The 115343-nt window shown below is 38.4% G+C and carries 100 protein-coding genes and 6 tRNA genes (2 of these 106 only partly in view); 43 read left to right on the top strand and 63 right to left on the bottom strand.

Going from position 1 to position 115343, the window contains the following annotated elements:
• From H6731_10915 to H6731_10905, 3 genes are all read left to right on the top strand, one after another.
• On the top strand, positions 1 to 578 hold the 3' portion of the coding sequence (locus H6731_10915; protein ID USN50750.1) for an IS5 family transposase. 238 nt of this gene lie to the left of the window's left edge; 578 of the gene's 816 nt are visible here — the last part of the coding sequence; the start codon falls outside the window, past its left edge; it ends in the stop codon at positions 576 to 578.
• A 175-nt stretch (positions 579 to 753) separates the two neighbouring features.
• Complete coding sequence (locus H6731_10910) at positions 754 to 2157, top strand: M13 family metallopeptidase (protein USN50749.1); 1404 nt, start codon at positions 754 to 756, stop codon at positions 2155 to 2157.
• 163 nt (positions 2158 to 2320) lie between these two features.
• Positions 2321 to 3982 (top strand): hypothetical protein, encoded by a 1662-nt coding sequence (locus tag H6731_10905; GenBank protein USN50748.1) that lies wholly within the window; start codon positions 2321 to 2323, stop codon positions 3980 to 3982.
• A 52-nt stretch (positions 3983 to 4034) separates the two neighbouring features.
• Here the strand turns inward: H6731_10905 and H6731_10900 are convergent, their stop codons facing one another.
• Positions 4035 to 5270 carry an amino acid permease gene (locus H6731_10900; GenBank protein USN50747.1) on the bottom strand — a complete coding sequence of 412 codons (1236 nt, stop codon included), beginning with the start codon at positions 5268 to 5270 and terminating at the stop codon, positions 4035 to 4037.
• A gap of 480 nt (positions 5271 to 5750) precedes the next feature.
• Here H6731_10900 and H6731_10895 point away from each other — a divergent pair, with 480 nt between their 5' ends.
• A complete protein-coding gene (locus H6731_10895) occupies positions 5751 to 6053 on the top strand; it encodes a hypothetical protein (protein ID USN50746.1) in 303 nt (100 codons plus the stop codon).
• Positions 6054 to 6161: 108 nt separating this feature from the next.
• Entirely contained in the window at positions 6162 to 7706 is a 1545-nt protein-coding gene (locus tag H6731_10890) for a leucyl aminopeptidase (protein USN50745.1), read from the top strand.
• A 62-nt stretch (positions 7707 to 7768) separates the two neighbouring features.
• Here the strand turns inward: H6731_10890 and H6731_10885 are convergent, their stop codons facing one another.
• From H6731_10885 to H6731_10870, 4 genes are all read right to left on the bottom strand, one after another.
• On the bottom strand, positions 7769 to 8794 hold the full coding sequence (locus H6731_10885) for a hypothetical protein (GenBank protein USN50744.1): 1026 nt from the start codon (positions 8792 to 8794) through the stop codon (positions 7769 to 7771).
• 189 nt (positions 8795 to 8983) lie between these two features.
• Positions 8984 to 9412 carry a hypothetical protein gene (locus H6731_10880; protein ID USN50743.1) on the bottom strand — a complete coding sequence of 143 codons (429 nt, stop codon included), beginning with the start codon at positions 9410 to 9412 and terminating at the stop codon, positions 8984 to 8986.
• 290 nt (positions 9413 to 9702) lie between these two features.
• Positions 9703 to 10485 carry a hypothetical protein gene (locus tag H6731_10875; protein ID USN50742.1) on the bottom strand — a complete coding sequence of 261 codons (783 nt, stop codon included), beginning with the start codon at positions 10483 to 10485 and terminating at the stop codon, positions 9703 to 9705.
• Positions 10460 to 11134: a hypothetical protein gene (locus H6731_10870; GenBank protein USN50741.1), complete on the bottom strand. Its 675-nt coding sequence runs from the start codon at positions 11132 to 11134 to the stop codon at positions 10460 to 10462. The genes H6731_10875 and H6731_10870 overlap by 26 nt, the downstream gene beginning before the upstream one ends.
• Positions 11135 to 11202: 68 nt before the next feature.
• Between H6731_10870 and H6731_10865 the strand changes: the two genes are divergently transcribed.
• Both H6731_10865 and lspA read left to right on the top strand, forming a co-directional pair.
• Positions 11203 to 13020, top strand: a complete 1818-nt coding sequence (locus tag H6731_10865; GenBank protein USN50740.1) for an AAA family ATPase — start codon at positions 11203 to 11205, stop codon at positions 13018 to 13020.
• A gap of 114 nt (positions 13021 to 13134) precedes the next feature.
• Positions 13135 to 13629, top strand: a complete 495-nt coding sequence (gene lspA, locus H6731_10860; GenBank protein ID USN50739.1) for a signal peptidase II — start codon at positions 13135 to 13137, stop codon at positions 13627 to 13629.
• 149 nt (positions 13630 to 13778) lie between these two features.
• On the opposite strand, the gene H6731_10855 is transcribed toward lspA, so the two are convergent.
• Both H6731_10855 and H6731_10850 read right to left on the bottom strand, forming a co-directional pair.
• A complete protein-coding gene (locus H6731_10855) occupies positions 13779 to 14894 on the bottom strand; it encodes a hypothetical protein (GenBank protein ID USN50738.1) in 1116 nt (371 codons plus the stop codon).
• A 221-nt stretch (positions 14895 to 15115) separates the two neighbouring features.
• Positions 15116 to 16387 (bottom strand): MFS transporter, encoded by a 1272-nt coding sequence (locus H6731_10850; GenBank protein ID USN50737.1) that lies wholly within the window; start codon positions 16385 to 16387, stop codon positions 15116 to 15118.
• Positions 16388 to 16776: 389 nt separating this feature from the next.
• Here H6731_10850 and asnB point away from each other — a divergent pair, with 389 nt between their 5' ends.
• Positions 16777 to 18612: an asparagine synthase (glutamine-hydrolyzing) gene (gene asnB, locus H6731_10845; protein USN50736.1), complete on the top strand. Its 1836-nt coding sequence runs from the start codon at positions 16777 to 16779 to the stop codon at positions 18610 to 18612.
• Between the two features lie 121 nt (positions 18613 to 18733).
• Here asnB and H6731_10840 read toward each other — a convergent pair whose 3' ends face one another.
• Together H6731_10840 and H6731_10835 are read right to left on the bottom strand one after the other, a co-directional pair.
• Positions 18734 to 19987, bottom strand: a complete 1254-nt coding sequence (locus H6731_10840) for a hypothetical protein (protein ID USN50735.1) — start codon at positions 19985 to 19987, stop codon at positions 18734 to 18736.
• 113 nt (positions 19988 to 20100) lie between these two features.
• Positions 20101 to 21642: an MFS transporter gene (locus tag H6731_10835; protein USN50734.1), complete on the bottom strand. Its 1542-nt coding sequence runs from the start codon at positions 21640 to 21642 to the stop codon at positions 20101 to 20103.
• Positions 21643 to 21852: 210 nt separating this feature from the next.
• Here H6731_10835 and H6731_10830 point away from each other — a divergent pair, with 210 nt between their 5' ends.
• The gene (locus H6731_10830) at positions 21853 to 22299 is read left to right on the top strand and encodes an SRPBCC family protein (GenBank protein USN50733.1); all 447 of its coding nucleotides are present in this window, start codon (positions 21853 to 21855) and stop codon (positions 22297 to 22299) included.
• 37 nt (positions 22300 to 22336) lie between these two features.
• The gene (locus tag H6731_10825; protein ID USN50732.1) at positions 22337 to 23806 is read left to right on the top strand and encodes a cryptochrome/photolyase family protein; all 1470 of its coding nucleotides are present in this window, start codon (positions 22337 to 22339) and stop codon (positions 23804 to 23806) included.
• A gap of 118 nt (positions 23807 to 23924) precedes the next feature.
• Here H6731_10825 and H6731_10820 read toward each other — a convergent pair whose 3' ends face one another.
• Complete coding sequence (locus H6731_10820; GenBank protein ID USN50731.1) at positions 23925 to 24458, bottom strand: hypothetical protein; 534 nt, start codon at positions 24456 to 24458, stop codon at positions 23925 to 23927.
• Positions 24459 to 24768: 310 nt separating this feature from the next.
• Between H6731_10820 and H6731_10815 the strand changes: the two genes are divergently transcribed.
• Positions 24769 to 25206, top strand: coding sequence for a septal ring lytic transglycosylase RlpA family protein (locus H6731_10815; protein USN51984.1), 438 nt, complete (start codon positions 24769 to 24771; stop codon positions 25204 to 25206).
• A 95-nt stretch (positions 25207 to 25301) separates the two neighbouring features.
• Here the strand turns inward: H6731_10815 and H6731_10810 are convergent, their stop codons facing one another.
• Positions 25302 to 26054, bottom strand: a complete 753-nt coding sequence (locus H6731_10810) for a helix-turn-helix transcriptional regulator (GenBank protein ID USN50730.1) — start codon at positions 26052 to 26054, stop codon at positions 25302 to 25304.
• Between the two features lie 98 nt (positions 26055 to 26152).
• Between H6731_10810 and H6731_10805 the strand changes: the two genes are divergently transcribed.
• The 3 genes from H6731_10805 to H6731_10795 all read left to right on the top strand — a co-directional run bounded on the left by H6731_10805 (position 26153) and on the right by H6731_10795 (position 28433).
• The gene (locus tag H6731_10805; protein ID USN50729.1) at positions 26153 to 26608 is read left to right on the top strand and encodes a nuclear transport factor 2 family protein; all 456 of its coding nucleotides are present in this window, start codon (positions 26153 to 26155) and stop codon (positions 26606 to 26608) included.
• Positions 26609 to 26728: 120 nt separating this feature from the next.
• The gene (locus tag H6731_10800; protein ID USN50728.1) at positions 26729 to 27973 is read left to right on the top strand and encodes an NADH:flavin oxidoreductase/NADH oxidase family protein; all 1245 of its coding nucleotides are present in this window, start codon (positions 26729 to 26731) and stop codon (positions 27971 to 27973) included.
• A 310-nt stretch (positions 27974 to 28283) separates the two neighbouring features.
• Positions 28284 to 28433, top strand: a complete 150-nt coding sequence (locus tag H6731_10795; GenBank protein ID USN50727.1) for a hypothetical protein — start codon at positions 28284 to 28286, stop codon at positions 28431 to 28433.
• Between the two features lie 7 nt (positions 28434 to 28440).
• Here H6731_10795 and H6731_10790 read toward each other — a convergent pair whose 3' ends face one another.
• Positions 28441 to 28806: a hypothetical protein gene (locus H6731_10790; GenBank protein USN50726.1), complete on the bottom strand. Its 366-nt coding sequence runs from the start codon at positions 28804 to 28806 to the stop codon at positions 28441 to 28443.
• Between the two features lie 667 nt (positions 28807 to 29473).
• Positions 29474 to 30034, bottom strand: coding sequence for a hypothetical protein (locus tag H6731_10785; protein USN50725.1), 561 nt, complete (start codon positions 30032 to 30034; stop codon positions 29474 to 29476).
• 340 nt (positions 30035 to 30374) lie between these two features.
• Here H6731_10785 and H6731_10780 point away from each other — a divergent pair, with 340 nt between their 5' ends.
• From H6731_10780 to H6731_10770, 3 genes are read left to right on the top strand one after another with little or no spacing between them, the layout of a single operon-like run.
• Entirely contained in the window at positions 30375 to 31097 is a 723-nt protein-coding gene (locus tag H6731_10780) for a molecular chaperone (GenBank protein USN50724.1), read from the top strand.
• A 2-nt stretch (positions 31098 to 31099) separates the two neighbouring features.
• A complete protein-coding gene (locus H6731_10775) occupies positions 31100 to 33382 on the top strand; it encodes a fimbrial biogenesis outer membrane usher protein (protein ID USN50723.1) in 2283 nt (760 codons plus the stop codon).
• Positions 33363 to 33887: a spore coat protein U domain-containing protein gene (locus H6731_10770; protein USN50722.1), complete on the top strand. Its 525-nt coding sequence runs from the start codon at positions 33363 to 33365 to the stop codon at positions 33885 to 33887. The genes H6731_10775 and H6731_10770 overlap by 20 nt, the downstream gene beginning before the upstream one ends.
• Here H6731_10770 and H6731_10765 read toward each other — a convergent pair.
• Positions 33884 to 34408, bottom strand: coding sequence for a spore coat protein U domain-containing protein (locus H6731_10765; protein ID USN50721.1), 525 nt, complete (start codon positions 34406 to 34408; stop codon positions 33884 to 33886). The two genes, H6731_10770 and H6731_10765, sit on opposite strands and share 4 nt — an antisense overlap.
• Positions 34409 to 35219: 811 nt before the next feature.
• On the opposite strand from H6731_10765, the gene rho reads away from it, so the two are divergent.
• Positions 35220 to 36590: a transcription termination factor Rho gene (gene rho / locus H6731_10760; protein ID USN50720.1), complete on the top strand. Its 1371-nt coding sequence runs from the start codon at positions 35220 to 35222 to the stop codon at positions 36588 to 36590.
• Between the two features lie 159 nt (positions 36591 to 36749).
• Here the strand turns inward: rho and H6731_10755 are convergent, their stop codons facing one another.
• Positions 36750 to 37184 carry a hypothetical protein gene (locus H6731_10755; GenBank protein USN50719.1) on the bottom strand — a complete coding sequence of 145 codons (435 nt, stop codon included), beginning with the start codon at positions 37182 to 37184 and terminating at the stop codon, positions 36750 to 36752.
• Between the two features lie 410 nt (positions 37185 to 37594).
• Between H6731_10755 and H6731_10750 the strand changes: the two genes are divergently transcribed.
• Positions 37595 to 38647 carry an NAD(P)-dependent alcohol dehydrogenase gene (locus tag H6731_10750; protein USN50718.1) on the top strand — a complete coding sequence of 351 codons (1053 nt, stop codon included), beginning with the start codon at positions 37595 to 37597 and terminating at the stop codon, positions 38645 to 38647.
• A 128-nt stretch (positions 38648 to 38775) separates the two neighbouring features.
• Entirely contained in the window at positions 38776 to 39168 is a 393-nt protein-coding gene (locus H6731_10745; protein ID USN50717.1) for a hypothetical protein, read from the top strand.
• Between the two features lie 295 nt (positions 39169 to 39463).
• Here the strand turns inward: H6731_10745 and H6731_10740 are convergent, their stop codons facing one another.
• The 6 genes from H6731_10740 to H6731_10715 form a co-directional block, all read right to left on the bottom strand.
• Positions 39464 to 41143: a hypothetical protein gene (locus H6731_10740; GenBank protein ID USN50716.1), complete on the bottom strand. Its 1680-nt coding sequence runs from the start codon at positions 41141 to 41143 to the stop codon at positions 39464 to 39466.
• Between the two features lie 191 nt (positions 41144 to 41334).
• Positions 41335 to 42150: a hypothetical protein gene (locus H6731_10735; protein USN50715.1), complete on the bottom strand. Its 816-nt coding sequence runs from the start codon at positions 42148 to 42150 to the stop codon at positions 41335 to 41337.
• Between the two features lie 273 nt (positions 42151 to 42423).
• Entirely contained in the window at positions 42424 to 42741 is a 318-nt protein-coding gene (locus tag H6731_10730; protein ID USN50714.1) for a hypothetical protein, read from the bottom strand.
• Between the two features lie 392 nt (positions 42742 to 43133).
• Positions 43134 to 43385 (bottom strand): hypothetical protein, encoded by a 252-nt coding sequence (locus tag H6731_10725; GenBank protein USN50713.1) that lies wholly within the window; start codon positions 43383 to 43385, stop codon positions 43134 to 43136.
• A gap of 72 nt (positions 43386 to 43457) precedes the next feature.
• Positions 43458 to 43628: a hypothetical protein gene (locus H6731_10720; GenBank protein USN50712.1), complete on the bottom strand. Its 171-nt coding sequence runs from the start codon at positions 43626 to 43628 to the stop codon at positions 43458 to 43460.
• 109 nt (positions 43629 to 43737) lie between these two features.
• Positions 43738 to 45027 (bottom strand): S41 family peptidase, encoded by a 1290-nt coding sequence (locus H6731_10715; protein ID USN50711.1) that lies wholly within the window; start codon positions 45025 to 45027, stop codon positions 43738 to 43740.
• 379 nt (positions 45028 to 45406) lie between these two features.
• Between H6731_10715 and H6731_10710 the strand changes: the two genes are divergently transcribed.
• Positions 45407 to 45502, top strand: a complete 96-nt coding sequence (locus H6731_10710; GenBank protein ID USN51983.1) for a hypothetical protein — start codon at positions 45407 to 45409, stop codon at positions 45500 to 45502.
• Positions 45503 to 45732: 230 nt separating this feature from the next.
• On the opposite strand, the gene H6731_10705 is transcribed toward H6731_10710, so the two are convergent.
• Positions 45733 to 46554, bottom strand: coding sequence for a hypothetical protein (locus H6731_10705; protein USN50710.1), 822 nt, complete (start codon positions 46552 to 46554; stop codon positions 45733 to 45735).
• Between the two features lie 127 nt (positions 46555 to 46681).
• Between H6731_10705 and H6731_10700 the strand changes: the two genes are divergently transcribed.
• From H6731_10700 to H6731_10690, 3 genes are all read left to right on the top strand, one after another.
• A complete protein-coding gene (locus H6731_10700) occupies positions 46682 to 47497 on the top strand; it encodes an IS5 family transposase (GenBank protein ID USN50709.1) in 816 nt (271 codons plus the stop codon).
• Between the two features lie 355 nt (positions 47498 to 47852).
• Positions 47853 to 49115, top strand: coding sequence for a class I SAM-dependent methyltransferase (locus tag H6731_10695; GenBank protein USN50708.1), 1263 nt, complete (start codon positions 47853 to 47855; stop codon positions 49113 to 49115).
• 187 nt (positions 49116 to 49302) lie between these two features.
• Entirely contained in the window at positions 49303 to 50151 is an 849-nt protein-coding gene (locus tag H6731_10690) for an endonuclease/exonuclease/phosphatase family protein (protein USN50707.1), read from the top strand.
• Between the two features lie 347 nt (positions 50152 to 50498).
• Here the strand turns inward: H6731_10690 and H6731_10685 are convergent, their stop codons facing one another.
• Positions 50499 to 52676, bottom strand: a complete 2178-nt coding sequence (locus tag H6731_10685) for a bifunctional (p)ppGpp synthetase/guanosine-3',5'-bis(diphosphate) 3'-pyrophosphohydrolase (protein USN50706.1) — start codon at positions 52674 to 52676, stop codon at positions 50499 to 50501.
• 152 nt (positions 52677 to 52828) lie between these two features.
• Here H6731_10685 and H6731_10680 point away from each other — a divergent pair, with 152 nt between their 5' ends.
• Positions 52829 to 53608, top strand: coding sequence for a hypothetical protein (locus tag H6731_10680; GenBank protein USN50705.1), 780 nt, complete (start codon positions 52829 to 52831; stop codon positions 53606 to 53608).
• Between the two features lie 143 nt (positions 53609 to 53751).
• Positions 53752 to 54018, top strand: a complete 267-nt coding sequence (gene rpsT, locus H6731_10675) for a 30S ribosomal protein S20 (GenBank protein USN50704.1) — start codon at positions 53752 to 53754, stop codon at positions 54016 to 54018.
• 90 nt (positions 54019 to 54108) lie between these two features.
• On the opposite strand, the gene H6731_10670 is transcribed toward rpsT, so the two are convergent.
• The 5 genes from H6731_10670 to H6731_10650 all read right to left on the bottom strand — a co-directional run bounded on the left by H6731_10670 (position 54109) and on the right by H6731_10650 (position 60204).
• Positions 54109 to 55080, bottom strand: coding sequence for a hypothetical protein (locus H6731_10670; GenBank protein ID USN50703.1), 972 nt, complete (start codon positions 55078 to 55080; stop codon positions 54109 to 54111).
• Between the two features lie 9 nt (positions 55081 to 55089).
• Positions 55090 to 55692: a ribosome biogenesis GTP-binding protein YsxC gene (gene ysxC, locus H6731_10665; GenBank protein ID USN50702.1), complete on the bottom strand. Its 603-nt coding sequence runs from the start codon at positions 55690 to 55692 to the stop codon at positions 55090 to 55092.
• A 44-nt stretch (positions 55693 to 55736) separates the two neighbouring features.
• Positions 55737 to 57131 (bottom strand): cytochrome c biogenesis protein CcsA, encoded by a 1395-nt coding sequence (gene ccsA, locus H6731_10660; GenBank protein ID USN50701.1) that lies wholly within the window; start codon positions 57129 to 57131, stop codon positions 55737 to 55739.
• Positions 57124 to 58494, bottom strand: a complete 1371-nt coding sequence (locus H6731_10655) for a cytochrome c biogenesis protein ResB (protein ID USN50700.1) — start codon at positions 58492 to 58494, stop codon at positions 57124 to 57126. The genes ccsA and H6731_10655 overlap by 8 nt, the downstream gene beginning before the upstream one ends.
• 303 nt (positions 58495 to 58797) lie before the next feature.
• Entirely contained in the window at positions 58798 to 60204 is a 1407-nt protein-coding gene (locus tag H6731_10650; protein USN50699.1) for a lipase family protein, read from the bottom strand.
• Positions 60205 to 60509: 305 nt separating this feature from the next.
• Between H6731_10650 and H6731_10645 the strand changes: the two genes are divergently transcribed.
• From H6731_10645 to H6731_10625, 5 genes are all read left to right on the top strand, one after another.
• On the top strand, positions 60510 to 61121 hold the full coding sequence (locus tag H6731_10645; protein USN50698.1) for a dephospho-CoA kinase: 612 nt from the start codon (positions 60510 to 60512) through the stop codon (positions 61119 to 61121).
• Between the two features lie 276 nt (positions 61122 to 61397).
• Positions 61398 to 63890 carry an AAA family ATPase gene (locus H6731_10640; protein USN50697.1) on the top strand — a complete coding sequence of 831 codons (2493 nt, stop codon included), beginning with the start codon at positions 61398 to 61400 and terminating at the stop codon, positions 63888 to 63890.
• Between the two features lie 185 nt (positions 63891 to 64075).
• Positions 64076 to 66682: a DUF1554 domain-containing protein gene (locus H6731_10635; GenBank protein ID USN50696.1), complete on the top strand. Its 2607-nt coding sequence runs from the start codon at positions 64076 to 64078 to the stop codon at positions 66680 to 66682.
• Between the two features lie 171 nt (positions 66683 to 66853).
• A complete protein-coding gene (locus H6731_10630) occupies positions 66854 to 69496 on the top strand; it encodes a hypothetical protein (GenBank protein ID USN50695.1) in 2643 nt (880 codons plus the stop codon).
• A gap of 671 nt (positions 69497 to 70167) precedes the next feature.
• Positions 70168 to 70665 carry a hypothetical protein gene (locus H6731_10625; protein USN50694.1) on the top strand — a complete coding sequence of 166 codons (498 nt, stop codon included), beginning with the start codon at positions 70168 to 70170 and terminating at the stop codon, positions 70663 to 70665.
• Between the two features lie 48 nt (positions 70666 to 70713).
• Here the strand turns inward: H6731_10625 and H6731_10620 are convergent, their stop codons facing one another.
• Entirely contained in the window at positions 70714 to 71493 is a 780-nt protein-coding gene (locus H6731_10620; protein USN50693.1) for an enoyl-CoA hydratase/isomerase family protein, read from the bottom strand.
• Between the two features lie 80 nt (positions 71494 to 71573).
• Positions 71574 to 72059 (bottom strand): hypothetical protein, encoded by a 486-nt coding sequence (locus tag H6731_10615; protein USN50692.1) that lies wholly within the window; start codon positions 72057 to 72059, stop codon positions 71574 to 71576.
• A 161-nt stretch (positions 72060 to 72220) separates the two neighbouring features.
• Here H6731_10615 and H6731_10610 point away from each other — a divergent pair, with 161 nt between their 5' ends.
• Positions 72221 to 72787: an ankyrin repeat domain-containing protein gene (locus H6731_10610; GenBank protein ID USN50691.1), complete on the top strand. Its 567-nt coding sequence runs from the start codon at positions 72221 to 72223 to the stop codon at positions 72785 to 72787.
• A gap of 83 nt (positions 72788 to 72870) precedes the next feature.
• On the opposite strand, the gene H6731_10605 is transcribed toward H6731_10610, so the two are convergent.
• From H6731_10605 to H6731_10510, 20 genes are all read right to left on the bottom strand, one after another.
• On the bottom strand, positions 72871 to 74079 hold the full coding sequence (locus H6731_10605) for a hypothetical protein (GenBank protein USN50690.1): 1209 nt from the start codon (positions 74077 to 74079) through the stop codon (positions 72871 to 72873).
• A gap of 399 nt (positions 74080 to 74478) precedes the next feature.
• Positions 74479 to 75330, bottom strand: coding sequence for a tRNA pseudouridine(55) synthase TruB (gene truB / locus H6731_10600; protein USN50689.1), 852 nt, complete (start codon positions 75328 to 75330; stop codon positions 74479 to 74481).
• A gap of 104 nt (positions 75331 to 75434) precedes the next feature.
• Positions 75435 to 75818 (bottom strand): 50S ribosomal protein L7/L12, encoded by a 384-nt coding sequence (gene rplL, locus H6731_10595; GenBank protein ID USN50688.1) that lies wholly within the window; start codon positions 75816 to 75818, stop codon positions 75435 to 75437.
• Positions 75819 to 75860: 42 nt separating this feature from the next.
• Positions 75861 to 76382 carry a 50S ribosomal protein L10 gene (locus H6731_10590; GenBank protein ID USN50687.1) on the bottom strand — a complete coding sequence of 174 codons (522 nt, stop codon included), beginning with the start codon at positions 76380 to 76382 and terminating at the stop codon, positions 75861 to 75863.
• A 287-nt stretch (positions 76383 to 76669) separates the two neighbouring features.
• Complete coding sequence (locus tag H6731_10585; GenBank protein USN50686.1) at positions 76670 to 77374, bottom strand: 50S ribosomal protein L1; 705 nt, start codon at positions 77372 to 77374, stop codon at positions 76670 to 76672.
• Positions 77375 to 77404: 30 nt separating this feature from the next.
• Complete coding sequence (gene rplK, locus H6731_10580) at positions 77405 to 77848, bottom strand: 50S ribosomal protein L11 (GenBank protein USN50685.1); 444 nt, start codon at positions 77846 to 77848, stop codon at positions 77405 to 77407.
• 106 nt (positions 77849 to 77954) lie between these two features.
• Positions 77955 to 78479, bottom strand: a complete 525-nt coding sequence (gene nusG / locus H6731_10575) for a transcription termination/antitermination factor NusG (GenBank protein USN51982.1) — start codon at positions 78477 to 78479, stop codon at positions 77955 to 77957.
• Positions 78480 to 78804: 325 nt separating this feature from the next.
• Positions 78805 to 79194 carry a preprotein translocase subunit SecE gene (gene secE / locus H6731_10570; protein USN50684.1) on the bottom strand — a complete coding sequence of 130 codons (390 nt, stop codon included), beginning with the start codon at positions 79192 to 79194 and terminating at the stop codon, positions 78805 to 78807.
• A gap of 31 nt (positions 79195 to 79225) precedes the next feature.
• A tRNA-Trp gene (locus H6731_10565) sits at positions 79226 to 79301 on the bottom strand.
• A gap of 85 nt (positions 79302 to 79386) precedes the next feature.
• Positions 79387 to 79462 (bottom strand) — tRNA-Thr (locus H6731_10560).
• Positions 79463 to 79471: 9 nt separating this feature from the next.
• Positions 79472 to 79547, bottom strand: a tRNA-Gly gene (locus tag H6731_10555).
• A gap of 4 nt (positions 79548 to 79551) precedes the next feature.
• A tRNA-Tyr gene (locus tag H6731_10550) sits at positions 79552 to 79637 on the bottom strand.
• Between the two features lie 15 nt (positions 79638 to 79652).
• A tRNA-Thr gene (locus H6731_10545) sits at positions 79653 to 79727 on the bottom strand.
• A gap of 44 nt (positions 79728 to 79771) precedes the next feature.
• Positions 79772 to 81100, bottom strand: coding sequence for an adenylosuccinate synthase (locus H6731_10540; GenBank protein USN50683.1), 1329 nt, complete (start codon positions 81098 to 81100; stop codon positions 79772 to 79774).
• 24 nt (positions 81101 to 81124) lie between these two features.
• A complete protein-coding gene (locus H6731_10535; GenBank protein USN50682.1) occupies positions 81125 to 82363 on the bottom strand; it encodes a protein kinase in 1239 nt (412 codons plus the stop codon).
• 34 nt (positions 82364 to 82397) lie between these two features.
• Positions 82398 to 83603, bottom strand: a complete 1206-nt coding sequence (gene carA, locus H6731_10530; protein USN50681.1) for a glutamine-hydrolyzing carbamoyl-phosphate synthase small subunit — start codon at positions 83601 to 83603, stop codon at positions 82398 to 82400.
• A gap of 11 nt (positions 83604 to 83614) precedes the next feature.
• A complete protein-coding gene (locus tag H6731_10525) occupies positions 83615 to 84496 on the bottom strand; it encodes an aspartate carbamoyltransferase catalytic subunit (protein USN50680.1) in 882 nt (293 codons plus the stop codon).
• Positions 84497 to 84506: 10 nt separating this feature from the next.
• Positions 84507 to 85718, bottom strand: coding sequence for a serine hydroxymethyltransferase (locus tag H6731_10520; protein ID USN50679.1), 1212 nt, complete (start codon positions 85716 to 85718; stop codon positions 84507 to 84509).
• Positions 85719 to 85772: 54 nt separating this feature from the next.
• Positions 85773 to 86495: a hypothetical protein gene (locus H6731_10515; protein ID USN50678.1), complete on the bottom strand. Its 723-nt coding sequence runs from the start codon at positions 86493 to 86495 to the stop codon at positions 85773 to 85775.
• Between the two features lie 62 nt (positions 86496 to 86557).
• A tRNA-Ile gene (locus H6731_10510) sits at positions 86558 to 86632 on the bottom strand.
• 207 nt (positions 86633 to 86839) lie between these two features.
• Between H6731_10510 and mqo the strand changes: the two genes are divergently transcribed.
• The 9 genes from mqo to H6731_10465 all read left to right on the top strand — a co-directional run bounded on the left by mqo (position 86840) and on the right by H6731_10465 (position 95382).
• Entirely contained in the window at positions 86840 to 88384 is a 1545-nt protein-coding gene (gene mqo, locus H6731_10505) for a malate dehydrogenase (quinone) (GenBank protein USN50677.1), read from the top strand.
• 118 nt (positions 88385 to 88502) lie between these two features.
• Entirely contained in the window at positions 88503 to 89114 is a 612-nt protein-coding gene (gene lexA / locus H6731_10500) for a repressor LexA (GenBank protein ID USN50676.1), read from the top strand.
• A 149-nt stretch (positions 89115 to 89263) separates the two neighbouring features.
• Positions 89264 to 90145, top strand: a complete 882-nt coding sequence (locus H6731_10495; protein ID USN50675.1) for an endonuclease/exonuclease/phosphatase family protein — start codon at positions 89264 to 89266, stop codon at positions 90143 to 90145.
• A gap of 178 nt (positions 90146 to 90323) precedes the next feature.
• On the top strand, positions 90324 to 91235 hold the full coding sequence (locus tag H6731_10490) for a hypothetical protein (GenBank protein ID USN50674.1): 912 nt from the start codon (positions 90324 to 90326) through the stop codon (positions 91233 to 91235).
• A gap of 526 nt (positions 91236 to 91761) precedes the next feature.
• A complete protein-coding gene (crcB, locus tag H6731_10485; GenBank protein USN50673.1) occupies positions 91762 to 92142 on the top strand; it encodes a fluoride efflux transporter CrcB in 381 nt (126 codons plus the stop codon).
• Between the two features lie 166 nt (positions 92143 to 92308).
• Positions 92309 to 93022: a pentapeptide repeat-containing protein gene (locus H6731_10480; GenBank protein ID USN50672.1), complete on the top strand. Its 714-nt coding sequence runs from the start codon at positions 92309 to 92311 to the stop codon at positions 93020 to 93022.
• A gap of 398 nt (positions 93023 to 93420) precedes the next feature.
• Positions 93421 to 93672 carry a hypothetical protein gene (locus H6731_10475; GenBank protein ID USN50671.1) on the top strand — a complete coding sequence of 84 codons (252 nt, stop codon included), beginning with the start codon at positions 93421 to 93423 and terminating at the stop codon, positions 93670 to 93672.
• A gap of 25 nt (positions 93673 to 93697) precedes the next feature.
• Positions 93698 to 93892, top strand: a complete 195-nt coding sequence (locus H6731_10470) for a hypothetical protein (protein USN50670.1) — start codon at positions 93698 to 93700, stop codon at positions 93890 to 93892.
• Positions 93893 to 93978: 86 nt separating this feature from the next.
• Positions 93979 to 95382, top strand: a complete 1404-nt coding sequence (locus tag H6731_10465) for an IS4 family transposase (protein ID USN50669.1) — start codon at positions 93979 to 93981, stop codon at positions 95380 to 95382.
• 127 nt (positions 95383 to 95509) lie between these two features.
• On the opposite strand, the gene H6731_10460 is transcribed toward H6731_10465, so the two are convergent.
• The 5 genes from H6731_10460 to H6731_10440 form a co-directional block, all read right to left on the bottom strand.
• On the bottom strand, positions 95510 to 96241 hold the full coding sequence (locus H6731_10460) for a DsbA family protein (protein USN50668.1): 732 nt from the start codon (positions 96239 to 96241) through the stop codon (positions 95510 to 95512).
• A gap of 775 nt (positions 96242 to 97016) precedes the next feature.
• Complete coding sequence (locus tag H6731_10455; GenBank protein ID USN50667.1) at positions 97017 to 97544, bottom strand: hypothetical protein; 528 nt, start codon at positions 97542 to 97544, stop codon at positions 97017 to 97019.
• 112 nt (positions 97545 to 97656) lie between these two features.
• Positions 97657 to 99444: a M61 family metallopeptidase gene (locus H6731_10450; protein ID USN50666.1), complete on the bottom strand. Its 1788-nt coding sequence runs from the start codon at positions 99442 to 99444 to the stop codon at positions 97657 to 97659.
• A gap of 401 nt (positions 99445 to 99845) precedes the next feature.
• The gene (locus tag H6731_10445) at positions 99846 to 100874 is read right to left on the bottom strand and encodes a hypothetical protein (GenBank protein ID USN50665.1); all 1029 of its coding nucleotides are present in this window, start codon (positions 100872 to 100874) and stop codon (positions 99846 to 99848) included.
• Between the two features lie 133 nt (positions 100875 to 101007).
• A complete protein-coding gene (locus tag H6731_10440) occupies positions 101008 to 101190 on the bottom strand; it encodes a hypothetical protein (protein USN50664.1) in 183 nt (60 codons plus the stop codon).
• A gap of 180 nt (positions 101191 to 101370) precedes the next feature.
• Here H6731_10440 and H6731_10435 point away from each other — a divergent pair, with 180 nt between their 5' ends.
• Positions 101371 to 102201 carry a hypothetical protein gene (locus H6731_10435; protein USN50663.1) on the top strand — a complete coding sequence of 277 codons (831 nt, stop codon included), beginning with the start codon at positions 101371 to 101373 and terminating at the stop codon, positions 102199 to 102201.
• Between the two features lie 121 nt (positions 102202 to 102322).
• Here H6731_10435 and H6731_10430 read toward each other — a convergent pair whose 3' ends face one another.
• The 7 genes from H6731_10430 to H6731_10400 form a co-directional block, all read right to left on the bottom strand.
• Positions 102323 to 103921, bottom strand: a complete 1599-nt coding sequence (locus tag H6731_10430; GenBank protein ID USN50662.1) for an NAD(P)/FAD-dependent oxidoreductase — start codon at positions 103919 to 103921, stop codon at positions 102323 to 102325.
• 743 nt (positions 103922 to 104664) lie between these two features.
• The gene (locus H6731_10425) at positions 104665 to 106101 is read right to left on the bottom strand and encodes a hypothetical protein (protein USN50661.1); all 1437 of its coding nucleotides are present in this window, start codon (positions 106099 to 106101) and stop codon (positions 104665 to 104667) included.
• Between the two features lie 260 nt (positions 106102 to 106361).
• The gene (locus H6731_10420) at positions 106362 to 107804 is read right to left on the bottom strand and encodes a DUF4340 domain-containing protein (GenBank protein ID USN50660.1); all 1443 of its coding nucleotides are present in this window, start codon (positions 107802 to 107804) and stop codon (positions 106362 to 106364) included.
• Positions 107805 to 107814: 10 nt separating this feature from the next.
• Positions 107815 to 109437 carry a GldG family protein gene (locus tag H6731_10415; GenBank protein USN50659.1) on the bottom strand — a complete coding sequence of 541 codons (1623 nt, stop codon included), beginning with the start codon at positions 109435 to 109437 and terminating at the stop codon, positions 107815 to 107817.
• Between the two features lie 10 nt (positions 109438 to 109447).
• On the bottom strand, positions 109448 to 110167 hold the full coding sequence (locus H6731_10410; protein USN50658.1) for an ABC transporter permease subunit: 720 nt from the start codon (positions 110165 to 110167) through the stop codon (positions 109448 to 109450).
• Between the two features lie 14 nt (positions 110168 to 110181).
• Positions 110182 to 111147, bottom strand: a complete 966-nt coding sequence (locus tag H6731_10405) for an ATP-binding cassette domain-containing protein (GenBank protein ID USN50657.1) — start codon at positions 111145 to 111147, stop codon at positions 110182 to 110184.
• 130 nt (positions 111148 to 111277) lie between these two features.
• Positions 111278 to 112420, bottom strand: a complete 1143-nt coding sequence (locus H6731_10400) for an acyl-CoA dehydrogenase family protein (protein ID USN50656.1) — start codon at positions 112418 to 112420, stop codon at positions 111278 to 111280.
• 159 nt (positions 112421 to 112579) lie between these two features.
• Between H6731_10400 and clpB the strand changes: the two genes are divergently transcribed.
• Positions 112580 to 115147, top strand: a complete 2568-nt coding sequence (clpB, locus tag H6731_10395) for an ATP-dependent chaperone ClpB (protein USN50655.1) — start codon at positions 112580 to 112582, stop codon at positions 115145 to 115147.
• A 46-nt stretch (positions 115148 to 115193) separates the two neighbouring features.
• On the opposite strand, the gene H6731_10390 is transcribed toward clpB, so the two are convergent.
• Positions 115194 to 115343, bottom strand: the 3' portion of a protein-coding gene (locus H6731_10390; protein USN50654.1) for a ubiquitin carboxyl-terminal hydrolase. It continues 984 nt past the right edge of the window; 150 of the gene's 1134 nt are visible here — the last part of the coding sequence; the start codon falls outside the window, past its right edge; its stop codon occupies positions 115194 to 115196.

Genomic DNA, 115343 nt, shown 5'->3' with positions numbered 1-115343 from the left:
CCTGGTCTGTTTCTGGTTTGTGGGCGGTCTTAAACTGCATTCTCGTGGCAATAGTCAGAACCTGTGCTGGCAGAGATGCAAGCCCCTCACTTGTTTCCATCGACTCCCAATCACAGACAGCGGAACCAGGAGTAGATGAGCGTGGTTTGGATGGGGGAAAGAAGATTAATGGAAGAAAGCGCCACATCGTTGTTGATACGATGGGATTGATGCTCCTATGCATTTGTACCGCAGCAAATGTATCTGATAGGGTTGCCGGCGAGGAATTGGTTACTGAGCTCAATAAGCGCGAGAAGTTTCCCAGATTAGCGAAGATTCTTGGAGATAACGCATATAAGAATTTGTCTTCAGGCTTGAGAGTAGGCGTAAGCACAGAAACTGCGGAACGTTTAAAAGGGCAAAAGGGGTTTGTACCACAAATATTTCGTTGGGCCGTAGAACGAACTTTTGCTTGGCTGAATCGAAATAGGCGTCTGGTGCGTAACTATGAGAAGAATACAAAGCATCAGGAATCAATGAACTACATCGCTAATGCAAGATTATGTATCAGACGATTGGAAAATTGGCTTACCACCTGAGATTTGATTTTTTTTACAGCCTCTAAGCATATTTGAGGATGCAAAAGATCCACAGCAATATGCAGTCTATCTCTATCAGTCAGGGCTTGGACTTCCCAATCGCGATTACTATCTCCAAGAAAAATATGGTGAGCAAAAACTACGCTATCAGAGTTATGTAGCCGACCTGCTCCACATGATTGATTGGCAAGCACCAACTGATAGTGCTTCAGCAATCATCGAGCTAGAAACTAAAATAGCTCACGCCCACTGGTCAGGAGCCGAAAGCCGTGAGCAGGATAAAATTTATAATCTCTACTCACTTGAAGAACTCGCCTTGGCTGCCCCACAATTTCCATGGCAGCTGTATTTTCAAGAAGCGAAGCTTTTCAATCTTGAAAAAGTAGTACTAAGACAAAATACGGCTATTTTAGAGATGGCTAAAGTTTTTTCTGAAACATCGCTTGATACTCTTAAAGTTTGGCAAGCTTTTCATATTATAAACCAATCATCGCCCTATCTATCCAAGCGCTTTAAAGATAAGCACTGGCAATTCTTTTCCCACTATTTGCAAGGTCAACCAGAACAACGCTCACGTCAAAAAGCTGGGGTTGATCTGTGTAACCAGCTCTTAGGAGATATTATTGGCCAAGAGTATGTTGCTCTTTATTTTAATGAAGATGCAAAAATAAAAATGGATGAGTTGGTAACTAATTTAAAACAAGCTATGCGCAATCGCCTCACCAACCTTGAATGGATGAGCGAAGCAACCAAACTACGAGCACTAAAAAAATTAGAGGGCATAGATGTGCAAATTGGCTTCCCTTCCAAATGGACTGATTATTCCTCATTAAACATGAGCGAAGATCTCATAACTAATATTGTCAACAGCGGGGTTTTTGAGTGGAATCTGCTGATTAACAAGTTGGCTCAGCCAGTCGATCGCAATGAATGGCATATGAGTCCTCAAACGGTAAATGCCTACTATTCACCAAAACAAAATCAAATTGTTTTTCCAGCAGCAATTCTTCAACCACCTTTTTTCAATGTACACGCTGATGCAGCGGTTAACTACGGAAGCATCGGCGCAGTTATTGGCCATGAAATTACTCATGGGTTTGATGATCAAGGACGTAAATCAGATGAAAACGGCAGGCTTAATGATTGGTGGACCCCTGATGATGATCAAAATTTTATTCAACGAGCAAAAATGCTTGGAGAGCAATACAAAGCGCTCAAACTCTCTCAACTTCCTAAAACACACATCGATCCTGAACTAACCATGGGAGAAAATATTGCCGACTTAGGCGGTGTTATTCTTGCTTTCGAAGCCTATAAATTATCGCCACACCTTGCTGCGAGTAAATTACTTGACGGTTTTAGCGCTGAACAGCGATTCTTTCTTGGCTTTGCGCAAGTGTGGCGTACCTTGATAACAACTGAGTACATGCAATATTTGCTCACCGTCGATCCACACTCACCAGGCCAGGTGAGAGCTTTTGCTTCTCTTCGCAATGTTCAAGCTTGGTATGATGCTTTTAATGTGCAAGCTGAAGACGATCTCTACATTTCTCCTCTCGAACGTGTAGAAATTTGGTAATACAATTTTGCGCCTAAAAATTTATAACAGAACTTTTTTTAGGCGCTTTTTATGCTCCAAAATTAAAACCAGACAAAACGCATAAAAACATAAATTTAATTCGCTAAATATTTCGTGATATTTTTATAAAAAACCTAAATAAAATATACGCGAGATATTTACCATGATGCACAGGCAAAAATACACCCACTATTGGATTGCTATCTTGATCGGCATGCTCACTTTAGCCTCATGTTCAAATGAGCCTCAAGCCAACCTCGATGAAGCATCTGATACGCTTTTACAACCTGAAAACAACAAAGCACTGGAGGGACGCGGTAGTAAAGAACGAAAGAAAGAAAAGAGTAAAGATAAAAAACCACGGGTGCCTCCACCTGCTTCTTTAGATCCAGAACATGCAGTAGCAAGCGATGAAAACACAAATTCCAAAGATGAATCTCTTCCAGTTGTTCCTCCAAAGGTACCTGTCTGTGGCGATGGCTTCCGCGATATAAAAACTGAGGAATGCGATGATCATAACCTAAATAATGGAGATGGATGCAGCGCAGAATGCATAAGTGAAGCTCATGTAGTAAAAAGCTCTCGGAAACTTATGGATATTGGCTATGCTCATGTTTGCCTGATCGATACACCAAGCAAACAGCTTAAATGTTGGGGCCTCAATAATTTTGGGCAACTTGGACAAGAAAATATTGATGAAGCTGGCAGCGGTCTTGGCACGGCAGTTTCTTCGCTAAAACCTATAAATATTGGCGAGGGACTTTCGGTTGAGTTCGTTGCAGCAGGCGGCAACAAAAAAAGCTCTTCCACCTGCATTATTAACAATAAAAATGAGGTGCAATGTTTTGGCAGCAATTCAGCTGGACAGCTGGGTCAGGGCAGCACTGCAAAATTTCAAAGTTCTTTAGCCGAACTTAACAATTTTGGCGCTGTGAAACTTGGTAAAGAACAAAAGATAATTGATATAGATTCCGGTGCGGGACACCAATGCGCTCTATTAGAAAATGGTACGGTAAAATGTTGGGGCCTCAATAATTTTGGACAACTTGGCCTAGGTAACGAAAAAAATATCGGCGATACCCTAGAAGAAATGGGATCTCAGTTACGCGCCCTTCCACTAAAAGCCAAAACAATTGCTCTCGCCCTTGGCGGTCATCATAGTTGTGCGCTTACGAGCGATTATGAAGTTAAGTGTTGGGGACTTAATTCAAGCGGCCAACTTGGACAAAACCACTCATATAATCTTGGTGATAATCCTTTTGAAGTTGCAGATATTGAGCCAATAGAGGTTAATTCAGAGCATGAGGTGCATGCTATTACTGCTGGAGCAGAACACACATGTGCCTTGCTCGATGATGGAAGCATCAAGTGCTGGGGAAATAATAGCTATGGGCAACTGGGTCAGGGACACGTGCTCGCTATCGGCGATGAAGCAGGAGAAATGCAAGAACTAAATGCAATAAATTTTAGTACGAACAAGGCAACAGCTATTGCTGCTGGAGATTATTTCAACTGCGCACTTTTTGAAAATGGCGAAGTCAAGTGCTGGGGCGATAACCGAAGCGGGCAATTAGGGCAAGATTCTAATTCTATTATTGGTGACGAGCCAAATGAGCTTTCACTTCTAACTCCAATAAATTTAAGAGGTCGGAAAGCGCTTTCTATAGCTGCAGGGGGAAGTACTGCCTGTGCTGTTCTTGATGATGGGGACCTTACTTGTTGGGGGGAAAATAATTCTGGCCAACTTGGCATTAATACCACTGATGATATGGGCGATAATTTAGGTGAAATGGCAGAATTGACTTCAATCGATACTGGCTATTAAAAAAACGTCTAAATAAATAAAAAACTCAATCAAAATATGATTGAGTTTTTTTTTACAGTAACGCATCCACGTTAAAATTTATAACATGAAGATTTTTTAAAATTACCAGCAAAACAATAAACGCGAAAAAGGCTACCCCCAAAAGCAAACTAAAAGTGTTTCCTTTCGCCCTAAAATCTGGGTTGTAATTTTTTTGCTTACGTAGACGCATAATAATTAGGATAGGAATGATTCCAAGAATAATAGAAACCAATGCCCCTGCATATTCTAGCAATGCGATAAAACCTGACTCAAACATGATAATGAACAGTACTGGTGGAGTGAAAGTTAATACAAAGGCAAAAATACGTTTTTTGTGACTCCTACCAGCCTTGATGCCATCTTTTAAAAAATCAAATAAGCCCTGGGCCACTCCTAAAAATGATGTAACTATGGCAAAAATAGAAAAACCTCTGGCTAAAGTTGCAATAATTTCATGACCAGTATGAATTCTCAGTAACTTCACAAGCGGCATATCCAGTTTAAATGCTTGGGCTATACCATTACTTCCTAAAACAGGAAGCACTCCGAGTATGCTTACCTCCCACAGCAGATAGAACAACAAAGGAATAAGGCTTCCATAAAACAGGCACTTCTTGATACTTTTTATGTCTCTATCTAAATAAGTCACCATAGTTGGAATAATTACATGATAGCCAAAACTAGTGATAACCACAGAAAAAGACAAAAGAGAAAAAGACCAGTCACTAAAGGATAAATTACTTAGGCTCACATCAGGCAACAAATAAATTGTTATGGATGCATAGGTAATAAACATTGCGACCATTAAAAAACGATTAATATGATCAACAATTGACAAGCCAAAATAAATAAAAGGAGAAAAAACTATCAGCAAAGGAAAAATATTAAAATAAGAGGGAAATTTTACCCGCAGCAAGCCCCCCAAAGCATCAATAATAATTCGCCCACTTCCGCTTAGATAGGCAGCCAAAAGAGAATAAAACAGCAGTAAAAAAAACATCCATGTCAGCAAAGCTCCTGTCTTTCCAAGAGTCTTGTTCGCCATGGTGATAAAACTTACATCCTCTTTAAAATACAAACTTGCTTCAAGAATTAGTGTTGCCATCCAATACATGAAAAGCCAACAACCAAGCATAATGAGCGTGGTCCCATAAAATCCAAAGAGCCCCGTCATAATGGGCATAGCCAAAACAGCCGCGCCGATACTGGTACCGGCTATCAGCATAGTACCACCAAAAATTCTCGAATTGCGCTCACTCAACATCACAAGCAATTTCCTTAAATGAAAAACAGATTAAACATCTAGCCTCATGAATCGATTCGTTTTACGCCCTATTTGCAAAAGCAAGACGTAGCTTGCATGAGCATAGCAATAATATATTAGCCAAAATAAACAAAAACTATTCGATTCTTTATGCCAAACGCGCTGTCTTTATCGCGAAATAATCTCAAAAAATCAACCAAGCACCATAGCATATCTCAGCAGAAACTATTTTAAGCACTCCATTTTTTCGAATTTAATCTATAAGTTCAGTTAAATTAAAATTAAATTAAAACTAAAAAAGGTCAATATCATGCATTTACTATATAAAGTTTTTTCTTTGTAGTTGTTTTATTATTTGGATGCAGTGACCCTATCGGAGAGTCTCAACTCAAAAACAGCCCACTATCCTCCCCAAACAATCCAAAAGACACATCCCCCATTAAAAATAAAAATTCAAATTCAACAAAAATTAATATCGATAATATGCCACCAGCAAAAGATCACGAAAAATCTCCTAAGTCTTCAGCAAAGATTGATCTAGAAAAAATCTTTGAAAAAATCGGTTATGACGAAACAAAACTTTATAAGAGTGAGGAAAATAAATTAGTGAAGGATTACAAAAAAAAGTACATGGGAATTGACTGTGATGACTTAGCTCATTCCATAAACACCAATGGTTTAAGTACACTCGTGGAGAAAAAGAGAATCCCAACCCTCTATGGCGAAATTATGACGCTTGAACAACTTTTTGATGAATGCAAATTTATTGAAAGCAGTGCCAAATAATTTCTTATCCACTCTAACATTGACGGCCTTTCCTTTTGTTGAAATAAGACCCGAAGATAAAGCGTAGCTAAAAAGCGATCGATCATGCAAAAGGTCAAGGAGTAATTTATGAAATTTACCCTATCGTCAATGATAACGAGTGATGCAGAAAACGATTTACTTGCTTTCGGGCTTTTTAAAAGCAAAGCCGAAAAAAAGAAATCAAATGCAAAAGAAAAAGCAACATGTCAATTTGAATCTTCAGATTCAGTTAATGAACTGGATAAACAATTAAATAATCATTTGATAAAAAGCGCTACTGACGAGGGATTTTGTGCTGAAGAAAACCAAACTTTTGTGACCTCTTCTTTGGGAATATCCAAACCAAAAATAATCGCATTAATGGGCCTAGGAGATCATCATTTACAAAGTGTCGATCTATTTCGTCGTTTTGGCGGTGAAACATTCAAAATTGCCCAAAAAAAACGTGCAAAAAAAATCAGCCTTTGTATTCCGCCTAAAACCACAATTCCTCTGTTCGATGTTGTTCAAGCAATTACTGAGGGATTTATTTTAGCTTCCTATTCTTTTGACCGCTATCACACCAAAAGTGTGAAAGAAAATCATGTTAAGGAAGTTGTAATTCACCTTCTTGAAAAACCCACTCCAGATCAAAAACTTGCTCTGAAGCGCGCGGAAAATATTGCCAGTAGCGTCTGCTATGCTCGTGACTTAATCAACGAAGGACCCATGGAATTAAATCCACAAGCCTTTGCCAAGCATGCTATCGAAGTTGCTCAATCATGCGATCTTGATGTTTCTGTTCTCGATGAAAAGAAACTTAAGAAAGAAAAAATGCATCTCATGCTTGCGGTGGGAAGTGCAGCTGAACCTGCCAGCCCACCTCGGCTGATTAGGCTTCACTACAAGCCTAAAAAGAACAGCAAAAGAGTAATTGTGCTGGTAGGTAAAGGGGTTACCTTTGATTCTGGTGGCCTGGATATTAAACCTGCGGACGGTATGCTCGATATGAAAACAGATATGTCAGGAGCGGCAGCTGTTTTTGGCACTATGCGCGCAATCGCCAAACTCCAACCGGATGTAGAAGTGGTAGGCTACATGGGTTGCGTTGAAAATGGTGTTGGACCTCATGCATATCATCCAGGCGATATCATCAAATCGCGAAATGGTATCACTATAGAAATTGGTAATACCGATGCCGAGGGTCGTTTAGTTTTGGCTGACTGCCTAGATTATGCTCAAGAGCGCGATAAACCAGATACAATAATTGATGTGGCAACCTTAACCGGTGCCTGCATGATAGCACTCGGGCCATACACCGCTGGTCTTTTTTCTAATAACGATGCTCTAGGTGATGCTCTCAGGCAATCAGGAAAAACAGTTGGAGAATCTTTTTGGCGCCTTCCTCTCTTACCCGAGCTCAAGGATATGCTCAAATCTCCACTTGCTGACATGAAAAACGTTGGAGAACGTTGGGGCGGCTCAATCACTGCAGCTTTATTTTTAGAAGAATTTATCAAACCAGGAACAGACTGGGCCCATCTTGATATCGCTGGACCAGCAAGCACCAAAAAAGCTCAATCCTATATTCCGGTTGGCGGTGCAGGCTTTGCCGTCCGAACACTGGTCGACTACATCATGGGGCAAAATTAATCTATAAATTTACATGCCGCAGAATTTACCAAAGCAATGATGCGGCATGCTGTTTTCAAAATTTAATCAATAAATGGAATGTAGAGTTTTTTAAGTTCCTCTAGACTTACAGTTATTTTTTCATTGCCCATTGCAGCAAGACGCCATTTTTCCTGGTTTATGAGATCTTGTAGCTCGCTGGGAAATTCATCTACAAATATTTGCCTAGCATCCAATTTGCTTTTTAATATCTCCCCCATCTTTCCAACGGTATTGGTCGACATGTACTTTTTATCTTCATAAATCTGCTTAGATACAGCTGCCGAAAAACCATGAAGTATAAGAGAAATTCCAGGGTAAGGCATGATCGGAGTTAAAAAATGTTCAATATTTCTTTGGATGCCGTAATGAGTAACTACCGGAGCACTTTGATAAATATAAACACCAACACTCATTAAAATGTGGCCAAAATTTTCCGAAAAACTCTTATTTTCAAAATACTTTTCATTGAGATTTTTTTGTTTTATTACTTTGTTTGAAGCATAAACTACATAGTGCTCTTTCACATCTCTACTAAATTTTCCAAGCAAAGGCACAAATGAAAACCCGTCGAGCCCACCTTTGACATCGGTAAAAAGAGATTCAAAATAGCTTACTCTATATTTTAATAGATTAACCTTATCGCTACTTTCTAAATAATTTATAACGCTATCATAGTGTGCTTGGTCGTAGCCTAATAATGTAGCCACGACCTGCTGTTCTCTTCCTCCGTAAACAAACGGAGACTTCCTGCCTGAATGAAACGCCTCAGCCATAGCTCTAAAATAGCGAGCAAGCAGAGTAGATTTTCTGTGATAAAAACACCAAAAATCTTTATTGGATTCGTCGATCTTTTCGTAGGCAAGATGCAATAACTCACCATTTTTATTTTTAGCTTTGCCAACATACAAACCCGGTGCAATATTTTGAAAATTCTGATGAGCTCCGCTTGATTCGGGCAAAATCTGCTCTCCAACAGAGTTGCACCTATTACCTTGTAATTCACTGAAATGATTAGTTTTTGAGCAGGATGAAAGCGCTAACACCAATAAAACAATATATAATTTCATAAGGTCACACTTACATATTATTTTTTTGCTGCAATATGGGAAAACCTCCATTTTTTATTGATTTAATACATATGTGGCGCTCCACATATGTAATATGCATAGTCAGCATAGAAAGAGCTACACAGTGATTCCTTGGATTATTTTCAACAAACATCCATAATCGGGTGAGGCTTTTTCAATCAAAGCTGTTTAATTTTCCTGCGGCTGCTCGCAGGCCCTCATGATAGTTTCATCGTCATGAAACATCCATTTCACAATTTTGTTCAGAGTCTTGTCGTAAAAATTAATACTTATCGGGCTTCTAAGCCCATCAACACGGCTAGCACCACGAATACCTAAACCTCTGTATGTAACACTTTCCCCTTCCCCTTCTCCTAGGACTAAAACTTTATCTTTATAAGATACCCTCCCAGTTTTTATAGCTTCGATAAGTTCTGTCACGGATCTTGAATAATATTCTTGGCGGTTTTTATGCTTCTCCAGGTCTTTTTTTTCGAGCTCATCTAATTCTTCTAAAAATTTTTTTAAACTTGTTTTTTGTCCTTCGCCTAAATCTGCTGAAAAGCTTACTCCTGAAAAAATAAAAACTACCAATGTTACAGTAAACAAGTAATGCATAGATTACTCCTTATGTTTAATCAATGAACTGCATCCATCTAAACCAACTTGAAACAGATGAAAAAGGGAATGAAATTTTTTAATGGTTTATAAAATTTTTTGGTGATGTAAACAAAATGTTGAAAGGCTTCTTAATAAATTTTTGAACGATTCCGCAGCACACGCGAGGACTTAGTGAAAAAATTTATTAAGAAGCCTTTCAACATTTTCTTGACACAACCCATTTGGCTCAAGCTAATAATGAGCTTTAAAAGTGTCCGCACCTAGAAAAATGATTTATTATTTTTGGTCTAAAATGGCCTAAGCTTGTTCTCAGCTCCATTAGTTATCATCGTAATATTTCCTGACGGGTCATAGTTACACACCCAAATTTCCTTTTGCTCCAGCGCATCTCTACACACGGCTACACCACATCCAAGTTTTTGCGTATCTTTCCATACAACTTGAGTAAAATGACCACATTTCTCACCTGGCGCACATTGATTATTTGCGTAGGTATAATCTTTACATTCATCGCTCCACCCTAAGGTAGCCCACTCAGGTGACCCGGCAAAATAACCGTGAGCAAAGCTTGGTTTAAACTCTATGTATGCAAGATTCTCTCCGTACTTTTTGCCATCTCTTCGATTAAGCCAAGTTCGGTGCTGTGATTTGCAGTTATAATTATCGCGCAAAAAATTTGCCCACTCCTGAGCATAGGAAGCGATATTTTTATCCCACACCAAATTTTTAAGCCCGTAGCGGCTTCGAACACTATTATGAATAGCCAAAAATCTTAGCTCAATTTCATTTGGAGCAATATCTTTTGGCTCAAGTTTGACCTTTCTGATATCTTTGCTCTCATATTCTTTAACGACTTCTGAACAAACTTTATTAAGCTCTTGGGCCGTTTTAGGAATAGTGCGCCCAGAAAATTGTGGAGAGTTTACATGAACAGGTTGGTCTTCGTTAGATTTTGAATCTTTTTCCTGTTCATTATCGTTTGACGTTTGCAACAGCCCACAAGCACTTGCCATAGCTAATAAAAACAATAAAATACCCGAGTGCTTAAAAAATAAATTTAATACCCGCATGAGCAATAACTCCTGTTAAATGATAACTAAACATCTCAAAAGTAGGTTGAAAAAGTTTTTCATCAATTTGGTGCAAAAAATACCAATATGCAAATCCGCCCTCAGCAAATAAACCAAACTGCTTAAAGGGATAATACTCTACTCCAAGCTGAGCACTTGCATTTACAAGACCCCCAAAAACATTCACATGCTTTCTTATTGGGCTTTGACTTTCAAGCTCTTCTTGACTTATGGCAAACTTCTTATCGATTATAGGCATGAAAGTGACACTTAAACCGCAGCTTGCAAGTATATAAAAAGATAAATGCCCTAAGCCTGTGGAAAAACCAATCATTGGTTTTAAAATTCCACTTAAATCAACAATACCGCCAATATCACCAACATGAGGACTCAAAAAGTAACGCACCATAAAACCCGAGTGCAGATAACGATAAATGGGAACATCCAAAACGAAACTTGTTCCCCAGGTAAAATCCTCTTTATGGGCAAAAACATCTTTTTCATTGGTGTAAATTTTAGGCAAAGATAAAGCCGAAAACCCAAGACTTATTTTCTCTTCATCAAATGGATTTTCGCTCTCAGTAAAGGAACACATAGAAAATAAAAAAATTACCCCTAAAAATATTTTTTTCACAGATTTATTTATCACTACATACTCCTAAACTGGAGAATATTATAAAATATAATTATCATGTTTTAAAAAACAAAGGCAATAACATGTATTGTTATCATTTTCCAAGTTTATTCTGCCTATTTTCACTGCTGATTAGCTTACTGTTTTCATGTAGCGCTTCCCATAAAAATATCACATCCCAACAACATTCATTTTTATCGTCCGCCACTGATGGAGCCATTGCTTTACTGCCTCACCAACAATTTGTGGTTGACTATCTCAATAACAATCCTCACATCAAAGGATTACTGATAAATCATTACATGGGCACAGGTAAAACTTTTTTAGCACTTGGATATGCAGAGCAACATCAACAAGATCAGGTAATAATTCTAGGTCCTCCATACTTAAAAAATAATTGGCATCAACAAATAGATTTTTTTAACGTTGCCAATAAAAAACGATATAACTTTATAAGTTTTGAAGATGCTATAAAACAAACAAATACAAATATTTTTGATAAAAAAATACTTATTATAGATGAAGTGCACAATTTGATTCGCCACTTAAATACGGATAACGAAAACGAAAATCAAAAATATGCAAAACTTTTACTACAAACTCGTCAGGCAAGCAGGGTTCTAGGACTGACAGGTACACCTATTTACCAGGACGTGTCTGATATAGCCCTGCTGCTTAACTTAGTATCTCAAGAAGATCTTCTTCCCTTTAATCGCGAAGAATTTCGCACAAACTATTCTAAAAAAATTCCTTCACGAAGTTTCTGGCGTGGCAAGCTTTTTGAAAGCAATATTTTTTATCTAACGTTGCCGGTGTTTTTTTCTTTTTTAAGCTTTGCTCTCTTTGCCACTCCCCTAGCCATTATTCCAGGTGCAGCTTTAGGAGCTTCGATAATTCCCCTAACCAACACGACCATAGCTCCTCTCACTCACTATCAATTACGCGAAGGTGACTACGCCAAGCTAACGCCATACATTGAAAAATATGTGTCATTTTTTCGTTTTGAAAATCCCTCAAGCGAAGATTTTCCCTCACGCACTGTACAGTATCGACAAGTTCCCTATTCTACAGCTCAAATGGATTTTTTTCTGCGTTACATTGAAGAAGACCTACGCCCCCATGAAATCATAAAAATACTCCAAGAAAATCAAGAGCACATCGATACTGAATATGTTGCTATCAATAATTCTCGTATCAACAAAAATTTAAAACTCGTTCAGGGAAATGGGAGGGAGATCGGCAATTTTAGTCTTCCAAACGCTAGCGATACTCCCCCAAAATTTAATCACATACTCAGTGAAATCAAACAAAGCCCAGGAAAGATTGGGATTTTTTCCAACTATGATTTTAATGGCATAAAAAAGTTTTATGATTTTCTTTGTTCGCATGATTTATGCAAAGATGCAGTGTTGATTGACCCAAAAGAATCGGATGCGATTCAGGAACAAAAAATTAATCAATACAACACCGATAAGAAATCCATTATCTTGTTTACTTTCAGCGAAGGCGTAAATCTATTTAAAACTCGTCAACTCCATATTTTAGAGCCAGTACTTACCCCAGCAACACTCGAACAGGTCATGGGCCGCGCTGTACGCTACCGTTCTCATGCCAAGCTTTTACCTGAACAACGACATGTGGATGTTTTTGTATGGCAAAGCACTTTGCCATCATGGGACTGGAAAAGCTATCAACTTAAACGAAAAAATTGGATGCGGCGTTATGGAGAACTGAGCCGTTATAGTGATTGGGGCAAAGGTGCAAGTCAGATTGATAAAAACTACGATGCCAAGATATTCTCTCCAGATACTCACACTTTTATGGCGAGTGAAAAATTAAGACGTGATTCATCTCAAATTATCCAAACTCTACAAAAACACTCCATTGAAACGAGGCCATAAAAAATCATTCGCAAACTATTTCAAAACAGTCTCTAAGGGCAATGTTTTTCTCAATGATTGCCATTCCCCGCAATGAATGCTAGTTTCGCTCGGTCAATGAGAGCAGGAGTCAAAATGCTCAAAAAAACATACGAACGTCTTTTAATGTTGAGCATGGTGGTGTCAGCCTCAGTAGGATGTGATCAGATCACCAAACGCATAGCTGAACACAGTTTAGAGAATAAAAGCTATTCATTTCTGTTCGATACGCTACGTCTGCACCACATAAAGAATACCGGGGCATTTTTAGGAGCAGGGGCCAATTATAACTCTAGCCTTAAATTTATTCTGTTTATTATTTTCCCTGTGCTTTTTTTGGGGGCTGGAATTATTTATGTTGCCCTTAAATCAAGCATCACGCGCCTACAAGTTTTATGTGGAGCTCTGATTATTGGCGGTGGTATTGGCAATCTCATTGATAGAATATTTTTTCAGGGCGAAGTTACTGACTTTTTGAATGTCGGTATAGGTTCTCTTAGAACTGGCATTTTTAATATTGCTGATTTTGTTATCATGATAGGCGCTTTTGGACTCTTCTTTTTAGGATTTAAACAGCCAAAAAACAATTAAATCATTTGCCTAGCACCTTTCGTTGAGCGTTCATAATAACCTCTTTTCGCAGCTAAATAATGCTTCTGCAAGAGACCAGTTTTATTGTGGAATTGGTCTTTTGTGTTGAGTAACTTAATGAGTGGCTTACCTCCTAAACTTTGATTTAGTTACTGCCTTTGAATAAAACAACTACGAGCATTTTTCATATTGTTTTCTCCAGAATTCTGCACTGGTTTCAAACACTTTTTATTAGGAAAAATAATCTGTGGAATTGAGGTTTTTGAATAATCTCGCCCAAGTTGGAAATTTATATTGTCACCGCAACCAAAAATATCTCCATTGCTATCTACAAATATACTATGATAAGGAGCGGCAAAAATGAATTCAATATCCGATGTGTGTCTTATTTTTGCAATCTCATTTTTAGATTTATTATTACCCAACCCCAATTGTCCATAAGAGCTATCACCACATGCCCATACATCAGCATTAACATCTATAAAAAAACTTCCACAATAAGCTGCAAAAACAAACCTTATATCAGGAATAGCATCTATTTCTATAGGACGACTTGTTTCTAAACAATTTTTTAAACCTAATTGTTTATGATTATTCCAACCGCATGTAAAAACTTTGCCAGATGCATCTAAAAAGATAGTATGGTAAACTCCTGCAGAGATTTTTTTAATATTTGTTAGATTTTCTATAGGACAGGCGCTTTTATTATAACTAAATTTATTCGCACCTAACTGACCATGGCTATTGAACCCACAAGAATAAACTACGCCATTAAAATCAACAAAAAAACTATTAAGATGCCCAGCACAAATATCACTAATTCCAGAAAGATAGTCTAGTTTTATCAGCGCATTAGTCTCAAAAAAATCATTTAAACCTAATTGTAAATATTTATTGGAACCACAAACAAAAACTTCACCATTTTCATCTAAAAATAGAGCATGAGAATTTCCCACCGAAACACTTGTAATAGTTGCTGAAAAATTAATCTCATTACTAGCACATATTTTATTACTAACTAAACTGTCATTAAAAATTTTTTTATCGCCACAAACAAAAACACGACCATCATCACCCAAAAAAACTATAAAACAGCTACAAGAATAAATTTTTTTAATATTTTTTAATGGTAAAGAATTAATCTCTTTAATTATTGAATTGTTTTCATGATAGCTCGTTCCGCTAAAATTAATTTCATTGTTATCATCAATAAATACAGTAAAAATCGAACCACTAGCAATTGGAACCTGATCACCTGCATACACACAAAAATTCAAACAAAATACCACCAAGTAAAAATAGAGCTTCACTTACATGTCTCCTAGAAAATATTTTTTCCAAAGAAACAAATTCTGCTCCTATTTTATTTCTATATTTATACATGCAATGGTTTCTCTTTGAGGCTTTACTTCGTAATAAACGCTATGTGAAATACCTATATTAACAACATTTGCGAAAAGATTTAAAAGTCATTTCAAACAAAACCTCAAGCCCTTTTTGATAAAAGATGCTGAACGCTATTGCTGAGCTTGCCAAGGGAAAAAATAACAGGCAATGACGCCCAGGCACATAGGAAAAATAATGCAGTCCACCCAACATAATCTGCAAGCCAACCGGATAACATTGACAATACAACCCTACACAAAGAGCCAAATGAATAGAGCAAGGTAAAATGTGTCGCACTATAGCGCCTAACACAAATCGAAGATAAATAAGCAATAAAAACCGACGTAACAATTCCTGAACAAAAACCCTCGATACCAACGGTAAGTGTCAAAAATAATCTTTCGTACCCTATAGCTGCTAACATGGCAAACATCAGACAAGAAACTGCTTGCAAAATTGTGGCAATTAAAATTGAGCGTGCTATCCCAACATAGTTGATCAAGATACCCGCAAACAGCCCTCCTAGCACCATCAATCCAATACCAAAAACTTTGGTAATGGTAGCAAACTCAACTTTTGATACTCCCATTTCATACATAAAAGGAGCTGACATAGCTTGCAGTACGACATCACCAAATTTGAAAAATAAAATAAATAACAAAATATGTTTGATATTCTTATTTTGAAAAATCTGTAGGCATGGCTGCCAAAAGTGTCTAAACTTCAGAGACTCTAATAATTCAGATGGATTATGTGGCTCAGAGATAAACCAAACAGTAATCATACCAACCACAACCAAAGCTGCCATAATCTGATAGGCTACCGTCCACCCATAGGCAGAAGCTAGATAGAGTGCTCCTGCTCCAGAAGCGAGCATACCAAATTTAAAACCAATCGACTCAATAGCAGCCCCTGCTCCACTTAATGAAGCGCTAAAAATATGAATTCGATAAGTATCAACCACAATATCCTGGGTAGCCGAAAAAAATACTACCAAAAGTGCCCATATCGCCATCGATAATAAATTTTCTGCTGGCGAGCATTGGGCCATCATCACCAAAGAGAAAATTAAACCGGCTTGCGCAAGCAAAAGCCACGAGCGTTTTTGTCCAAAATATTTTGATATGATGGGGACACGCCAATTATCGATTATAGGTGCCCATAAAAACTTACAACTATAAGGAGTGGTCACCAACATAAACATGCCAATCGCTGTATTCGATATGCCATCCTCTGCAAGCCATCTGCTTAAAGTGGAAAGGGTTAGCAAAAAGGGTAATCCACTGACAAATCCCAAGAATAGTAAAGCTACCAATCGATGATCGGCATAAATGCTTGCTCTCATTAATATTTGAAAAATATGCTTTACCACCAGATCTATCTACAGAGCAAAATCAAAAAAGGCAAAACCTTAATTTATAGGCCTTTTATATTTTTTACCTTGACCAAAAAACTGATTGGGTAACTTATATTTTCCTAAATTTCATTAAAGAGATTTCGGTTATGTAAAGAAAATATTGAAAGGCTTCTTAATAATTTTTTTCACTAAGTCCTCGCGTGCTCTGCGGAATCGTTCAAAAATTTATTAAGAAGCCTTTCAATATTTTCTTTACATCGCCCGTAGATGCCTATCGAATTATTTAAAGACTATCAACTTATTCACGCCCGCATAACCTCCAATATTTTCTTAAACAGATATTTTAACGATGTGCACTTAATAGCGGCACATTTTTCAAAGTTCATATACTGTTCGGGGGCACTATGTGCGGTATCGCTGGTTGGGTTGACTGGGAAAAAAATCTCTCTCATGAAACTAAAATTTTAGGAAACATGGCCAAAAGCATTCAACACCGCGGGCCCGATGCTCAAGGCATGTGGTTTTCAGAACGCGCAGCGATAGCTCATAATCGCCTAAAAGTTATCGATCCTGAGGCGGGACAGCAACCAATGGTCTATCAAGCCGGCAATCAAACATTGGTCATCAGTTACAATGGTGAAATCTATAACTTTCATGAACTTCGCTCCCAACTTGAAAGCAAAGGTCATATTTTCTCTACTCATTCAGACACCGAAGTTCTTCTTCATTGTTATATTGAGTGGGGCACCGATTGTATTGAACGCCTCAATGGCCTTTTTGCTTTTGCCCTATGGGACAATTTAGAGCAGCAACTTTTCTTGGCGAGAGACCATCTTGGGGTAAAGCCGCTTTTCTATACACGTTATCAAAATGGTTTTATTTTTGGCTCGGAAATCAAGGCCCTACTCGCTCATCCTCAAGTGAAAGCCCTAGTCAGCAAAGAAGATATTGGCCATATTTTTTCTTTTCTTCCCGTGCATGTACCAGGAAAAACAGTTTATCAGAATATTTTTGAAGTGGCGCCTGGCCATTGGATGCTTATAAAGCGCGATGCCATAAAAAAACATTGTTATTGGAAATTAACAAGTGCCCCTCATGCAGACAGCTTAGATAAAACTGTTGTCACCATTAGAGAGTTTCTCGATGATATCGTAAAGCATCAAATAGTAGCTGATGTTCCCATTTGCACCATGCTTTCAGGCGGGCTTGATTCAAGCGGCATCACTGCACTTGTTGCCAAGGAATTTTCTCGACAAGGAAAAATTCTCAACAGCTACTCCATAGATTTCAAAGATCACGAAAAACATTTTTCTCCCAACCAAATGCATTTAAGCTTAGATATGCCCTGGGCAGTAAAAGTCGCTCAACACGTGGGCGCCCATCAACATGCAATCATCATCGACTCTCCTGAATTGCTCGAAAACATATTAGCCCCTATGAAAGCTCACGATCGGCCAGGTATGGGGCAAATGGAAACTTCCCTGTATTTGCTTTTTTGCGCTATGAAAAAAAATGCTACCGTAGCACTTTCAGGTGAATCAGCCGATGAAGTATTTGGCGGCTATCCTTGGTTCCAAGACCAAAAGGTGCTCGATGCACAAACATTTCCTTGGATGGCTTTTTTGAAAGATGTAGATTTTCACGCCACATCGCTTTTGTCTGATGAACTCAACACCCATTATTTTCCCAAACAATATATCGCTGATCGTTACCTGCAAGCTATAAATGAAACCCCGCGGCTTAAGGGAGAAAACAGCCAGGATGCTCGTATTAGAGAGATATTTTACTTAAATCAAACGCGCTTTCTTCCCATGTTGTTGGATCGTAAAGATCGCACGAGCATGGCTACTGGTTTTGAAGTTCGTGTACCGTTTTGTGATTATCGCTTAGTGCAATACCTATGGAATGTTCCTTTTGCTATGAAAAATACAGGTAATATTGAAAAGGGAATTTTAAGAAAAGCGTTTGAGGGACTCTTACCTAATGACATTTTATATCGCAAGAAGAGCCCCTATCCTGCCACACAAAATCCTTCCTACCTAGAAGGACTACAACAATTATCATGGGACATCATTAATAATCCCAATGCCAAAGTCCAACCATTCATCAATGCTCGGGTTTTTAAAGATGAACTAAAACCAGGACTTAAAGATAAAAACAAATTGGGATTTAATCTGCCGCTTGAACATCTTATTCAAATAAATGCGTGGTTGGATAGCTACAAAATTGAAGTGATTTAACAACAAAATTATACACACTCAGAGATTGTTTCACTAAACAATCTTTCAACACTCTTTGCCAATATTAATTTATAAGTTGTGACCAGCACACCGATACATTTTTAATTGCTGCAGATGTGAACTACCAATCAGAAATACCATTTTGGTCATAAAGTAAAAGAGCTTTTGCCTTCTTCATATCGTTAACGCCCTCTGTTCCAAGCAAAATATCGAGAGCACTTTTGCTAATTTTTTGCCACTCATCTTTAGACTTTACTCCGCGCATTTCTTTGGCCAAAAGATGAATTGCTATCTGAATACGTACATCTTTAAGCGGCGCTCCCTTGAGGCTGTGCACTAAATAAGCAATCACATTGAGCTCTTTACCGTTCTCTATCCGCACTATATCGGAAGGTTTTATCATTGAAAACAAACTAAGAAGAAGTGAGAAGCTGGAAACTTTATTAATATTTTTTGTATTGACCTGAGCTTTTTGGAGGGCAACTTTTGCTTGTTCTATAGCTGCAGAGAGCCAAAGTTTTCTTAATTCCTTTTGTCGTTCACCACTCACATTGCCGTAGAGAGGACGCATCATAAAGAATTCAAAACCAGTAGGCCTATCGGACCAAGAATTTTTAACTGTCCATTTTATGTAGTCTTCAAGCTTAGATGCATCTCGTAATCTTTGCTCTATCTTGGCAATAAGTTTAAGATGGGCTTCGTTCTTTGAGTTTTCTGCCAAATAGAAAAGATAGTGACTCAGCTCATTAAATTGAAGTTGTGTATCAAGATTAGGAATTATATCTGTCAGCCTTCTGATTATATTCCTAAAATAAATTTCATTAGTTGAATCCGATAATATAAAAGATAAAAATGATTGTTCATTTGCTTTTATTTTTCTTGTAAAAACATCAAACACTGACTGTTTTGATAAATAATTTAAGCAGTTATTTAGAAAGCTTGATAAATGTGTGCATAATCTATCCCCATCAGTAGATTTCCAATTTATTTTTATAGTTCGATTATCAGGATTAAATTCTGTCGTACTCATATCTGATATTCTTTCTCTCTTAATAAATCGAGCAAGATAATCCAAAAAATATATGCCTTCATGCTTGCTATTAAACAATTTTAAAATTCTGTCTTCATTGCACCTGTTGTCTTCACAAAAAGTGTCCATTCCTGACATTACACTCTCAAATTCAAACTTATGGCTGTCGCCTGCTAATTTTGCAGCCCCAGCCAACAATCTCTCCGGTGATGGCGCAAACAGAGAGTTACTGCTTCGACTTGTCGATTTGTTCCCATTTCCCGTATGATTAGAGCCGTTACGACTGTTATCGACACAGCCAACAATAAGAGCCATTAAGGCCCCACACACAACATAAAATCTCATAAAACTCACCTTAAACTAGTAAATAATAATTAACATCAATATCAACTTATACAAGATGGTTATTAATACTTATTTCTGCATCATCATTTAATTTATTTAATTATTACATTATTTTATTCCCTCACTTGTTCTCTAAGAGGAATTTCTCGCAAAAACCATACCACCACCAAAGCCGTTAAAGCCAATGGAACAGCTGTCAGAAATACTCTATCAAGCGATAATACAAAGGCTTGAATCAATCCTGCATGCACCTCTTGCGGCAAAGATTCCATTTCCTTTGGGCTCTGGGAGAGAATTTGCTGTACCCCTAAAGATGATTGCAAAAAAGATGGATCAACAAAACGCTCCAAATTTATGGCTAGTTGACTGTTTAGAATTGATCCAAAAAAAGCTGTACCGATCGAAGCCCCAAGGGAGCGAAAAAAATTGGTAGCTGAAGTAGCCACTCCCAGATCGCTATGGTTAACAGCATTTTGCGCGGATGTAACCAACACCTGCATGGCTAAACCCATCCCCAAACCTGCAGTTAAAATATAAAATGAAACTTTTAATAGTGAAGTTTCATAACTAATTTGTGAAAGCAAAAATAAACCAAAAGATAATAAGACTGCCCCTGCCAATGGAAATATGCGATATTTTCCTGTTTTTGACACCAAAAGCCCGGAAGAAATACTGCCACCTACCATGCCGACCATCAGTGGCAATAAATAAAGTCCAGAGTTAGTTGCCGAAGCCCCTTTCACAACCTGCATATAGAGCGGCAGAAAAATAATCACGCCAAACATAGACATTCCAAAAATGAAGCTTGCCAGGCTTGAAATACGAAAGATATCGTTTTTAAAAAGTTTAAAAGGAACGACTGGTTCATGGGCTCGATGCTCTTGCAGAAAAAATAAACAAAATGAAAATAGCCCCAAAGCAATCAGACCAAGAATCTCAGAAGAAAGCCATTTAAATTCACTACCAGCCCATACCGTCACTAACATGATGCAGCTAACCAACAAAACTAATAGAAAGGAGCCCAAATAATCAATGCGATGTTCAACCCGCTGGTAAGGCAACTTTAAGACAGAACTAATAACTACTAACGCTAAAATGCCTAAAGGAAGATTGATATAAAATATCCAACGCCACGACGCATAGTCAATAAAAAATCCCCCGAGCAGTGGCCCAACAATACTAGCCAAAGCAAAAACCGCACCAGTATAACCTTGGTAACGACCTCGTTCACGAGGAGAAACTACATCTCCGATGATTGCTTGAGCAATTACAATCAAACCCCCGCCCCCTAGCCCTTGCACTGCACGAAAAATAATAAGTTGTACCATGCTTTGAGCAATGCCACAGAGGAGTGAGCCCACCACAAATGTGATAATAGCAAACTGATAAATTATTTTTCTCCCATAAAGATCACCAAGTTTTCCATATAAAGGGAGTGAAACTGTACTGCTCAGTAAATATGCCGTAACAACCCAGGATAAATTATTTAATCCACCAAGCTGTCCAACAATGGTTGGAAGCGCAGTTGAGACAATGGTCTGATCGAGGGCAGCAAGCAACATACCAAGCATCAAACCACTCATAATGATAAGCACTTCGGTGTGATTAAGGATTTTCCAATCATCTGATAGTTGCTTATTAATTTTTTGTTTCATTCTGAGCGCCCCTTGCTACAGCCAATAAAAATAAAAATTTATACTTTCCGTAATTATTATCATTTAATCCCCTCAATTGGTGTTTATTAAGTTGCAGTTATTTTTCACCAGAGTCTTGCTTCCATAATTTATCGTTTATAAATTGAGTTTCAATTTGGCGAAAAACGCATAATCAAGTGATAAGATTTTTTTAAAAAAAACGGAGCAAAGATGCACATCATTGAGTATCGCCAAAATATTTCCGTCTCACTCCATGATTGCTGGGAGTTCTTTTCAGCACCACAGAATCTGAAAATTCTTACCCCGCCCCACCTCGGATTTAGTGATAAAAATGATGCTCAGCCTATGTACCCAGGACAAATTATCATTCATCAAATCAAACCCTTACTTGGCATCCCAATAGAATGGGTTACCCAAATAACCCATGTAAAAATTTTTGATTATTTTATTGATGAGCAACGCTTTGGCCCTTATAAATTTTGGCACCATGAACATCGCTTTCAAGAAAGCTCTGATGGCACACGGATAATTGATAGAATTCACTATCAGCTTCCCTTTGGGCCCTTGGGAAATTTGATGAATTGGCTGAAGGTTCGAAGGGATTTAGAAAAAATCTTTGACTACCGCCAGCAAAAAATTGTTCAGATTTTTAAATAGAAGGCCTTGAGTAGATTAAAAATATTGGAGAGATCACATGTTTTTACTAATGGGCAGTCATTTATTTGATCCAAATCATTTAGCTGCTTTCAAAGATAAAATAATTGTCATGATCGAAGACTATGGTCTTTGCACTCATTTTCGCTACCACAAACAAAAGTTGATTTTTTTCCTTGAAGCAATGCGAAATCACAGAGATCTTTTACGTTCTTGTGGCTTCAATGTTCATTATTCAGAATTAAAGTTCAATGCAAAACCTATCCCTTTTGTTAAACAGCTCGAAAAAATAATTAAACAAAAAAATATTACTGAACTAACTAGTTTCAGCATTGAAGATAAATTTTTTCGCCAAGAAATAAATGAACTCTGCATAAAACAAAACTTGTCGTGGATGGTGTACGATTCTCCTCTCTTTCTCAATAATGAACGAGAAATTTGCGAAGCACTCTCTGATAAACGACCTCTTATGAAAAATTTTTATCAATCCCAAAGAGTCAGCCGAGAGATTCTTCTCACAAAGAATCAACTCCCTTTAGGGGGAAAATTTAGCTTCGATAATGAAAACCGTCTCAGGCTGCCAAAAAATATTGTCATTCCTTTGATTGCACCTGCAAGCCCAAGTATTCACCAAGATAAAATCGTTCAAGTAGTTACCAAGTTCTTTCAAAAACACCCAGGAGATATCGCTCCATGGCTCCCCACCACACGAGCGCACGCTAAAAAAGCGCTTCATAAATTTATTCAAGAGCGACTCATATCTTTTGGGCCCTATGAGGATGCCATCCAAAAAGATGAGCCTTTTTTGTTTCACTCTGTTTTATCACCGCTGATAAATTGCGGTCTTTTGACGCCTCAAGAAATTCTTGATGAAACACTCAAAAATGCTGATTCCGTTCCTCTTAATTCCCTTGAAGGTTTTGTTCGACAAATTCTGGGATGGCGCGAATTCATTAGAGGAATTTATGAAAAATTTTCCTACCAACAAAAAGACGATAATTTTTTTGGGCACCAAAGAAAGCTGGCTGCTTCATGGTATAGCGCTGACACCAGCATTTTGCCGCTCGATACAGCAATCAAAAAAGCACAGCTCTATGGATACTGCCACCATATCGAACGCTTGATGATTATTTCCAACATCATGCTTTTATGCGAAATCCACCCCTTAGAAGCTTATCGCTGGTTCATGGAGATGTTCGTTGATTCTGCAGATTGGGTTATGGGACCAAATGTGTTCGGCATGGGGCAATTTAGTGATGGAGGCCTTTTTACCACTAAGCCGTACATTTGTGGCTCAAACTATATTTTAAAAATGAGCAACTACACTAAAGATGATTGGTGCGATACGCTCGACGGGCTCTACTGGCGTTTCATTGATAAACATAAGAAATTTTTTCTGGAGCAGCCGCGCCTCTCTATGATGCCTAAACTTTTGGATCGCATAGGCTCACAAAGAAAAAATTATCTCTTTAAAAAAGCACAGCAATTTATTGAACTACATACTATATAAAACAAAAAAATCCTTTCCTAATCAAAAAATCATGCGCTGGATTTAACAGCGCTCGATGGAATAAAAAATATTTGAATAGTCCAGGAAATATATTTTTATAAAACCCGTTTTTAAAAAATCACTCAAAAATCCTTTCACAATAATCAGGAGTAATCTGCAAATATTGCTCAGGAATTTTTTCAAACCATACGTAGGTAGTTGTTTCGCCTATATCACTCACAATCCAAGCCTTAAGTTCTCCCTTAGTAGATTCAGTTTGATTCATTTCATCATTGCCAAATAGCATGCTTTTAAACTGTTTAAGAGACGAAGGACTATTATCCTGCTCCATAAAATAAGACTCTCTTGGCAATATCTTACAGATATTAACTTTCCCATCAGACCACCTAAAAGAGCAATTAAGCCTTTCATTAGTGGCAATAAAATACTTTATTAAATCCCTCCCACCTTCATACTTCCTAACAGAGTAAAGCCTCTCACTTCTCGGAGATAGAACTATGTATTTTTCAACATCTATAACACTAGAATTATCAACCAACTTAACCGTATTTTTTACTACTTTTTCAACTTCTTTTGGAATTTTTCCTGGCGACAAAGCAAAGCATAATTTACTAGTAATAAAAAATAATAAAAAACATTTAAGACGAAACATTATGAACAAACCTCTTACTAATTAAAAAAAATCAATAACAACAATTAAATTAAAAAATAAGATTAAGATAATCAACAATACCTATTTATCAACATCTATCAACCCTGGAAAAACATTAAAAACTGCGCTATTACTCAAAAATAGAAATTAAATTATCTTCACATTCTTCTCTATACCAAACCCCTTGAGCTCGTTGAATAAATCTTTTACACCGCCCCTGACAACAAAGAACCCCCAAACACTTATGTTGAAAACTGTACAAAATTTTACTAGGTTTCCTTTCAACAAACACGTCTTGTTATCCGTGTTTATGCTCTTCTTAAGCTCATGCGCAAGCAGCTTACACAGCAAAAAAGTTATTCGGCAACAGCAAAGTACTCAGCGTTCTCAAACAAACAATAAAAGTTGTCATTTTAAATACAAGGTAAAAAATAAACGCTACTGCGTATTAAAAAACGCACATAATTTCCAACAAACCGGCGTAGCCTCATGGTATGGTCCCAAATTTCACGGCAAAAAAACCGCGAGCGGACAAATCTACAATCAGAATAAATTGACTGCAGCTCACAAAAATTTGCCTTTTGGCACTCGTGTAAGAGTTTTGAACTTACGCACAAAGCAATCAGTTATCGTCACCATAAACGATCGTGGTCCCTTCCATGGTGGCCGTATTATTGATCTTTCAAAACGAGCTGCAAAACTTATCAACATGTCGGGCACTGATCGCGTACACGTCAAAGCGCTTTAAAATATAAAGTGATATTATTAAATATTTTATTTTCTCTAAAAAACAAAATACCCTCAATACTTAAACGATTAATTTGCTAAATTTACTTATTGCTTTTAAAGCATTTCATCATAAAACAATTCAACTAATTCCTGTTTTTTGCTAAGACCAGTCTTATCTTTTATGCGATTGAGGTAGGTTTCTACCGTTCGAGGTGAAATAGTTAAACTCGAAGATATCCCCTGCATGCTAAAACCTTTCGACAATAATGTTAAGCAAGCAAGCTCCTGCCTGGAAAGACTAAAACTCAGGCCATTTAAAACAATAGTTTTATTTTTTGCTTTGGCAAAAATAGCACTTCGGTTCACATCATTAAGTCGCTCAGGAATCCAAAATTTATTTTTTTGAGCCTGTTCTAACAAAACTTTTCCTCTATGCTCAAACTCTCGGATAAATCTAATCATTTCCCCAATATTGTTGAGGTAAAAATTATGTATTGGATACCCAAGGGGAGCAGCAAAAGCGATCAAATTGTAATGTTCTTTAAAGCGCTCAACAAAACACAAGCCATTATCGATGCCATATTCCCGTGCCATATTAGTGTCATCCTGGGGCAGTGATTCATTCCACAAGAACATATAGAGGTTTTTATGCAAAAGTTCTTTCGTGATATGAGATAAAATTCTGCGCTTTGCCCTAATTCGAGCTGAAACAAAATCGCCGTGAGTTACCAAAAAAAAATGGCGATCATCTTTGAATACACTTGAGTATTGAAAATAATTGAGACCTGACTTTTTAAAAAAATTTTGGGCAATGCTTTTCACATCTTTTTGCGCATCCATAAAAAAATTATCAATAGAAAAATGCATTGTTAAAAACCTCAATGTCCGTAATTTTTCCCGACCTATAATGAGCGTGATTGTGATAGCAAAGCAAAAAAAATTCCTACTTACAAGGTGAGATAAAAATGATGAAAATAAAAGTTGACTATCACACAATAGAAAACGAGCTAAAACAGTTGGTACATAATTGGATAAGGGCTTATCAAACCAAAGATATAAAACTCATGAAACAAATTCTCTCTGATAATAAAAAATCTTTCTCATTTGGCACTGGAGCAGATGAAAAAATAGAGGGCCTAGACGGAATGCTATTGCAGCTTAAAAGAGACTGGTCTCAATGTGAGGATAGCACGCTTGAACTACTTAGTTTTCGTTGTGATAATTTTGGCGAATCGTGTGCATGGATTGCTTGCGAAATACTTCCAAGCATAAAAATTTGTGGTCAATATCAGAGTTTTCCTCCACTAAGAGCGACTATGGTAACTGCAAAAGAAAATGGCAGTTATAAAATCGTACACAGCCATGCCTCATGGCCTCATCAAAATCAAAAGCCAGACCAATCTTTTCCCCGGTTAAAGTAATGAGAGAAAAAACAGGAATTTTTCGCTAAAAAAAATTTTAAGAGAGCATTAGCGCAAAAAACATGCTTGATGCTCACAATAAAATGTGCCTTACTCAAATCAAAAAACTTGTGGTGGCCTATGCAAAAAAGCATGAAATTAGCTCTTCCCTTACATCTAGCGTGCGGAGTTAAAATAAAAAACCGCATCGCCAAATCAGCTATGAGCGAAGACATGGCTGATACAAATCATTCTCCCACAAAAAATCTCTGCACCCTATATCAACGCTGGGCTCAAGGAGGAGCTGGTCTTCTCATCAGCGGAAATATCATGGTTAACTCCAATGCCTTGGGTGAGCCCAACAATGTCGTTATAGAAAAAGGCCTTGATAATTTGGAAGCTCTAAAAGCATGGGCTGAAGCCGGCACAAAAAATAGCACTCAGTTTTGGGTGCAACTTAATCACCCAGGCAAACAAAGCCCACGATTTCTTTCCAAAAAACCTATGGCTCCTTCTGCCATTGGTTACGCTTCTCCTCTCTCTAATTTTTTTAATGCCCCCCGAGCAATGAACGAAGAAGAAATTTATGACACTATTGAACGCTTTGCCTATGCCGCAGAACTGTGCAAAAAAGCCCAGTTTGGCGGCGTTCAGATTCATGGAGCACACGGTTATTTGCTTAGTCAATTTTTATCTCCCATTCATAATCAACGCAGCGATTCTTTTGGGGGAAGTTTAGAAAATCGCATGCGCTTTGCAATTAAAGTTTATAGAGCCATTCGTCATGCTGTAGGAAATGATTTTCCAGTGGGAATAAAATTAAATTCAGCGGATTTTCAAAAAGGTGGATTTAGTGAAGAAGAATCCATGGAAGTAGTAAAAAGATTATCTGAAGAAGGAATCGATCTTTTAGAAATTTCTGGTGGGACCTATGAATCCCCAAAAATGATGATGGGTTCCGAAGCGAATGAAAGCACAATAAAAAGAGAAGCTTATTTTTTAGAGTATTGCGCAAAGGTAAGAAGCCTTATTAAAACCCCAATCATGTTAACAGGCGGTTTTAGAACAGCTCAAGCCATGAATAACGCATTAGAATGGGGCGCTTGTGATCTTATTGGGCTTGCGCGCAGCCTTGCTCTTGATCCAGACTTTGCCAATAATTTATTACTGCAAAAGAACAGCCAAAGCATGGTTCGTCCAATAAAATCTGGTATCAGAGCTTTTGACAAAAGAGCACCATTGGAAATTTTTTGGTATACAGCTCAGCTTAAAAGAATGGGGCTTGGAAAAAAGCCAAACCCTAACGCAAGCCCTTTGTGGGTTTTGTTATCTAATCTCATGCAAAGCGGATGGCATGGATTAAGACGAGTACGAGCCTCTAAATAAAATTAAAACTATTGTTTCGTAACGGCATTAGTTATTTTTTGAGGTCAAAGCTTAAAGAGTGTATTAAAAATAATTTTTCGCTAATCAAAGAAATCATTTTTGTCCACTATCATGTGTCATTTTGACCATTATCCCTATCGCGGGGATCCAGGCAAAATGCTTAACCGTCTAGTTAAAATGAATAATATAAATCATTCCCTGTAAAGAGCTTATTCTCTTGCCGTAAACCCTTCGAGACGAGTCATTGCTCTCCCCGCCTGCGCGGCGATGACAAGAATAATGGTCAAAACGATGGATAGTCGAGCACACCTTGGTTTGGTTAAACAAATCAAAGAGACTTTCAAAAGACTATGAGCATTTATTTGCTTCTGCTAATTTTTATATTCATTTAGCAATCGTAAATATTTTTCTAAAACGGCTTAACAACGCCATTTTGATTTTTAAACAAGGGATGAAGTAGCTAAGAGTTAGTGCTTAGTGTTTTTATACCAATATTTTAGCTGCTTTTTCTTCGATGATTGCTGACAAGATTTCTGTTTTTGCATTGGGAATAATGGCTGTGTAAACTTTGCCACCAGCCCTTTCCCTCGTTTGCCCTTACGAACTCCTCCAAAATAGCTTTCCTCTGCTTCTATTTCGCCAGATAAATCATATGAGGGCAATTTGCCGGCAATCAATTTTCGTAAGCCCACAAAGAATTTGATCGCAGTATTAGACTGAATAGCAATCAATTCTCCAGCAGCTCGCGCTGTGGTGCTGGCAACGAAATACTCTATTAATCGATCTTGTTGACGGAAAGTTAACCTGCTCTTGCGTATATACACTGTAGCCATGTAAACCTTAGTCCAGGTCTTAGCTACTTCAGCCCCTAAAACAATTTTTGAGAGATGATTGCACAATTAAGAGTAATTCTGGCTTCATAGTTGGCTATGCACAGCTATATTTCATTATTGATGGTAGATTTATTTTGCTTTTATCATTCATAATTTTTAGCAGTACAAACTTCAGCTTTTGGGCAGCCATGCGTGGATGAAGCGGCCGCTCTCTAAGCGTGGTTTATCCCTACTAAAAGCACATAAAGACTTTGCTCGAAGTCCTATAAAAATATTAACAGCAGATCTTTTACCAACAGCACTATACTTTTCAAAAAGCTACCCTATCCCCTTTTATTAAGTAATTTTCCGAATAAAAACTTAACATAATTTTAATTATGGGTTTATAGTGAAGAGCAGAATTCACTCTCACAGCCGTTTTGGTATTTGTCGGCTTTTAAATTATAATTTTTTGAAAGTGAACAATGCTCGCTATTAGCCTAATTTTAGCTAGAACCTGAGTAATTCCTTATCACCAGCATCATCTCCACCAGATTTGCTTGCATAGATTTAATCTATCAAATAGCAGATGCCGCTATATCTTTGGGCTTAATTGTAAACTTATAATAAGGTGTTAATTTTTTTTGGTTTTGTTATTCCAGCAATTTTGGAATTTTATTTTTACAGCTTATTCAAGGATGAAATCACCCTTATCATCCAGCTGTTTGGTATAACCTTTTGGGAAAAAGATTTTCCAAGAACCACTTTTTATTTTTTGGGCTACATAATCCTCAAAAACATTTTGTTTAATACCTTTATCAGTTCCCAAAGAATCAGAAGTGATCGCTACAGCATTAATTTTTTGATCCTTGCGCCTAACCATCTTAAGGCATAAGCTTCCTTGCTCAGAAAGCAAATGCAGGCGCGATAAGTCATTTTCATTTGCAAATTTTGGACTTAAGAGAGACCATCCATTGCTGCCTTTTTTCAAAATAAAGGCACTAATTTTTTGTTCATCTTCAGGAAAAATCAGCTTAAACTGTTCACTATTGCTCCATTCATCTTGATCAATTTTGCAACTCGCTTTAAATGCAATTTCAAACCTGTCCAACCACTTTTTCACAGATTTTCGAGGAGCTTTAGGAGAATTTTCAGCATCCGTACACCCTGCTAATGACAGCATAATAAGAATATTAAAAAATAATTTTTTAGCATCTATAATTAGTCGATATTCTTTATATCTTTCCATAATCTTACACCCTAAAACAGCAGATTTTACTGTAAAATATAAAACAAACTCATGGGAAAATTTATAACGTATTATTCATAGTCAGCACAGTTCTTTGAACACCGCTTCAATATTATGCCCATCGGGGTCTAAAACAAAAGCTGAATAATAACCATTTTCATAGTGATTACGAAAGCCAGGAGCCGCCATACTGTTGTTTCACTGTGGCATTTAACACAGTAGTCTCTCCAAGCGAACATGGCTTACAACTAATTTTTCTCCATTTTATCAAACTCAATACAACCCATTAATCCAACTCAAAATAATTAATATTTTTATAAAATTAAGCTAAATTTAAAACATGAGAAAGATAAAATTATTCATGAGCAAACTGTGGCCCAGCTTTATATTAGCATTCAATCTTCATGGAAAAATTGCTATAAGCCCAACAAAAATTGATCTATCTCCCAAAAACTCTATCCAAGAGATGAGCTTAGAAAACAAAGGTAATGAAGATGTTTTCTTTGAGGCCTCACTTAAGCGTTGGAGCCAAAAAAATGGACAAGATATATATGAAGATACCAAGGATATATTGATATTGCCGGTTACTGCTAAGATTTCAGCCCAATCAAAACAAAAATTTAGAATTATATTAAGCACTAAAGCTGATCTACAAAAAGAAGCCTCTTATAGAGTTTATTTCAATCAAATTTCAAACAACAAAAAAAATAAAAATGGATTTATATTTAACCTAAAAATAAGCATTCCTCTATTTATTTATGCTGATAATTTTAAATTTGATGAGCAGCTTCAATGGAAAGCCATCATCCAAAAGGATAAAAAACAAATAGAATTAACATTAAGCAATAATTCAAATAAACACATAGTACTTGAGAACCTAACGACGACTAATATAAGCCCTATGAGCTTTAAGGAATTGCGTTATATTTTACCGGGAAGCTTTTATTCTTGGGAAATACCTTTAAAAAATGATGCAACTCCTAAAAACCTAACGATAGATTATTCATCGTCTAACCAAAAAAACTCCATTTCTATCCCAATAATAAAAAGTGAAATAAAATAAATATGTTTGTAAGAATATTTTTTACACTATTTATTTCATTTAACACCGCAGGGCTCTGCAAAAGTAACGATGCCACCCAACAGCTTTATCTTGATGTTTATGCAAACCAAAACAAGATAGATGGAGTGCATGAAATACTTGATCAAAATCATGATTACTGGATCAAACATGACTTAATAAATTTACTACACTTACAATCAGATATTCTTAGCAGTAAATTAATTAATAATGAATCTCTCTATTTGCTTCCAAAGGACATTAAAAAAGAGCTTTCCATGTCTGATCTTAGTTTGCGACTAGAAATACCATCAAAATATTTAACCACAAATAGAATTGATTTTCAGGCGCCAAGTGTTGAAGTCAACGATCTCACTTACGCTTTTTACTGGAATCATCACCTAAGCCTGCATCACGCTATAAACACAAATAATATTTCTTTTGAAAGCGCCCATCACCCAGTTTTTGCCACTCCATTTGGCGCTCTTTCTAATCAATTTAGTACGACTAACGGTACTTATAACAATATTGTTCGGCTCGAGACTTCGTATAATCTAGATCTCTATAAAAATAATATGCGACTCATCGTTGGCGATTATGCCACTGATGCGCCAAGTTGGGGCGGGCTTTTTGCTTGCGGTGGTTTAAAAATTGTTAAAAATTTTTCATTTCAGAGCGGCTTTTTAAGTTATCCCACCACAGAGCTTTCTGGAGTGGCACATATGCCAGGAAGCGCAGAAATTTGGATCAATGAAAATCTCAGACATAAAAATAATTTAGATACAGGGAAATTTATTCTAGATAATTTAAATTTACCTAGCGGCGCGCAGAGCGGAAAGCTCATAGTTAAAGATAAATCAGGAATTGCCAGCGTTATTCCCTTTTCATATTTTGCTGATCCAGAAATTTTAAAGCCAGGTCTTTCTGCTTTCAGCTATAGCTTTGGCTTTTTGCGAAAAGACTACGGCGTTAAAAGTTTTTCATATGGTGAACCCATTTTCATTGGCAACCACAAAATTGGAGTAGCAGATTTTTGGACCCCCTCATTCTATTCTTTAATTGGGAGGACTCTTTTTTCTTTAGGGGCAGAAAATCGTTTTAGACTATTTGATTTTGGTTCCGCAGCGATAGCTTTGGGCTTGGGGATGAGGGAAAAAAACTCTGGTTATCTTGTTGCAGCTGAATTCAACCTGAGAAAATTTGACATTTACTGGAGCTCAAGAGGAGTTTTGGTATCCAAAGATTTCCCCTCCTCCCCTTTAAAAAAAATTAACAAACAAAAATTGAGAATTTCAAGTGCATTTCGCCTCAACAAAACTTACCTGCAGCACTCTTCCATAAATTATTTATTTAGCCGTGGTGAGGATGATGATTATCATTCTATCGGCCTTAAACAAGCTCTCTTTTTGGATGGAAATTTAAATCTACACTTAAGCAGCACCTATAACTTCAACCAAAATAATTTTGACTTTTTTTTGTATTTTTCATACACGCCCGCGAACCGGCACTCTATGTCTCTAGGAGTACAAAAAAATGATGGCAGTTATTCATCAGCAGCAAGTTATTATAAAAGCGCCGATAATAATCGAAATAATCGCCTATCATATGCCTTGATGGCCCAATTTGAACGCAAGATTATGGGACATGGAAATATTGGCTTTGGCAATAATTACATGCGCAGCAGGCTTGATGTTCAAGCCAGTAAAGAATCACTCTCATACTTGGGACAATTTGATGGCTCTTTTGGCGTCATTGAAAATCAATTTTTTTATTCGAAACCAATTGAAAAAGGCATTACGCTCATAAATATCCCCATGCAAAAAGAGATTGAAATCTATAAAGACAACTCAGTATATCTCGGCCAAACCAATGCAGATGGGCACCTAATCCTAAGCGACTTACCCCCTTATCAACCTACCAGGCTTAGCATTAATTCAAAAAATCTTGACTCTCATATTGAAATCGAAGACCTCAATAAAAATTCTATTTTTGTGCCTGGATATAAATCAGCGCACCGAGTAGATTTTTTGGTAAAAACAGTTCGACATGTTTTATTTCGCTTAGTTATCAACGGGAAAGCCGCTCTTGCAGGCACAAGGATTTACTCAAATGATGGCAGTGAAAGTGGGTTTGTGGCCAATGATGGTTTGGTATATCTCAATGTTCCTTCTTCTCTATCAACCTACTCAGGCAAACTGACTGAACCGAAATGCGGATTTGAAATAAAGCTTCCTAAAAAATCACAAGATATTTTAGAGGATTTAGGTAATGTTACGTGCACATTCTAATATTATTTTCATCTCGATCATAATCTTACTATCGAGCAAAGTAGTTTTTTCAACTTGCAACGGAACCGCCCCTTGTACCTGTACCATTGCTACTACCAATATGCCTTTTGGAAACTATCAATTTTCAACTGCTAGCCCCACAGATAGCCAAGCTACCGTTACAGTATCATGCAGCAGTGGTGGACTCTCTGATTTGTCAGCGAGCTATACCATTAGTGGTGGATTTGATGGCAATCCCCCCACTCAAAGATATATGAGCGGACCAAGTTCATCGCAATTATTATACAATTTGTATACAGATATAAATCACACCAATATATTTGGTGATGGCCTCAATGGAACTTCCACCGTAAGTGGATCCTGTTCGCAGACTTGCCCCATAATAATTGTTTGTGGCCCTCGTAGCTGCAGTTCAGACCACATTATTTACGGGCGCATTCCAGCATCACAAACGGTCACCGCTGGCAGTTATAGCCAAACCATCCAAGTTACGGTCACTTTTTAAAAATTTACAGTCACTGTGACCTGATCAGAATAAGAACCTGCACCAGCTGGACTTTGTCCTGAAGGAATTCTTGCATACACTGTATGAGCTTGTACTGCTCCATCCCCCACTTGCAGTAATTTCTCATTACCCGAACTAATATCCCCCCAAACCTGGGTATATCCAGAATCTTGATAGAGTTCATAATTAATAAAATTTCCACTAAATGCCATTCGACGATTTACCAAAAAATTACTCCCATTATCAATGCCAATCGAATAGCCAGCCAAATTGGTACATTGAACACTGATTGAACCAGAAGAAATATCCGCATCTGCAGTAAATAGTCCTGAAATATTGCCAAAACCAGAATCTACAATAGAATCAAATACACAGGTGGCCTGTACGGTTGCCGTCACATTCATAGTTGTTGAATCGGTCGCAGCATGAATCGCCTGCCCCATAAAACACGTAAGCATAAAACTTATGCTAGCTCTCAATGCTACATCGGCACTAATTTTCGCAAGCAACTTGGTAAACATAATGCACAGCCTTGTTTATTTTTTCCCAGCAATACTAATGCTATTAAAAATATTTTTTATAAAAAAATGAAAAAATATTTTTTATCATATTAATTACAAATATTTAAACTTGATATCATCAGCCTAACCAGTTTAGAGATCATTTTGGAGATAAATATGAAAACCGTGCTGACTACCATTTTTTATCTAATTCGTTTACGTCTTTTGATGATGGCATGAATATCAGCTGTGAATTTGGTGATAGTAACGAAACCTCGAAGACGCTCAATTTAAATGGAAAGTACATTCAAGAAAAATTGGGACTTTATGATGTGTAAGTTGGACTTACGAGCTTAGAAAATGAGAAATATATCGCCGTTGATATTAAACAAACATAATGCTTCCCTGTATTCATTCGCTATGATTAAGACTAAAGATCTTATGAGCCTCCACCCTCAATAAATTATTTTAGAGCTTGTGCAGTTTATACTTCCTGTGATTAATGACATTGTGAGCTTCATTCATTGCTAATGTATCCAGCAATAGTCAGCATTTTATTCACGATCTCCCCTTAAAGAAGTATATAAACACTTCTTTATAAACCATTGATATTATGTACTTTAAACAACTTTTTCTTCTGTAACTCTTGACATAACGCATCTACAACTACAGTGTATGCATAATGTGCCTGAAGCTCGTGCAAAGCATCAATCAGGCCTCTTGGTTTTGTCAGGAATATACTAAATTTTTTAAGCAGCTTGGTCCTGTTTCATGGTGTTTTAGCATTCTTGACGATGTCAATAATAGAATCCATAAAGGAAATCAGTAAAATATGAACGAAGAAAAAGTTAATCGCCCTTCTCCTCCACGCGAACCAGTTAGGAAGAAATCTCGTAATTATTCTTCTAATCGCCAGGAAAGAGTTCAGCCAGAAATTGACCCTGCTATTCCTACATTGGATCTATCAGCTCTCAAACATGACAAGATCGAAGATCTTAGAGACAAAGTTGAAGCAGCAGGACTCTCTACCGAAAGTTTGGTGCGTAAACAGGATCTTGTTTTTGCTATGCTCAAGGCGCAAACAGCCCAGAAGGGTGCCATCATTTGCGAAGGTGTTTTAGAAACCTTTCCCGATGGTTATGGCTTTTTGCGTGAACCAGCTTACAATTATGAGCCGTCAAGCGATGATATCTATGTTGCTCCCTCGCAAATTAGAGTCTATGGCCTCAGAACTGGCGATACCGTCCGTGGACAAATCCGTCCACCAGCCGAAAAAGAGCGCTATTACTCAATATTAAAGATAGAGTCTATCAATGGCGTCTCTCCAGAAGAACACCGAAGAAAAGTTTCCTTCGAAAATCTCACACCGCTATATCCCACTGAAAAATTTAATCTTGAAACTACCAATAATGCCATATCTACCAGAATTATCGATATTTTGTGCCCAATCGGAAAGGGACAAAGAGCATTAATTGTTGCTCCGCCACGAACTGGTAAAACAGTATTGATGCAAGAAATTGCTAACGCTATTACCACCAATCATCCTGATGTTGTTTTGATCGTCTTACTCATCGATGAACGTCCAGAAGAAGTAACCGATATGAAGCGTCACGTTCAAGGCGAAGTGATTTCTTCTACTTTTGATGAGCCTCCTCAACGCCATGTTCAAGTTGCGGAAATGGTCATCGAGCGAGCTAAACGCTTGGTTGAAAATAAAAAAGATGTTGTTATTCTTTTGGATAATATTACCCGCTTAGGCCGCGCCTATAACACCGTTGTTCCTCCGAGCGGCAAAATTTTATCAGGTGGCGTAGATTCCAATGCACTTCATAAACCTAAGCGTTTTTTTGGTGCTGCGCGTAACGTTGAGCGCGGAGGCTCGTTGACCATCATCGCTACCGCATTGATCGACACTGGTAGCCGTATGGATGAAGTTATCTTTGAAGAGTTCAAAGGTACAGGTAACGCCGAAATTGTTCTTGATCGAAAGCTTATGGAAAAACGTATTTTCCCTTGCCTCGACATCAACAAATCAGGCACTAGAAAGGAAGAACTATTGCTAGCTCCTGAGGTATTAAACCGTGTTTGGATTTTAAGACAGCTCGTCCATCCGTTGAACGTCATTGACTCGATGGAATTTTTGAAGAGCCGTATCAAAGATACCAAATCTAATGCTGACTTTATTGCCTCCATGAGTCGTTAAAAATAAGGCCTTCATTTTTGTGAAGGCTTTTTATTTAGATCGACACATTGCTTGTACTTAGAGACTGTTTAAAAAATCAAAATAGCAGCGTTTCTAAGCCGTTTTAGCGAAATAGTAACAATCGCTAAATAAATATAAAAGATTAGTATAAGCAAACAGTTATTGGTCTTTTGATTTCTTTAACCAGGCTTGTGTCGTGATATTTTTAAAAAATGCCTGGCCAAACTTCCCAGAAAATTCTTTACGTCTATACATCGCTTCAAATCTCTCTTTAAACTGAGATTTTTTTTGGCGCTCATTAAAATTAGTTTTAGTAATACTATTTTTGAGCTGAACAAGTTCATCAAGCCGAGTTTCTACATGATTACTCTTGTCTGAGCCAATAAGTTTTTTCCACGCCCTGCACACTTTACACCCCAAACAAGCATTCAGGACATATTCATAAAGCTCAATTTCCGTAATAATTATTTGAGCTATTTCAGAATATGTTGGCCCAGCCGTTTTATCCGCTGTATTTTTATCTGCATGTCCCGCTATTACAAAATGGCCTGGTAAAAAAAACATAAGAATCAGCATCACTAAATGAGATTTCATGAAAATTTTCCTCTGTACTATGAATAACAAATTTATCGTTCAATTTTATTTAAAAATACCGTTCGGTATTTTTTGAATTTCTTTTATTTGCTGTCATATCGTGTTTTAGAAACGTTTTAAAAGTATTTAGCAAAGCATTTTAGGTTAATTTCCCCCCTAATCAACAAGAAATTTTTGCTAATATGCTGGATATTATCAGCAAACCTCTCGTCGATTTTGCAAAAAATTTCCTCAAAAATCATTTGTTAAATACTTTCAAAACAGCCTCTTAATTTTTGCAGCATCGTAAACGAAAAATTAATTTAATGAGCATCAAAGAATAATCTTTACTTTTTTCGCGTTTGAATAACTAGGTTTTGTCTTTTATCATTTTTGGCTTTATCGATAATCAACAAATGAGAGAATATCAGATGAACACGAAAGCATATGCCACTAATGGAGCTCACCTCCCTCTTGAGTCCTTTACAATCGAACGAAGAGAAGTTGGCCAAAAGGACGTTGCGATCGACATACTATACTGCGGTGTCTGCCATTCTGATCTTCATACCGCGCGAAACGAATGGGGAAACACAAAATATCCATGTGTTCCTGGACACGAAATAGTTGGCCGAGTGAGTGCAGTTGGCAATGAAACAAAAAAATACAAGGTGGGGGATATAGTAGGTGTTGGATGCCTTGTCGACAGTTGCCGCGTCTGCCCGTCGTGTACAAATAATTTAGAGCAATATTGTCAGGGCGCAGGAGGAGCTACTGGAACTTATAATGGGCTTTTGCATGGTGAAGGACCTAATACTTATGGTGGTTATTCCCGCTCAATCGTAGTTGATGAAGATTTTGTTCTAAAGATAAGCCATCATGAAAAAGAGCTTGCCGCCGTAGCGCCTTTACTTTGCGCAGGCATTACAACCTATTCTGCTTTACGCCATTGGCATACAGGGCCGGGAAAAAAAGTTGGCATTGCTGGTATCGGCGGTCTTGGACACGTGGGAGTTAAACTTGCTCGTGCTATGGGTGCACATGTTGTTGCTTTTACAACTTCTACATCAAAGATCGATACAGCAATTAATTTGGGAGCACATGAGGTAGTGATTTCCAAAGATGAAAAACAAATGGCGCACCATGCTTCGAGCTTTGATTTCATACTCAACACAGTAGCAGCATCCCATAATTTAGATGTATATGTACAACTATTGAAGCGTGATTCTACCTTAACCTTAGTGGGTGCTCCAGCACAGCCTCACCCCTCGCCCACTGCGTTTAATTTAATTTTTGCCCGCCGCTCTATCGCAGGATCTGTTATCGGTGAAATTGCCGAAACCCAAGAAATGCTCGATTTTTGCGCTGCACACGGAATTACTGCAGACATAGAAATGATATCGATGAACTCTATCAACCAAGCATACGAAAGAATGCTCAAAGGTGATGTAAAATATCGTTTCGTCATAGACATGGCTTCGCTTTGACATCTTCTTTGCAATTTCATGCAGCGAAGAATCCAGGATACTTTCTTTGTTTGTTTTAAAATCTACTCCCAAAGTTTTTAAATTATTCTAGGAATAAACTTTCAGATTTTGGAGTAAAGGATAAAAAAATGCGAAAGAAAATAAGCTTTATTTTGGTCTTTATGTTAAGCCAGATTTCATACGCACAAAACGTAAAATATGTTTGCATCCGCTCAGGCATTGTTAATGGTCAAGAAAAAATTATTTTTCAAGTAGAAAAAAATGGCAATGCACGAGTTCTTACGAGCTTTACGTACAAAAATTCTAACGGAGAATGGTTCGCTGAAAAAGATAGTCTAACTGCAACAGATTTAGGACCTAATGAACTAGGCATCAGTTATAGATTAGAAGGTGGGCTAAGAGATAGTTTAATTTTAAAAGAAGAAAATTCAACTACTGTACTTTACCGACAACCTGATACCCAGGACCGCAGGCGAGTATTAGAGACAATTATTTTTGAATGCCGCTCCCTGGCCTGGTAAAAATCAAAGCACAAAAAATATCTTTTCAAAAAATTCTCTTGGCATAAAAAATAAATGTGTACTGTTTAACCAGGCATTTAGCAGGCTCTAAAAAAGGAACTTGAGAAATGAAAATTTGGCTTAAATATTTTTATACCCTGATAATTTTTTTTGTTATTTTTATATCGCCAAAAATTTTCTCCAATTGATTATACCAAACTTATTGGCGGAACCAAAAAAGAGAATGCCAAACATAATCTCAAGCCATTCACAAATAATTATTTAAACTGTTCACTAATCTAATAGTTTTTAATCTTCATGTCTCTGATGCTATCTCACTATTGACTTTTTTTGAAGGAAGCGCCAATTCATCTTTCCCATTTAAATTGTCTCTCTTCCTTTTTTCACGCCTTTTCTGGGCAGTTGCTGCATTATATTTATCGGTATAAATCTTGCATGCAGCGAGCTTAATTTTTGCAAGTTTTTCTTCTATTTCAGCATCATTATTTATCTTTATTACCCTACTCATAGCGTCTCTAAAGTTATGCCAGTTTTTTTCTTCATAGTTACTTACTTCTTTTTTTGCATCGCAAATTATATCCCATTTTTCTTTTATTATGGTAGCCACATTTTTCCAATATTTATTACTTTTTCTATCCACCGTTGAGTGAGAATAATTATACATATTACATTCATTTTTAAAATGATTTTTTAACGCATCTAACAATCTATTTTCTTTATAATAAAAATTTATTCTCGTTCTTCTCTTGAGTTCTAATAAATCATTATTCCATGAAAAAGGAGTACGAGGTATTCTTATCAGCTGGCATGTGTTGAGCATTTGTTGAATAAATAAATTTATTTCAGGAGAAATTTTTTTCTTTTCGGCGATGCGTTTAAGCGCTGACTCCAATCCCTTGTAGTTTTTACTCCCTTCGGGATCCCAACGCTCTTTAAGTTTCTCGGCGCCTTCTTTCAAGAAGTTAAGCTTTTCATCGTCTGTGGAACAAAAATTAGTTAAGTCTATAATGCCAGGGTTTTCTCCATAAAAATCTAAAAACTCTTTATAAAAATTAAATGGTTCACCATTTTTTCCAAAGGCTATTATCGTTTCACTATCCTCATCATAAAAAAGCGTTTTACTTACTGTGATTAATTTTGCCAAATAAGGACCATATTTTTGATCATTTTTAAACGGAAGATTACGGAGAGTTTGGTTAAATTTTTTATTACTTTTTAAAGAACCCCAACGTTCTTTTAGGGCTTTTGTAATTTCTATCCATTTTTCATCTGTAATATTTGTGTGGTCATTACAATTAAAATCATCAAAAACTACTTTAAATGACTGCATAAAATCATCACTGATGTTTAAATGATTAGCTTGTCCTGACAGTATTTTTTGTGTTTTATTAGTATCAGTATCCCTACTTAAATTAATAGATTGATAGTCTTGATAAAAATGGGGATAACTTTTATGCAAATCTTTCTCATCATCAAAAACAACTGTAGGCGCAGAAGAGAGAAGACTAATGAGCTGAGAGATTTGAACATCATGAGCTTCTGAAAGCTTGTTTGTTTGAGTTGTATCCTCATAGTTTAAAATCTCACAAAATACATAATTCAAAAATAAAATATGCTTTCCTTTAAGGTTTGTTTCCTGGGAAGATGCAAAGCATACATCGTTTTTTTTGAAAGACTCCACTAAAGACTCCACTGAGGATGTACAAAACTTTTGCACATATAAAATTTTCTTTTTAATCATAAGATATGTTGAAAAATTATTTTTGATACTTTTTAAAGAACTTTCATCATTTATTATATTGTTATTTCCATCATCAATATCTTTAACATCAGAAGTTCTGTAAAATTCTAACTCGCCTATAGATAGTAAAAAATTTGGTAAATTAAATACTTCTTGTTGTGAATTTTTATATTGTTTGTTTTCGATATTATTTTCCAGGTTTCCTGCATAAGAAAAAATAGATGCAAGAGTCATAGAAAAAAAATATATCCTTATCATTATTTCGATACTCCTATATTTTAAGGCTAAGTAACATAAAAGGAAAATCTCTACATCCAGAGCCAAGATCTTGATTAAAGATACAAATTAGCCTCTATAGAAAAAGAACTATTTTTTTTACCTCAGAATATGAAAGCCATTTAGTGAAAATTAGCTATTTTATACTCTTAATAAAAACTTGGCTCCCAATCATCAAGCTCTTCTAAGTTTCTTCTTACCTTTTCTTTGAACTGTTCGCTGCTTTCTTTCCAGATTTGTTGTAACTGGTCCCCTAAACCTGAATAAGCAATAGAATCTCTCTGATAAAATAAAGAAATGAACGCATCAACAAGCATTTCCCCAGATTCGTTATTGAACATGGACAATCTACCATAAATAGTCTTAGGAAAATCAATACGCTGCTCGTCATCGCTAATTTCAAAAAAGCTATAGTTTCTGACAAGAGAACAAAGTCTCCCACCAAATTCTTTGAGAAAATATAAAGGAGCAGTAAAACCATTTTTAAGTGATTCATTAAGCAAAGAATCGGCAAAAGTTAATGTTGCATCTATTGGGGAAAAGTCTTTATTAGCATTCATAATCAAAACATTTTGAATATTTTGTATTTTATTAAATTGAATTTTCCAGAGCTCAAAAGCTTTTTCCCAGTTTATTTTTGCCATTTTTTCAAAGTGAGTCAAAAGCCAATCACTACTAAACTCATAACCTGATATAAAATAATTATTAAATAAATACTCAAGAGCTAAAATAAAATCTGCATTGTTTGCTTGGCTGAGAAATTGCTCATAGCGAGAATCACTTAAATTTTCATTGTCATCAATATATCGAATAAGCTCAGCCAGCATTCCTGGAAGATCAGGTCCTTGAGGTTGCACCGCCATGCTTGGCTTTATTACAAGTGCTGAGGCAATATTTTTGTGAGGAGTCTCACCACAAATAGAATAAAAAGAAAAACATGTAATAAAAAATATTAATTTTTTCATAATTGTGCCTAAAAAATATAATTAATTAAGCACTGATTACAATACCCATAAAAGCTGTCAACTCTTTAACTAGATTCCACTTGATATAAAGTGATGTTAGCCTCAATAAAAAAGATGCTGCAGATAAAATTGATGAGCTACCAGCATCAAACTACAAAAATCATTATCCCAAAAATTTAATGCCAGATTTTTATCTGGCATGACTGCTTTGGGTCCAGATTTAGTTCTTTACCCAAAAAACCCAGTCTTAAAATAATAAACCTCTTGCATTTGCTAGTTGGAGACTAAAGTAAAAAATTCTATTTGTTCTTGAATAGAGAGCTCTTCTATTGCTTTGTTCTCGCGTTGCAGTTTTAATGTCTTTTTAATTTTATTTTGCTCCAAGCAAAGTTCCTCATCTCTTTTCGTACCACCACAGCCCTCGAACCTTAGGTCGATCAAAGCTTTGTAAAGATTAATATGTTTTGCAATCAGGCCTTTAATTTGCTCGACCGTTAATGCTTTTGTATCAGTGGGGGTAGTGCTTTCTATATCAGCAGCAAAGACAATGAGCGAGAACACAACAGAAAAAAGAGCGAAAAATAATTTCATATCACATCCTTTTAGTATGTATGACTGGAGCCTATGCATAACTAAATAGTAGTTACAATAGAGCGGCGTTCTTCTCAGTATTTTTGCAGATTATCAGTCACTATTCTTGCAGTAATTCTTCTTTATCAAGCAAGATTTGTATCAACTCTATGTGGAGCTTATCTTGAGTAAAACTACGAAGAACTAGAAGCTGATTAAAATTTAGAAATGAACAGGAATATATCGTGCGTCTATAACTCACCATATTCCAATAAAGTTAGAAAATAATTAATGTGGCAGCCCCCTTCTTAATGGGGGCGTAAGCCCAACCTGAAAGAGGCAGTTCTAAGCAATAAGCAAAGAGAGCTTTAAAGTGCTATAGGTTCAAAAACCTAGTTTTATAAGCTAACGCGCTATTCATTGAGAAGATAATTTATATTCATTTTATCAACAGGTTTAACCTTCCCACTTTCCAATTGCTCAAGAGTCAAGCTTACCTCCTTTATTTCTTCTTGCTTATCTTGCTCATCATTGACACTATTTTTGTCATCAACTTGCACAACTACTGCATTATTGTTGTTATTGTTGTTATTGTTGTTATTGTGATTTTTTGGTGAAAATATTGTATAATCCAAATTAGCTCTGGTAAAATCAAGCATTATCATCTTGTCAAGTCCACCTTTCTTAAGCCATTCTTTGAATTTTTCTCCATTTTTACCCCTCTTTTTTGAAAATGACTAGAGTTCGCTCTTTGGTACACAACTTTGATATTTCTGATTAGGATTTTCTATAATATCTTTTCTTACGCTTTGAAGCTCTGCAATTTTCTTCAGCAACTGCGCTTTTTCATAAACACAAGTTGATTGATCTAACTGAAAATAATTAAAAGCTATTAAATAATTTTCCATATTTTTATTTCTTGATAAAGAGTACTGCAATCTAAAATTGCAAAACACATCAAACACACTTTTTAATCAAAGTAAATCAACATAATGAACAATAATTATTTAAAACAAACTAGAGGGAAGCAGATTGTATCCATCCATGAAGAGCATGCTGCCAAGACATATTTTCATTCACCTCAATATCTGGCTGAACCCCGTTTTTTTCTAAGGTAGTTCCGTCATAAAAAATAACATCTCCTATGGGACAGGTAATTTTTAAACCGCAATTCAATGAGAACGTTCGGGCAGCCAATACAGCTCCTGCTGTTGTTTGGCCAATGATTGTTGCTTTATTACTTTTTTGAAGAACATAAGCCAAAATCTCAGCAGCGCTTGAGGTTCTGCAACCAACCAACAAAGCAATTCGACCGAGATAACTTTTGAGAGAATTATCAAAAAATACTGAGAAGACATCTTCTTCTTTAACCCGCCCCATTTCTGCAAAAAAAACATAGTGATTGTTGTAATCAACTGATAAGTTATTGTCGCATGCCAATGCCACAGTCTCTCTGTCTGCTGTTACAGCAAATTTTTGTGGGTCAAAAAATAAACTAAGAATACTGTTAAGAGCTGTTCCCAAGCCACCAACATTGTTGCGCATGTCTATAATAATATTGTGTTGTTCTTTGAAGCAATGAAGTAGTGCTTGTGTTAATTCATTTTCAGAATGATTAGTAAATTTATTAAAAGCAATAAAAAATGTTTTTTTATCAGGTAAAAGATGAGCAATAGAAATATCATAACTAGATGGATTACTTTTTTCATCCCCGGGTTGTGTGTAACTGCGGGCGTCATATTTCACGTAAAGATGCGACATTTCATAGCCGTTCAATCTAAGGAAAACATTGATACGCATAGATAAATCATGAGCAGTATACGCGCCCAGCAGCCATTCAACATTTCTCTCAAGCAAGGGTAAAAGCCGCTCTTCACTAAAGGGGTTCCCCTTACAAAATGCATAAGTCTTTAAAACACTATAGATTTGCTCGATAATACCTAATCTATACGTCCTAAAATCATTGGGATTAATGTGTTCAAGTAGATAGCTCCATTCTTTAACATTCGATAAAAACAGAGCAGAAAAAATAATGGGTGTATTTTTCAATAGCTCACTTGCCTTGAACTGCCCTTCCTCCAATAGCAATTGGCAAGACATAAAAAAAACATCGCGCACGTCACGAAATTGAGGATTAGCTTTTAAAAACTCCTCTATTTTAATTTGCCGGACATTGTTATCTTGGGCTTCTGCAGTCGTCAAATAATAGTAGGAATTAAATAATGCTGCTATTTCGTTTTCCATCGACATTATGGGAGCGCACAGAAAAACTAAACAGAGCCAAACACCTTTAGAGCCCGAATTCATAACAAACCTATTTTGCTAAAAAATATTTTTCCAAAAAAATTTCTAAACATAACAAAACAGCTATCAACTTCAACATCGTAAACAAATCATCTCAAACCATCAAATAAAACCAAATAATCACAATAAATAAAAACCAATTATACAATCCAACAAAAAATATTTTTATTAAAAAATAATCCCCATATAACTCCAATACAAAATAATTTTAGCGATTTCAGTCTTATTTACAGCACTTAAAATAAGCCAAGCACCATACTCACTGTTCTGATGGTAGTGTCGCTCATTCCTCCATAGGAGACTTATAAAAAATGAGCTATAATCCAAGCTTAAGCTCAAGTAGAAATATTTTTATCGAGAAGTTGATAAATCCGGCCAAAGCATTGATTTTCTTCTCACCGCCAAAGGTGATAAAAGTGCAGCCAGGAGATCTTTAGCCAAAGCTATTAAAAACTATATGGTATTGCCCACAAGATAAAAGCGGTGCAAATCGAGCTGCCATCAAATCATATAATAAGGATCACAAAACAAAAATCGAGATACGGCAGAAAAAGTATTTGAATAACGCAGAATTGTTGTATGCAATTTTTCCAAATGTGACACTACCAGAATGTTTAAAATTGCTCTTGGATCTTGAATGAAAGAAACTCTCTGCATACGTGATTTACAGTGGTTCGAGTTCAAGTACCCATACATTGAGTGATTCAGCTAATGCCTTCCAATGTCGGGTAGGCAGCCATGAGAATCTATCTGCCGAGCTAGAGGGTCTCCTTTATCTATGATACGAAGCGATATTGTTCCTTTGTCGTAATCATGTTCCAACGCGAACTTCTTATTGTAATAACGCGCAAATTCTTCGACGTAGTTGATGTCACGTTGGTAGTGCCCGAGCTCTTTTTGAGCCTCATCTTGACTGATTAGCGACGCATGTCCTGAAAGCTTCTGTGCTTTTAGTAATACAATTTTCTGCTGTTTACTAAAAATAGTCCCATAATCTTTTCGACTTTTCTCTACGTCGCCAGGCTGCCAAAGCACATGCATCGAGATTTTTGCATCGACTTTTGCAGATCCTTCTATTTCAAGCAACCCCATACGCATTCCTACAAGCTCAAAATCGGAGCTATTAGCTTTCTTTTTGTAATCGCTGTTTTCATCGAAGAACAGGTAACTATCGCCTGAAAGAACCAAATTGCTTTTTATTTTTGACTCTCCAACGACACTGACAACTGCGCCAACAGTTTCAAACTCGTCGGCCACAATACGAGCACTGTTCAGAGTAGCTGAACTGTTTCTTAAAACGCGAATTGACGGAGCTGTTATAGTTGATTCGTATAAATTAATCGAAGGACTCCACAAACGCCATAAATCGGATTTATCAACAAGGCGCCGAGGAGAATCAACAGTCAAACCGGTTTTTTTTGCGGTACTCGCCTTCCAAGCATCAGTGACCAGTACCTTTCCAGTAGATGCTATCGTCAAGTGATTCGAACGCGAAATTTCGAGCGCGTTAGTTACGAGCAATTTGCTCACGAAAACTGAAGCCCTCTGATCCTCGACGAGTTTCTTATTGGGGAAAATAATTGCACGATAAGAGGCTGTAAAAAAAATCAATTTGGCAATTCTGGTTCAATAAATGTCGCTGTGACGAAAGTATGACGTGAAAACCTTTTTGAAAGGAAATATCATGTCGTGCTTGTATGAGACCTGTTTGTCAGATTGTGCCTGGGAAGTGATTGAGCCACTTTTTCCTGCTAACGCCAAACGAGGCAGACGTCGTGTCTATAGCTTTCGGAGCATAGTTGATGCCATATTCTATGTTTTAAAGAACGGCTGTGTGTGGCGTTGTTTACCCAATGACTTTCCTCCTCACGGTATTGTCTATCACTATTTTCGCACCTGGTCTGTTTCTGGTTTGTGGGCGGTCTTAAACTGCATTCTCGTGGCAATAGTCAGAACCTGTGCTGGCAGAGATGCAAGCCCCTCACTTGTTTCCATCGACTCCCAATCACAGACAGCGGAACCAGGAGTAGATGAGCGTGGTTTGGATGGGGGAAAGAAGATTAATGGAAGAAAGCGCCACATCGTTGTTGATACGATGGGATTGATGCTCCTATGCATTTGTACCGCAGCAAATGTATCTGATAGGGTTGCCGGCGAGGAATTGGTTACTGAGCTCAATAAGCGCGAGAAGTTTCCCAGATTAGCGAAGATTCTTGGAGATAACGCATATAAGAATTTGTCTTCAGGCTTGAGAGTAGGCGTAAGCACAGAAACTGCGGAACGTTTAAAAGGGCAAAAGGGGTTTGTACCACAAATATTTCGTTGGGCCGTAGAACGAACTTTTGCTTGGCTGAATCGAAATAGGCGTCTGGTGCGTAACTATGAGAAGAATACAAAGCATCAGGAATCAATGAACTACATCGCTAATGCAAGATTATGTATCAGACGATTGGAAAATTGGCTTACCACCTGAGATTTGATTTTTTTTACAGCCTCTAACAAACATGGATTTTGCTTTTGGCATTCACTTGATAAATATTCTTAGATTTATTCGATGTATATGTTGGAAACGTCTTAGATAATTAATAAAACTGCAAATCTATATCGAGCATCATAAATATTTTTTTAGCGAGCTGACTAAAATATTCAAACTTTTTAGTTACGATTTCCAAAATATCTCACCTAAGTGGCTTTTTTTAATGATTCTCCTAGATAAACTTAACAAAATGTTTTTTTTCTTGCTCTCCAAAAAAGCAATTTCCAGGCAAAAATGTGCCCACAATTATTTGACCAGTGCGCAGCATAATTATTTTTTTTAGGGAAATTTCATGAAAATATTATTTTTACTCATTCTTATTTTTTGTTCTAGGGTAACGAGCCAAGACTTCTTAAAATATCCCGTAGAAGATATAGATTTTAAGCTCACTAACGAGGCAGACCGCCAAAGTATGATCGAGCAAAACAAAGTGAAGACTTTTTATATCCTGTCTGCTTTACCAAGAAAAATAGATCACACGAGTCAAAGCGAAGTTAGCACATGGCTTAGAACTACCACCTATGAACGAATTAGCGACTATTTAGGATCCTATAACTACGTTTCAAGAGATATAGCCAATCAAGACAAGAACTGGGGATACACCTTTTTTAAACTATCTGCTTTTGACGTAGATATTTTAAAAAAAATCGCCCAGCTATTCGATGAGAGCAGAATCCGGCCTAAAGTTTTGGATTTAGGCTGTGGTTATGCCTTCTTGGCTCCTTTAATTTTAGCTGCTGGTGGGCATTACAAAGGCGTAGAGCACCTGAAAAATATTGCACTAGAGGCAAATAGAGAAATATGGAAACATCGTACACTTTGGACTATGGATGGCGAAGTTTCTAAAGATTTATACAAAATAAACCCCAACTCAATTCTCAGCGATAATTTACGACTAGAGGAAAATTTTTTTGACATTATTATTTGTAAAAACGTCATGCACTTTTATACACCGCATGAAAATGAAATAATTATCTCAAAAATTCACGGTTGGCTAAAAAGCCAAGGGATCGCATATATTTTAACTGACTCACCTCAAGAAAAAAAACAATTGCTAGACTTCTATGAAAATAATAAAGAATCTAACTGCACTTACCCAGGTTTTGGCATTAGAAATGAACCTACGTATTTTTGTGCTTACTGTTTTAACAATATCATCACCAGAGCATCATCCCCAAACCGATGCCCTCCAATTATCACTGAAGAAACACTCATGGTTAATATTACTGGGTCGCCAGATCTGGTACCGGCTCTTTTTACACCTGGTTTTTTACAAGAGGACGGCACGCTCACTCACAATGATATGATAACCAAATCAAAACCAATTGACATCGTCCGATCTGATACCGGAGAAGCAGGTAAGTGTGTAGTTATAACTGATTGGCATCACACCATATATAATTTGTTTACAGCAGAACAACTCGGACAATTATTTGAAAAGCATAATTTTATTACTTTGGAGCTTCTTAATATTGATTTTATGGGCCTAAAAATGCCTGACGGACCACAAAGACTTATTGATTCCAAAGCAGGTGTAGTGGTTAAAAAGCCCTGAGCCCCTTATTGCTCACGAAATTCTAAGAAACTTCAACTTGGGCTTTTTTGCTTGGCAATATCAACGCAGCCACTCTTATCAGTTATGCGGATCAAACAAGTGCACAGCTATGCTGATTTTACTAGATAAACTCAAGTTTTGAAGCAATCCTTCGCACTATTGAAATGGGCATTCTAAAAAATATTAAATGGAGAATTGTAATGAAAAAAACGTTAATGCCTGCAGTTGGGCTGTTTTTACTATTGATAAGCGGAAATACGATTTATTGACAGAAAACTTGCAACACAAACATAAATTTTATCTATCCAAAAAAAGACCTCTTTTTCTCCTTAACACCTTCCTTACCAATTCTGGCCTCGCTGTTTTTTCTAAATTTCCTATTGTAAGCAGCAAGTATACGTTTTACGAGGCAATTGCTAACTGTCTTCCTACACAATGCGCTGGTGATATGTTGGCGTCAAAGGGTGTCATAATGACGCGCTTAAATATCGATGGCGCTATTATAGACGTATATAATACGCATATGCATGCAGGTGATAAAATTGTCGAACATGAGGCTCGGCTTAAGCAAATTAAGCAATTAATCAATTTTATTAATGATAATTCTAGTCCCGACAGCTCCGTTATCCTTATGGGTGACTTTAATATGAGTCCAAAACGGGAAGGTAAAACAAGAAAGCAACTAAAACCTAGTGGTCATTATTCCGATCAGGAAGACATGATACGAAGAACCAGCGCCTTTGACCAGCTGATAAAGGGTCTAGGATTCACTGATGCAATCGATAGTATAACCGAAAATAAAAATGTCACTGCCATCTGCAAGGAGAACTATGAGAAAATAACCAGTAAAAAAGCAAAAGGAGGTACGTGCCGCCAACAACCTGATGAGATCGACCGTATTCTGTATAGACCCGGCAAGTACAAACTAAAGCTTTTAGGACTTAGAAAGGATGCAGATCGCTTTCTAAACGATAAAGGGAAGAGACTGAGCGACGGCAATCCCAATGTTGCAATTTTCCAGCTAAGTCTGCCCTAACCCCCCAGCTCCAACGAGTCAGCTTAGCATGGGCGCGTGTACCTTCAAAGCCCTAAAAGCAAAGGGAAGTACGAGTTAGAAAAGGGCCTAGGCCAGTTATCATAGGCATGACTAAGCACATTGTGGGCGTTGCAAATGCTCTGAAATTATTAAAGCACTCTTTGGATAGAGCAAACAATTGAGTACAACAAAAGATAATAACTTGAGTTTTTCTAAAAGCTCAAACCATAAAAACTATAACAATTTTAGATAAGCATTCAATTTTTGAACATACGAAGCGCACGCGATAACTAGGAAACAATTTAATGTTCATTTAAATTTGACTTACATCTAATTTCCACAAAATTCTATTCATTGCTCGAGGATCTTTCTACTCTGTGAACCCCCTTGAGTGAACCCAGCTTACGCATAACCAGATTGAGTTGAGCAAGATCATGTACTCCGCACTTAAAGGTATTAATGGCTTGCCCATCTCCCAAGCCTCTACACTTAGCCTCCGAAATATTTATATTCATGCGTGCAAACACTGCAGATAAATCTGTGAGCATTCCTTCTCGGTCATCACTTAAAACAGTTATAGAAATCGGGCGCACCAATTCCGAGTCACTCACCCAACTCACACTAATTTTACGATCAGCATCGAGTTCCATGATCTTAGGACAATTGCGTCTGTGAATGCTTACCCCGCGTCCTCTCGTAACAAAACCTATTACAGGATCACCTTTAACAGGACTACAGCATCGCGCATAATGAACTAAAACGTCATCAACTCCCTCAACTCTGATACCCCCAGAACCTCTGCGCGCTAACTTATCAAATAGCTGGCTTATACGAGAGCGTTTCTGCTCTGGTAAAATTTCACGTTTTTCTTCTTCGGGAATACACTCTTCTGCAAATGCTTTAGCTTCTAGCTTGCCATAACCAACAAGTGCCAAGGCTTCATCAAAATTTGCGCAGCGTTTATTTTTTACTGCTCTGTCTAATGCGCCAGACTTCAGCTCACGCTGGATACTGGTGCCGTAACGCCTCAGTTCACGCTCAAGCAATTCACGACCGATCTCCTTACTGCGATCACGCTCAAGCTGCCGCATCACAGCTCTGATTTTTGTACGTGCACGAGAGGTCTTTACAAACTCAAGCCAATCTTTTTTGGGCCGTTGATTTTTTTGCGTGATGATTTCGCAGCTATCACCATTTTCTAACACATATCGCAATGGCACTATGCGATTGTTTACCTTTGCACCAATACACTGCATTCCTACTGCTGAGTGAATAGCAAAAGCCATATCAACCGGAGTCGCTCCACGAGGAAGCTCAATAACATCCCCTCGCGGCGTAAAAACATAAACTTCTTCTGAAAATAAATCTACTTTTACCGATTCAAGAAACTCATTAGGATCGGTGAGATCCTTTTGCCAATTCATCAGCTGACGAAGCCATTGGAAGTTTTTTTCTGAGGCTTCGTCCACGGTCAATGGGACTCCACCGCCATGAGCCTTATACTTCCAATGAGCAGCAATACCCGACTCAGCCACTTCATGCATACGTCTTGTACGAATCTGTACTTCAATACGCTCGCCCTTGGGGCCTACCAATGTCGTATGAAGTGAACGATACCCATTGGGCTTGGGCATAGCTATATAATCTTTGAAACGCCCGGGGATTGGTCGCCACTGAGCATGAATATGACCCAATGCTTCGTAGCATTGCCCTAAAGTCTCCACCACCACTCTAAATGCGATCAGATCATGTATTTCATCGAACGACAGGCCCTTATCACTCATTTTTCTAAAAACAGACCATAAATGTTTCGGGCGCCCTTCCACTTCAAAATTTTTCATTCCTGCATCATTGAGCGTCTTTTCAAGTTCTCTTGAGACATCCTCTATGAAACGGGCTCGCTCATTTTTTGTCTTACCGATCTTTTCTCTTAAATTTCTATAATCCCAAGGCTTGATGTATTTAAAACTTAAATCCTCAAGCTCTGCTTTAAGCCATGCGATCCCTAAACGGTTAGCAAGCGGAGCATATATTTCAATGGTTTCTGTTGCGATCCTTTCTTGCTTTTCAGGGATCATGTATTGCAGCGTACGCATATTATGAAGGCGATCTGCTAACTTCACCAACAATACGCGGATATCGCGAGACATGGCCACAAGCATTTTACGAAAGTTCTCGGCCTGCTTTTCTTCACTGCTATAGAATTTTATCTGGGAAAGTTTAGTAACACCATCCACCAAATAGGCAATATCATGGCCAAAAACTTCCTCGATTTCATCCTGAGTCGCAGCGGTATCCTCTACTGTATCGTGGAGCAAACCTGTACAAATACTCGCTTCATCGAGCTTAAGTTCAGCTAAAATCTTAGCTACCTCTAAAGGATGTGATAAATAAGGCTCTCCGCTTTTTCTCACTTGTCCTTCATGATATTTGGCAGAACAAACATAAGCCTTGCGAATCAGATCCAAATCGGGCTGCGGATGATAGGTTTTCACGAGATCTAAAATATCACTAAGTTTCAACATTTTTCTGCCACAAACCTCTTGATATCAAACAAATAAAAGCGGCAATAAATCTAAATTATTAAGAAACATTTTCGAAATGTGCCGCATTGTTCAATACTTGCAAATAAGGTCCCCCATCAATAGCTTACTTTTTTAAGAAATAGGACACATTCATGCAAACTCCCAAACCAGCCTCAACACTCGTCTGCTGTAGCATAACCACGGATTGGCCACATAAAATCCTTCTACTAAAAAGAAATGAGCGATCAGCCTTTTTACCAGGGGCCTACGTTTTCCCAGGTGGTCGTTTGGATAAAAATGACCAAAAATTAGCTCGTTGGCTAGAAAGCGATAAGGATGGCTTAGATCGCATCGCACAATTTTTCCCCGCTCAGCACCCAGTTTTGGAACATCTAGCCTGCGCTATGAGAGAAACCCTTGAAGAATCCGCAATCAGTGTGGCTAAAGCCACACTCAATGGTCAGGATTTTTTTCTTAAACCCTATGAGCTTAAAGATCTTCTGAGCAATATTGAGGTTCCTTACCAAGCTAGACTTGATCATATTTGGCCCATTTCATGGTGGATTACGCCCTCAGGTGAAAGCAGACGTTTTGATACTAATTTTTTTCTTGCGCTCTTACCTCAAGAACAAAGTGCTCATTGCCAAGGTGAGACTAAAAACCCCCTTTGGCTCTCTCCCAATGAAGCGCTCAACAGCTATGAACAGCATAAGCTCTTCCTTGCTCCCCCTACCCGATCCGTCTTAGAAAGAATGAACTCTTCTAAAAATATTGAGGAATTTATTTCTTATATTGATTCACCGCTTTTTCCTATCGAACCCTATTTTATCGATCAAAAAGATAAAAAAATCTTGGTGTTACCTGGTGATGAAATGCATCATTACAAAAAAAAATCTCGATTTATCATGAAAACACGCTACCAATTCCCATAATACTCTTGCGTAGTTAAGCCTGTTTTTTTCAGGTTTTTCCAAAGAAATTCTAATGCTAGCTCCTTTGACAAATATTTATTTTTCGTTATTGAAGATTCCGATTCGATTTTTTTAGGCTCTATCAAAGAGCGAAAAGGTTTTATATGGCGAACCACGCATCAGCATTAAAAAGACATAGGCAATCCCTAAAGAGGAATGCACGTAACCGTTCCGCACGAGCTGCGCTTGCAACACAACTCAAAAAAGCTCGTCAAGAAATTTCCAACAAAACAGCTAAAGTAAATGAAGGCGAAATTCAAAAAGCCGTCAGTAGCTTGGCAGTTGCTGTACGCAAAGGTATTTTGCATAAAAAGGCAGCAGCACGAAGAACTTCTCGTTTGATGCGTCAAGCTAATGCCTGCGCCGCATAACTGAGAGTTTATTAAAGACAATAAAGGAAAGACCCATACTCCTGGGTCTTTTTTTTATCGAGCCTTTGGTTTGCAAAAAATGTGAGTTTTTCAATTCCCAAAGATGTTTCGAACATAATCCTTTTCTGGCACTTTTGCCTCTTGCGCTTGCGTTGGTTTTATTCTCTGTTCCTCTATCAAACTTAAACGATAATTCCCCGTAGTGCTGTGGACTATATCGTATACGGATATGTTCACTGGTTCATTGGATACAGGCTCATAGAAAACTCCTTGAGGAGAGATTTTGTTGAGCGCCATAAATTGAGCAGGAGCCTTTAATGGTGAAAGATTGTACTCAAAATTCCACACGAGGTTGGGTATAGTCGTGTATGCGTCGATGGCGATAATGCTATCAAGATAAGGTAGCTCGAGCTTACCATCTTGTGGCTTTTTCAATATGTGAACCTTTGTTTTAGTCTGGTACTTTGCGCTAAGAGCAGCAATCACCCCTTTGAATTCATCAATAGCAGCATGCACTTCATCAAACATCTTGCTAAAAGTGCGAGGGTGTTTTTTTATGTAATCCCAAACAATATGATCCAACAAATAATTCTTCCAGCCATCGGGAATTTTTTCTGGATTTTTGGCTAAGTCCAAAGCCTTGGTTTTATAATTTTCTTCTCCATAAAAAAGGTAGACATAATCATAGAGATAAATATTTAAATTCTTTCCCTCTTTAATGAGATTGGCAAAAACCGCAAGTTCGCTCAACAACTGCCCTGAACCAAAGGCCAAAATATCTACAGTGCTTTTATGCGCGGTTTTTTTGAGCACATGCTCCACTATTTTTTTATCAAAAAGATAGCGAGCACTTTTATCAGGCTTTTCATAAAAATCACGATAAAAAGCCTTCATACAATTGCATTCTTTTAAATTTTTTCCATTTATTTTTTCTATTTCTTTAGCCATGACAGCATAGATGTCATTTCTTTCAAGCTCACTAAATTTTTTCTCACTTATTTTAGGAATGTGCGCACAGGAAAAAACAAAAAATAAAAATATTAATACAAATAAATTTTTCATCCGACGGACCTAAAAAGATTCAAAAATCTTAGTCTGTAAAACGTGCTTATATTTTTCGTCATGAGTGGAATGAAGAAAAACTCTATCGGAATCAAGTTCCAGAGTTTCAACAAGTTTTTTTACAATGGGCTTGCGAGCTGAAAGCGAGACTTTGTCGCACTTGGTCAGGATAAAAAACAAATCAATTCCTCTATTTTTAGCAATTTTTACAATATGTTTCTCTCGCTCATCCGGATCTCGGCGAATATCCAACAGTAAAAAAATTTGCTTTAGAGAATGGCGTTTTTCCAAGTAGGAAAAAATTAAATCTTCACACTCTTGAGCTTCCTTTTTGGACATGCTGGCAAAACCAAATCCTGGCAGATCTACCAAAGTAATATTTTTTTGTTGAGTGTCATCGCTCATCACCATTTGATATACCACCGCATGGCGTGTGCGCCCTGGCAATTTTGATGTTCTGGCCAAATCTTTCTTTTGACACACAGCATTAATCAAGGAAGATTTTCCTGAATTGGAACGTCCGATGAAAGCTATCTCGCCCCCCAATTCACGCATTATCGCAAGTTTAGGCACCGAATACAAAAAATGACTGTCTAAAACTTTAATTTCCATCAATGCCTCAAAAATAATTTATACCTTTGAAAAATCTCACAATATTAACCATTGCCATAGGTGTGAAGTCCATCGGAAAATAAACCTAAGTTTACCCCCAAAAATCCAATGATAATGACAAAAAAACCTAAAACCCCCAGAACTGAACTAAAAGGGCCAAAAAGCCCGGCAGTTCTGCGTGCATGCAAATAGATAGCATAAATAAGCCAAATTGCTAAGGCCCCCGTCTCCTTGGGATCCCATGCCCAGTATCGGCCCCAAGCGTAATGTGCCCACAATGCTCCGGTAATCAAAACGATCGACATGAGAAAAAACGACAGCGAAATCGCTTTGTATGCTGCACCCTCAAGCTTTTCTACCGCCGCCAATTTATTGGTAATTTTTTCACTGTACAGCAAAAAATAGGCAATAAAGCATTCCAACAACAACACCAACACTAATAATGAAAAACTCCACACATGAGATTTAAAACTGATAAACCATGGGCCGGCTGGTGATAAATGATGAGAGAGCGAATCTTCTAAAACAATAGTGGTGCGACGCATGTCATGAAAAATCATGTTTCCAAACACGGCAACAGTGCTCAAGAGGCTTAATAAAAAAATTGAATTAACTTGTTTTTTGGAGGGTGATAGCAATAAAGACGCTGCACCAAAGACATGAACAAGCACAGCAAAAATAATTAACCAGCCAGCGTTTGGCATAGGTGTTAAATAGGCAGCAGAATTATTTGCCAAGTCAAAAACATTGACGATGCTGTCGCCTGCATGAGCCAGAAGTTTTACGAAATAAGACTGCTCTGTTAAAAGATGCCCTCCTCCACCCAAACAAAACAAAAGCACAGCCATGAGCAGCATGCTAAAAGCTGCAAACTTTTTGCGAGGCACACGCTTTTCATCTTTCATAAGAGCAAACAGACTGATAAATGCTGCAATAGAGCCTGCAGCATAAGCTACCGATGCGGAAATCACATGGATCATTATCCACCAGCTTTTCAAGGCAGGAACTAAGGGTTTGATAGAGGCATCGGTAAGCGCTGCGATACCAAGTGTCATTAGGGCCAAAATAATTCCTGTCTGACGCAACCAAGCAAACTGCCATTTGATCTCTGCAAACAAAGTCACCATCACGATGCCCCAGCTCATATAGATCATGATTTCATAAAGATTCGACCACGGCGGATGCTGGGTAAAAACCACAAACCACGACCAACCACTTAATTTTTGCCCAATAGCAAGCTCTGTAGCATTAACTTCAAGGTGGCCAGCCTCAATCCAGCGTAGCAACATTCCACCTGTCTGAATTAAAAATGAACAGGCAACTACTATGAGGCCAGTTTTTATAATTAATTTCCGAGCTTTTACGAGGTGCACAGCAAAAAGCGCAAGGCTTGCTACATAACCACCAGTAGAAAGATTATACAAAGTGGTGCTATCCATATTGTTTACCCTTATTCAAAGTTTTGATCCGTTTTAGATAATCTTCTTCTACAGCTGTTAGGTGCCTAAATCCTTGAGCGGCTACTATCACCTGGTATCCCGAATCTTTTGCATCTATACGTGCAAAAAATCGCACTGGGCTTACAAAAAAACACAAATAAAGACCAAGCAATAAAATCACAAAACCACCAAAGATAAGAGCAATGCCTGGCACATTGCCAATGCTCAACCCCGTTGCGTACTGCTGATCTGCTCCCAAGAAATTGACAAAATATATATCATTGCGAACCACGCGATCAAAATCAGGATAGCGTCTAAAAATATGAAAATAAGTTGCACTATCGTCAGGACTTTTCTGCTGCAGCCGTAGTGCTTGACCGAGACCAGCAAAATCCTCATAAATTTTTTCAGGGATTATTTTATCACCATTGGGCAAGCTCAGGGCCTCACCCAAACGCAGATTTACTCGCTTTTTGTAATGATGTTGATCGGCAACTTCTATCTCGACTTTTTTTTCAGATACTATCGGTTTAAAACTTGATTGATAAAATGTGTAGCCCTGAAAACTCAGTGGCTCATTTACCCTTACAGTTTTTTGAATAACTCGATCTAAATCTTCATTATCAATAAATAAATCAGATTCATATTCCATGGGGCTATTATCAACAAAAGTTTGCAGGCGAAAATCATTACAGCCAATATAAAAACCTAAATCGTGCGTATAGCTTACACCACCCGCACCTTTAGCCGTGATAAAGCGAGTTTTTTTGCCTTCTTCGATCAAAACATGTCCATCAACCCCATTTTGAGTGGCATAAATTGACGAAAACATGATTATTAACAAAGCGATGTGAACAATGTAAACCCCAAAACGTCCTACCACTTTGGAATCAAAAAAATAAAATTCACTGCCGTTAATGGTGCCGATAGGCTGCTTCAGAGACTTATGAAAAGAGCGCACACGTGCCTGTGCTTCACTCAGTGAGGAAAACTGCAAATGAGCTTTGAGCTTTAGTCCGCTTAAACGCCTATCAGTAAGAAATGGTCTGGGCCTTATTGCATCAAAATAAATTCTAGGCAGCCGTTCTATAGAGCAAGCAATTAAGTTCGCTGCCAGCAACAATAAAGCGCAAGAAAACCACCATGAATGAAAGGTATCGTAAAGTTCAAAAAAACTTAAAAACCATGATGTAAAACCTGTAGCTGAATGATTCTGATAAAACTCTTCATAACTTATGGTTTGATCAAAAAACATGCCAAGCACTGCGCCTAAAGAAATGAACACAAGCAATACAAAGGTAAGCTTTAGAGAAATAAATAACCGCCACAGTGCATCAATAATTTTTCGCGAACGGCTGTTCACTAAGCGCTCCTCATTTAATGAAGTACGCCTGGCAACATAAGTTTCACTCGTGAAAATGACAATGCAGGTACTTTTAACTCGTGCATTCATTTTATGTGTGATGCTATCAAAAAGAAAAGCTATCACACTCATCGCTATTCACATCTATTAGAGACTATTTTGAACACAGTTAAAAACTAACTAGATCTGCTTTGGCGTTTAAAAGTCATCAGGTTTTTAGCTGGAACCCAGTTGCACGATATCTAAATTTCAATGGTTTCTAAAACCCACAAAAAAGTTTCTTAGTTTACTCAAACATGAGAACTAGTTCGATAAGCGCCCTAATTCACTTAATAATTTTTTATTGTTTTCAATTAAGAGTTTTTCTTCTCTTTCAAATTCTTTCAAATCGGATAGCGGAAGATGAAAGTGTTCATCTCTTACCATTTTTAAAACTCTTCTCGTAAGCATGAGCCTTGATTTATTTTTATCTAATAACATCTTTAATTTTTCTCTTTCGTCGACTTTATCAAATAAATTTTCACTTTTGTCACCTAATTCAGCTTTTAGCTCAATTATTTTGTCCTTGACTTCACGAGCTTTAAGCGCATCTTGCTTGATTTTTTTAAAAACATGAGCAGATTCTTTGGCATATTTACCCATCATATGCTGCAAAGGATTTTTGACAAAGCCTGAATATGGTATGTAGATTGGGGTTCCAATGTCTGCTCCCCCAAGCAGAGTTTTGCTCGGCATATCAGGAACAGGGTCTCCTTCATTTACTATACGAATAATATTGTGGGCCCCAGCTAAAGCTTGTTCTACTATTCTTGACGATTGAGCATCATAGACTCGAGGAGCACCAAAAGTTATGGTTTCGATCAACACTTGGGAATCATCAAAAAATTTCCCAACACCAATTAAAAGTCTGGGTAAATCGTTCGCCAAAATAAGAGCCAATGCTCCTCCTAATGAATGTCCCGTAGTAGTTATTCGAAGTGGCAACGTACTATCAGCGGGAACGGTATAACGATTTATAAAAAAATCATCAAACTTGTATAGGAATGCCGAACTAAGCCCCTCAATATATGCGCGGGCAAAGCCTTCATGGATATTCAGACTTGACCCATCGATAGCTTTGAGTGACTCACTTGGATCTAAACCACTATAGTTTTTAAAGGAAATATTTTTTAACCAATCCGCCATCGTAACTGTCCCCTTAAACACAACGATGAGGTGGTTTATTGATTCATTGTAAAGAAAAATTGCTGACAGTTCTTTGGAATTTTTTCCAAAATTTCTTTCCAGTGTGCTCAACAATTCATATTCTTTGTAGTTATCATCTTTTAATTTCAACTCTAACTCTCTAACAACATCATCAAATTCTTTATATTTTTTAACGTAAATTAAGTCAGAAAGATCAGCATAAAATTGCACCTGTTTATAATCTAATCGAGTAAAAAAGCTGTTTTCCCCCTTAGAGATACGGTAATGATTATTAAAACCGCTATATTTATCATTAATCAATGAATCTATTTTACTATATTCAGACTTATAAGCTGCAAGTTCTTTTTTTGCCTTAGATTTTGTTTCATTAAAATTCGAATATTGCTCGCTATTTACTCTATTTTTTGGTGTTAAATTTTTATTATTTTCCTCTGACGAACATGCCAAAACAAATAACAAGCATACAGCAAAAACAAAACAGCTAAACCTGAGCAAATTTAACATCAACTTAACCCAATCAAGAGACAAAAAAAGCAATATGATTCCACAATTGTAACATTTTAATCACATAATATTAAAAAATAAATATAATCTCATCAAATAGAAGCACAAATCATTCAAAAGTAGATCTTATCAATCAACCACACCAATTGAGTTTGATGCATCTCTCTGAATGGATGGCAGCCACAATTACACTATCAATGGTTTTACTTTTTATCGCATCTTTACAAATTACTTAGCTTAGTTAGACTTTGCGGCTTGCAATAATCGATGCCATAGCGGCAGCAATATTTTTGAGGAACATTCACATGATGATTATCGGTCTCACCGGTAGCTTTGCCAGCGGGAAAAGTACGGTTGCCGAGTTTCTGATCAAAGCACACGTGCCGGTAATTGATGCTGACGAGCTTGCACGCAGCGTATGTTCTCCTGGCTCTATGTGCCTAAAGAAAATCGTAAGTACATTTGGACCCAACATACTCAACGCCAATTTATCCCTCAATCGCAAAGCGCTCGCCTCTATTGTGTTTAACGACCAAGAGCAGCTCGAAAAATTAGAAGCGATTGTACACCCGGCTGTTCACCAATTGTTTCTTGAAGAACTTAAAAAACATAAAGCTCACAAAGAAAGCGTGGTAGTCTACATGGCTCCCCTGCTTTTTGAAAAAAATCTTGAGTTGCATTTCGATAAAATAATTCTCATAACGGCTCCCCAGCAAAAAATGATTAAAAGAGCTATGGTGCGTGACGATATTAGTTATGAAGAAGCAAAAAGACGCTTGGAAAGACAAATGCCTAATTCAGAAAAAATAATGAAGGCTGACGAAATTATTGATAATAGCGGAACCAAAGACGATCTCTATTTAAAGATAAAAAATATTTGGAAAAAAATATGCAACCAAGATCTTGATGAAAAATAATCTGTTAGGATTATGTTTTGCTTAATAAAATACAAAATTTTGAGTTTAAAAATAAGCAAACCATCTTAAAAGATTTCATTTTATAAACAGTTAAAAAGCCTGATTCTACGGGATAATTCAAGCTTTTTTACCAGGAATGCAAGCCTAGCTTTTATTCTTATAACTCTGCTTTGATACTTTTTTTGAACACTTTTAGATAAACTAGTTGGGCGCAGAAAAAATTTTGTTCAAAATTTTTCTAAGCTTGCTATCCAGGCGCATTAAAGAGGTACACCAGTGATTCATTATTTACCACTTGAAGAACTACGTTGGCGCTTTTCAGATTTTGCTGGGGCTCGGCACATTCTTGAACAGCGTCGAAGCAAAAAAACTGGGCGTATTGGTGCTGTGGCACAAGATCGTGCAATGTCTGCCTTGGAACTTGGCCTTGGCATCAAACAGCGCGGCTACAATATTTTTGTGGTGGGAGCTTCAGGTACAGGGCGCACTTCAACAATTGAAAGGCTGCTGAGCGATAGATCTAAAAAAGAAATTACCCCGCAAGATGTGGTACTTCTCTATAATTTCACAGACAAAGATCGGCCACTTTCTGTTTTGCTCCCTCCATCTCTAGGGCCTAAACTCAAAAAAAGTTACGAAACATTAATTGAGAAAGTTATCATTCATCTAGAAAAAGCATTTGAAGCTGACAGCTATCTGTTATCTCGGCAGGTTATTCAAGATGAGTGCAGAGAAAGAACAGACCTTGCACTTAGAGAAATAGAAGAAGAAGCTTCACAAAATTCTTTTGTGCTCTCTCATAGCGGCGCAGCCATTACCCTGACCCCCGCCAATAAAAAGGGTGATGCTCTGACTGAGGATGAATTTGATAAACTCAGCAACAAAGAAAAACAAAAATTAGAAATGTCAGCCGAAAAATTAGAAGCCAAATTGGAAGAATCCATGCGCAAAGTACGATTGGCTGAAAAAGAAGGCGAGGATGCCTATGAGGAACTAGAAAGAGAAACTGCAAGGCAAGCTATCGAGGGTATTTTTGAAACTACACGATCAACCTGGAAAGCACACAAACGGATTGTAAATCATCTGAACCTGATAGAAGACGATATACTGAATCGAATCCGTCGATTTATTCATGAAGATAAAAACCTGCAGCCTGAAAATCACGAAGGAATTTCTGCAGGGCAACTTAGGAAAAAAAATCTTGATGAAGATGATGACAATGAATACGATGAGCCACTTTGGCTGCGTTATCGGGTCAATGTGCTTGTATCTCATGCAAAAGATGCTGGGGCTCCAGTCGTTTTCGAAACTCATCCTACAGCTTCAAACATCATTGGCCGCATCGAGCAAAGAATTCGTGCTGGCGAAACCATCACAGACTACACACGTATCAGAGCCGGCGCACTTTACCGAGCCAATGGAGGATTTCTTATTCTTGAGGCCCAAGAACTGTTACGAGATCCTGGAGCCTGGGAAGGCCTCAAAAGAGCACTTAAAAATCGTGAAATTGAACTTGATGATCCTGGTGAGCCTGGTCGAATGGTCTCTCTTGCATCCTTGCGTCCCGAGCCAGTTCCCTTGCACCTCAAAATTATTTTGATTGGTACCCCAGAAATATATTACGCCCTTGCTCGTAATGATCCTGATTTTCAAGTTCTATTCAAGGTTAAGGCCGATTTTGATTTGGAAGTTGATCGTTCCAAAGATAATCTCGAGCGCTATATTTCATTCATCAATGCACTCTGCAGCGAGGAGTCCTTACTCAAACTCAGTCCAGAGGGCGCAGGAAGTGTTATGGAGCATGCCATACGTCTCTCAGGAAATAAAAACAAAATTACATGTCGACTAGGGGAAATTGCTGATTTACTGAGAGAATCAAATTTTTGGGCCCGTAAAGACAAGTCTAAAAAAATTGAACCCCAACATATTCAGAACGCATTAAGAGCTCGATGTGAACGAGAAGGTTTTGTAGAAACGCAAATTCTCGATGAAGTTAAAAATGGCAAACTTATGATCCAAACTTCGGGGAGCGTTGTTGGTCAAGCTAATGCTCTTACCGTAGTTGAAGTCGGTACCTATGAATTTGGCATTCCTCTGAGGGTTACGTGCCAGACTGGTTGCGGCAAAGGTGAAATTATTGATATTGAGCGAGAAGCAGAACAAGGAGGTACCTTTCACTCCAAAGGCCGTCTCATTATTCGAGGCTTACTTGCAAGCCTTTTTGGTCGTTCGCTACCTTTCGCCTTTTCAGCAACCCTTTGTATGGAACAAACCTATAGTGACGTGGATGGAGACTCTGCCTCAATGGCAGAGGCATGCACCCTACTCTCTGCCCTATCGCAAATCCCTATAGAACAGCGTTTTGCTATGACGGGTGCTATCGATCAGATGGGCCATGTTCAAGCTGTCGGAGGAGTCAATCAAAAGATAGAAGGCTTCTTTAAAGTATGCCAAGAAAAACAAAGCCAAGAGATTCATGGTGTAATTATTCCTTCTCAAAATGTCTCGGATTTGATGGTAAGCGATGAAATTCTAAAAAGTGCTAAGGCCGGCAAATTTAATATTATAGCCGTTGATACCGTATCTGATGCTATGGAAGCTTTAACAGGAATCGCATGGGATGGTAGTCCACAATCCATTAAGGCTCGAACATTGGAAACACTCAAACACTTTAATTACATGCGCGAACGGCATCGCTCAAATAAGTCTGAGCATGATTTAGCCGTCCCTTCAAAGAAAGAAAAAATAACAAATTCAGAAATGTTGTGATTCTACAGTGCCCATAAAAACCCTTTTTTCTTTATTGCAGTTATTTATTTAAAATCACTGGAGTAATTTTAAACAAAAAGGGTTTTATTTTTTATCTTTTAAAACCAGTGTAAGTTCATATTTTTAGAATTATCACAATAAAATTGGTATCATAAGACAGTCACATAAAACATAAAGAGCAAATCGTGATGCGTTTTTTGGTAGCACTATTTTTATTATCGATTACTTTTGCCTCTGCACTTAACGCAAAGAAATCAGATGAAGGTGAATCTGCTCAGGTTTGCGGCTGCGGCAACGGAATTCAAGAAGTATTGCCCTACAACTTTATGAACCCTAATTGCCCATACAAACTCTATGCAACAAATACTATTAACCCACTGAGTCAAAGTCACCTCTTTGCTGTCAATACTTACGATGGGCAAATGATCGATATTGGAGCTATAGCAGAAACAGGTACCGCTATGCCTATTCTAAGGGTTACAAGTCTCGATTTTTCTCCTGAAGGCGTGCTCTATGCTCTCGGTACTGGTACACAAAATCCCTACAATAACAAAAGTATTCTAATGACCATCGATTGCCAAACTGCGCAAGCCACCGTGATTGGACAAACTGGAGTGGCTTTAGCAACAGGCACCGCTCTGACTGATATGAGCTTTAATCAATACGGGCAATTATTCGTTTATAAAAAACAAAGTCCACAAAACAGTGTTAACGAAGACAGGCTCGGTACAATAAATGTCAGCACTGGCGCTTATACCGAAGTTGGTGATCCCAATTTTGCCCAAGCTGAAATAGGCAATGGCCTTACTTTTGCCGAGTTTCCTACCTACCCATCTCAACCTCTTTATCAAGCCGGTAATTTTAAGCTCTCGAAACTTGATACCTCAACAGGAATGGCTACCCCCATAACCGATTTGATTTTCTTTGACCCTGCCAATAACCGTCCACGTACCAATGGCCTGGAAGCTGATTTTTTAACGGGTATTATTTATGCTTCCATCAACAATAAAGCTTCAGGTATGTCCTCTCCTTCAGAGAATTATCTCGGCACTTTTAATACAACAACTGGAGAGTTTTCATTTATAAAGCTCCCTGCAACACTCGTGCAGGATGGCCTCGATGGTTTGGCTTTTAATCGCCCTTATGAAGAATGTGATGGTGCTACTCCTGTCCCTACCGGATGTGTTTGTGGAGGGGATTGCTATCTCGATGAAACTAACTGCAGCGATTTGATCGACAATGATTTTGACGGACTCATAGATTGTGAAGACCCAGATTGCGATGCACAAAGTTGTGAAGACGGCGACCTCTGCACCACCGGTGAAAGTTGCAGTGCAGGATCTTGCCTTGGAGCTGTGGCAATAGATTGTAACGATAGTGAAAGCTGCACAGACGACACATGCGATCCATCAACAGGTTTTTGCGTAAATCAAGGTAACGATGCCAATCTATGCACTGATTCTAATCAGTGCACTACTGACATATGTTTGATAACAGGAACCTGCCAATCAACCAATGTCTCCAATGGAACTTCTTGTGATGATGGCCAGGCCTGTACATCAAGCGATATTTGTACCGATGGTGTTTGTGCGGGAACACCAGGAATAGAAAATTGCGCTAACGGCATAGATGATGATTGCGATGGTTTAATCGATGGACTTGACCCCGATTGCGGCGGAGAAATCTGCGATGATGGCGTAGATAACGACGGAGACTTGTTAGTCGATTGTCTTGATACTCTCGATTGCCCTACAGGAACTACGTGTCAAGACGATGGAAATCCTTGCACCGATAACACATGCCTCGCCACGCTGTGCAATGCTACTAACAACGATAGCAATACCTGTTCTGATGGCAATGATTGCACCGACGATGCATGCAGTGCAGGGTCATGTCTCAGCACAAATGACGATAGCAATATTTGCTCCGACGGCGATGCATGCACCAATGATTTGTGCAGCACAGGAATATGTAACAGTACCGCCATAATTTGTGATGATGGCAATGAATGCACCATAGGTGCGTGCTTCTTGGGTAGTTGCCAATTCACTCCTCTAACTAATGGCACTCCTTGCACTGCTGACACCAACGTTTGCACTGATGACTACTGCCAACTCGGCAATTGTACTCACCCCAATAATACTTCTCCTTGCGATGATGGAATGACATGTACGAGCGGCGATGTATGCAGTGGCGGTGTCTGCTCTGGTACTCCTGGCGTAGAAATCTGCGATAATGGTATCGACGATGACTGCGACGATAATATCGATGAATTTGATGATGATTGCTTTGCAGAAAACCTAAGGGTATTTGTTTCCAGTACAAGCTATAATGGAAACTTAGGTGGAGTCTCAGGGGCAGATGGCTTATGCCAAGCACGAGCTGATTCACAATCTTTGGGTGGAACATGGGTAGCAATGATATCTGATAATACTTCCAATGCTTTTGATCGAGTGCTCAATTGTAACGATAAGTCATGGATTTTACTGAGCGGCCCACCCAATATAATAGCTCACAGCAAAGCTGATCTCTTTGATGGAGTTTTAGACCAAGCTATAAATGTAGACGAATTCGGCAATAATGTGGGCAATAATTTCGTTTGGACCGGAACAAAAATCGATGGCACGTTTGAGCCATCTTTTAACTGTAACAATTGGAGCTCAGGGAGTAACACTCAAAGGGGTTACTTAGGGCGCTCGTTCTATACTGATAATTACTGGATCCATTACGGCTCGAATAACTGCAATCAAACAAGACACCTCTATTGCTTTGAAATCGATACTGGCTGTTAGAAAAACAATATTTCAACATAAAATTCAGACAGCACTAACGATGATTAAACACGTAATTTAATCGATATATGCTAATAAAAATAAAAAATCTTTAAAACAAAACTATTTTTTAGAATTATCACAATAAAATTTGTACCATAAGACAGTCACATAAAACATAAAGAGCAAATCGTGATGCGTTTTTTTGTAGCACTATTTTTATTATCGATTACTTTTGCCTCTGCACTTAACGCAAAGAAATCAGATGAAGGTGAATCTGCTCAGGTTTGCGGCTGCGGCAACGGAATTCAAGAAGTATTGCCCTACAACTTTATGAACCCTAATTGCCCATACAAACTCTATGCGACTGACTCTATCAACCCACAGACTCAAAGCCATCTCTATGCAGTCAATGCCTATGATGGACAAGTAATCGATATTGGAGCTATAGCCCAAAGCGGCACAGGAATGCAGATTCGAAGGGTTACAAGTCTCGATTTTTCTCCTGAAGGCGTGCTCTATGCTCTCGGTACTGGTACACAAAATCCCTACAATAACAAAAGTATTCTAATGACCATCGATTGCCAAACTGCGCAAGCCACCGTGATTGGACAAACTGGAGTGGCTTTAGCAACAGGCACCGCTCTGACTGATATGAGCTTTAATCAATACGGGCAATTATTCGTTTATAAAAAACAAAGTCCACAAAACAGTGTTAACGAAGACAGGCTCGGTACAATAAATGTCAGCACTGGCGCTTATACCGAAGTTGGTGATCCCAATTTTGCCCAAGCTGAAATAGGCAATGGCCTTACTTTTGCCGAGTTTCCTACCTACCCATCTCAACCTCTTTATCAAGCCGGTAATTTTAAGCTCTCGAAACTTGATACCTCAACAGGAATGGCTACCCCCATAACCGATTTGATTTTCTTTGACCCTGCCAATAACCGTCCACGTACCAATGGCCTGGAAGCTGATTTTTTAACGGGTATTATTTATGCTTCCATCAACAATAAAGCTTCAGGTATGTCCTCTCCTTCAGAGAATTATCTCGGCACTTTTAATACAACAACTGGAGAGTTTTCATTTATAAAGCTCCCTGCAACACTCGTGCAGGATGGCCTCGATGGTTTGGCTTTTAATCGCCCTTATGAAGAATGTGATGGTGCTACTCCTGTCCCTACCGGATGTGTTTGTGGAGGGGATTGCTATCTCGATGAAACTAACTGCAGCGATTTGATCGACAATGATTTTGACGGACTCATAGATTGTGAAGACCCAGATTGCGATGCACAAAGTTGTGAAGACGGCGACCTCTGCACCACCGGTGAAAGTTGCAGTGCAGGATCTTGCCTTGGAGCTGTGGCAATAGATTGTAACGATAGTGAAAGCTGCACAGACGACACATGCGATCCATCAACAGGTTTTTGCGTAAATCAAGGTAACGATGCCAATCTATGCACTGATTCTAATCAGTGCACTACTGACATATGTTTGATAACAGGAACCTGCCAATCAACCAATGTCTCCAATGGAACTTCTTGTGATGATGGCCAGGCCTGTACATCAAGCGATATTTGTACCGATGGTGTTTGTGCGGGAACACCAGGAATAGAAAATTGCGCTAACGGCATAGATGATGATTGCGATGGTTTAATCGATGGACTTGACCCCGATTGCGGCGGAGAAATCTGCGATGATGGCGTAGATAACGACGGAGACTTGTTAGTCGATTGTCTTGATACTCTCGATTGCCCTACAGGAACTACGTGTCAAGACGATGGAAATCCTTGCACCGATAACACATGCCTCGCCACGCTGTGCAATGCTACTAACAACGATAGCAATACCTGTTCTGATGGCAATGATTGCACCGACGATGCATGCAGTGCAGGGTCATGTCTCAGCACAAATGACGATAGCAATATTTGCTCCGACGGCGATGCATGCACCAATGATTTGTGCAGCGCAGGAATATGTAACAGTACCGCCATAATTTGTGATGATGGCAATGAATGCACCACAGGTGCGTGTTTCTTGGGTAGTTGCCAATTCACTCCTCTAACTAATGGCACTCCTTGCACTGCTGACACCAACGTTTGCACTGATGACTACTGCCAACTCGGCAATTGTACTCACCCCAATAATACTTCTCCTTGCGATGATGGAATGACATGTACGAGCGGCGATGTATGCAGTGGCGGTGTCTGCTCTGGTACTCCTGGCGTAGAAATCTGCGATAATGGTATCGACGATGACTGCGACGATAATATCGATGAATTTGATGATGATTGTGCCCCATCAACCCTCAATGTATTTATTACAAGTACAACCTATGACGGTTCTTTTGGAAACTCCAAAAAATTTAATAACAGCGAAACAACACTAGAAGTTGTCACTGCTGATTCATTGTGCCAAGCGAGAGCAGATGCTGCTTCACTAGGAGGTACCTGGGTAGCTCTTATCTCTGATGACACCTCTAATGCATTTGACAGATTAATAAACTGCAACGATAAAGCCTGGGTCATGCTCAGTGGGCCACCGAATGTCATAGCACACAGCAAAGCTGATCTCTTTGATGGAGTTTTAGACCAAGCTATAAATGTAGACGAATTCGGCAATAATGTGGGCAATAATTTCGTTTGGACCGGCACCAAACCTGATGGTACCGCTGAACTATCCAATAACTGCAACAACTGGACATCTGCAAAACAATTCCATCGAGGCTATCGAGGACGCTCAAACTATGCTGGTCCCGTTTGGATTCACTACGGGGTTGGAAATTGCAATCAACCAAGACACCTTTATTGTTTTGAAATCGATACTGGCTGTTAACCCTATTTTCAAAACAATCTTCAAAAGACTGTTTGGAAAATCAAAATGGTGTTGTTAAGCCGTGCTAGCAAAATATATGCAATTGCTAAATGAATATAAAAATTAAGTATAAGCAGGCAGTTATTCTTAGTCTTTTGAAAATCTCCTTGATTTGTTTAACCAAACTAAGGTGTGCTCGACCACCCATCATTTTGACTATTATCACTTGTCATCCCCGCGCAGGCGGGGATCCAGCAAAAACAGCTAACTGTCTAGTAAAAATGAAAATATAAATCATTCCATGTAAATAACTTCTTCGCTTGCCATATAACTCCTATGAAACAAGTCATTGCTACCTCCGACATAAAGTCAGCCGTTTCTTTTTGAATATAGAAATAGAGCCGATAGTGCTGCATAGTTAAAAAAAGTGTCACTCATTGAACTAAAAGAGCAACTATGACCCTCTATTTGCTTCCCCACCTGCGCGTGGATGACAGGGGATAGAGGTAATGACACGTGATAGTGGTCAAAAAATGCTTTCTTTGGTTAGCGAAAAACTATTTTCAAAACAGTCTCTAAATCAATAAATTAGAAATATTCAGTCTAAATGATCCTATTTTTTAATGTTTCAGATCTGGGTTTTTAATAGGATAACGAGCGTAGTTTTTTAATCAATTCAAAAGAACATACATATGATTACCATTATCGCAGCATTTTTTTTAGGTTTAATTACTTTTACTCTTGGAGTATCGATCAGCATCTGGGCTTATCGCTCGCATGGTCGCGGTGTTATTCTAGCAAAAGTGCTAGGATTTTTAGTTACCCTCATCGCCTTTGTGGGCCTTGGCTACCTAAGCTTCTTAAGCTCACACTCTATCATCATGAACGATGAAGGCTCCTCTTGGAACTTTCCCCATCCCTTAATGATGAATGAGCCTTGGCACCAGCATCACATGGGAAGCAGCATGCCCTTCATGCACATGTATGGTTATCAACCAGACCAATCTGCCGATCCCGATGAGCCTGCAAAAACCTTAAAACCCCAGACACTACCTCAACCACATCCAATGCATAACTATTCAGCTCCAATGCCAATGCACCAAAACAATCAAGATTGGATGATGCATCATGGAAGAGGACACATGTATATGAGGCCTCCACAGACACCACAGAAAACTCCAACTAAATAAAATTTTTACTTGGGTGTTGGTAAAATTTGTAGCCAAATAGCCTAAAATTTATTCACCACGGAATTGTGGCAGTCTTTTTTCTCTAAAAGCGCGCAGAGCTTCTAAACGATCGCTGGTGGAAATTATTTCTTGATAGCATTCAAGCTCAAAAGCCAAGGCATCATTAAAAGTTTTGGCATTATTTTTTGTAAGAGCCTTTTTGGCAGCTCTAATCGCTAGTGGCGCATTATTGGCAATAATTGTCGCCCATTGTTGTGCTTTGCCAACCACCTCACTGCGAGAAGTTACCAACTCATTAAGCAAAGCTATAGCGTAGGCTTCTTTGCCTTTCATTCGCTTAGCCATGAATATCATCTCCATAGCTCGAGAGATTCCTACAATTTTTGGGAGCCGTTGAGTTCCTCCTGCCCCCGGTATAATTCCTAATGAACACTCAGTAAGGCCAAGCTGAATATCCTCTGATCCGATGCGCATATCGCATGCTAATGCAAGCTCAAGCCCTCCACCAAATGCTTCACCATTGACTGCGGCTATAGTTGGAATTTTTAAAAGTGCAATTTTGTTAATTGTTGACTGAATCAGTTTTACAAATCCAAAGGTCTCCTGTTCTGACATTGCCGCGCGCTCTTTTAAATCTGCTCCCGCACAAAATGCTTTCTCACTACTGCTATAAAAGAGTGCCGCACGCAGCTTTGAATTTTTATTTATGCTTTCTAGCTCATGAGAAAGCTCGGTCAAAAGTTCCTTGTTGAGTGCATTGCGAACCTCTGGCCGGTTGAGCACAATGTGAACGATATCCTTCTCGTAATTTATAAGCAATGCAGACATAATCTCTCCTTTGAGCGCTCTTTCTTAGAATCAGGTCTGCATACTACAAAGAAATTGGCTTTAGGGCACTCAAATTAAATTTATTCAGCTCTCATCAACAATATTTTTGTCTCGTCACCTTTAAAAAGCGTATTCACAAAAAAGTCATCATCGCCAAAACCGCTTGCTACAAGGTAAAATTTCTTTCCAAATTTTGTGAATTGCCAAAGATTTATAGTATTTACCAATGCTTGAGACTCTTCCAATGTATGATTACTCTGAGCCAAATTTTCGTTTACTTGATCCATAATAGTCAAGCTCTGATCAATATCGATCAACACTCCATTCAATTCATTCATAAATAATTCGTAGTTATCCTTGGAATACCCGTCATAGTTGTTGCTTAAAACCAATTTTGCATTAAAGCACTTTTTGATGCTCTCCTGATCGAGGAACTCAGCCTTTAAATTTGGCTGAGATAAAGCTTCTTGCAATTCTGTTTCCAGTGAAGCACACCGGTTTGACAAACTATTTGCGTTTATATTCAGCGTAGTAAGCAGAGTAAAAATAATTAATAAACTTTTCATAATTTTCTCCTTCATAGGAGATAGTGAACTTGCGTAAATTTTGGCGTATTTTTTTTACGAGGCACACCAATCTGTTATCGAGAATCTTTAAGTTATCATAAACTCACTTGACGATTAAGTTCACATTCATACAAGCAATTGTCGTTTTATATTGAGGATTTATGAAAAACTTAGTCTTGGTGCTTGGCACCCTATTTTTTTGTTCGTCTCTTCTACACGCATCAAATACTTCCCAAAGAAGGCATCGTTCACAAAATCATTACTCCCGCCATTCTGCTCAGCCCCTAGATGGAAAAACTCTTAATGGTCTGATAAGCAAAAACAATGATCAAAAGGTTGAGAATTTTATTTCTCGTCTTACCGATAGTCAAAGAGAAAATATCTTAAATTGCCGTCTAAAGCATGGTTTTAGTCCCCTTCATAATCTTCTTAGGTATAAAAAAGTAAACATTGAAATACTTAGGCTTTTACTTGAGAATGGAGCCGATCCAAACGCGACTTTAGAAGATACCGTCAACTCTCACGGCTGTTTTTATAAAGGATGGACGCCCGTTCATATCGCAGTAAGAAGGCATTCCGAAACTGAAATTTTTAACCTTTTATACCAGCATGGTGGTAATTTTTTGGCAGAGGACAGCGATGGGTGGACACCACAAAAAGTCGCTGCTCATGAAAATAATAAAACCGCCCTAGACTGGATGCGCGAAAAATCTCTCATTCAAAATTGATTCGTACTTGTTTTGTTAAAGGGCTCTAGATACCTCAATGAGCCCATTATGGTAGGGTCTGAAAAAAGCAAATAAGGCCACTATTAAATGCCAAAATCTCTTGCGGCATCATTGCGGATTAAAAGTTCATAATGGTTATTTGTCGGCATGTAGGTAAAAATTCTAAAAGCTTGATTTTTATGACAGTCAGCAAGCGAGTTAAGATGCCACAGCTCTGCTAGTTGTTTGACCTTAAGTTTAAAATTTTCGCAATAATAAAACTCAATTCTTCTTTGCTTCCGCAACGACGAATTTTCTTGGGGAGTAGCCTCATAATCAGCTTTTTTGGCTCGGCACTCTTCTTTAACTTGAGACAGTGTTTCACGGCTTTCAATGTAATTTCTAGCTAAATCTATTTTTATTTTCTCGTTAACTGAATCTATTTTTGCTTTCCCCTTAAAATCTAAAAATACTAGTTCCCTTGGCTCAACATAAAATAAGAGCAAGTAATCTAACTTTCGATCATGTGACTCAGCATGAATAGCAGCAAAAATCTGATCACTCTTTAAAAGCATAGCTGCTAACTTAATGCTCGCTTCAGAGCCATCACCCCATTCTTTACTAGTTAGGATTTTTTTTGCTTCGATTTTATAAATCTCGCTTAACTCTCCATTTTCAGTAACTAATCTTACATGAAGAAGTGCTCTCATTGAATAATCCAATAACAAATCGACTTTTACTTTATTATACTGCTTTAAACGCTCTTTAGGTGAGAGGGTTTTTAGGGTCTTTAATAAAGCAATTAAATCATGATGACGAAAACGTTGACTAAAACCTGGAATTTTTGCATAGCTAACTGCATGCTGCTGGATATTGTTTATAAGTGTATCAAAGGCCAAGTCTGATTGAAATGCATGAAATAGCACAACTTGGGTAGCAGAACGAATCCAACATGATCCATCCCCAGCGATTTTTACGGCAAAATAGTTATCTCTCGTAATACCAAAATCAGGTTTTAAACCATATGGCGAAATTTCTTCTTTTGAAGTTCCAATGCAGTCACAAGTTTCGCCAAAAGTATTAATGTCTTGCCAATTAACACTCTCAAATTGGGAAAAATCAAAATTATCCTTCATGTGCTCTTCCAGCGGAAGATTTTTTGGGAAATCTGGCTGTTTTTCTGGATTTATCTGAAATAGGCCTGTAGTTTTAACTGGTTCGCTATCGATCACTAACTTCACATCATTCTTACCGCAACCAATGACTATAATAAAAAGAAAACAAACAACAATTATTATTCTTATTAAGAACATATTATTTTCTCATTTATTTTTATACAACAAATAACCACTAACACCTTTTAGAGTAAAAAGCAACACATACAATGCCATTCGTACTGATAAAACATTAAAACTACAGAAGAAATCAAAATTAATATATATATACAAATAAACAGATAACGATATCATGCATTCTTTAACACTTTGAAAAGCAAATAGTTTTTCGCATCAAGCGCTCAATTCTTGTGCGCAGCCTACTATTTCAATGCCCCCCCAATGACTGGCAGAGGTAGTGTTGCTTTTCGTTGTGCCTGCGAGCAAACTTGACTATTACCGCATATCGGGCTTTGTACCGGTATTAGGACTGCCATTGCTTCATCAACAGATTGAAAAACAGGTTCAAGCTAAAGCTAACAACAATTAACTTAAAACCTAGATTCCTCGCACAATTTTTATTGCACTATTTTCATTTTTTAAAATAGCTATGGGCTCTGATTGAAAAAAACCTACAAAACAATCAGAAAAAGAAGCATTGATCTCTAGCTGTTTTCCATGCTTAGCTAAGAGTGTGTTTTTTTCATCCAGCTCTACAATAGGCAAAGTTCCAACAGCTTCTCTTCCTGTTTTAAGAGTTTTGGCAATACTCTCTTCATCAAGATCATTCAGTGAGAGTGCATCTTCAATGCAATAGTTACCTGATTTAATGCGCCTAATCTGCGAAGCAAATGCACCAGTCCCAAGTTTCTCACCCAAATCGCGAGCAAGAGCACGAATATAGGTTCCTTTAGAGCAATGCACGCCAATGCTTATCTGTGGCAAATTAATCGCCATCAGCACAAGCTCAAACAATTCAACCGAACGTGGCGTAATTTCAAATTCCTGATTATCGCGCGCCATTTTATAAGCTCTTTGTCCATTGATTTTTATGGCAGAAAATTGTGGAGGTGCCTGCTCAATCTTTCCCTTAAAACTCATCAATGCATCATTAATATCAGATTCACTAAGATGCCCAATCGATTTTTCTTCTATTATTTCCCCCTCAGCATCATCGGTGGTAGTGGATTTTCCCAAAGTAAAAATAGATTCATAAACTTTGCTTGTATTGGTCAGAAAGCTTGCAAATTTAGTGTATCGTCCAAGGCATATAACTAATAATCCGCTTGCCAAAGGATCGAGAGTTCCAGCATGCCCTATTCTTTTTTGCTTGCTTAAGCGCTGCACTGCGCGAACAACATCAAATGAAGACGGCCCAACAGGTTTATCAACTAATAAAATTCCTTCCATTCTAGAACCCCAAACAAAAACGCCCCACATAATTCTTGTGAGGCGTTTAAACGTTGTGCAAACCTAGTTTTCTTTATTTAAAGGTATGCATTGAGATATCCTAATTAGACGATCTCTACTTTAGCACCTTCAGCTTCAAGCTTAGCTTTCATAGCTTCAGCATCTGCTTTAGCGATACCTTCTTTAACAACGCTAGGAGCACCATCTACCAAGTCTTTGGCTTCTTTCAAACCAAGACCAGTGATTTCACGAACAACTTTGATTACCTGAATTTTCTTGTCACCAGCTGCAGCCAATTTCACATCAAATTCAGTTTTTTCTTCAGCAGCAGCAGCACCACCACCAGCTCCTGGAGCCATAGCCATCATCATGCCACCACCGGTAGCAGCCTTAACGCCCCATTTGTCTTCAAGTTGTTTAACCAAGTCAGCAGCTTCCATAAGGGTAAGTGATGACAGTCCTTCTACTAGTTTTTCTAAATCAGCCATTTTTTCCTCCAAAAAAAGTAAGCTTTAAAAAATTTTTACGCCTTAAGCGTCTTTGTCCTTATCAATCTTTGCTTGCAACACACCGACAACATTAGCTGCCACTGCATTAATTTGACCAAGCAACTGAGAAGCAGGTGATGTAAACAGTCCAAGCAACTGTGCACGCAATTCGTCCAAACTCGGCAATTTTGAAAGAGCATTAATGCCTTGAGCATCAATACGAGCATCAGAGCTAAAGCCTGCCTTCAATTCAAGCTTTTCAAATTCTTTCTCGAATTTAACGAGAACCTTTGCCGGAGCTACTGGATTATCATTACTCCACGCTATTGCGGTAGAACCCACAAAATCATTGCTCAGATCTTTGGCATTCGTATCAGCGATAGCAATACGTGCAAGTTTATTTTTGATAACCTTGAGACCAACACCTTCATCATGAAGTCCACGACGCAGCTCTGCTACTTGGGATGCGTTCAAACCTTCAATATTGGCAAGCACTAAACACTCAGCGTTCGCCACCAGATCCTTCACAAAAGATATCTGCTGTTCTTTATTTGCTTTATCCATTTTGCCTTCCCTAAAACACAAAAAACCACATAACAGATCATTCTATCTGTTCAAAAGCACCAAAAATTAAAGGAAAAGAAAGAAGTGTCTTTTCATCCTTAATCTCGGCCGGCTGTTTTATAAAAAACATTTAAGGGAACCACCTGCTTTCTTTGACTAGAATGTCTCGTAAGCACAGCCTAGCCTTTGCATAGAAATAATGCTTTGGCAAGCCCTGATACATGAGTTCAATAAAAAAGCCAAAGAAAAACTTTGGCTTTCACAAAAAAATTTTAATTTTTGAGAAACTATGCAAGAAGCGCAGCGATTTGCTGAACGTCAAGTTTTACACCTGGCCCCATAGTTAAAGAGATAACAATTTTTTGCATATATTGCCCTTTAACACTATGAGGACGCGCTCTCTGCACTGACTCAAGCAAAGCCTTCAAATTTTCATGTAATTTCTCTTTGGCAAAAGAAGCTCTGCCAAAAGGAGCATGCAATGTACCAGTCTTATCAACACGAAATTCGATCTTACCGCCTTTAGCTTCTTCAACTGCACGACCGATATCAACTGTAACGGTACCGACTTTCGGGTTTGGCATCAAACCGCGAGGCCCCAATACTCTTCCAAGCTTACCAACAACAGCCATCATTGAAGGTTCAGCAATCACACGATCAAAATCGAGAAATCCTCCTTCAATTTTTGCAGCCAGATCTTCGGCTCCAACTAAGTCGGCTCCAGCATTTTTTGCTTCTTCAGCTTTAGGGCCTTTAGCAAATACTGCTACACGAACGGTCTTTCCTGTTCCGTGAGGCAAAACAACAGCACCACGAACCATCTGATCGGCATGTCGAGGATCTACTCCGAGATTAATGGCAACATCAGCAGACTCATCGAACTTTGCACGTTTAGTCTCTTTAAGAACTGCACACCCATCTTCTAAACCATAGCGTTGATCATGGTTAACTTTTTTGTGCGCATTAATATAATTTTTTCCACGTTTTGACATTATTAATTCCTTGTTCCAACTACACTATTGTTAACCGACAATCTCAATACCCATCGAGCGTGCTGTACCAGCGATAATTTTTGCCCCAGCCTTGACATCATAACAATTAAGATCCGCCATCTTGGTTTTGGCAATTTCTTCCAACTGTTGCTGAGTAAGTTTACCGACCTTCTCTTTACCCGGATTTTTTGCACCTGCACCAGGTTTTTTCTCAAGCTTGAGACCAGCAGCTTTCTTGATCAAAGTAGAAGCAGGAGGAACCTTGGTAACAAAAGTAAAAGATTTATCTTGATAGGCTGTAATCACAACCGGAATCAACATGTTACCCTGGTCTTGCGTTCTTGCATTAAACTCCTTGCAAAAAGCCATGATATTCAGGGAATGCTGACCTAACGCGGGTCCCACTGGTGGCGCTGGAGTTGCTTTACCAGCAGGAATTTGTAACTTAATAAACGCTGTAGCTTTTTTAGCCATTTTTTCTCCTCACGTGGTAATCGCCTTCTAAGGCTCCCACAGTTGTTCGAGCTTTTCAGTTCTTCTTTATACTGGCAATAGGGCACGATTTACTTTAAAAGCGTTTTCAACCTATTTTTTCAACTTGATTGAAATCAAGCTCAACCGGAGTTGAACGGCCAAATATAGAAACCAACACTCTCAATTTCTTCTTCTCGGGCTTAACTTCTTCAATCGTACCTTGGAAATTTGCAAATGGGCCATCTGTAACCTTAACGTTTTCGCCTTCAGAAAACTCCAACGTCACCACAGTTGTTTTTATCCCTTTTGACAATTGCATCATGCGCTCGGCTTCAGCACGAGTAATAGGAGAAGGCATCTTACTTCCCCCTACGAAACCCGCTATTTTGGAAGTTCCACGCACAAGCTGACTTGTCTCGGCACTAAGCTCCATCTGGACGATCATGTAGCCTGGAAGACATTTACGACTTTGAACCCTGCGTACATTATTTTTTACATGCTCTATGGTTTCTGTTGGCACCAAAATTTCGCCAAATTTATCTTCAAACCCATATTGAACAATTCGCTCTTGCAAAGACTTTTTGGCTTTATTTTCCATACCAGAGTGCGTATGAACAACATACCATTTCATATTAGTATTTTTTAACTCTTCTGCACTATCTTCGTTTTCTGGAGGAAGAGCAGATTTATTTTCTTCATTCATCAAATAAAGCCCTATGCTAAATGTTATGGAATCACGCGGCATGAAATGCCCGCCAAAGGTAGCTGCAGTGTGCCATCAATACATGTAAACGCAAGGGCCTTCAGCATTGCTTTTCTAAATTCCTATAATTCTAACTTATTAAGAAGCCCTCAAAAAGCACATTAAATATGCTTAAACAAAAACTTTTCTAGAAAAATTTTTGCCCGCTTAAGCGGGCAAAACATACAATAGATAAACATAAAAAAACAAATAACTACCAGATAAAGAGGTTATTATTTGTCCACCATGAAAAAAAGCTATCAAACACACCAAGAATCACTGACGCAACCAATGAAACAACCACCACTGTAAAAGTAGCAAGCTTAGTTTCTTTCCATTCCGGCCAAGCCACTTTGTTAAATTCAGCAACACATTGTTCCACATAGTTTCGAGACTTTGAGGAAAACACCCCAAAAAAGACGCCCAACAATAAAGCAAGACCCACCGCCACCAGCGTGCTCAATCTAAAGCTATCACCTAAAACAGCGGTATTATTAATCTGAAACCAAGAAAACATGTCGCTGGCAGCATAATTAAGGGCTACCGCAACAACTAATGAACTCAAAAGGAAAAATACAAATACCCAGGTGCTTTTCGCTCGCATCAGAGCCTCCCCGATAAAAAAGCAGATAGTTTGGCAGGCCACGAGGGAATCGAACCCCCAACCCCCGGTTTTGGAGACCGGTGCTCTACCAGTTGAGCTAGTGACCTACAATTGCACTCTCTACTCATAACTCAAAAGCCAAATGAAGGCGAGCCAAATAATAAAAAAAATGCCCTAATACAGCATTTCAAATGGAGCTACCAACCAGACTTGAACTGGCGACCTCGTCCTTACCAAGGACGCGCTCTACCAACTGAGCTATGGCAGCCTACAAAAATGGAGCGGGAGACGGGATTCGAACCCGCGACATTCAGCTTGGAAGGCTGACGCTCTACCAACTGAGCTACTCCCGCATCCTGGTGCAGGGGGAAGGATTCGAACCTTCGAAGGCTCACGCCGGCAGATTTACAGTCTGCTCCCTTTGGCCACTCGGGCACCCCTGCAAAAAAAATAAATTTTGGAGCTGACGATGGGATTCGAACCCGCAACCCCCTGCTTACAAGGCAGGCGCTCTACCGTTGAGCTACGTCAGCTTCTTGGTGTCGCAAGCGACAACTAGAAGAATAGCCCTAGAATTTTAACCAGCAGTTGTCAATCTCCTAATGTCTTTTTCATTACAATTTTCTTTTAAATTTATTTCTTGCCCTCGTTCCTTGCCATATGAAAGCATTACAACAGGCACTCCGACAAAATTCTCTATGTACTCGCAAAGATCGCGGGCAGCAAATGGTAAGGCCGAAAAAGATTCCACTGAGTGAGGCATCTTTTCTATAGTTCCAAAATCTTTAAAAATAGTTTTTACCTCAATACCTGAGATCACACGATCCATCGCTTCACGAAATGAAAGATCTTCACCACCTGCCCCCTGATACCCGCTCACTACTTTGACTTGCCCCAAGGCCGATAGGACATCAAGTTTTGTTAAAATAATACCAGTAGCACCATTGATCTGTGAGGCATAACGCAAGGCTGGGAGGTCAAGCCATCCACACCTCCTGGGCCTACCCGTAGTTGCACCAAATTCATTTCCTACTTGACGAAATATTTCTTGATTTTTTTGATCGAGCTCGCTGAGAAATGGACCTTCTCCCACTCGCGTGCAATATACCTTGCTTACCATCAATACTTCTTGCAACCATTTAGGTCCGATGCCACTTCCAACAGAAGCCTGCCCTGCAACACAGTTTGAGGAAGTGACAAATGGATAGCTTCCATGATCAACATCCAATAAAGCCCCCTGTGCTCCCTCAAAAAGGACCCTTGCTCCCTGCTTTAGAGCTTTTTCAATGTATTCACCGCTATCACACATAAAAGCTCTGAGTTTCTCTCCATAGAAAAGAAGCTGTTCATAGCATTGCTTCAACGAATCGCTATGTGAAACACCATGGTGTTCGAAGAGACGCTTGAGTTTAAAATTGAGGTGCTGCGGTTGTACGAGATCTTGAATTCGCAAACCAATGCGAGCAATCTTGTCTTCATAACAAGGCCCTATTCCCCGTTTTGTAGTACCCAAAAATGCATTAGTTTCAGCTTCCCGTTTTTGATCGAGCATTTTGTGCCAAGGCAAAATCACATGAGCATGAACAGAAATTTTAAGATTATCAGGTGAGCACTCTATACCTATGGATTTTAAATGATCGATCTCCTTTAAAAGTACTTCTGGATCGATAACTACCCCATTAGCTATGACCGAAACATTGCGAGATCTTACAATTCCACAGGGAATCACATGCAAAACTATTGATTTATTTTCGAAATGAAGAGAGTGGCCAGCATTATTTCCGCCATGAAATCGCACAGTAATATCACAGTCTTGAGCAAGGATGTCGACTATTCTCCCTTTTCCTTCATCTCCCCACTGTCCGCCTACAACTACTATTCCATATCCTGACTTTACTGTTTTCATGCTTTTGACACCCTTAGGCTAATGTTAAAAATTATGAACAAGCTCGCTTTCTCTTTCGGCGTAAATCCTAACCTTGCGAAGTGCAATGGATGAATAATTGTGGTTTTGCAATCGAACAATATAATCCCCTGGCGGCAGATATATATCACTCATTGGAGTTATTCCTAAAAATTCTTCATCGATATAGACTTCAGTCCATGGATGCACCAACACCTTTAATTTCCCCGTTGCTCGCAAATTGGAGTTTTTAAATGAACTGAATTTATTTTTTTCAATCGGTTTAAAAGGCGTATATTGCACTACTGGACTCACGATGAAGGATTTTTCTCTAAGCAAACCATCAACAAAGACAAAAAAAACAAAGACCGCTGCAAATAATGCCGCAGTAAATAACGCAATTTTTCTTATCCTACTTTTTAGCAAAACAAATATATTCTTTTCATCTTTCTGTTGCACCAAAGAGTGGTACAGAGATTGCTTTAGTATGTTTTTTTCATCAATCCCTAGAGTTTTTTTTATCTTGTATAAGTGCTTAACAAATTTCTCACATTCATCAATTCTATTGCTAACTTCGTGGGCGAGAGCTTTTTTTAAAAGGTTAAAAAGCTTTTGACCATTTTCATCTTTTAATAAGAAAGCTGGTAACACTTGGTTTTCATCATAGCCGCAACATTTTTTTCCGCTCAACACCTCAAGCATAACCAACGCGAGGGAATAAACATCACTTGCTTGAGAGAGTTGCTCTCCCCTTTGCTGTTCCGGCGACATAAAAAATAAATTGCCGTGCAATATTTCATCGTTTTCGCCTTGGTGTAAACTTGTTTGCGCTACTCCGAAATCAATTATCTTAATACAGCCCTTGCTTGAAACAATAATATTTTGTGGTGAAATATCTTTGTGTACGAGCCTGAGTTGTTGTCCGTCTTCCCCTTTAAAATTATAAGCATAGATAAGCGCTTCAGAGACTTCTATCCCCACAACCAAAGCGAGATGCATGCGAAAATCAAAATTTAGATCTTGATAAGCAAAATGTCGGACAGACCTTCCAACGATGTACTCCATAACAATAAATTTATTTTCATTTTCGCTTATAAATTCAAAACCGCGAACGATGTACGGGTGACTCATTTGTGTGATCAACCTAGACTCGGCAAAAAATAATCTGATAGCCTTATCATGAGCCAAAAAATTATTTTTTAAGCGCTTTAACACAACCAGCGTTTCTTCATCACCAACAGGTTGGGCCAAATAAATCTCTGCCATTCCCCCTTGAGCAAGGTGGTGGCGAATAATATATCTATGCGCGACTTTGGTCCCGATCTTCAACAAATTCACAATCCCTAAAAGAAACATTGTTTTTTGCCGAAGGACAACTATCAGATAGCGTCTTTTTCTTCCATTGTTCCATGTAGCGAGTAAATTTTGTAAAAGAATTTAGGGCATCTTTAGGACCAGGTGCTCCCTCAGGATGAAATTGAACAGAAAAAGCAAAGTAATTTGGGCGATCAATTCCTTCATTACTTCCATCAGACAAATTGATGTCTGAATATGATGGAGCTTCACCAACTTTCACAGCAAAACCATGATTTTGCGCAGTCATAATAACAGAGCCATCGCTTAATTTTACCGACTGATTGCTTCCACGGTGACCAAACTTGAGTTTATATGTCTGCATTCCCAATGCTTGAGCTAATACTTGATGCCCCATGCAAACACCGAAAATTGGAATTTTAGCAAGTAATGCCCTGACCGTATTTACTGCTATGGTCTCTGTATGCGGATCGCCGGGTCCATTGCTTAAAAATATTCCGTCTGGTTGATGAGCCCATATTTCTTCAATACGCGCATCAGAGGGCAATAAAATAATTGAGCATCCAACATGCTCTAAATAGCGAATTAATTCCTTTTTGATGCCAAAATCTAAAACAACAACCTTAAACTTTTTGTCACTACCTTTAATGGGTTGATCGTCAATACTCAATAAATTTTCAGCCACATGGGTAGCGGTTTTTACCGACACCATGGGTGAAAGTCGGGTGTTAGCCATAGGAGGCAAATTCTTTACCTCTTCTACTAATGCCTCTAGGCAGGAATCTTTTTTATGGGTCACTATACCCATCATGGCGCCTTTCTCTCTAATGTGCGCGATTAATGCCCTTGTATCGATCCCTTCAATAATTGGAATCTTCTCGCGCATAAGCCAGTCAGATAAGGTCATATGAGAACGAAATGATGAGGCTCGGCTCGATAATTTTTTTACTACAAGCGCTCTGACCTTGACTCCACAAGATTGAATATCGTTGAGGTTGACTCCATAGTTACCAATCTCCGGATTCGCTAATACTACAATTTGTCCAAAGAAAGATGGGTCACTTAAAATTTCTGCATAGCCAGTCATTGCAGTGGAAAATACTACTTCTCCTGATATTTTTGCTAACTCCCCGCTAATTGTTCCATTAAAAATAGTTCCGTCTGCCAGAACTAAATAACCTGGATTTTTCATAACTCTCCCCTTTAGATAAAAAATTGTTCTAGCAATTTCTTTCGCACCAAAACTCCATTTTCAACCTGTTTAGAGATCAATGAGCGGATATGTCCTCGTAGATTTCCATCTATTTCTACTTTGTTATTCATAGGTCCGGGATGAAGTAACACACAATGATCAGCCATTTTTGAGAACCGTTCTTCGCTCATTCCAAAATGCCAAAAATAATCTTGATCACTCATACCGATCTCACGCTCTAGTCGTTCTTTTTGAATTCTAAGCACCATAACAGCATCAAATTTTTTGTGATCCACATCACTAAAACTTGAATAGTGTTTGCATCCGTACATTTCCTTAGAAAAAATCGGCGGAGCAAGCAGGCTTAGTTTGGCTTTAAACTTTTGAAAAAGTTTGATATTTGAATGAGCTACTCGACTGTGCAGGATATCTCCCACAATCAAAATATTTTTTCCATCCAAATCCTCACAATCAAAGTGCTCAAGCAATGTATAACAATCAAGTAAAGCTTGCGTAGGATGTTCATTACACCCATCGCCCCCATTGATGATCGCTGCCTGAATTTGCTCAACCGTGTTTTCCTCCAACAAAAACGGAGTCCGGGTAATAATTACGTCTGGCCCCATAGCATCAAGTGTCAATAAACTTTCAAACCAGCTTTCGCCTTTATTAAGAGACGATGTCGATGAATTGAAACTGATTACTTTCGCACCCAATTTTGCGGCTGCCATCTCAAAACTTATATGAGTTCGAGTGGATGACTCTAAAAAATAGATCATCACTATAGGAGCACGAGGAAGCCTGCAAGCATCCTGTTTGTATCTCAGCTCAAAAAAAAGGCGACTAATGTCGCTCATTGATAGATCGTCGATACTTACTAATCGTCGCTTCATAAAGATCCCTTTAGGCCACAAACTTAGAGGCAAGCTTTTCGACTTTATCCTTCAATAATTTGCTGTTGGCATTGTTCCTCAGTCGATCCAGAATAATCTGCCCAATCTCATCTATTTCTCTTAGACCCATTCCTCTCGTCGTAATAGATGCGGTACCCAAACGGAGCCCACTGGTAATAGTGGCAGGTTTTTCATCAAAAGGGATCTTATTCTTGTTAGCAACAATGCCGATTTCATCGAGCGCTGCTTCCGCCTCTTGACCATTAAGTCCAAGGCTTGTTACATCAAGCAAAAGCAAATGATTATCAGTGCCACCAGAAACAAGTTTAATGCCAGCACTTAAAAAAATTTCGGCAAGGCGCTGACAGTTTGCCACCACTTGTTTTTGATAATCTGCAAAACTTGGCAATAAGGCCTCTTTGAAGCACACGGCTTTACCTGCAATTTCATGCATTAACGGCCCTCCCTGCAAACCGGGAAACACCCAACTATTTACTTTTTTGGCATAGCTTTCCTTGCACAAAATCATGCCACCACGAGGGCCTCGTAGGGTCTTGTGAGTTGTAGTTGTGACAATATCAGCGTGGGGAAAAGGTGATGGGTGCAGACCTGTAGCAATAAGACCTGCAATATGAGCCATATCCACCAAAAATGCTGCCCCTACTTCATCGGCTATGCTGCGAAAACGCTCAAAATCAATAGTTCTACTATAGGCTGATGCACCTGCAATAATTACCTTTGGTTTATGTTCAAACGCGAGTTTTTGCACCATTTCATAATCGATATGCTGGTCATCGCGTCTTACTCCATAGCCAACAATATTAAACCACTTGCCTGAAAAATTTACTCTTGACCCATGAGTGAGATGCCCGCCGTGGTTGAGATCCATTGCCAAAATCGAATCGCCATGTTGTGCCAGAGTAAACAAAGCTGCCATATTGGCATTTGATCCTGAATGGGGCTGTACGTTGACATGCTCAGCAGAAAATAATTTTTGAGCACGAACAATCGCTAAACTCTCAATCTGATCATGGATGTCACATCCACCATAATAGCGTTTACCCGGATAGCCTTCCGCATATTTATTGGTCAATTCGCTACCAACTGCTTGGCGCACCTCTTGAGAGACTATATTTTCACTTGCAATAAGAGAGAGACAATGAAGCTGACGTTTTTTTTCAAGGCTTATTAAATCAAATATTTCCTGGTCGTAAAAAGGCATAAGCTTCCTCACATTATTCAAAAGAAAAAATGGAAAAGACGCGCGGCTTCCAGGTTAATTTTCTAGCGCAAAATCAGAAACCAAAATTCTTTGACAAGAAGGACATTGCTCAATAACTTCACCTTTGCAAACTTTTATATAGAGTTCGGCAGGTATTGTCCTTTGACATGCCTGGCAGACTTCATTGCGCACAAATGCTATTCCTTGCTGCATACGACTCTTGTAGATACGCTCATATCGTGTTTTTATTGTAGACGGCAATTTTTCAAGAAGCTTTTCCTTAGCCTGAGCTACCGTTTCCAGGTGCTTTTCCTCGTCAAAAAGAAGCTCTTTAACTTCCTCGAAGGCATGTTTTGCGCGTTCGACATTTTCTTCATGAGCCCCTGTCGCTTTATTCATTTTTTCTTCGCTTGCTTTGATCTCACTGGCAAGTTCAGCCATTTCAGCTTCGACACCGCTGATTGTTCGTTTTTGACTGGAAATTTCACTCATCAATGCCGTATATTCGCGCTCACCTTTAATTTTTTCAGCTCGTGCTTCCCATTTTCTTAGATTAGACTTTTCCAATTGTAGCTTTTCATCCAGGGCTTTGCGTTGCTTCATTGCCCCATCTCTCGTGCCAGTCATGCTATTAATAGCCGCCTCGAGTTCTTGCGCATTCTTCTTTGCTTGATCGGAATCTTTGTTCAGGCGAGCTAGATTTTTTCTAACTTCGGCCATTTTCAAATCGTGCTGACAGATTTCGGCAATTAGAGATAGTTGTTCATTGGTGTTCATTTATAAACCTCAAAAGCTCAACTTTTGGGCACCAAAACAAATTAATTGCCACCTTCAAATATTGGTGGGCCCGGCCGGATTCGAACCAGCGCGCTGTCGGTTATGAGCCGAATGCTCTACCGCTGAGCTACGGGCCCAAAAGTTCTATAGTTTCCTCTTAATGCAATTTAAAAAACTAACAAGGGGAGTTTTGATAAATATTTATCAAGTGTCTTTTGTTAGCAGGACAAAAATGAGTTATACCCCAAAAACTATCTGTTTTTTTGCTTTTAATTCAACAGGATAGAAAAAACATGCAGCCTCTTTGCCGTTTTGTTAGGTAATAGTGAGAATTCGAGAATAATATGCAAAACTTTTTTTTATTAGTTTTAGTGAGTCTGATTTATTTCTCATGCGATCGCGTGCCACAGACACCCCCCGACACCCCTACTGTGGGAGCCGTGCTTATTGGAGGAGGGATCATGAGTGCAACTGTAGGAACTTTCCTACGAGAATTTGATCCTGATCTTTCCATAGAGCTTTACGAAAGACTCGATCAAGTAGCCATGGAAAGTTCAGCTGCGTGGAATAATGCAGGTACGGGGCATGCTGGGTTTGCTGAACTTAATTATACACCTGAGCGAGCCGATGGTTCCATCGATATAAAAAAGGCCATTAGCATCAACGAATCTTTTCTCGTTTCAAAACAATTTTGGGCATACGAAGTTTCACAAAAGCATTTAACTGCCAGGGATTTTATTTATCCTGTGCCACACATCAGCTTTGTTAAGGGCTCAGAAAATGTAGATTTTTTGAAGAAAAGATTTGAAGCTCTTAAACAAATCCCGCTTTTCGCCGGGATGGAATACTCTGAAGATCCTCAGACAATAAAAAAGTGGGCTCCTCTTTTACTAGAAGGCCGGGATACAAAAGAAAAAATTGCAGCTACCCGCGTCTCTCGGGGTACTGACGTCAATTTTGGCATGCTCACACGAGAACTTATCAACAGTCTAGAAAAAAGTCCCAATACGCGTGTTTATCTTAAGCATGAAATCGTCAACCTAAAAGCTAACCAAGATAAAACCTGGACTGTGGTTGTAAAAAATCTCTTTAACAATGAAGAAAGAGCATTCAGAGCCCGGTTCGTTTTTATTGGAGCTGGAGGAGGAGCTCTGCCTCTTCTACAAAAATCAAATATTGCTGAAGGAAAAGGCTATGGAGGATTTCCTGTCGGTGGACAATGGCTTATAACGAATAATCCCGATATTGTTAAGCTCCATCATGCCAAAGTGTACGGAAAAGCAAGCATTGGAGCTCCACCCATGTCAGTTCCTCATCTTGACACGCGGGTGATCGACGGAAAAACTTCGCTTCTTTTTGGTCCTTTCGCGACTTTTTCCACAAAATTTTTAAAAAATGGTCAATGGACAGATATGTTCTCTTCTTTGAGCTTCAACAATATAATTCCCATGCTCGAAGCTGGCTGGCATAATCTGGACTTAACCAAATACCTAATTAAGCAACTGCGGCTTTCCCCAGAAGAACGAATCGCAATATTGAGGGAATATTTTCCTAATGCCCAAATCAAAGATTGGCATCTTGCTAATGCCGGACAACGGGTACAAATTATCAAAGACGACCAAGAAAAAGGTGGCATCTTACAATTTGGCACTGAACTTGTTGGCTCACAGGATGGCAGCATCATTGCTCTTTTAGGCGCATCCCCTGGAGCATCGACAGCCGCTCAAATAGCCATCGATATTATTGCGCGCTGCTTTAAGGATAGGTTTGAACGTTCATGGAGAAATAAGCTTAAGAAAATCGTTCCCTCCTACGGGATTGAGCTTCACAAAGATGCCTTACGTTTTAAAGAAATCGAAGATCATAGCAATAAATATTTGGGACTTTAAAAAACTCTTCTAATCTTACTATTTGAATTTTCTGTTCTTTTCATCTTTTTACCCATGTTCATATGGCATTTTTTAACTCATTCATGCTATTATGTGCCGCACAAATACGGAGGCATACATGGCACGCGAACTTACCGAAAAGCAAAAAAGAGTCCTATCTACCTTAGAAGCTTATTGGAACACCTATCAAGTGCCACCATCAATCTCAGACTTGGCTAAAGAGCTCGGAATTAATAAAGCTACTGCTTACGAACATCTCCTCGCTCTTAAAAAAAAGGGTTATCTGGTGCATCAAGCCCGAGCTGGTCGCACCTGGCGCCTTTCAGAAAAAGTGAAACAAAGCCTTTGTAATCATCTTCAGATCCCAGTGCTTGGTCGCGTATCGGCAGGCTTGCCTATTCTAGCCCATGAAAATATTGAAGAACACATTACGAGTGAACTTCCAGCGACCAAAGAACTTTTTGCTCTTAGGGTTGTGGGCGAAAGTATGATAAAAGCACACATCAAAAGTAATGATATCGTTATCGCTGACAAAACAGCTTCTGTTAAAAATAATGATATTGTAGTTGCTCTAATTGATGGAGAAGAAGCTACCGTTAAGCGATTTGAAAAAATTGGCAGCCTTATTCGCCTTATCCCAGAAAATAATGATTTTAAAATTTTAGAACTTGATGCAGAACGCGTACATATTTTGGGAAAAGTCATCGAGATCAGACGGAGCATAGCCTGAAAAGCTGATTATTTTTCTATACCCAGCAACATTTCTTTTAGCCAAGCAGGCCTGGAGCTTTTGCTTGGTTTTTCTTTTTTAAACATAATGAGCAGATCTGGATATAACCCCCTGCACCGTCAATTGCTGGCATCAAGGGGAGAACTAAAATGCTCAATGGAAAATATATTTTTTGCCTTTCATTTTTTCTAACAATTTGCCTGCATGTTCATGCTCGTGAAAATACAAAAAAAATTTCAGTACTGAGCTACAATGTCGCAGGATTGCCAGATTTTATTTCTCAATCTCACCCTAAGCGTTACACAAAGCTTATAAGTCCGTTGCTGAATGAATTCGACGTCGTTTTGGTACAAGAAGATTTCATCTATCACCGCGATTTAATTTCTCGCTCCCGCCATAGATATCTTTCAAAACCCGATTGCGACGTCTTCAGCAAAGGAGGACATCATTTTGGCTTTAATGCTTGGCATTGTTTAGTTGGACTGGGCGATGGTCTTAATCGTCTTTCCCAAATTCCATTTCTTGAGCTCAAACGAGTTACATGGAAAAAATGTTCTGGTTATTTAATGCGCTCTTCAGATTGCCTTACCACTAAAGGGTTTTCATTTGCATCGCATAAAATATCAAACAATTATTATGTGCATATCTACAATCTTCATGCTGATGCGGGTTCTCACAGAAAAGATAAAAAAGCTCGCTTATCAAACTTTCGCCAATTAGCGCAATTTATTAATCAACGTTCAACAAATCAAGCCGTGATTGTAGCAGGAGATACCAACAGCCTTTACTCTGACGAAAATAGTCCATTGGAAGAATTTCTTTTAAGCACGGGACTTAGGGATGCATGGGTAACACTCGGTTCTTCATCTCACGAAAGAATCGATAAAATATTCTTTCGTTCCTCCGAAACATTGAGTATTACTCCCTTGAGCCACAAAGTAGAAAGCAAGCGCTTTGTCACCAAAGATAATGAACCTCTGTCAGATCACGAGGCAGTATCAGTAAATTTCATGCTGAGTTATAGAGATTAATAAACGGCAAAATACAGCAATAAATGATTTTTTATATTTAAAGAAAACTCACTTCCAAGATGAGGTAGTAAAATAAAAGGGCTTCTCAAAATTGACTTTGTACAATAATTCACAGCATCGAGGCAAATGCCAAAATGCTGTGTAGATGCAGTCATTTTAATTTTTTGGAGCCGAGCTTGTGAAATATTTAATCAATACTCTCTTCGTGATCTCTTTTGTTTTCCCACTTTTTGCTCAAGATTTTCAGCAGGGCTCCTCTATCATAGATCTCGATCTCAATGCTGTTTATGAAATACAAGGCAGCAGCAAAAAATGTACATCCCACATTAAAATCAGTGAGAAACTTTTCGAAGCTTTACGATTAAAGAGATGGGGTTACCAGAATTGCGCGGACGGTTTTTCGAGATACTCCTTTTTTAATTCTAAAAGGCGTTCTGTTTACTGCAAGAAAGTTTCTGAAGGAAAAAATAGCTACTATGAGCTTAAAACCACCAATTACACCTGGTCGCATTTTAAAAAATACGTAGAAGTTCTTCAAAATGAAGCGAGAATTTCTGCTCTAGCAAGCCCCCCCAATTCAGCCGAAATCACATGTTATTCAGTCGATTTTAATGTGGGCGGAGGAATAGTAGTGGCTAAAAATTTCACAAGCGATCTCAATTTTGTCCACAAACAAAAAATAGAAGTCAATTGCATGGGCGAATGCATTAAGTTCTGTATCGAAATAAAAGCGCTGTACAATACGACAATGGATTGCGATGATTCAGAAAATATCACTATGGAATTCAAAAATAGAATTCTTGTTTTTAAAGATAGCTTTTTTCAAAAACACAATTTCTTTCTGCCCTATGATAATTTGCAATTTTTAGATATGGCCTACGATTCTTACTCTCAGGATTTAATTTTTCTTTGTTTCAACCCAAAAGAAAACTACCACGAAATAATTGTTTGCGATCCAGATGCAGGCACCAACGAAGACAAAATCCTTGGCAAAATAAAATTAGAACAGACTTCGCCCGAGGAGGAGCTTTATCTTACCGAAGCTTATAATCTGAAATATAGCCTTGTTGGACTGAAGAAATTGCCTTGAAAATAATTAGCCAACTTGAAAATAATTTCTGGCAAGATCAAATAATCTTCAAATGCTAAGCTCGACTTTAGCCGAAATTTGATGATTTGATTTTTCATCATCCACGTTATGCGGCCTGGCAAAGCGCTTGAAGAATAAGGTTGTCATCCTTATTGCTATTATTCAACAGCTGCATGGTGCCTGGACTGTTTTGAACATCGAATATAGTCACAATAGCGCTGCATAGTAAAAAAAGTGTCACTCATTGAACTAAGAGGGTAAGTATGACCCTCTATTTGCATTCCAGCCTGCGCGGGGATGACAAGTGATAGTATTTAAAAATGCTTTCTTTGCTTAGCTAAAAAATATTTTTAAAACACTCTCAAAATAAATTAAGAGCAAGGGCTATGATTTTATCAGCATGAGAAAGTTATTTATTTGCTCAAACTTTATAATATTGCTCCAGCAAAATTAATTGTGCCTTAACTTGAGCATTTTATTGAGTCTGGCAAAAATTAGGAAGACTACTTAAAACTCGGGGGAATTTATGCCGTACTCTTCATACCTTTTGATTGCATTAGGCGGTGCAAGCGGCGCTCTTGTTCGTGTGTTTATAAGCAGAATGCTTCCAGAAACTATCAATAACCTCCCTCTCCCCATTTTAGCGATAAACATTTTAGGATGTCTCTTGATGGGCCTTTTGGTGGAATTGATGGCGCTTGACTGGTCTTGGTCTCCCCAACTCAGCGCCTTTTTAGTACCTGGATTTTTAGGTGGGTTCACTACCTTTTCGTCCTTTGCTTTAGAGTTTGGCATACTTACAGATAAACATACATTTGGGCTTGCCTTTTCCTATGTTTTAGCAAGTGTTGTCGGCGGACTTTTGGCCTTTTTCTGTGGTCTAAAAATTGTAAGGCTCTTGAGTTAACACAAGAATTTTTAATATCGCATGTGAATCAAGATTCAAATGCTGCTCAATTTAATTCATCCTTGAAAAGTATTTGCCAAATAATTTGCTGCTGTGAACGCTTTTTTCGCCAAATTTTTTTTTTGATTCTACCACTAACAAGTACCTTCTTTTTAGTGAGAAAATCATGAAATATTTTATTGCCGTATCAATAATACTGTTATGTAACTCGTTGGCATCAGCAAAAACCCCACACTATGAATCTCTCCACAGAGATCTTGTAATAGGCGACAAAATAATAAATAATTCGGTGCTTAAAAAAAGCAAACTCATAAATATTGATTTCAGCAAAAGCATCTTAACTAATAGCGATTTCAATGATTCACATTTGCATAAAATAAATTTTAGCAGTGCATTTATTCAACTAGGAAATTTTACTAATACCGCTTTTACTCTTAGTGACTTTAGAAATGCCCAGATTGAGATTAGCTACTTTCATCAAGCAAAATTCTCAGGTTCTAAACTGCACAAGCTGGATTTAAGTGGGCTAAAAATTCAGTACAGTACCTTTACCCGCACATTATTTTATCGAGTAAATATGGAAAATACTTCCATAACAAAAACGGATTTATCTTATTCAGAATTTAGTCATGTTAATTTAGAGAATGCTCACATTCTTAATGTTGACTTTTCCAAATCAGAAATAAGTAATATGAATCTTAAAAACGCCAAATTAAGAAATGTAAATTTTAAAGGTGCACGAATAGACGGACTCAATATCACTGGCACTATGATTTATGATGAACGTATAAAAAACTATCGCAAGTTAAAGGTCAGCGATCTGGTAAATAGTGGCGCAGTCTGTGTTGGTACCAAAGCAATGTGGACACAGTATTTGTAAGAGCACATTTAAGAAAGCAGCATTGACATTATTTTTAGAGAATTTCACGCATGAATAGCCCATCACGAACGTATCGACAATACAGAACCTTTGGCGCACTCTGCGAGTGCGCGCTTTTAACGGTATAGAGACCAGAGTCTGTACTGCTAAAGAATATGATTAGAATTCTCAAAAAAGTGGGAAATCTGTACGTAGCTCTATAAATTTTCTAAATGGATACTTAGCTTTCCTACGTTCATACCCATTGTCCACTTCCAAAAAAATCTCTTTGATAACTTCCCTTTTATTTGGATCATAAATAAGCTGAATTTTGCTTAAGCTCTTGTAAAAATTGCTTAGGGAATGGCTAAAAACATAGGGCCGTTGAAATTTTGACTAAAGACTTCAAAGAGGGCCCTATGTTAACAGAACTTTTCTGTTCCCTACCACGTCTTATGATGCCAATGGCAAGCTTCTTAAAAGCAAGTTTTGGAAAGTGCAGTGGCACATCCATTATAGATTCAACGTCGATAAACGTATGCCATAATCGACGAATAATGCGGAACAAGGTTTTCTCGGGAGCGGCAGAACGAGGAAAGAGTACTATGGGCTGTTTTTTTGGTTTTAAAGTACACTTAATCACAACCATTCGAAAAAATATGAAAAAATAAACTCATGCCCTTGCTTGATAAAATCATGTTCAGAAAGCGATTTATTATAGAAACAATCAATGACAAATTAAAAAATGAATGCCAGACTGAGCATACACGACATCGTAGCCCAATAAACTTTTTGATAAATCTTTTAGCTGGCTTAACTTGCTATCAGATGAGACCTAAAAAACCTGCGCTAAAAATGCCGGCAAACCTGAATAAAATCTTAATCGCTTAAGCAAAACCTCATGATTGATCACATCTTTTTGTTGACAAAGTCGTTTAAGCATTTTCAAGTTTAATTTGATGTGATCAAGTTTTTCAATGAATCATATAAGAACAGAATTTATAGAATCAAATCTTGGTGATAAGCGCTTAACTAAGCGCCTTTTATCAATTGTTAGCTCGGTTATTGAAAGTCCAGAGAAATCTTTTCCTGAGGCATTTGGGAGTTCGGCAGAATTAGAGGGGTTCTATCGGTTTGTGGGAAATCCTTACATAGAAATAAAAGACATTTTAGAACCGCACAAGCAAGCTACTTTAAAGCGTATGTGCAATAAGAATAATGATATTATTATTGCGCATGATTCGAGTGAGTTTGTATTTTCAGGAAAGAGACGAGACCTTGGAACAACCTCACTAGGTAAAAGTGCAAGCTTCTTTGGTCATTTCAGTTTAGCTATTTCTGCGTCAGATAGAGAACCATTAGGTACATTGGGGTTGCATTGTTTTAAGCGCGGTGAAAAAATCAGTCCTTATGCACTCAGAAAAAAAGGGATTCTTACACAGACTCAGTCTCGTCGCCTGCCATCGGAAAAACAAAGATGGAATGACGCAATCGATAGCATTTCTAAACTCAGCGAAAGCGCTAAAAATGCAATCCACGTATGCGATAGTGAAACAGATAGTTATGCTTTGCTTGCTGATTTATCGAACAAAGAACATCGATTTATTGTTAGGGGCTGCTATGACCGCGCCCTTGTAAACGGCAAGCATTTACGCGAGGAATTTGCAGAAGAAAGCAGATTGTTTTCTAAAGAAATACATCTTTCTAGAAGAAATAAAAAATCCGGCGGGGCTAATAATAAAAGGCTTGTTAAAAGAGATGCCCGCAATACGATAGTAGATATTAAAGCAAAACAAATTACATTAAAAAGATCAAACTGTGTAGATAAAAAATATGCATTATCTTTAGATATAAATGCTGTTCTTATTCTAGAGCGAAATCCGCCTAAAGATGAAAAGCCTATTGAATGGATTTTACTCACTCAAGAACCAATCGCTTCGCGCCAAGATATCGAAAAGATTATCGAATGCTATTGCTCACGTTGGGTCATAGAAGAATACTTTAAAGTCCTTAAAACTGGATGCTCATATGAAAAAAGACAGTTAGAAAGCTTTCACAGCCTGAAAAATTGTTTGGGAGTCTTTATACCAATAGCCTGGTTTCTCCTGCGGCTACGCAATAAAGCAAATGAAGCAAATAGCTCACCAGAACTTTATATACCGCCTCCATTATTAGCTATGCTGCAAAATTATACCGCGGAATCATTGCTTACTGTCGATGAAGTTTTAAGGCAAATAGCAAGGTTGGGAGGACACATTAAATATAACGGTCCTCCTGGATGGCTCGTCTTATGGCGAGGGCTTAGAGAACTTTATGCTATGTATAAAGGTTACCAAATCGCCGAATCTATCTTGTCAACAAAAAGATGTGATCAATCATGAGAGCAAAACTCAGATTAGATAATACATTTGAAATCTTAATACTTTTAAAGAATCAATATTTTTTTTGTCAACATAAAAAAAGCCACACTTATCGATGTGTAGCTTTTTTCATTAAACAAACCATCAATTACTGAAGCTTGTGTTCTTTGCTCATGGATAAAATTGTTTCGGCATTGATATCACCTTTAAGCAACCAACCATTGACAAGAATCCACGGAGTTCCCCTGAGCTCGGCTTTCTCTGCGCCTAACTTAATATCTTGATTGATCTGATCATCATATTTTTGATCATTAGCTTTTAAATCAGCCTCAAATTTATTTACGTCGCAACCAATTTCTTTAGCCCAAGCTGTAAACATCTTATTGAGCTGTTCAGGATTTTTTTCTTTTAAGTCTGATTGATGAGCAAAAATCTTTTCTGACATAGCCCAAAATTTATCGTTTCCTTGTTCACCGGCGGCAAAGGCAGCTTTTGAAGCAGGACGCGCACTAGCATGACGGTCAAATGGAAAATGCTTGAATACAAGGTTGACTTTTCCCTGCAGTTTTTCGTTATTTACCAACGTTCGCAAAGCAGTATCGGCCATTGCACAATAGGGGCACTGAAAATTACTAAAAACAGTAACGCTTATAGGTGCATCTTTTGGCCCGAGAACAAAACTGTTTCCTACTGGAACATCAAAGGCTTCTTTTTGAACTTCCTCTTCCTCTTTCGGTGGGAAAATAACTTTTTCTATTACATCAATCCTGGCTTCTGCTTGCGTTAGTTTATCAAGCAAATACTTTGTCACTAGCCCGCCGGCCACCACTACAGCCAGCAGAACCAACAAGCTAATAAGCAGACTTTTCTTATTATTCACAATTATTCTCCTCAATCAAAAATAGTGTCGTTAAATAAGAGATACGACAGCTCACTATAGCTAATACCATGCCCGCGCTTAGGCAATGGGTTATCAATCAATCACTCTTTTACGCATTTTAAGCAGCTTAGATTACAACTGACTATTTTAATATTATTTTTTGACATCAAGAAACTGCTTTAAAAATCAAAACAGCAGTATTTCTAAGCCATTTTAGAGAAATATTTACAATCGCTAAATAAACATAAAAAATTATCAAAAATAAACAGTTATTCTTAATCATTTATTGGTCTTTTGATTTCTTTAACCTGGCCAAGGCGCAATGGACCTACTATCATTTTAATACATTTGAACTAGTTTCCCTTGTTTACAATGGACAAACCTTTTTACACAATTATTTTGAAGAGCTAAAGCCAAATTTAAATCATACCCACGATACGGGAAAACTGTTCCGCATATAGCTTTGGAGCGGGGACATGTAGACATTAGTATGGTTATCCCGCATCAAATCCCAAGCTTAATATTCAAAATAATGAATACAGTGAGATGGTAACTCATATTGCCTTTCGGTATCTCCCGGAGAGTAACCAAAATATTCTTGAGCAAAACACTGATATAAGCGTAAAAAACAACAACGACCCGACCGCAATGGATCTTGCTTTTAAGCTTGATAAAGAGTCAAGATTTGATCCTGAATTATATAAAAGATTATTCAGGATCTTCATCTCTGATAGAAATATTTTATGTGCGCTAGAAAATTTGGCTATTCTATAACTTACAAACTACCAGATATGATGGCACATGTATCAGACAACAGATAGTCATAAAACAATGGATATAATCTGTATATTGCGCTTACAGCAGTAATGGTTGCCCCGCATTTTATCAGCATGTTGGAAGAAAAAGACAACATATCTTTTGCGCGGCTCCACATACTTTTGCTTGGATTTTTAATACCGGCCTCAATCAGATCTTCAGAGAGTACATGAAATTCATAAATTTCATTGCGTAAAAGTTGCAGATATAATTGAGCCTGTTCACTATTCATTCCGCAACTAATTTTTTCAAACTGTATCTGGGCTAGCTCACTGATCTTGCGATATTCCATTGCATCTCTTTTTAAAGATTCTTGATGAAAACTTTCAACGAGATCTTTTATGCTATCTTCTATTTCCAAAGCCTGCTTTTCAGCAAAGTTCTTGATTGCACAGAGCTCATCCTGCATTGACTTTAAGCTATTGGCAGTATTGCTTGCATGCAAAAATGACGCACAAAATAAAACTAAAACAATGAAATTTTTCACAACTATCCTCCACCAAAACTATGCTGAAGGATTATTGTCAAACACACAGTAATTTGGTGATAATGCGTCTCATTTTTGAAATCAATTATTTTTTTTAGAACATCTCTTACTTTTAAATAAAAACTGTTTCTTCTCCTAACCAAGACTGGCGCTTTATTATGTTTTCTTCACCGTCTTGAATACTAAGTTTACACTGATGAGTAGGTACATTGCTGGGCCATAATTTAAGCTGAAACAATCTTTTTTTGCGAGCGTATACTATTTCAACTTCTTCGTCGGGCTTTAAGGCACTTGCAAGCTCTGGCCAATTTTTTGCATCGATCCGAATAGAATTTATAGCAACGATCTCATCAAAAGGAGCAAGACCTGCCTTCATTGCCGGCCCTTCCAGCTCCACAAAAGTGATCAGCGCTCGCTGATTATCATCAAAACGAATTTTACAACCCAAATGAGCGTTCATACGAGTTTTGTCATCGACAAAAATTTCATCTGCTTCCATGGCTAAACTAACGCCATTATGATTAAGGAGTTTTTCCAAGGGGGCATCCTCAGTGCCACTCAAAAAGCGTTCTTTAAACTCATTAATGTCAAGATCGCCAATTTCTTTGAGCATATCCAAAAATTGTTCCTCAAACATTCCATGTCCATCGCCATAAGCAATAAAAACAGACCGCATTACATCATCGAGTGTTTTCTTATTACTGTTTTTAAAGCGGATAAAAAGGTCGAGATAAAGCGCTACAATAGATCCTTTTAGATAATAACTGGTAGTTGCATTAGTGCTATTTTCATTAGGACGATAAAATTTTATCCATGCATCAAAACTGGCATCATAGAGTGATTGAGTGAAGCGGCCACGATTTCTCTCGAGACGAGTTAGATTTTTTGACATAAGCTCCAGATAACTTTGTTGAGAAATAAGCCCAGCCCGCCTCACTAAAAGCTCATCATAATATGATGTAATCCCTTCAAAGATCCATAAGGATTCTGTATAGCATTCTTCGTTGAGATTATAGGGCACAAAAGATTTGGGTTTGATGGCCTTAACATTCCACGCATGAAAATACTCGTGAGAACAAAGCCCCAAAAAATTGCGGTATTGAGCATCGGGCTCTTTGAGCCCATACTGCGGCAGAGCATTAGAAGAGGATAAAAGCATCGATGAGTTGCGATGTTCAAGGCCGCCATAACCTCCTTCTTCAAAACGAGCTATAAATAAATATTTATCAAAAGGCGACTGTTTAAAGAGAGCGTGATGCTCAGCACATAATTTGCTCAAATCACGAACCAAACGTTGCTCATCAAAAGGACGAACATCCCCTACCAGCACTATTTCATGCGGAATATCTGCCGTCATAAAAGGCAAACGTTTCATAGCGCTTACCTGAAAAGGAAAATCGATCAACTCTTCGTAGTTTTGAGAGTGGTAAGTCCCAAAACCCCTGGCATCTACTTTTAAAGCTGGCATTGTTGTTGCAACATTCCACGTCTCTTGCCTGGGAGGAGGGATGCTCACGCTGTATTCAGAATCCTCAAGGCCTTCGGGGCATAAAAATAAAGCTGTCCCGTTAAAAAATGCTTGCTGATTGTCAATATATGCTGCGCGAATAGATGAATCAAAGGCATAAACTTGATATTTCACTATGATGTTGGAGCTTTCGTTATCGAGCTCAAAAGTATTTTTATTTATTTTTTTATAGTTAATTTTTTCATCTGAGTCCAAGGCTTCAAAAGATACGATGTGCTGCGCAAATTCCCGCACCATATAACTTCCGGGAGTCCACACTGGCAATGATAAACGCTGTCGTACTACTGCATACGGTATATGCATACTCACATTGAATAGATGGGCATTGTGATCACTTAAATCAATCATGATTGAAATAGGATTTTTTTTCATAAGTTTCCTCGTTGAGATAAGCCTAAATTAGTTTTCAACACACAAGAAAATTGCTACAACTTTAGCTATTTTTACAGCTAACACAAATCTTCTAAGCAACCTCCGAGAAAAAATAAAAAATCCCTAGCTCCAATCCGTTGTGGAATTTATGCGAAGAGACTGTTTTAAAAATATTTCAGGAATGTAACTTTTGACAGCTCGAAAAATCATTTTTGGCGCATGATTCTGTAACTTTTAAGTTTGAAAGCAAACATCGCTACTTTTTACCTTGACCAATTAAGCGTTGGCAGCATCGCTCCAAGATATAAATACCCTCGGAGCTTTTCTGTAAATTATTTTCTTAAATTTTATGAGCCTTTTATGAAAAATATCTTCAACTATGCTTCAAAGGATTTACAAACTTATTTACAAGAAACTGCGTGAAGCTGAATATTCCCGCCGCCTAAAATCACTTCACCATATTCCAAACCGTTTTCAACTTTAAGCCAAAAAGTATCGCTTTTACCTGGTTCTCCGTAATCGGAAACAATAGCCTCGTATGTATAGTTTTTATCCTGATTAACGCTTGCTAATCCCCTAATCAATCTTGTATTTTTGTCGAGAGACTCATAGGATAAAATCTGCACGCCATGAATTTTTGTCTTACTTTTATGGTCAACAAAGTTCAAATGTCCCCATAGATTTCCATTTTTAATTCCACCAGCAATGGCAAAATTTCCTTTGTTATTTTTGTCGACATTTATCCATCCACCACCGGTAATAAAATCGCCTTCATTGCAAAGCTCTTCACTTCTGCATTCTATAGCAGCTCTCGCAGAAGAAATAACGACATCTAAAATCCCATCGACGATTATATGAAGGGCATTTACCGTAATCCCTGTTTCATCTTCAATTTGCTCGTTAATTATAATTCTGCCGACCAGTAAATTATAGATTTGATTTTTTTCTCCTGTAACAATAACTTCTTTATTGTTTATATTTAACCCAGCAACCTCTGACACACCAAACAGCTCGTTGTCACAGGTTTGATAGGCCCTTGCTGCCAAAAAATTTGCCTTGACAGAAATAGCCCCCAGCAAATCAAGATTTATACCTACATCAGCTACCGAAGCTTCAGATTCGCTAATATTTCCATCTCCAATGCTCGTGGCATGTAAAACATTGCCAAAAAACGTGCCTAAGGAGCTTAAAGGAAAACCCACCTCTAAAAGTGAATCCTCTAACTGCCCTCCTTCGCTCGGCAACTCTTGGGTATCAATAAGAGACAAGGGGATATTTAATATCTGAGCACCCAACACCTTAGCTCTTCCGCCATAGGAGACTTTGTCTTCTAACAAACAATTTTCAATACTTTTTGCGACCATTGGCAAACTCAACGACAACATATTGAAATTAAATACCAACAAAATCTTTACAAATCTTCCCATCATCAGGTCCTTTTTTACAGTTTTCTACCCTAGATAAAATATATGAAATATTTTTGTTTGCTTCTAATTTAATTTTTCTTACTTGAATTCATATGAGAATATCAAAAGCCTAGCTCCCATCTCATCAATCCAATTTTTATCGAGCCATCAGATCGATATCTGCAAGCTTACCCTGCCTTTGAAAGTCGGGATGCACCATTATTCCAAGCTCAGCACGAATAAAAGGTAAAATATCTGAATGTCGTCTCATTATGTTGATATCAGAAGCATCTTTTATTTCCACTGGATGAATAACTAACATTTTGTTTTTTAAATTCATTCTATGCTCTCTCTACATTGAATACTGAGTACATCTACACCTATCAAAACTAATAAGAACACATAAAAATCATTTATAAATTATTATCTAATCAAAAGTTGTTATATTTTTTCATACATGTTTTTATTAATGTAGATTTTCGTCGTTAGTTTTTTAGACGAAATAATTTTGGGGGAAATTATGTTTTTGAAAACAATTTCGGCTTTTTGCTTAGCATCTTTTTCTGTATCAGCCTTTAGCGATTTCAATGCACAAGATCTTGGTCCCTGCCAAGCTGCAGCCTATGGAACTACTACCAGTGGAAGCGCTGGTGATAGTACACTTTTATCCTTTGATTTATCGGATGGAGCTGGAACAACCATTGGTACCATAACTGGTAATGGTATCCATCGTGTGACTGCCGTAGAATTTTCTCCTTATGGTGTACTCTACGGAGTTGGCGAAGATGTTGATAATGCAAGTTCACTAATTGTAATTCACTGCATCACCGCTAAATCATTAGAAATTGGACCTACAGGTATTCCTAGCGGCCAAACCATTACTGACTTAAGCTTTGATAGCAACGGTGTGCTTTGGGGTTATGCTCACGGCGGAAGTAATCCCGATACTGTTGGAACCATTAATCTTGGCACTGGTGCATATACGGCTGTTGGACAAACAGGCATCAATACAGACAACGGTAATGGCCTCTTTCATGATGCGTCGGGTAATCTCTATCATGCAGGTGGAACCAACTTAAGCTTACTCAATCAATCAACCGGTGCTGCCACTACAGTTACAGCGCTCTCATTTACAGCACCAGGCAATGACAATCCACGATACACAGCATTAGATATAAAGAATGGTGTTGTTTATGGTGCACTTAATGATAAACCAAACGGATCAGGATCTCAGCCTGACAACTACATTGTAACATTTAATATTGCCACGGGCGGCATGGCTTACTTAGCAAGTCCAATCCTCAACGCTCCAAACAATACTGCAGGATTTTCCATTAACCCCAATTACTAAGAGATTAAAATTTAATCTTTGCAGCGAACGTCTTAAGCGTTCGCTTTTTATTTTTAGCAAATTTTTAACGACGAATTAGAATCAGCATATAACGCACGAAAATAATTTATTTATGCCAAGCCTAGCTATTCATGCTCTTTGCTACAGCTTCACCAACTTTTAAACCATCGATAGCAGCAGATAAAATTCCTCCCGCATAGCCTGCACCTTCTCCGGCTGGATACAAACCTTTCATATTTACACTTTGAAAATCTTCCCCTCGCTTAATACGCACAGGAGAAGATGTTCTGGTTTCAGGAGCTGTAAAAAGTGCATCATCCCTGGCAAATCCGGGAATTTTTTTATCAAAAGCTAAGATAGCCTCTCTGATGGCAGTCGTTGCAAAATCAGGCAATAATCCCGCTAAGTTTGTGAGCTTTACGCCTGGTTTATAAGATGGCACCACATCTCCCAGCTTGGTAGAAGATCTATTGGCTAAAAAATCGCCCACTAGTTGAGCGGGTGCGTTATAGTTAGAGCCACCCATTAAAAATGCTTTTTGCTCAATAGAGCGCTGCAAATCAATACCAGCCAAAACGGAGCTGGGATAATCACTAGGATTAATTCCCACCACAATACCGCTATTGGCATTTCTCTCAACGCGGGAATATTGACTCATGCCATTAGTCACGACGTGACCTACTTCGGAAGTTGCTGCCACCACAGTACCACCAGGACACATGCAAAAGCTATAAACGGAACGTCCATTTGCGCAGTGGTGCACCAGCTTATAATCTGCTGCCCCTAAGAGCGGGTTTTTAGCAAAAGCACCATATTTACACGCGTCGATCATGGATTGAGGGTGCTCTACACGAAAACCAATCGAAAAAGGCTTGGCTTCCATATAAACGCCAAGCTCATTGAGCATTTTAAAGCTTTCTCGAGCACTATGCCCTAAGGCTATCACCACATGGTGACTATTTATCTGCTCACCATTAGAAAGTTTTACCCCGCTTATCTGTTGATTTCTGCTCAGCAAAGTTTCAACCTTTGCCCCAAAGCGAATTTCTCCGCCTAAGGACAAAATTTTAGCGCGCATTTTCTCTACCATGGAAACCAATCGCAAAGTACCAATGTGAGGTTTCGAAATGTATAGAATTTCTGCAGGTGCTCCAGCCTCGACAAATTCTGTTAATACTTTTCTTCCTCTAAACTCAGGATCACTTACCAAACTGTGAAGCTTGCCATCAGAAAAAGTACCTGCACCACCCTCGCCAAACTGAACGTTAGAATTTGGATTCAAGATACTCTTTCGCCATAAAGCGAAAGTATCCTTGGTTCTTTGTCTAACAATTTCTCCACGCTCTAAAATAATTGGCCTAAAACCTAGTTCGGCTAAAATTAAACCTGAGAATAAACCACAAGGGCCCATGCCCACCACTATGGGTCTCTCTTTCACATTTTTATAAGCTCGAGCAGGGAATTTATAAGAAGTATCGGGTGCTATGCTTATTTTTTCGTTCTTTTTTACTCGACGTAAAATCGATTCCTCATCAAGCACCTCTACGTCCACAGTATAAATTAAAAAAATATTTTTTTTATTGCGCGCGTCTATGCCGCGTCGAAAAACTTTATAGCTAATAATTTCGTTATTTTTTACCCCTAGCTCCTGAGCAATAGCTTGAGTTAATTCTGCATCATTATGCTTGAGTGGAAGTTTTATTTGTGTAAGTCGTAACATGGTATTTCTCGTTAATTGCAATGACTGACTAAAAGAATTTGGGTAGTACAAGAAAAAGTTAAGCCAAACTTTTTTACCCAACCTCTACAACAGATTATGCCCATTCACAATCGAGCGGATTACCAAGCCAATAATTGAATTCAAATCGTTTTATACAGCTCCTAAAACCCTTGCAAGTATCGAACTCATTCAGATGATTTCGAAGAGTCAAATAGCCAAGAATACCGATCTATCAAAGCATCAGAGACTGTTTGAAAAATACTTAAAGTCGACATTTAATTTATCTCGCTTGGCTTGGATCATAGCAGGCAGCATATGACCTTTTCCGCTATGCTTGAATTTATTGCCGTCGCTTGATAAGGGGCTCAAGAAAAAAATGAATAAGCTTTGCTTCTAAAGAGAAGTTCCGCCACTATGAGCCAAAAATGCTTTCGAAAGCTTGCAAAAAAATTTCAAAACGACCTCTTAACAATTTGACGCCTTAACTATTCAACCACCAATCAAACGAAAACAGATTTCTAGTCATTTTTTATTTTTACGACATAGATAAAAATTAACATAATTTTAATTATAGGTTTTCAGAACGACCGCAAACACCAGATCAAGACCAAAAACCAGGGTTGGCAGTATTTGAACTGACTAAGTCGATCCTATACTACACTAGCTGCCGTTAGGGTTGATTGGCATCATTTTTGCGAGCTGGTGTTTATGAAGGTTAGCCGAAAGGTCTAAATTTCAACAATTTATAATGCGCAGTTTCCTAAATTATCATTATTAGAGCAAATAATAGGTGGGTTTTTCTCTATCTCTATTAGCTCATGATACATGGGCAGCAAGTAACTAACGAACTTTAAGGCTCCTTCTATAGCATTATCTGATAACGGTCTTTTATTAAATATTTGCTCTCGTGTGTCAAAGAGATTTTTTTCATCCCCCGTATCAAGTATTGTTTCGGCCAATTTTGTGGAACTAAGATTTTTTTGGTTTTCTAAATAAGAAAGTCTCTTTTTGCTCTCTTTCAATACACTAAAAACAGAGTTAACTTTCTTACCTTTAAATTCAGCCGTTTTATTAAAAATTTCTGGTTCAAAAATGATTTTCATAATTTTGGCGTTTTTAAGCATAGCGAATAGTGGTGAAAGCTCAGGTTTGTCTTTCGCGTCAATAATAAAAACCATATCAAACACAGCTATTTGAATAACAGAGCAACTTGGTAGAGAATTTTTCTTTAATTTTAATTTAGGTGAATAAATATTCTTTATTTCAATAGCAACTTCATCATAGTTGCTAATAATATATGTGAACACTTCTTTTATTTCATCATTTTTTGAGATAGGTGTTACAACCAAAATCATTTCAAAATTATATTTCTTACCACTAAATATACCAGAGCATAATAACAATTTTTTTTCCAAGAAAATTTTTCCATATTTATCATAATATTTTGCTAACTCATCATTATTCTCTAAAGCATACAGTAATTCCTCATAAACCGGCCTTAAGTAAACCACATCATTAAGAGCATAAAGCATGCGACTTTCAGTTAACGGCCGAGTTTTCCATTTATGATCAATATTTTTATCAATATCAATCTCAGTTAATCCTCGTAAAAGATTGGCGTAACCGCGAAATTCACTCATGCGGCACTCTTTGGCCATTGTTCCGGTGTCTCGGCACGAGTTAAAATAAACTTTACCTGGTATTCCTCTTGATATCATTTCTTTTTTTAGAAGTTCTAAATCCTTCCTCATGTCATAAAATACCTTAAAAATTTTGGGGTTTTGCATAAGTTTATAAAAGGGCGACAGATCTAAGTTTTCACATAAGACATCAATAGCGAAGGCCAATTTGGGTCCCCCTATTTGAATAAGGCATAGTTCTGAATTATTTACGAATTCAGTATCCAAAGTGATGAACTCTGCAGATTTAAGTTCCTCACAATAGCTCACAAGCTTTTCACTAGAGGTCACAGGAGTCATTACTAGTTGAATCAAATAATTGTGCCTCTCATCGGTAAATTTTCCCCGATATTCGACCATTAAGCTTTGAATTATTTCATTGTTGTTAATTTCAAAGTTATCCTCAACCACATCTTCGTTAGCGCCATAAAGAGACCATGAAACACCTTCAAAAACAATTAAAAATAATGTAAACAACAAATAAAACTTTTTCTTTTTCATATTAATATTCCAAGCAAAATTTCAACAATAAATCGCGCATCATAATTGCAGTTTTTCCTCATACCATACACTTAAAAACGGAATGTTCTAGTACTTAAAAGCACTTTTTACCTGATTGGAATTTACCAAAAACCCAATATTTAGAACCGAAACAATAATCGGCTGCTCAGAAAGTAGACATAATAACTTTTATAGCTTTACACTGCTTTAGCAACAAAAAAAGCGGCCAAGCCGCCTTCAATTTTATTGAATCAAAAAAACTACCTTTTTTGTTGTGCGGCATTGAGTAGCTGTCTTTGGATTTCTGGTGGCAAACCTTCAAATCCCTGGACGTTCTCATCAATAACGGGAAGCTTAGCTTCAATTTTTTTAAATGCCTTAACTCCTTTATTAAGAAATTCTAGTTTATCTTCTTTCACTATATAAATAAGCTTATCAATCGTGCCCTTAACTAAATACTCGCCTTTGGTTTTTGTTCTCACTGCATACAAAGCATAGGAATGACCTTGCTTATCACTTACTTCTACCAATGGAATATTTTGCCATTGCGCATTTTGCGGCAGATCTTTTTTGTCATCAGCCACTCCTACCGCTTTTAAATCCACTATTTCAGATAAGAAAGTCTCTGGAGAATTTTTATCGAATTCAAAACCCTGAGCTAAAGTTTTGGGCTCCATGAGCTGCCACTCATTTTCGCTTTTCTCTAGTACTACGCGAGATTTTTTGTCGGCCAATGAAATTTTGGCGATGTCGTTTAGATTAAAATTGATGACCGATAGATCACGAACATCATTGATACTTCGATTGACTCTATCAAAGCTGCTTTTAGCAATTTCAAAGATTTGTTCTTTGCCATCAACCACAACCAAAAGTTTTTCTTTTTCAGCAGAATAAATTTTATATGAGTAGCTTGTGCCATCTTTGTCTTTAAACGAAACTGATGCCAGTGGTTCACCAAGCATTTTTTTCTCATCAATAAAGCCACTTGCCCTCAATGTAGCCGCTGCCCGCACAATAGCCGTTAAGGCTGCCCCATCAGCTCTGTACGAGGATGGAAGTCCGGACTGATCGGCTGCAAAGTTCCACTGTTCGCCCTCTTCTTTCTTTTCCAAATGAAGCGAGCGTTCTTCTATTTTAAGCTCAAACTCCCTTAGATCAATCGGATTAATTGAAAGAAGAGTTCTTTCTCGCCAGTCGATCGCATTATTTCTTATCAGTTGCCAAAATTGAGCTTTAACAACGTAGACATCTTTTGACTGAGGTTTCTTAGCATATCTACCACCATGAGCAGTATTATTTCCAAACTCAAGCGTCCACACTATTTTTTCACCAGATTTAATCGCGACCGATACCATAGTATCGGGCTCTAGACCTAAGTCCTTGAGTTTATCAGAAAGTTCAGTCACATAGTAAGATGGTTTAAGAGCTAAGGCTGCTCCTAGCATACTTGAGACGTGATTTTTATCAGCATCCACCAAATGCTTATTGTCGCCTTCACCGATCTCGAGCATCCACGTATCACCATTTTTAACTAATACTGCTTGATGTTTACCGCTAATTTCTATGCGATCAACGTTACTTTCTTTAAACTCCGGCAGTTGTAAATGTTTAACTCCAACACTTACTTTTTCTTGTCTAGTAAAAAAATAAACTGCACCTAATAAAACAACGAGCCCCAAAATAATCCATGTATTTCTATTCATAAAATTACCCCTAGCCCTTTCTCAAAGATTGTCTACGAGATTCACGCAAACGCCACCGTAACAATCCGTAGAGCGCTAATAAAAATGGTACTCCTAGAATATTTCCATATTTTACGCCTTGTCTTAAACCGTCACTCAAGTCTGCATCCAAAGGAGCATCGTTAAAAGTACGAGAACGCATTTCCAATAAAGCACTGTCTGCAAGCATCCAATCAACCATATTGAGAGCAAGCACCTGATTAGGAACAGTTAAAAAATCATCCCAGAGAAAAGATGAAGTACCAGCGACAATCAAACGAGATTCGAGTGTTTTTTCATCATTTAACGGCTTTTCATCTTTGGAGGCTCTTGTGGGCATAACACCACGCGCTTGAACAATAAGAGAATAAGGGCCATCAGGAACGATATTGGCTGTCCCCCAATCACGACGAGGATTTAGATCAAAAGGCTCTTTTTCTAACCAAGAGACTTTGCTCGAGCGAGCGATAACCTCGGTGTTCAAGCCTGCTTTCTCTGTAATCTGAATATTGGCCACAAAAGGTAAAATCACTCCAGTAAGCCCTTTAGTGATAGGGCTTTCAAAAGAGAGATTTAATAACTCTGGAACAAAAGGATATTTGACGGGCAACGAGAAAGAAAACCCTCCACGGTTTTCTTGCATATTGAGCGATGCACACGAAGCATCTGCAACTAAGCTAGACTCAACCGTAATTCCATAATCACTGAGGAGATCAAACATGGAGTTGTCTAATGTGTGAGCACTAGGCTGCTGTTGGAAAGTTCTCGGATCAATTTTTACTCGGTCCATCAAAAGCGCTGCGCTTTTGCCCTTTCTCAAAAAGCTATCTATCTTATTAGCTCCTTGCTCCCCAAATTGAGACTTCTCACCGAACACCAAGAGCGCATCAATATCATCGGAAATCTCTTCCTGTGAGCTCAAAGAAACTTCTTCCAAAACGACATTTTGTCGCAGTGCTTCACTCAACTTCGTGATGCCAGCACCAGATGGATCTCTTACGAGACCTACTTTAGGCATGCGTTCGCGCACAAGCTTACGCATAAGCCCTGTAAGATTTTTTTCTAAGTCAGCTAAATCTTGGACAACAGGAATAACCTCATGTTTATCCTGATAGCGAACTACAATACCCATATAGGCACGTTTTGTTTGCTGTTCGTCGTCTTCAATCACTCGAATTTCAACGGCTTGCAGACCTAAATCAGCCAATTCACTTTCGATACTTGTGGGCTCTCTCACAAGACGGCCAAAGATGTCCCGCTTCATTTCTTTCTTTTTAGCTTTATCTTCTAAAGTTTCTGAAGCTGTGGGGTCGCTAAACTCAAAAGCGAATTTGCCATTTTTTGATGCTGCAGCATATTCGGCTAAAAGGTCATTTACATAGCGTGCTTGCTGAGCATATGGCGGTGGCAAACCTTTGCTAAAGTAGGCACTGACAGTTAGGACATCTTCTAAACGAGCGACCGTTTCAACCGATGCGCGAGAAAGAGTAAATTTGTGATCACGTGTTAGATCAATACGGAAAAAGCTGTGCAATAAAATAAGATTGATCAGTATCAACACCGCAACGAGACCAACCACAAAAACCGCTGAACCATTATTTTTCTTTGTTTTCATGTGCTACCCCCTATCGCTTATCTCTTCTGAGGGAACGCTCAGTAAGAACTAAAAAGATTAACACCACACTCAAATAAAAAACCAAGTCTCGACTATCCACAACACCCCGAGCAATATTGTTGAAGTGATAGTCCACAGAAATATATTCAAATACTGCTCCAACCGACGCTGGCATCAAAACTGCAAACTTATCAACAAAGTAAAAAAAGAAGCACAAGGCCAGCCCAATAATAAAGGCAACAATCTGATTTTTAGTAAGCGAACTTGCAAATAATCCCAAGGATAAAAATACGCTCGCCAATAAAATTAAACCCAGATATCCGCCAACAACGGGACCATAATCAAAATGAGCATCAGCAGGAGTGAGCAGGGAAACACTAAAAGCAAAAGGCAGTGTAAAAATAAGACCCACCATAACAATGCCCAAGGCCGCAAAAAATTTTCCAAAAACCACTTGAAAATTACTCACCGGCAAGGTCAAAAGTTGCTCAATGGTACCACTCTTACGTTCCTCTGAAATAAGACGCATGGTTATAGCAGGCCCAAACACGACAAAAAGCACCGGAGCTACACCGAAGAAGCCTCGCATAGAAGCATAGCCACCTAAAAAGAGCGTACTAAAAAACAAATAACCTAATACCAACAAGAATACGCCTAAAACCACATAAGCAGCTGGCGAATTAAAGTATGCTTGAAAATCTCTTCGAGCAATACTGCATGTAATACCCATAATTTCTCTCCCATTTATGCTTTGGTGGTAAGCCTTCTAAACGTTTCTTCTAAAGAAGCTTTTTGCCGTTTCATTTCCAAGAGCGATGCTCCTGAATCCACCACTGTCTCAAAGATCTGACGACGAGGATCACTATCTTCGTAACGAATACTCAAAGCACAATGCTCTGGCTCCTCCGCTTTTTCATCGCTTATCTTTGTAATCCCTTTTAGTTTACGTAGTTGTTCCTTGAGGCGTTCTATATCGATCTGTGCTTGCTTATTGGGAACAAGCTCAAGATAGATCGAACCAAAATTGCCACTGGCCAATTGTTCTGGGGTGTCATCGGCAACTAACAGACCATTATTGATAATCAAAATCCGCTGACAGGTTGACTGTGCCTCTTGCAGAATATGAGTGCTCATAAGCACCGTAGTTTCTCTACCTAACTCGGTAATTAGATTACGTATTTCGATAATTTGATTTGGATCCAGACCACTTGTAGGCTCATCGAGAATAAGCAACTGAGGCTCGTGAAGGATGGCCTGTGCAAGTCCCACACGTTGCCTATATCCCTTTGACAACTGACCTATATCTTTGTGAAAAACATTTTTGATTCCACAGCGTTCAATAACGCGCTCAATCTTATTTTTATGTTCGCTCTTCGGAATTTTTCGCACGTCAGCAATAAAATACAAATATTCCGCTACCATCATGTCCTCGTATTGAGGATTATTTTCCGGCAAGTAACCAATCATTGTCCTGGTTTCGAAGGAATTGTTGGCGACCTCGAGTCCACCCACTTTTACCGTCCCAATAGAATAAGGAAGGTACCCTGTGAGAATTTTCATAGTGGTGGATTTTCCGGCACCATTTGGCCCCAAAAATCCTACCACTTGCCCTTTAGGGACACTGAAATCTAATCCACGCAGCGCCTCAAAGTCACCGTAAGACTTTTTTAGCCCACCTATCTCTATCATGGGTTTCTTTTCGTTTCCCATAATACCTCCGCTCTGGCTTAAAAAATTTGAATAGGATACTATAACGATTTGGCTTATACGAAAAGCCCCAAAAAAAGCAACAGACAGCATGCACTATGCAGCTGCCTACTTTTAGTGATTTAACAGTTACTTATTTACTCATTATTTCTCGAGTAATAATTACTCTTTGTATTTCGCTTGTTCCTTCGTAAATTTGAAATATCTTAGCATCGCGCATAAGTTTTTCCACAGGATATTCTTTATTAAAACCATTACCACCGTACACTTGTACTGCATTGATACACGTTTTCATTGCTGTATCAGCCGCAAAACGCTTTGCGTGTGCTGCAAAAATTGTATTGCGCTGCCCCTTATCGATCTCACAGGCACTTCGCCACACCAAATACTTTGCAGCCTCAATTTCTGTTGCCATGTCAGCTAGCATAAAACCAACGCCTTCGTGCTGCCAAATGGGTATACCAAATGCGCGCCGTTCTTTAGCGTAAGAGATAGAATGCTCCATTGCTGCCCGAGCAAGGCCTACTGCTCCAGCAGACACTAAAGGCCTTGTGTAGTCAAAAGCTCCCATAGCTATTAAAAAACCATCGCCCTCATTACCAAGCCTATTTTTTGCCGAAACTTCTACTTCTTCAAATGTCACACTTCGTGTATCAGAAGCACGCTGCCCCATATTGTTTTCTTTTTTGCCAACAACAACACCTGACGCATCGGCTGGCACAATAAAAGCGGTTTTACCCTTGTGGCGTTTTTCTTTATCGGTAGTTGCAAGAACAAAAAACCATTTTGCATGACCGGCTCCGGTAATCCATACTTTTTGGCCATTCAAAATATAGCTGTCACCTTTTTTGACCGCAGTCGTTGCAATATTAGCAACATCTGAGCCTGCAGCAGGCTCGGTAACTGCATAAGAGCAAATGGCATGTTCCTTGGCAAAGGGCGCAAGCCACTCCTTTTTTTGCTCATCAGTTCCTGCAATAATAACAGGCATCTGCGCCAGAGAGTTTGCCGTCAACGCAGTTGTAATACCGGTACAACCGTAGCCAAGCTCTTCATCAATCAAACATGCATCAAAGGTGGAAAGGCCTTGGCCTCCAAATTTTTCTGGAATATGACAATTGATCAGGCCTATTTCAAAAGCTTTTTTAAGGAGTTTTTCTGGCCATTCACCCGTTTCATCGTGATGAGATGCAATAGGCCTAATTTCTTTTAGGGAAAAATCATGAGCGAGGGCTTTAAGTTGCTGTTGTTCACTTGTGAGATCAAAACTAACCATGTGCTACACCTCATTTTTTCTAGCATTTCTTAATCATTTATAAATAAATTCTTAAATTGTCGACCTAATAACTCATCATATTTAATTCAGCCTTGTCAGCATTCAAGCACTGTCTATGCTAAGGCCGTAAGCGTCATTCTTTTTGCCGTGGGGTAGCTGATGAATTCAAATAATTTTACCGAAAAACTCATTTCAGCTTTTAACGATGCCAATCAATTATGCCTGGATAAGAATCTTGCTGAGATTAATCCGCTGCTCATGGCCAAAGTTCTAATTGAACAAAATGGAGGTCTTGTTGGCGCTATCATCATTCATTTAGGAAAGGAAGGCCAATCATTTGCCGAAGCAGTAAACCGGGAAGTTGAGAAAAGCCCAAAAGTAAGCGGCAGTAATTCGGTATCCTTTTCTCCTTCGATCAATGAAGCCATGAGGAAGGCCCAATATCATCAAAAAACTTTTAAAGACGAATTTCTATCAACCGATACATTCTTTTTGGGGCTTTGTGAAACCTCTTTGCTAGCCTCCCTTATCGAATCGGCAGGCTTGAGCACAGAGCAAATTACGGAAACAATTAAACAAATAAGAAAGGGGTCTCAAGTGCAGGATCAAAATCCAGAATCCAAAGTTGGCGCATTAGAAAAATACACACGAGATATCACCAAAGATGCTCAGGAAGGAAAACTTGATCCTGTAATTGGGAGAGATGAAGAAATACGACGCACCATTCAGGTGCTCAGCCGCCGCACCAAGAACAACCCAGTTTTGATTGGAGAGCCAGGCGTAGGTAAAACCGCCATAGCTGAAGGAATTGCCCTGCGTATTGTCAAGGGCGATGTGCCAGACAGCATGCGTAATAAAAAATTATTAGCCCTTGATCTTGCTTCATTGCTTGCAGGATCGAAGTATCGCGGCGAGTTTGAAGATCGGCTGCGCTCAGTGCTCAAGGGAATCGAGAAAGAAAGCGGAAGAATCATTTTATTTATCGATGAGCTTCATACGCTTGTTGGTGCTGGTGGTGCTGATGGCGCCATGGATGCAAGCAACATGCTCAAACCCGCCCTCGCCCGCGGAGAATTGCGTTGTATCGGCGCTACCACGCTCGATGAATACCGCAAGTACATTGAAAAAGACGCTGCTTTAGAAAGACGTTTTCAGCCTGTGCAAATTGAGCAACCGAGCGAGGAAGATGCCATTGCTATTCTGCGTGGCCTTAAAGAGCGCTATGAAGTTCATCATGGTATCAGAATCAGTGATGCTGCCATTGTTGCAGCGGTGACTCTAAGTAATCGCTACATCACGCACCGACAACTGCCTGATAAAGCCATCGATCTTATGGACGAAGCAGCAAGCGCCCTCAAGATGCAAATCGAATCACTACCAGTAGAACTTGATGAACTGAACCGACAAATAACTAGACTCGAAGTTGCAAGACAGGCCCTAAGCAAAGAAAAAGATGAAAAAAGTCAGAGCCGCCTTAAAGACATTGAGAAAAATCTAGCAGAAACCAAAGAGCAAGCTCGCGTGATAGAAGCTAAATATCAGGCCGAAAAATCTATCTTGGAATCCATACGTAAAGCAAAAGAAAAAAGCGAAAAACTTCGACATGAAATTGAAGTGACACAAAGAGCGGGAGATTTTGAACAGGCAGCCCGTTTGCAGTACGGAGATCTTTTTCAAGTCCAAAAGGAAATCGATGAAAAAACTAAAGAGCTTGAAGCCGTACAAAAAAAGAGCAGCTTTTTGAAAGAGGTTGTGTCTGAGGATGAGATCGCTCAAGTAGTGAGTCGGTGGACAGGCATTCCTGTACAAAAAATGCTGCAATCAGAATCTGATCGTTTATTACATATGGAGGATGAACTCAAAAAGCGCATTGTCTCGCAAGAAAATGCCATCACAGCTGTATGCCAAGCCATACGGCGCAATCGTGCTGGATTAAGCGATGAGCGAAAACCTATCGGTTCATTTTTATTTTTGGGCCCTACCGGTGTTGGTAAAACTGAGCTTGCCAAAGTGCTCGCTGAATTCTTGTTTGACGATGCCAAAGCCATGATCCGCATCGATATGTCGGAGTATATGGAGCGCCACAGCGTATCACGCTTGATAGGAGCCCCTCCAGGTTATGTTGGTTATGAAGAAGGTGGACAGCTGACTGAGCCTATCAGACGCCGTCCATACTCGATTTTATTGCTCGATGAAATGGAAAAAGCACACCCAGAAGTATTTAACATTCTTTTGCAAGTGCTTGATGATGGACGTCTCACCGATGGACAAGGCCGCACGGTAGATTTTCGTCACACCATTATTCTTATGACATCAAACATCGGTAGCGAATTTTTGCAAGATGGTGTGAGCGATAATGCTCAAAAACAAGTGCTTGCCATGGTAAAACAACATTTTCGCCCTGAATTTTTAAACCGTGTTGATGATCTGATTTTATTTTCAGGCTTAAGCGAACAAGATCTCTTGGGCATCATCGATATCATGATGCAAAAGCTGACTGTCAGACTCAAACGCCAAGATCTGGCACTGCTTATTTCTGAGAGTGCTAAAAAGGAACTGGCTCATCGCGGTTACGACAAAGCCTACGGAGCTCGACCATTAGAGCGGACTCTACAGAGGGAGGTAATCGACAAAATCGCCAAAGCCTTGCTTGAGAAAAAATTTTCCGCTGGCGATACACTCAAAGTAGATGTTAACAATCAAGAATTCTCTATAAGCAAAGCTTAATCAAACTTTAAAAAATCTTTTGATGCTGCCAACAGAGCAGCATTTTTTATTGCTTCTTTTCATAAAGATAGACATAAGCATTTTCCGTAGCATCACTGAACACTGCTTTTTCATCTACGCTGCTCACCGAGGAGTCATTAAATAGGATCCAAGTGTTTTTCGTTCCATCATAGATATAGGCGTAATAATGACCACT

The organism is Myxococcales bacterium, from assembly GCA_023898405.1.
Taxonomy (GTDB): Bacteria; Myxococcota; UBA727; order UBA727; family JABDBI01.
This window is presented reverse-complemented; position numbering and strand designations above follow the sequence as displayed.

Coding starts and splice junctions, on each gene's coding strand:
- H6731_10910 (USN50749.1), top strand. CDS start 754: ATGATTGATTGGCAAGCACCAACTGATAGTGCTTCAGCAATCATCGAG.
- H6731_10905 (USN50748.1), top strand. CDS start 2,321: ATGATGCACAGGCAAAAATACACCCACTATTGGATTGCTATCTTGATC.
- H6731_10895 (USN50746.1), top strand. CDS start 5,751: ATGCCACCAGCAAAAGATCACGAAAAATCTCCTAAGTCTTCAGCAAAG.
- H6731_10890 (USN50745.1), top strand. CDS start 6,162: ATGAAATTTACCCTATCGTCAATGATAACGAGTGATGCAGAAAACGAT.
- H6731_10885 (USN50744.1), bottom strand. CDS start 8,794: ATGAAATTATATATTGTTTTATTGGTGTTAGCGCTTTCATCCTGCTCA.
- H6731_10880 (USN50743.1), bottom strand. CDS start 9,412: ATGCATTACTTGTTTACTGTAACATTGGTAGTTTTTATTTTTTCAGGA.
- H6731_10875 (USN50742.1), bottom strand. CDS start 10,485: ATGCGGGTATTAAATTTATTTTTTAAGCACTCGGGTATTTTATTGTTT.
- H6731_10865 (USN50740.1), top strand. CDS start 11,203: ATGTATTGTTATCATTTTCCAAGTTTATTCTGCCTATTTTCACTGCTG.
- lspA (USN50739.1), top strand. CDS start 13,135: ATGCTCAAAAAAACATACGAACGTCTTTTAATGTTGAGCATGGTGGTG.
- asnB (USN50736.1), top strand. CDS start 16,777: ATGTGCGGTATCGCTGGTTGGGTTGACTGGGAAAAAAATCTCTCTCAT.
- H6731_10840 (USN50735.1), bottom strand. CDS start 19,987: ATGAGATTTTATGTTGTGTGTGGGGCCTTAATGGCTCTTATTGTTGGC.
- H6731_10835 (USN50734.1), bottom strand. CDS start 21,642: ATGAAACAAAAAATTAATAAGCAACTATCAGATGATTGGAAAATCCTT.
- H6731_10830 (USN50733.1), top strand. CDS start 21,853: ATGCACATCATTGAGTATCGCCAAAATATTTCCGTCTCACTCCATGAT.
- H6731_10825 (USN50732.1), top strand. CDS start 22,337: ATGTTTTTACTAATGGGCAGTCATTTATTTGATCCAAATCATTTAGCT.
- H6731_10820 (USN50731.1), bottom strand. CDS start 24,458: ATGTTTCGTCTTAAATGTTTTTTATTATTTTTTATTACTAGTAAATTA.
- H6731_10815 (USN51984.1), top strand. CDS start 24,769: ATGCTCTTCTTAAGCTCATGCGCAAGCAGCTTACACAGCAAAAAAGTT.
- H6731_10810 (USN50730.1), bottom strand. CDS start 26,054: ATGCATTTTTCTATTGATAATTTTTTTATGGATGCGCAAAAAGATGTG.
- H6731_10805 (USN50729.1), top strand. CDS start 26,153: ATGATGAAAATAAAAGTTGACTATCACACAATAGAAAACGAGCTAAAA.
- H6731_10800 (USN50728.1), top strand. CDS start 26,729: ATGCAAAAAAGCATGAAATTAGCTCTTCCCTTACATCTAGCGTGCGGA.
- H6731_10790 (USN50726.1), bottom strand. CDS start 28,806: ATGGCTACAGTGTATATACGCAAGAGCAGGTTAACTTTCCGTCAACAA.
- H6731_10785 (USN50725.1), bottom strand. CDS start 30,034: ATGGAAAGATATAAAGAATATCGACTAATTATAGATGCTAAAAAATTA.
- H6731_10780 (USN50724.1), top strand. CDS start 30,375: ATGAGAAAGATAAAATTATTCATGAGCAAACTGTGGCCCAGCTTTATA.
- H6731_10775 (USN50723.1), top strand. CDS start 31,100: ATGTTTGTAAGAATATTTTTTACACTATTTATTTCATTTAACACCGCA.
- H6731_10770 (USN50722.1), top strand. CDS start 33,363: ATGTTACGTGCACATTCTAATATTATTTTCATCTCGATCATAATCTTA.
- H6731_10765 (USN50721.1), bottom strand. CDS start 34,408: ATGTTTACCAAGTTGCTTGCGAAAATTAGTGCCGATGTAGCATTGAGA.
- rho (USN50720.1), top strand. CDS start 35,220: ATGAACGAAGAAAAAGTTAATCGCCCTTCTCCTCCACGCGAACCAGTT.
- H6731_10755 (USN50719.1), bottom strand. CDS start 37,184: ATGAAATCTCATTTAGTGATGCTGATTCTTATGTTTTTTTTACCAGGC.
- H6731_10750 (USN50718.1), top strand. CDS start 37,595: ATGAACACGAAAGCATATGCCACTAATGGAGCTCACCTCCCTCTTGAG.
- H6731_10745 (USN50717.1), top strand. CDS start 38,776: ATGCGAAAGAAAATAAGCTTTATTTTGGTCTTTATGTTAAGCCAGATT.
- H6731_10740 (USN50716.1), bottom strand. CDS start 41,143: ATGACTCTTGCATCTATTTTTTCTTATGCAGGAAACCTGGAAAATAAT.
- H6731_10735 (USN50715.1), bottom strand. CDS start 42,150: ATGAAAAAATTAATATTTTTTATTACATGTTTTTCTTTTTATTCTATT.
- H6731_10730 (USN50714.1), bottom strand. CDS start 42,741: ATGAAATTATTTTTCGCTCTTTTTTCTGTTGTGTTCTCGCTCATTGTC.
- H6731_10725 (USN50713.1), bottom strand. CDS start 43,385: ATGATAATGCTTGATTTTACCAGAGCTAATTTGGATTATACAATATTT.
- H6731_10720 (USN50712.1), bottom strand. CDS start 43,628: ATGGAAAATTATTTAATAGCTTTTAATTATTTTCAGTTAGATCAATCA.
- H6731_10715 (USN50711.1), bottom strand. CDS start 45,027: ATGAATTCGGGCTCTAAAGGTGTTTGGCTCTGTTTAGTTTTTCTGTGC.
- H6731_10695 (USN50708.1), top strand. CDS start 47,853: ATGAAAATATTATTTTTACTCATTCTTATTTTTTGTTCTAGGGTAACG.
- H6731_10690 (USN50707.1), top strand. CDS start 49,303: ATGGAGAATTGTAATGAAAAAAACGTTAATGCCTGCAGTTGGGCTGTT.
- H6731_10685 (USN50706.1), bottom strand. CDS start 52,676: ATGTTGAAACTTAGTGATATTTTAGATCTCGTGAAAACCTATCATCCG.
- H6731_10680 (USN50705.1), top strand. CDS start 52,829: ATGCAAACTCCCAAACCAGCCTCAACACTCGTCTGCTGTAGCATAACC.
- rpsT (USN50704.1), top strand. CDS start 53,752: ATGGCGAACCACGCATCAGCATTAAAAAGACATAGGCAATCCCTAAAG.
- H6731_10670 (USN50703.1), bottom strand. CDS start 55,080: ATGAAAAATTTATTTGTATTAATATTTTTATTTTTTGTTTTTTCCTGT.
- ysxC (USN50702.1), bottom strand. CDS start 55,692: ATGGAAATTAAAGTTTTAGACAGTCATTTTTTGTATTCGGTGCCTAAA.
- ccsA (USN50701.1), bottom strand. CDS start 57,131: ATGGATAGCACCACTTTGTATAATCTTTCTACTGGTGGTTATGTAGCA.
- H6731_10650 (USN50699.1), bottom strand. CDS start 60,204: ATGTTAAATTTGCTCAGGTTTAGCTGTTTTGTTTTTGCTGTATGCTTG.
- H6731_10645 (USN50698.1), top strand. CDS start 60,510: ATGATGATTATCGGTCTCACCGGTAGCTTTGCCAGCGGGAAAAGTACG.
- H6731_10625 (USN50694.1), top strand. CDS start 70,168: ATGATTACCATTATCGCAGCATTTTTTTTAGGTTTAATTACTTTTACT.
- H6731_10620 (USN50693.1), bottom strand. CDS start 71,493: ATGTCTGCATTGCTTATAAATTACGAGAAGGATATCGTTCACATTGTG.
- H6731_10615 (USN50692.1), bottom strand. CDS start 72,059: ATGAAAAGTTTATTAATTATTTTTACTCTGCTTACTACGCTGAATATA.
- H6731_10610 (USN50691.1), top strand. CDS start 72,221: ATGAAAAACTTAGTCTTGGTGCTTGGCACCCTATTTTTTTGTTCGTCT.
- H6731_10605 (USN50690.1), bottom strand. CDS start 74,079: ATGTTCTTAATAAGAATAATAATTGTTGTTTGTTTTCTTTTTATTATA.
- truB (USN50689.1), bottom strand. CDS start 75,330: ATGGAAGGAATTTTATTAGTTGATAAACCTGTTGGGCCGTCTTCATTT.
- rplL (USN50688.1), bottom strand. CDS start 75,818: ATGGCTGATTTAGAAAAACTAGTAGAAGGACTGTCATCACTTACCCTT.
- H6731_10590 (USN50687.1), bottom strand. CDS start 76,382: ATGGATAAAGCAAATAAAGAACAGCAGATATCTTTTGTGAAGGATCTG.
- H6731_10585 (USN50686.1), bottom strand. CDS start 77,374: ATGTCAAAACGTGGAAAAAATTATATTAATGCGCACAAAAAAGTTAAC.
- rplK (USN50685.1), bottom strand. CDS start 77,848: ATGGCTAAAAAAGCTACAGCGTTTATTAAGTTACAAATTCCTGCTGGT.
- nusG (USN51982.1), bottom strand. CDS start 78,479: ATGAAATGGTATGTTGTTCATACGCACTCTGGTATGGAAAATAAAGCC.
- secE (USN50684.1), bottom strand. CDS start 79,194: ATGCGAGCGAAAAGCACCTGGGTATTTGTATTTTTCCTTTTGAGTTCA.
- H6731_10540 (USN50683.1), bottom strand. CDS start 81,100: ATGAAAACAGTAAAGTCAGGATATGGAATAGTAGTTGTAGGCGGACAG.
- H6731_10535 (USN50682.1), bottom strand. CDS start 82,363: ATGGCAGAGATTTATTTGGCCCAACCTGTTGGTGATGAAGAAACGCTG.
- carA (USN50681.1), bottom strand. CDS start 83,603: ATGAAAAATCCAGGTTATTTAGTTCTGGCAGACGGAACTATTTTTAAT.
- H6731_10525 (USN50680.1), bottom strand. CDS start 84,496: ATGAAGCGACGATTAGTAAGTATCGACGATCTATCAATGAGCGACATT.
- H6731_10520 (USN50679.1), bottom strand. CDS start 85,718: ATGCCTTTTTACGACCAGGAAATATTTGATTTAATAAGCCTTGAAAAA.
- H6731_10515 (USN50678.1), bottom strand. CDS start 86,495: ATGAACACCAATGAACAACTATCTCTAATTGCCGAAATCTGTCAGCAC.
- mqo (USN50677.1), top strand. CDS start 86,840: ATGCAAAACTTTTTTTTATTAGTTTTAGTGAGTCTGATTTATTTCTCA.
- lexA (USN50676.1), top strand. CDS start 88,503: ATGGCACGCGAACTTACCGAAAAGCAAAAAAGAGTCCTATCTACCTTA.
- H6731_10495 (USN50675.1), top strand. CDS start 89,264: ATGCTCAATGGAAAATATATTTTTTGCCTTTCATTTTTTCTAACAATT.
- crcB (USN50673.1), top strand. CDS start 91,762: ATGCCGTACTCTTCATACCTTTTGATTGCATTAGGCGGTGCAAGCGGC.
- H6731_10480 (USN50672.1), top strand. CDS start 92,309: ATGAAATATTTTATTGCCGTATCAATAATACTGTTATGTAACTCGTTG.
- H6731_10475 (USN50671.1), top strand. CDS start 93,421: ATGTTAACAGAACTTTTCTGTTCCCTACCACGTCTTATGATGCCAATG.
- H6731_10470 (USN50670.1), top strand. CDS start 93,698: ATGTTCAGAAAGCGATTTATTATAGAAACAATCAATGACAAATTAAAA.
- H6731_10465 (USN50669.1), top strand. CDS start 93,979: ATGAATCATATAAGAACAGAATTTATAGAATCAAATCTTGGTGATAAG.
- H6731_10450 (USN50666.1), bottom strand. CDS start 99,444: ATGAAAAAAAATCCTATTTCAATCATGATTGATTTAAGTGATCACAAT.
- H6731_10445 (USN50665.1), bottom strand. CDS start 100,874: ATGATGGGAAGATTTGTAAAGATTTTGTTGGTATTTAATTTCAATATG.
- H6731_10440 (USN50664.1), bottom strand. CDS start 101,190: ATGAATTTAAAAAACAAAATGTTAGTTATTCATCCAGTGGAAATAAAA.
- H6731_10435 (USN50663.1), top strand. CDS start 101,371: ATGTTTTTGAAAACAATTTCGGCTTTTTGCTTAGCATCTTTTTCTGTA.
- H6731_10430 (USN50662.1), bottom strand. CDS start 103,921: ATGTTACGACTTACACAAATAAAACTTCCACTCAAGCATAATGATGCA.
- H6731_10425 (USN50661.1), bottom strand. CDS start 106,101: ATGAAAAAGAAAAAGTTTTATTTGTTGTTTACATTATTTTTAATTGTT.
- H6731_10420 (USN50660.1), bottom strand. CDS start 107,804: ATGAATAGAAATACATGGATTATTTTGGGGCTCGTTGTTTTATTAGGT.
- H6731_10415 (USN50659.1), bottom strand. CDS start 109,437: ATGAAAACAAAGAAAAATAATGGTTCAGCGGTTTTTGTGGTTGGTCTC.
- H6731_10410 (USN50658.1), bottom strand. CDS start 110,167: ATGGGTATTACATGCAGTATTGCTCGAAGAGATTTTCAAGCATACTTT.
- H6731_10405 (USN50657.1), bottom strand. CDS start 111,147: ATGGGAAACGAAAAGAAACCCATGATAGAGATAGGTGGGCTAAAAAAG.
- H6731_10400 (USN50656.1), bottom strand. CDS start 112,420: ATGGTTAGTTTTGATCTCACAAGTGAACAACAGCAACTTAAAGCCCTC.
- clpB (USN50655.1), top strand. CDS start 112,580: ATGAATTCAAATAATTTTACCGAAAAACTCATTTCAGCTTTTAACGAT.